Genomic DNA, 115,343 nt, shown 5'->3' with positions numbered 1-115,343 from the left:
TAGGGCGAAGGGCCCCCATTTTACCCTTTTCTCCAGCTGCATTGGCCCGAAATAACCCGTAAAACCTGAGATTTGTGCCGACCTACCCCGGCAGGTCGGTTGGGTAGTACACCTTGCAATATCTCCTCCGCCTAACCGCCCAGTGGCGATTGGTAGGGCAGGAATCGGTGTTCGGACCAAAGCACCAAGCTAGCTGTAAACCTACCCATGGAAGAACGGATAAAATTCAAAAAATAGTTATATCCAGCAAACGTTTAAGCTAATTGTATAAGCTGTGGATATTTAAAAATATATATTAATTTTCATATCGGAATTTAGTTTATTCTAATTTTTTATCTATAATTGTCCTAACAAATCAGAAAAAAAATATACTTTTACAAAAATAAACCTAAAGGCACTGATCATGGAATATTACAATAAGGTGATTGAGTCGGTTGGGGTGAGGTACGTTAAAGGAAACAACTTCAAAATAGAGCGGCCCGTAACCATCACCGACTATACAGATTCTGAAAACACAGCGATCCTTCTACACAGGGGTTCGCTCAATTTTGGGGACGAGCAAGAATCTGTAAATGAGGGAGAAATACTTTTTATACCGGCCGGAAGATCTACCAGGGTTTCGTTTGGCACCGTGACCAAACGAAACGAAACTACAAACGAAACCTTTCTGGAAAATAAGAAAAAATACCTGCAGACCATTAGCTTCAAAGACATTAAAAACCTGGAGGACGATTGCATCACCTCCATTACTTTTGAAGCCAAAGTCTTTGATGTGGTAAATTTCTTTAACTCGCTCGGGATACCTGCATTCGTTATTCGCTTTAATGACCGAATAGCCTCAATTCTGGAGGATGTTGTGAAGGAATCCGAACAAAGCACGCCCGGTAAGGAACGTGTCATCAAACTGTACACCGAGCTTTTGGTCGTAGAATTGGTGCGACATATTTTGAAAAACAGGCTTTTCGTGGAAGAACTTTCCACCAACAGCACTTATTTTAAAGATCCGCGACTCATCGACATGTTCAATTACATCAAAAAGAACATCGGTGGTGATTTGTCGAACAAAGTCCTGGCGAAAGTTGCCAACGTATCCGAGGACTATGTGGGACAGTACTTCAAAATGCTTACCGGAATCAACCCCCAGGATTACATCGAATACCAACGCATGGAGGCAGCAGTCGAATTGCTTCGAACCACCAAGAAAAGCATCCGGGACATCGGGAAAGAAGTGGGCTACAAAGATACCGCCTATTTCTGCCGCAGATTTAAAATGATGTATGGGCTACCTGCTGGCAAAATGCGCCGAAGAGAGTCCTTAATTAACGTTCAATGAGGCATTGTAACACTGCAAAAATTGATATACCTCGGCTATCAGGCCGGGGTTTTTTTCTGCCCCGTTTCCGATAACTACCAAATCCGCGCCCGCATCCCAGGCCTGCTTCGCCCGGAAAACCGAATCAATACCCCCTCCAACAATAAGCGGACTCCCTACTGCTGTACGCACCGCCCGAATCATCTGCTCCGGAACCGGAAGTTGTGCTCCGCTACCGGCATCCAGGTAAAACAACGACATCCCGAGAAACTTTCCGGCCAGCGCAGTGGCTACTGCCAAATCCGGTTTATCCCGGGGAAGCGGAATCGTTTGGCTGATGTATTCCACGCTGGTGGATCGCTCTCCATTGACCAACATATACCCGGTGGACAGAATTTCCAAATCGGATTCGGCGAGGGTAGGAGCGGCCAATACTTGCTGCCCGATCAGCCACTCCGAATTTCTCCCAGAGATTAGCGATAAAAACAAGATAGCATCGGCTTCTCTGGAAACCTGCATGACGCTGCCGGGAAATAGGACTACGGGGATTCGGTTTTGGGAAATTCGTTTAAGTTCACGGATGGAGGTCAAAAAGTCTTCCGGATTGACCAAACTACCCCCAACAAAAAAATAATCGAGTGGAAAATCGACGCAACGATCGGCCAATTCTTGCCAGGCCTGCTGCCCTTTCGTCTTTTCCGGGTCGATCAGCAAGGCAAGACTTTTTCTACCTTCCCGGCTATTGCGATAAAGCAATTCTTTCAGCTTAGTCGTTCGATTCATCCGTCTCCGCTTTCGCCACATTTGCTACCAACTTTTCCACGAGTCGGGCTTTGCCATATTCGAAGGCCATCCACAGCAATCGGTTACGAATGGTACGAAAAAAGGAATAGCCCTTTTTCTTTTTCCCCTTCTTTTTTCCTTGCTTATCATTTTTAGCTTCCTTGTTGCTTTTGCCCGATAGCAGGCGCATGGAGCCTACCGCCAGAAGCCCGCCCAATAAGGCGATCCCCCCCACCTTCAAGTATACCTGGGAATCCTCTTTGAAAAGCTCCATCTGCTTTTGAAGGGTCTGTTCCAATTCTTCTGCCTGCCGTTTTAATTCCTGGTCCATCTTCAGTCTTTTTTATCCTTGAATAAAAAAACATACCTCGAAAGTGTATTTTTTAACATCCGCTGAAAAGAAGCGGTGTTTTTCAACAGGTATAAAAGAAAAAACAGCAGCAAATAGATTCCAGTTAACAGCAAAAAACCTACCGAACTACTTCCGTAAACTTCACTGAAATAAAAGGCCAGGGAGATACTTCCGAAGAGTAAAATAAAGGAGGCCGTCAATACCATTAGCACCAACACCCCTAATCTTGCAATCAAACTACTTATCTCATCCGCAATCTCAGATTTTAGAAGTTTGAACCGTACTTCGATTAATTTCTTTAAGGTAGAAATGATTTCCGTCATGTTGATTTTCGTGTAAAGGTTCGCATAAACAAATCAAGTTACTACTTTTTCCAACAAAAACCTTGCTCAAAGGAACTTAGCCCCGTCTTTTTGCAACCCTTCCAGGCAATCCCATACGAAACCCGCCCACAAGCAATAATGTCCTGTTTAATGCGGTACCTAACCGTTAGAACTCTTCCGGAAAACCGGTTGTTATCTGGTCTGGGTTTACAGTAAAACCAGCCGTACACTAAAAAAATCGATACCGTTTCAGCTATGATTATAGAAATATGGAGTGACATCGTCTGTCCCTTTTGTTATTTGGGCAAGCGTAAATTAGAAAAAGCACTGGAGGCGTTCCCCGCCGAAGACGCTGTTTCCATCACCTACAAAAGCTTTCAACTAATGCCAGATGTACCCACCCAACCGGGGCTTTCCATCAACGCATTTCTAGCCAGAGAAAAAGGAATCAGCCTGGAACAAGCCCAGGAGATGAACGCCTACGTCACGGAGCAGGCCAATGCAATGGGGTTAACCTACAACCTGGACCGTGCGGTTGTGGCCAATACTTTTCGGGCTCATCGGCTACTACACCATGCAAAAAGTCTGGGATTGCAGTCCGAGACAAAAGAGCGGCTCCTGAAAGCCTATTTTACCGAAGGGAAAAACATCGATGACACAGATACCCTACTGGCACTGGCTGAGGAAATTGGACTGACTCAAGTGCAACAGGTGCTGGAGAGCGATGATTATGCGCTGGATGTCCGTGCGGATGTTTTGGAAGCCCGCCAATTAGGAATAAAAGGGGTACCCTTCTTTGTGTTCAATAGAAAAAGTGCGATCAGCGGTGCCCAGAATGTGGCCTTGTTTTCAGAAACATTGGCCCAGGCGTTCGCCGATGAGACCGGGAAGTCCATTAAGTCCTGATTGCTTCTATTGGTAGTACAAAGAGTTGACGAAAGGGTTTCAAAGCGGGGCCGGAATCCTTTTTTCACCAACCCAAACCGGCGGTCTGCTCAAATTGGAAAACGCCTTTTGATTCCCGGTCTAAAAAAGAGAAACGGCTTTGTGTAAACTCTTCGGATTTCATTTAGTTTTACTTTCATGAATAATCAGGCGATCGTTATCGGGTCGGGCATTGCCGGACTGGCAGCCAGCATTCGACTGGCAAACAAAGGGTATCAGGTTCAGGTATTTGAGGCGAATGCGTACCCGGGTGGTAAACTCTCAGAAATCAATCTGGAGGGATATCGATTTGATGCAGGCCCTTCCTTATTTACTTTGCCGGAGCAGGTGGATGAATTGTTTGCGCTCTCGGGAAAAAACCCAAGGGAGTATTTCCAGTACCGGAAGCTACCTGTCAATTGCCAGTACTTTTGGGAAGACGGGACCCGGATAACCGCCTATGCCGATATTGATAAGTTTATGGAGGAGGTCCATGCCAAACTCGGCGAAAACCCTAAAAACATCCAACGAGCGTTGGACCGTTCCTCCTTTATTTACCGGTACCTTTCTCCACTTTTTATGCACCGTTCCCTGCATCAGGGCAGCACCTGGTTTAACAAAAACGCCCTGAAAGCTTACCTGCGGATGGGGAAATTTGGCTTGTTCCAAACCATGCATCGGTCCAATAGCGAGCAATTTAAACATCCCAAATTGGTTCAGTTATTTAATCGGTATGCCACCTATAACGGTTCAAACCCCTATCAAACTCCGGCTACCTTAACGATCATCCCTCATCTCGAATTTAACAGAGGGGCCTATTTCCCGGAAAACGGCATGCATGCCATCACCCTAAGCCTATATGCCCTGGCCCGGGATTTGGGAGTACAGTTCCATTTTAACCAAAAAGTGGAGCGAATCCTCGTTGAAAACAATCGAGCCAAAGGCATCCTGGTGCAAGGAGCGGTACAAGCAGCCGATTTAGTGGTCAATAATATGGACATGGTCAATGCCTATAAAAGCCTTTTAAACGACCAACGACAGCCAAAAAGACTGCTGCAACAACCCAAATCCAGTTCGGCCCTGATTTTTTACTGGGGGATACGAAAAGAATTTTCAGAGCTAGACCTTCACAATATTCTATTTAGCGATAATTATGCAAAAGAATTTGAGCATATTTTTTCGAAGAAAACCATTTATTCGGATCCCACGGTCTACATCAACATCACCTCCGTCTATAAAAAAGACGACGCACCGGATAATTGCATGAATTGGTTTACCATGATCAATGTCCCAAACAATCAGGGGCAGGATTGGGAAGCCCTTAAAACCGAGGCACGGGCAGCGATCATCGCGAAAATCAACCGAATCCTGGGAACCGATATCGCCCCATTGATAGCTGTGGAAGAAGTCCTGGAGCCGCTTACGATCGAATCAAAAACGTCTTCAGCAAACGGAGCACTTTACGGAAACAGTTCGAACAATCGGTACGCAGCGTTTTTGCGGCATGCAAACTTCTCTTCGATAGACGGCCTGTATTTTTGCGGAGGAAGTGTGCATCCCGGTGGGGGAATCCCCTTGTGTTTGCTTTCGGCAAAAATTACCGCAGAGATGATACCTGAACACTAAAAGTCTACCAATACCTTGTAGGATTCGTACAATCCATACACTTCCCGCACGTAGCGTACGGTCACGTGCCCTTTGGCGTAGCCACTTTTCACCCAGGGATCCCGGTATATTTCGGGCTGTGATTTTTTTTCCAGGTAGTAAGCCACGTTTTCCCAGCGCCGGGTGTCTTTCCCGTATTTGTAGGCCAGCCGCCAGGCATCCTGTACGTGTCCATGCCCCACGTTATAAGAAGCCAATATAAACTTAATTCGCTGCGTATTGTCAGGCACCCGCTCCATCCAAAAGCCATCCAGGTACCTCAGGTAATTGACCCCTCCCCGCAAACTTTCGTTTGGATTGTTGGGGTCCGTTACCCCAAACCGCTGTAGGGTCACCGGCATGAGTTGCAACAAACCCACAGCGCCGGCGTAAGAAACCGCATTATGGTTGAACCGGCTTTCTTTGTAAACCAATGCTGCCAATAAGCGCCAGTCCCAGCCCAATTGATCGGCCCCAGACTTGATAATTTCGTCATAGTTGGATATCCGACCTCCGGAAACAGATGAGAAAGCCGAAGAAGTCCGGTAATAGCTGTTTTTCTTGTTTTCAAAATATTTGTTAAACAAAATCGCCTGGTATCCGGTCTTTTTTATCCGGGAAAGCCATTCATTGATGCTTTGCAGCAAGTCGGGTGCATTTTTTCTAACCGCCCAGGAAACAGGATTGACCGGGCCCAGCGCGAGGCTGACGTCCAGGTTATCGTAATAGGTAGCGTTTACCAATGCGATATCGTCGTCTACCATGGTATAGTCAATTTCTTCCCGTACTACCTGCGTAATCAGGTCCTCCAGGCTGGTGTTCTCCTCCTGTAGGGCGATGTTCAGCTCCAGAGAATCGCTCAGGGACTGTAACCGCTTCTGATAGACCGTCCCTCGCTTGATAGATATCTTTTTTTGGCGTAACTGCGGAATGCTATCCAGGTGCGTCTGATCTTTCCGCTGCACCAGCACCGTTTTCATCTGCCCCACCGGATCGGTAAACGATGCGTATTTTTTTCGTTCCTCGTTTACTTCAAAATTGATGGCGACGATATCTGCACTTCCCTTGTTCAACAGCCGAAAAGCGTCTTCCAGGTCGTGCCTGACGATTAACCGCAGACCCACGCCAAGTTGATTGGCCAGATTGCGAAGCAATTCAAACTCATACCCCATGGTTCTTCCCCGGTAGATATAGTAACTGGTTGAGGAATTATCCACAATCGCCCGTAGATAGCCTCTCTTTTTTATGGCATCATAGTCAATTTCTGCAGGATTTTCCCAAAATTCAGGTTCAGGTTCCGAGGCCTCGGGTGGGGCGCACGTCTGCATTCCAAACAGCACGCTGACGACGAAAACAAAAACAAACCTGGTATCTACCATACAAAAGGTGGTCCCGAGAGGACTTTGGTACAGTCAATAATAGTTTTTTATGCCCAATAAACCAAAAAAAGCCCGACAGGATCACCTGTCGGACGTTGGTTAAAACGATCCTACGTGGTGGGAACTCAGTCTGCCGTTTCCGGAAAATAAATTTTCCCGGACAGGCGCATCAGTTCGATTTCATTTTCCTTAATCGTGTACAAGGATTCGATCAAGCGACTCTCCGCCTGAAGGCGGTTTACCTGTGCGTCTCTAAATTCCAGGTAATTGGCGATCCCCAGGCGAAACCGGTCCAAGGCAATATCCGAATTTTCAACCGCCACTTCGTAATTATTTTTTTCGATCTCCAGCAACCGTTTGCTGTTTTCGTAGGTGTTGAAGGTTCGCTGCAAATCTGCCTGCAGCTGGTTTTCGAATTGCTCGATCAGGTGCCGCTGATTATTGATTTGGATTTTTGCTCCCTGAATTCGCCGGTTTAGGGAAAGGCCACTGAATAGGTTCAAACTAATGGTTGCTCCCAGATTAATCCCCTGCTGCTCGTTGCTCAACAAAAAACCCGCATCGGAATTGAGGGTATTGTCGTTGTAGGATCCATTTAATGTGATGGTGGGCAAGCGTTGGGCACGCAGCTCCTTTAGCTGAAGGTAGGCAACGTTTTCCATTCGCTGGGTCACCAAAAACATTTTGTTATTACTAAAGGCATTGTCCCGCAAGTCTTCCAGAAACAAGTTTTCCTTAACTGTGATGGTGTCGTTTACCGCAAAATCATTTTCGGGCCCCAGTGCCAGTAATTCATTCAACGTAACCCGTGAATTTTGGATGACCTGTTCCTGACTCACCAGGGCTGTCAAATCAGCGTTATAATCCACCTGCGCGGCCAGAAAATCCCGCTTAGACGCTCTTCCAAATTCGTACTGCGCTTTGGCGATTTCCATGCGCTCGTTTGACAATTCCAGCGTGGTATTCAAGACCTCGTACCGTTGCTGCTCCAGCACCAGACGGTAGTAGGCCGTGGCAATGGCTGCGACGGTATTTTCAATCACGACCTTGGCCTCCAGTTCGCTCACTTCGGCCAGTTTGCCCAATCGCTGCAGGGCAACCACCGCATCGGCACGAAACCCATAGATGCCCACCAAACTGTAATTGTTGGTTCGGGTTTGTGCGCCGGGAATAATCCGTGGATTTTCGGGGTCGCTTACAAATGCCTGTTCCGTATCCTCTCTCCGGTAGCCCCGGGTGTTGTTTAGATCCAGGGTGGGCATCAACAGACTCGTCCCAATTTTTCGTTCGTTTTCAGTCAGCAGCACCTGATTGGTAGCTATTTTGACATCAAAATTATTTTCCAGGCCTATTTCTACCGCCTGTTCGAAAGTCAACGTTTCACTTTGCTGAGCAAACAGGTTGCAAGAAATTACTCCCAGTAAACCAATCAATAAAAATTTCTTCATATCAGACTCTTGCTAACCTTCCTTTTTTAGATGTTAAATAGGTGTATACCCCAGGAATAATAAATAAGGTAAGAATGGTGGCCAGGGCCATCCCTCCTACGACAGCTACGCCCATGGGCACCCTTCCTTCGGAACCTGCGCCCAAAGCTAGCGCTATGGGTAGGATACCCAGTATGGTGGAAAGGCTGGTCATGAGAATCGGTCTGAAACGCGCGGCCGCTGCGCCCTCGATCGCCTCGGGAATACTCATTCCCTGCGCTTTTCGCTGATTGGCAAATTCCACGATTAAGATACCATTTTTGGTCACCAAACCGATCAGCATGATGATACCGATCTGACTGAATACATTCAGGGTAAAATCAAATAGCCACAACGACAACAAGGCACCGAAAATGGCCAATGGTACCGTAAACATGATCGTCAGCGGATCCAGGAAGCTCTCAAACTGTGCCGAAAGCACCAGGTAAATCAGTACCAGGGCAAAGACAAAAGCAAAAACCAAACTATTCGAACTATCCCGGTATTCCTTGGAAAGTCCGGCTACGTCCGTGGTATAGCTATCGTCCAGCACCTCTGCCGCGATCCGATCCATTTCCTCGAGACCGGTACCTACCGTTTCTCCCGGCGCAAGGCCGGCCTGAACGGTTGCGCTTACGAATCGATTGAACCGATAGAGTTGCGGGGGCGTGCTTCGCTCGGTTATGCTCACCAGGTTATCCATTTGTACCAATTGCCCGTCTTCGCCCCGAACGTAAAGCATGCGGAGGTTAATGGGTTCGTTGCGATCCTCCAGTTGCATTTCGCCCACGACCTGATACTGCTTCCCGTTCATGATGAAATAATCAAACCGTTGCCCGGAATAACTCAGTTGCAGGGTTCGGGCGATTTCCTGAACCGACACCCCAATGTTTCGTGCCTTTTCCCGATCAATTTCTACCTCAATTTCCGGCTTGGTGAATTTGAGGTTTACATCGGGGAAGGTAAACACCTCGCTTTGGCCCACGCGCTCCATGAAAACCGGAATAATTTCTTTCAATTTTTCCAGGGTTTGTGCCTGGATAACGTATTGAATGGGCAAGCCGGCCCTGCGGTCACCGATGGATGGCTCTTGCGCACCAAAAGCACGTACAGAGGTTTCCCGTTTCAGATAGGCCGCTACCTCGTCAAAAATTGCCTGCTGCGAGCGTTCCCGCTGTTCGGCGTCTTTAAGAATTACCCGTATAAATCCCGAATTGGTACTTGCTGTTCCGAAACCGGGAGAAGTAACGGATATCAGTCCTTCGCGTTCCTCCTTAGGAATCAGGCTTTCCAATTCCGCGGTCATTTTGTCAATCACCCGGTCCATGTAGCCAAAGGTAGCTCCTTCCGGACCGGCCATGTTGATTCGTATTTGCCCCCGGTCTTCGATTGGTGCCAGCTCTGATGGAATAGACATAAAAAGGAAATAAGTTCCCAATCCCATAGCTCCAATCAATACGAAAGACATCCAGCGGACTTTCATAAACCCGGTCAATGCATTAACATACAATTCGTTGAGCCATAGGAAAAAAGGCTCTGTTTTTCGATGCAACCAATTTTGCCGCTCGCGTTTCTTTAGCAGTTTTGAGCTCAACATGGGCGTCATCGTTAGCGCCACAAAGGAGGAAATAATTACCGCACCGGCCACCACGACGCCAAATTCGCGAAAAAGTCGTCCGGTAGTACCGGTAAGGAAAATAACCGGCAGAAACACTGCCGCCAACGAAACGGTGGTAGCAATTACGGCAAAGAAAATCTCTTCGGCTCCCTTTTCGGCCGCCTTATCGGGATTTTCCCCTCCCTCGATTTTTGTATATATATTCTCCAATACCACAATGGCGTCGTCAACTACCAATCCAATGGACAGCACGATTCCGAGTAAGGTCAACACATTGATGGAAAACCCAGCCAGGTACATGATAAAGAATACACCAACCAAGCTGATAGGAATGGTCAACACGGGGATAAACGTGGTCCTCCAGTCGCGCAAAAACAGGAAAATGATCAGCACTACCAACAGGAACGCAACGAAGATCGTTTGCTGTACCTCACTGATAGAGTTCCGAATGTACTTGGTGGTATCGAATCCGATATCCAGCTGAATATCGTCCGGAAGGTCCTTTTTGATAAACTCTAACCTCCTGTAAAACTCGTCGATGATTTCGATGCTGTTGGACCCCGGCAGGGGAACTAGGGCAACACCTACCATGGGTATGCCATCCCGCTTCAGTACCGTGCGTTCGTTTAATGGGGCCAATTCGGCGCGGCCCACATCTTGAAAACGGACCACATTGTTTGCTTCCTCTTTAATGATCAGTCGGTTGAATTCTTCCGGAGTACTCATTCGGCTCCTTGTCCGAACGGAAAGTTCGATGGACTCGCCTTCGATCCTACCGGTAGGAAGTTCTACGTTTTCGCTCTGCACCTTGGTGAGCACATCCAATGGCGTTACCCCGTACGAAGCCATTCGCAGGGGATCCATCCGGAGCCGCATGGCATATTCCTTTTCTCCCCAAATACGTATTTCGCTCACCCCGTCAATGGTTTGCAAACGCTCTTTAAAAATGTTATTGGCAATATCAGAGAGCTCAAGTAAGCTTCGATTTTCGCTTTGCACGTTCAAAAAAACGATGGGCTGGGTATCGGCGTCTTGCTTGGAAACAATGGGAGGTTCGGTATCAGGTGGCAGGTTCCGCTGCGCCCGGGAAACCTTGTCACGAACGTCATTCGCCGCTGCTTCCATGTCTGCTCCCACATCAAATTCAACCGTGATACTACTATTGCCATCATTACTGATGGAGGTCAATGACTTGATCCCGGAAATACCGTTGATGGCCTCCTCCAGCGGTTCGGTTATCTGCGCCTCGATAACGTCCGCGTTGGCGCCCACGTAGGCGGTACGAACGTTAACAACCGGGGGGTCGACGCTGGGGAATTCGCGAATACCAAGAAAAGAAATCCCTATAATACCAAAAATCATGATGGTAAGGGACATCACTATGGACAGTACCGGTCTTCGGATACTGATGGTGGATAAACTGGACATGCGTTATCAGTTGGTTAAAGTAATCGTTATGGGCATTCCATCCCTGGCTTGCAAAATTCCGGTGGTTAAAACCTGCTCGCCTGGCTTTAACCCGTCGACAATCTGTACCCGCGTATCGGTGCGTTTTCCAATGATCACTTTTCTGGATTCCGCAACTCCATCCCGGGCAACAAACACCTTATATCCCTCTAATTCAGGAACCACTGATTCGGAAGGAACCAGTAACGCATCATCTACCTCATTCAAAACCAGGCGCACCCGCACAAACATCCCCGGCAGGAACTTTTTATCCTTATTTGGACTTTTTGCCCGTATTTTTAATGTTCGCGTGGCGGCGTCTACATTCGGCTCGATGGCATATACTTCCCCTGTGGCCTCATCATTGGAGACGTTTGACCGAAAATAAATCTGCGACCCCACCTTGATTTCACTCGAGTACCGCTCGGGTATGGAAAATTCAATTTTAATGGGGTCCACGTTCACGATGGTCGCGATCACATCGGCGCTGCCGATAACACTCCCCTCGGAAACTTGCCGAAAACCCAGTTCCCCGTCAAACGGAGCGCGAATCACCATTTTATTAAGTTGTGCTTCGATCAACCGAAGGTCTGCCAAATTGGTATTGTATTGGTTGAGAACGATATCGTACTCTTCCTGACTAATTGCCTCTCTGGTAAGCAATTGTTTTTGCCTGTTTTCCTGACTCTCATAGAGTTTTTTAGTAAAATCGAGCCGATCAAATTGCGCCCGGAGCTCGTCGTCATTGAGGTACAGCAATGGGGAACCTTTTTTCACAAACTGCCCTTCCTCAAAGGAAACCTTTTCGACCAGCCCAGCCACTTCGGGCCGTAGACTAACCATTTCATTGGGTATAAGCGAACCGGTAAGATTGAGACTGTTTTCAAGCTTTTCTTCCTTCAACGTGATCACCTCCACTGGAATGGCGTTTCGGGCCGCCGGTTGTTGCGAGGCTTGTGGAGCAGGTGTATTCTGTTTTCCGCTAAAATCAAGCCTTGGATAAAAAAATGCGATGCTTATTACCAATAGGATGACAAGCGTCAAAACGATTTTGGTCTGATTTTTCATTAGGGGCGCTGGTATTAAATTAGTTTTAGTGGCTAAATGTTTGTTATGCAAGAAACAACTATTCTCGCTTTTGTTTTACGTTTCGGAAATTAAAATTTCTTCTACTACTATGCTTTTTAAAAAGAGCAACACAATTCTTCTGAAAACATTCCAAGGAAGAACGAAACTAACTGATATTTTTATAATAAGGAAGTAAATAAACACGAGAGGCAAAACGAGAATGCCAATGGCAGGTAAACATCCGCGTTAACGGGAATGGTACCGGGTTTCTCCCATAAAATCAGAAAATCAGGCCACCCTGGTTAAACCAAGGTGGCCTGATCAACAGCAATCCTACAGTGGAAAACAGGAACTTCTGTTTTACTCAGCTTCCAGAACCGGCAGCATCACCTTATCGATAATGTGAACAAATCCTGTTTGGAAGATATCGTCGTTCACGGTAACCAGGGTAGAAGTTGCATGACCTTCCCCATAGGCAAGCATCACATTCGCTCCATCAATGGAAACCCTTGGCCTGACCTCCCCTGCAAATTGAGGCGTCAACAGCTGATTATTGGAAACATTGGCAGAGTAGACCAGGTCGTTTACGATATGGTACCGGACAATCTCTTCCAGCGCATCTTCACCAACCATTTCCACCAATTCATCCAAAGAACCTGCGCCAAGTTCCGCCAATAAATTTGTAAAGGCCTGGTTATCGGGGATAAATAGTGTCCGGAAATTAGCAGATAGCTGGGAATTCAGCCCTAAAAGGGATACGACTTCCTTGAAAATGCTTAGTTCCGGATTTCCATCCAAATAGGCAGCCATGGTACTTGATCTGGGAAGCAACACCTCATCAATGATGTGTACCGTCCCATTCCCCGTTTCTGAACGCAGAATAGTGACCGTTTGGTTATTAAACCTCACCTGGCCCCCAGATCGGTTGACGAAGATATTTTGGTCTGCATTGGTTTGAATAAAATTAAAATTCGACCGGGATAAATCGGATTGCCTGATGTTCGGCTCTGCAATATGATAGGCCAGCACGTTCTCCAGGCCTACAATATCTTCTGCCGATTCAAAGCCGTTTTCGGACATAAATGCTTCAATGGCAGCATTCGTAGGAGCGAAGACTGCCCGCTGCTCCTGCGTCTGTCGACTCACCAATAATGGCAGCAAGCCTTCACTCTCCAGGAGTTCATTGAAAATACTCAACTCTGATTGTGCCGCAACCACATTGCTCAAGAGGGCATCTTCTGTTCTTCCGGCTACCGGCTCTTCGTAATTGGCATCGATGCAGCCGGCCATCAATAGGCCCGCTGCCAGAAGAAATAGGATATTTTTAAACGTATGATTCTTCATTGGAATGTCTTCTTTGGATCACAGATCATTTGAAAATATACCTTAAGCCAACCTGCGCATTCCAGGTCTGGTTAAGGTTAAATAGGGACTGAGAAATTTGGGTAGGGTAGACGCCGGACTGACCTTGGATACTGTTTAAGGTAAATTGGGCGTTGCCACTATCATCTACTCCGTTAAAATTCAACAGGTTACTTTGTATCACCTGCCTTCCCACTCCCCAAGAATCCTTCAATAAGTTTCCTACATTTAAGATATCCAGGGAAATCTGAAGCTTATGCGCATTTGTATCCTTGGTCAGGTGAAGGTCCTGTATCAACCTGAAATCGAAACGGTGTAACCAGGGCAATGTAGCACCGTTTCTTTCGGTGACCCGGCCCCTGTTGGCGCGCAAATAGGGATCGCTCTCTATGTACTGGTCCAAAATTGCCCATTGCTCTGCAGCTGTTTGGGTGATTACGCCTCCCGATACTCGGTCCATTAGTTGCGCATCTTCAAGGCTTTCGGGAACGTACATCAGACGAATGCCGCCGCCATCACCAAAATTCCCGGAATAGGTATAGCTGTATCTTCCTTGCTCACCACCCTCATAAAACAGTGATATTTGGGTGTTATTGTATTCATTCAACCCCTTGGTGTTGAAAGAAACCAGACCCACTACCCTATTCGGTTGATCAAAGCGATTGAATCCTTCTTCCGGATTATTTCTATCCGTTTGTACCGCCGTAGGCCAGAGGGAAGCTGCCTGCGAACCACCGATTAGGCCAAAATCTCTTTTTTGGCTTCTGGTATAGGCCAGGCTGGTAAAGATCCCCGATCCCCAATCTTTTTGCAAAGACAAGGTCAGGGCACTGTAGGTACCCACATCGATATTGGTTAGCAAAAACAGCTCATTGATCCGAGTGCCCTCGATCCCCTGGCTATACGTTGGATAGGCATTCCCTCCGATATTGACCGATTCACCCGTGGGGGTACTGGCAAGGTTTGCCGAAAAGGGCATGTTGTAATCGTTGGAGTGCATGGCTTCCAACGTAAAAATAAATCCGTCTCCAAATTGATAATCCGCCGCCAAATTTGACCTCCAGGTTTGGGGCAGTTTGAAGTTTTCGTCCGTCACGTTCACGGAGCTGGAGATGTTGGGCTCCTGCTCTGCCGGATTTGGTCGGTAGAAGTTGATATCGGACTGAAAGCCCTGCCATTCGCCTTCCTCCCACTGATCTGCTGTTTTTCCTACAAAACCCCTGGTAATACCATTGGCATTGATCTGGTTGGAAAGGTGCACGAAAATAGGTCTCGCTGTAAACAGTCCCGAACCCCCTCTTACCTGCAGCGAGCCATCACCCATCGCATCCCAATTGAATCCAAACCTGGGAGAGAAAACAGGATTTACCGGAGGAAACTGACTCACGTCAGGGCTGATCATCTGACCCGGCTCCCTGGGGTTTTCTACCGAAATATTCAGTGCGTCCAATCGTGGATTTCTTGGGGCATCGATGGGATAAAAAGGCATGTCTATCCGCAAGCCCCCGGTAAGTTTCAAATCTCTGGTAACCTGGTATTCATCCTGGATGTACAGGCCTACCTGTCCAAAGCTTACCTGATCGGTAGGCAACGTAAAGGGGTTGTCGGCATCGTACGTAAAACCGATGGCAAAACCATCCGGACGTACGTTCGGATTCTGATTAATCACGCTCTCCACAAAACTGTCATACGAATTATACCTGTACCAGGAATCCCAGGTGGGGTTAAAGGCATTATCGAACGTCATGTACTCAAAGTTAACCCCCGCTGTAAACGTATGGTTACCCATAAAGTAGTTGAAATTATTGGTCAAATTGAACGTCTTGTTGTCCAGAAGATTTCCCCGCGTAAACAGTTCCGTACCCATCGAAAGATAGTAAAGAGGCGTATTCCCATCGAATTCCAACACTTCAATCATCGGAAATTCCTGACCTCCGGGTACCCCTCTCTGGGTAATGGCGCTGGTGTAGCCGATATTCAGCGAATTGGCCATGTTGTCTCCCAGCGTCGAATTCAACTCAGCCACGATGGATGAAACATTATTCTCAGACGTGTAATGCGTATTTCTGAACGTCAACGCTTCAATTCCACCTCGGTTGGTATTTCTATACCGTAAACTTCCGGGTAGGCCCCTGATACTGTTTCCGTTTACGGTCACGTCCCTCAATTGCTGAAAACGGTTATAACGTACCGTTAACTTGTTTCTATCATTGACATTATAGTCCAGACGAAAATTTAATCGGGTCGCATCGTCAGCAAACGGTATGTTCTCGTAAGCGCCGGTCTGATAGCCATACAAATCGTTCAGTTGCTGGCTGACAAATTCTGCTCGCTCGGCGGGAACTCTCGATACAATTTGGTTATCGGGAAGCAACCCTTGTTCCGGTCGTGCAGCCAATCTGTTGTCGCCCGGAAGGTCATTGATTTCCGTTTCAGCACTTACGAAGAAAAATAATTTATCCTTAATGATAGGCCCACCAAACGCAATCCCGTGAATATTGGTTTGCGAGGCGGAAAAAGGTACATCTCGGCCGCCATTTACGGTGACACCCTGCAGGCGATCATTCCTAAAAAGGGTATACGCTGTACCTCTCCATTCATTGGAGCCGGCTTTTGTAATCGCATTCACGTTCGCTCCCGTAAACCCGCTTTGGGTAACATCATACGGAGCGATGTTGACCTGAACCTCTTCAATCGCATCCAGTGATATAGGATTGCCTCCAGCAAACTGGCTGGAACCCAACCCGAAGTTATTGTTGTACAAATTCCCGTCAATGGTATAGTTGTTATACCGTTGATCTGCTCCTCCAAAACTGGTCCCGTTACTTTGAGGAGTCAGCCTGGTAAAATCATTGATCCCCCTGCTGATCGTAGGCATGGAATTAATCCGCTCGTTATTCAGGGAAGTGGAAGCCCCTGTTCTGTCAGCGTTCATGATTCCATCTCGTCGCCCAATGATTTCGACGGCTTCAAGCTCTACTCCATCGGTAAAAGTGGCATCAATGGTGTATTTCTGTCCTAAAGAAAGGATAATGCCATCGTATACCTTTTCATCGTAACCTACGAAAGAAAAGGTGACCGTGTACGGACCTCCCACCCGCATGTTTGGAAGGTTAAATCTGCCGTCGATGTTGGTGACAGAACCATACCGCGTTCCAGAAGGTTCGTGGATCGCGACCACATTCGCTCCTGGCAAAGTTTCTCCGGTGTCATCCGACACCGTTCCCTGCATGCTGGCAGTGGTAACTCCCTGTGAATACGCTAAGTCCGAGCACACGGCAAGGATTAGCATCACAAAAAGACTTTTTTGTAGTAGTTGCCTCATTTTACTAGTAGTTAGGTTTAATTTGAAAACTTTCGGTTAGAAATTAGGCTAATTGGGCACGTACAAAGATAACCTTATAATAAGACTATCGTTTTTGCAAATTGTTATGTTTTCAATTTATCCCGTAAAAGTAGTTAACAATTCCCTAACTTTAGAATTAAGAAGTAAATTTTTTAAATAGCCACTACACATTCTATAAAAGTATTTTTTTACTAATTTTCTTAAAAATACCATATAAAATTCCAACTACTTATTTTATTCATCGGGTAATTTACCTGAACGGGACCAGCAGCAGGATATTCAAAAAAACAGTCGGATAACATTTACCAATTGTGGCCCTGTATTTGAATTTTTACCGCTAAAGTCTTTATCTTTTGAACTCCAATTAGAATCCATTACCGAAAAACAATAAAAATGTATAAAAAAGGAATCGTTTGGCTGTATTTTTTCCTTTTTGCAGCCATGGCCGACATGGCATTGATCGTAAACCTTGAAAATCAGTTCCGAATTTATAGCAAACCCCTACTCATCGCCTCCCTGCTGGGGTATTTTCTACAATCTACCTGGCTGATTCGGGGAAGTTTGTTGCGAAAAAGTGTAGCCGCTGCCTTGGTTTTTTCTTTGATTGGGGACGTCTTGTTGCTATTTCCCACCTTGTTTCTATATGGACTGGGTGCTTTTTTTATGACCCTAATCTGCTACATCCTTGCCTTCAAACTCACCCAAAACCATAGCTTTAATCCGCTACGAGTCAATTTTATCAACATGTTTCTGTACAACTTACCGGTGTACATTCTGGCCGCATTCGTCTACTTCCTTATACACCGACAATTACAAGAGCTAAAAATACCAGTGGTCATCTATCTGTTGGTGCTGGTCATGATGCTTACGCTGGCCAGAGAACGATACGGAAGAACGCCTGCTGCAAGTTTTTGGCAGGTATTCCTTGGGGCGCTCCTTTTCTTTACGTCCAACAGCTTACTTGCACTGGACCGGTTTTTCCATCCCATCCCGGATGCCGGCGTTCTGACGATGGGTGCCTATATACTTGCGCAACTGCTGATCGTGATGGGCATCCGAAGCCACCTGGTACACCCACGCTAAGCCTCGGATAACCCAAACCGCATCCTACTCCTTTTTTGGTTGGACGGACAGGGAAAGTTCTGCCAGTTGATCTCCGGAAATGGCGCTTGGTGAATTGATCATTACATCCCTTCCTGCGTTGTTCTTTGGAAAAGCAATGTAATCCCGGATGGAGTCGCTTCCTCCAAAAATCGCGCAAAGCCGATCGAAACCGAATGCGATGCCCCCGTGGGGGGGAGCTCCGTATTCGAAGGCTTCCATCAAAAACCCAAATTGAGCCTGCGCTTCCTCTTCCGAAAAGCCCAGGTGTCGAAACATCAGTTGCTGCCGTTCCCTATCGTGAATTCGAATGGAACCGCCTCCGATTTCCACCCCATTGATCACCAGATCGTAGGCATTGGCCCGTACGCTTCCCGGGTCCGTTTCCAGCAAAGGCAAGTCTTCCATTTTTGGGGAAGTAAAGGGATGGTGCATGGCATGGTACCGGGCGGTTTCCTCATCCCATTCCAACAGGGGAAAATCCAGTACCCAAAGGGCCTTGTATACCGTTTTGTCCCGTAAGCCCAGATCCTCTCCCAACTTGAGGCGAAGTTCGGAAAGTTGCTTGCGAGTAGTATGGAGGTCGCCAGATAAAACCAGCAGAAGATCGCCCGGCAAAGCTCCTGCTTTTTCTGCCCAGGCCTTTAAATCATCCTGGGTATAAAACTTGTCAACCGATGATTTGAAGCTTCCGTCCGCGTTGTATTTGACGTATACCATTCCTTTGGCCCCGATCTGCGGGCGCTTCACCCAGTTGGTGAGTTCATCGAGTTGCTTCCGCGTGTACTCAGCCGCTCCTTTAGCACAAACACCAACCACCAGCTCCGCCGAATCGAACACGTTGAACCCCTTTCCCTGTGCCAGTTCGTTTAGCTCAACAAAGGTCATCCCAAACCTTAGGTCGGGTTTATCGTTGCCGTACAGCCGCATGGCATCTGCATAGGTCATGCGCACAATGTTATCCAGGTCCAATCCCTTGACCGATTGAAAAAGGTGCCGAATCAATCCTTCAAAAAGTTCCAGAATATCCTCCTGATCGACAAAGGATAATTCACAATCTATCTGGGTAAATTCGGGCTGGCGGTCAGCACGCAGGTCTTCGTCTCTGAAGCACTTCACAATCTGAAAATACCGGTCAAAACCGCTCACCATTAGCAATTGCTTGAAGGTTTGAGGCGATTGGGGCAATGCATAGAACTCCCCGGGATGGATGCGGCTTGGAACCACAAAGTCCCGCGCTCCTTCCGGAGTGGATTTGATCAATACCGGCGTCTCAACCTCGATAAAATTGGATTGATCCATGTATTTCCGGGTTTCCTGCATCATCCGGTGCCTCAGGTGAAGCTTTTCCCGGATGGTATTTCTTCGTAGATCGAGGTACCGGTATTTCATCCGCAAGTCTTCGCCTCCATCCGTTTCGTCTTCGATAATGAAGGGTGGCACCTTGGCTTTGTTCAATACCTGAATTTCTGCCACTTTTATCTCAATATCCCCGGTGGGGATCTTGTTGTTTTTGGCGGTACGTTCAATGACCTTCCCAGTGGCCTGTACCACAAACTCCCGCCCCAATGAGGCGGCAGTTTTGAGCATGGCGGCATCTGATTCGCCTTCTTCAAAAATTAACTGCGTGATTCCATACCTGTCCCGTAAATCCACCCAAATCAAACCACCTTTATTTCGTACCCGTTGCACCCAGCCGGCAAGGGTTACTATTTTATTCAGATCCTCCAACCGCAACTCCCCACAAGTATGTGTCCTAAGCATAAATTTTTACGTTTTTTTGCAATGAATCGCCAAAGATAAACATTCAATGCAGAGATTGCTATTTTAGCCCCAAGATTAAACAATAGGCGGGTATTTTTACGCGTTGAAAGGAGCAAACCAAAGGTGGGAATTAAATTAATCCCGTATATTGAGGCAGAAATTTCCTAAACAAGGCTGCTTTATGCGGAAAATTGACTTATTTTGTGTAGCTTTTATTATTTAAACTTGATTTCATGAAAAAATTTTGGACATACGGCGGAATCGTCTTGATTATTGGCATGACCTATTGGGTGATTCAGAAAAACGAAATTCCCGCCGAGGAAGTTGACAAGACCGATCTCCTGGAGCCCCTGGAAAGCATCCCTGTAGAAGAAAATTTGCTCTACGGAATCAACGTGGACGAGCTCGATATTACCGAGGGAATCGTACGGAGAAACGAAACACTTTCCGCCATCCTCGCCCCGTTTAACGTACCTTATCAAATTATCGATGAAATCGCCAAAAAATCTGCGGAGATTTTCGATGTCAAAAAGATCGCTTTTAATAAAAAATACACGGTTCTCACACCGAGAGATTCCCTTCGACAAGCGCGGTTTTTTATTTACGAACCAAACCCGACCGAATTTGTGGTATTCAAACTGGATCAGCCCGAAATTTACAAAGAGAGCAAACCAATGGAAATCATCGACAGGGAAATCGGTGGCACCATTACTTCTTCCCTGTATGTAAACATGACCGAGTTGGGGCTTACCCCGGATCTGATTGACCAGTTTGCTGATTTGTACGGCTGGGTGGTCGATTTCCAACGCTTGCAAAAAGGCGATAAATTTAAGGTCATCTTCAAAGAACAGCAAGTAGAAAACAGAACGGTGGGTATAGAGGATATTGAAGCCGCTTATTTCGAGCACATGGGACAGGGGTACCACGCCATCCCGTTCGAGCAAAATGGAATCGTTTCTTATTTTGATCAGGAAGGGAATAGCCTTAAAAAGGCCTTTCTACGTGACCCCCTCCGATTTACCCGCATCAGCTCCCGCTATAGCCTTAGTCGTTTCCACCCGGTACAAAAGCGCTACAAAGCCCATTTGGGAACGGATTATGCCGCGCCCAGGGGAACAGAAATCCGTACGGTAGGCGACGGTACCGTATTGGAAGCCGGATACAGTGGGGGAAATGGAAACTACGTCAAAATTAAGCACAACGGCACCTACACCACCCAATACCTACACATGTCCAAAATCGGAAAAGGTATCCGCAAAGGTACCCGGGTGAAGCAAGGACAGGTTATAGGCTACGTGGGAAGTACCGGCCTTGCCACCGGTCCCCACCTATGTTTCCGCTTCTGGAAACACGGCAAACAGGTGGATTGGCTAAAGGAGGACATCCCACCCGCAGAACCCATCGCGGAAGAGAACCTGCAGGCTTTCGAACAGGTAAAGTCAGAAAAAATAACCAAACTGCTAGCGATCCCCTACAGTGAAAAAACAGAATTACTTACAAGTTCTTTTGCTGACTGACAACGGTTCAAATTTACACCTATACATAAGGAAGTTGTATCGGATTTAAAAATATCGACTCAAATTCAACCCATTACCAAAACTGAATATTCAATAAGGTTAATCGAATATAGGTGTTGATTTGGTAAAAAAATCGGCATCTTTTGCAAAGATTTAACACTTCCGGTGAAAAAATAACTATTTCGTCAGATTTCTTCCTGACATGATTTTATTCGTTTTTGATTTCCCAGGATTATGCCCGATCATGCCCCTGCTCTCACTTTTGGGAAAATGGAAAGGATTCGATTTTTTTAGCTATAATAAAACATAAAACAAACTTTAATTTGGGTTTACGGCTTTGTAATCATTATTAGCAATAATGTATTTTACACCTGCCTGGTTCTCGCTTTCCTCTGAGGCAATCGCCACCTCGGGAGAACCAGCGATGCATCTTAGACCTCAATAGGTGTCATTAATTTCTGATTATCAGTATTTTAAGTATATTTTTTTTCTTTAGTTTCCAAATTTTTCGGACAAAATGGCCGATTATCTCAAACATTGGCTACCTTCCCTATTCCACTAACAACCAACACATGAGAAAGAAATTACCACTAATTTTATTAGTCGGGCTTTTCGTGCAATTTTCTTTTGCACAGACCCAACGAATTAGCGGAACAATCCTATCCGCAGAAGACAACTCTCCCATACCCGGAGTGAGTATACTGGTCAAAGGCTCCACGACCGGAACCGTTTCTGACCTGGATGGCAACTATGCCTTGGATGTTCCTTCGCAAGCAGAGACCCTCGTCTTTTCCTTTATTGGTATGGCCACGCAGGAAGCGGTCATTGGAGGTCGCTCGGTGATCGATGTATCGATGGCTTCCAGCATGAATGCATTAAATGAAGTCGTCGTCACGGCCATCGGTATTGAACGGGAAAAGAAAGCCCTGGGCTATGCCGTTTCCGAGGTAGACTCGGAGGACCTGACCCAACGCTCCGAACCCGATGTGGTACGTGCACTAAATGGAAAGGTGGCCGGCGTGCTCATTCAAGGCTCAGGTGGCGTGACCGGAGGCAATACCAACATCACCATTCGTGGAAGCTCCTCCCTTACGGGAAACAATCAACCCTTATTTGTCGTGGATGGTATTCCTTTCGACAACTCCACCCAGGGTTTCTCTAATTCGGAGGGGAATAGCGTTACAAATCGTTCCTTTGACATAGACCCTAATATTGTTGCCTCGGTTACCGTACTAAAGGGAGCTGCCGCTGCGGCACTGTACGGATCTAGAGCCCAAAATGGCGTCGTGATCATAACGACCAAAAGCGGGAGCGGAATTTCCCAAAAAGGAATGGAAGTCAGTTTTAGCACCTCCTTCGGCGTCGAGGAAGTAGCAAAGCTTCCCGATTACCAAAACGAGTACGGCCAAGGGGGCAACGGAAATGTATACATCGAAAACTATTTCGGTTCCTTTGGGGCGCCCTACACGGCCTACGACTCCGTGCCGCATCCCTACACCAACCCTGCCCTGGGTCCCTATCTCAACTCCCCCTCCTACCAAAATGTAGGCACCCGGGGAGACAACGTCCGGTACCAGCCGTTTACGGACAAATACCGGAATTTTTCGAACGGGGACAATTACAGGAACACGCCGTATCGGTGCAATCGGGGGGAGAAAAAACGTCGCTTTCGGCAGGCCTTTCCTGGATGGACAATAAAGGGATCATTCCGAATTCCTCGGTCAACCGTATTTCGGCAAATGTAGGCGGAAATGCGGAATTGGACAATGGGTTGAAACTAAGTGCTTCACTTAATTACGTGAGTACCGTGCAAAAAAACCCGGCACTCGGTAGCGGTAATTTTGGCGGTTTTAATCAATCGGCCGCTCAGCTGGTCTTGTGGATGCCCACGAGTTTTGACCTGGAAGGGTATCCCTACCAGCGAGATGAAGATGGGGGTGCGATGTACTACCGTACCGCAAACAATCCCCTATGGGTAGCGGATAACTCCATGAACGAAAGCAATGTGGACCGCTACTTTGGAAACATTAAAGCCAGCTATGACCTGACCGACTGGCTCTCGGTGGCCTACCAACTTGGATACAATGCCTACACCGATCGTCGGTTTTTTATGATGGAGCCAGGAGGCTTCGGTTCGGCTATTCAGCAATCCGGTTTCATGCGGAGATCCAATTTCTCCAACGCAGAATTGGACGGGAACCTTTTAATCAACATCAACAAAGCCCTTTCGGATGACTTTTACCTACGCACCATTACGGGCTGGAATATCAACCAACGCACCACTACGACCAACCAATTTGGTGGAAATGGAGTCATCGAACGAGGCATTCAATCCTTTACAAACACCTCTTCGCAGTTTATTATTGAAGACCGCTTCGTCCGAAGAAGGTTTGCCGGCTTGTTTGCCGATGTTTCGCTGGCTTATCAGGAATGGGCCTTTTTGAACCTGACGGCAAGAAACGATTGGTCCTCCACCTTGCCGGAAAACAACCGGAGCTACTTTTATCCCGGACTTAGTACCTCTGTCATTCTGAGCGATGCGCTGGAATGGAACAGCTCTTTTCTGGATTATGCCAAAATCAGGGCAGGTATCGGGCAGGTTGGAAACGACGCCGATCCCTATCTTACTACCAACAATTTCCTACTCAACCAACCAGTGAATAGTGGCGGCGGTAGTACCCAATTTCCGTTTGCAAACCAATACGGCACTGTAAACGGCTCCGCCATCAACAGCAACCGGGGTAATCCACTCTTAAAACCCGAGCTCACCACCGAAACCGAACTGGGCACCGAGTTGCTATTCCTAAACCAACGAATCGGTCTGGACTTCACCTACTACGACCGAACCACGGAAAACGGAATCACCGCAATCAATGTCCCTCCCTCCAGTGGTTCGGCCACTCAGGTGGTCAATATTGGAAAGGTACGAAACCGAGGGATTGAAATCGGCTTGAACCTAAAAGTTTTGGAACGCCCCAATGGCTTTAACTGGGATATTTTTACCGCCTTTACACGAAACAGAAACGAGGTTTTGGAACTACAGGAAGGAGTGGACCAAATCGTTTTAACCAGCAGTGCCGGAAGTAGTGAAATTGTGCAAATCGCGCATCGTACCGGGCAGCCGTTTGGCGTACTCATCGGTAGGAAGGCCATCCGCGACGCGGCAGGCAACCTACTTATCGATGGATTACCAGGAACTACCTTTGGAAAGTACATTGACAATCCGGAACCCCAGGTAATCGGAGATCCCAATCCGGATTTTGTCGTGGGGATTACCAACGACTTCTCCTACAAAGGGCTAAAACTAGCCGTGGTGATGGACTGGGTGCAGGGAGGAGACCTGTATTCCAAATCCAACCGGGAAATTGTCGGACGAGGTCTAACGAACGACGCGGGTGACCGGATGGTTTCCCGAATCATGCCCGGATACATCGCTGCCAGAAACGCAGATGGAAGTCTCACCCGGGATGAAAATGGTAATTACATGGCGGCAGTAGACGCCAGCGGTGAACCCATTCGAAACACCATCAACATTACCAATTTCAATTGGTGGTACGACCGCGGCGGCTTCGGCTGGAATGCCGCTGAAGAGTTTCATACCTTCGATGCGACGGTGTTCCGACTGAGAGAAGTAGCGCTCAGTTACAGCTTTCCGGCGCGATGGCTCCAAAAAACCCCCTTTGGTTCTGCCAATCTAGGCATGTCGGGGAGAAACCTGTGGTTTATCACACCGAATCTTCACGAGGGTTTAAACCTGGATCCGGAAACGAGTTCCTTTCCCGGCCTGAGAGGTATTGACTTTATCGGTGTGCCATCGGCAAGAAGATACAGCATGAATTTATCCGTGACCTTTTAATTAGCTCTGAAAATGAATCGATTTTCTTTCACATATACCGCTTCGGTGATCCTGATTTGCTGTCTGGGTTGCCTATTGTCCTGCAGCGAAGACCTGCTGGATATCAACAACGACCCCAACACCTCCACCCAACTGGCCCTGCCAAATACCCTCGCATTTGCACAGGTATCCCTGGTGTCAAACCTTTTGGATGTACCCAATACCAATGCAGGTTCGTTCAGTCGCATGTGGTATACCACTGCCATCCGAAACTACGAGCAAAACCAAGGCACCTACAGCGAGTCCTGGGTCAATCTGTATTCCAGACCGCTGGCAAACCTGCAAGCGATACTGGACGGCTCATCGGAGGAGGATCTGGGCTACAGGGGTATTGCCCGCCTGTTAAAGGCCTACACATTCAGTGTCATGGTGGACCTCTATGGGGACGTGCCCTACTTTGAAGCACTGAACCCTGAGGTTACCTTTCCATCCGTTGACCAGGGAGAAGCCATCTATGCCGATCTCCTGCTGCAGATAGATCAGGGGATTCAGGAATTGAGTGCCGCCTCTGGCAGTGTGCAAGGAGACATGATCTACGGGGGCGACCGCAGCAAATGGATCAAAATGGGCAATACCCTGAAACTAAAGCTATACGCACAGACACGGAAGGAAAACTCCATCAATTCCGTACAAGGCTTCAATCAACTGATAAACGCGGACTTGATTTCCTCCGCCTCGGATGACTTTCAGTTAAAATACGGCAGTCAGCAAACTCCGAACCAAAACCGGCATCCCCTGCATGTCAACCATTACAATCAGGCCACGGCTTACTGGATGGACAACTGGACCATGGCAAATTTGCTGAACGACGGGACCATTAGTGGCGTGACGGGTCGCCGGGTTTCCTACCGCACTGTGGAAGACCCACGGCTAAGGTATTACCTGTTCCGACAAGTTCCCGGCGATGGCGGCGGATCGGTGGTAACCTGCGCCGGGGGAGGCTGTCCCATTGGGCTTATTGGTAATGGGTACCTGGGTCGGGACGCAGGAGATCCCTCTGCGTTTTCCAACGAAGGAGCATTGATCGCCACTTTTGGAGTGTACCCGGTTGGCGGATTGGTGGATACCGACGCCCCCAGGACGGTCATGGCATCGGACGGAACCGGACGGGGTGTGTTTCCCATGTTGACCTCGTTCATGGTCAAGTTTCTGCATGCCGAAATGGCACTGACCACCGCTACCGATGGCGATCCGCTGGCGCTATTGACCGACGCCATCGGCCTGTCTATGGAAAAAGTGAAAAACTTTGGCGCTGAGGAAATGCCTTCCATCGTAGGTAGCCCCTACGAAATGTCCTCCGAGGCAATCGCTGCCTATATTGCCGATGTACAAGCCCGGTACAACGCCACCGAAAGCGAGGAAGAAAAACTCAACATTATCATGACGGAATACCAATTGGCACTGTGGGGAAATGGCATCGAGGCGTACACGAATTACCGACGGACGGGTTATCCAGACTTCGCAGAAACTTCTCCGGTCATGGGAAATCCTCCCTATCCGCAGCGATTCATCATTCCCGTTTCGGAATTGGAAACCAATCCTTCCCTGGCCGATTACAGTCCGGATCCCTTTGAACCGGTTTTCTGGAGCCAACCCTGATCATGAACGTACTTTAATCACAAGAAAATGAAACGACATTCCTATATCTCACTCGTTGCCCTGGCCCTTACCTTTAGTAGCTGTCTGGAAGAAGATTCCATCAAAGAACCGGACTACGAAGTGGGCATCATCGCCAATGCCAGCCTGGAACCCGGCAAATACTGGTTCAATATCCTGGAACTCGAGTCCAGCGAAGTAGCCTTTGACCTAAGCTACGAAGGCTTCGGCGTTCATACGGCTTCGTCCATCGAATTGTTTCTAAACCGCGGTTCTAACCGGGTTTCCCTGGGTAATTTTACCGACTTTCCCTCCTCCATTTCCATGACAGGCGCGGAGGCCTATGGGTATTTCGGTGAATCACCCGCTTCCATAGCAGACGCAGGTCTGTCCCGGGACGAATTTCGTATTACCTACGAAATTACAACAAGCGAAGGGTTGCGGTTTTCGCAGTACGGTCAGTACTACAACTACAACCCCTCGCTGGACGGGCGATATACGGGCCGGTATGCACAGTTTTATACCAATCTGCCCGGATTTGGAACGCTGGTTTTGGAGGTACGGCCCCCCAATCCGCAGAATCCCAACGAACAAAATTAGGACAGACCGCGAATTAGCAGATTTCGTCAAAACAAAAAATGGAGCTACTAGAGCTCCATTTTTTTTTTAGTAATTCATCAATCACCTTACAGCGAACGTTAATCCAGAAGGACAAACCCAATTGAACCCCTAAAACTGGGGTCTTTTATTTTTCTCCCCCGGTTTTATATACCCTTCGCCTATGAGCTGTTTTAAATAACCCGTAGAATGCAACCAAAAGCGTTTTCCAGAAAACCGTTTTTGGTGACGCCGGTTGACCCCGGCAGGTTGCCTACTGCAACCCAATTTCGTCAAAACCTTCAGGTGCCCGTCGGTGCCGGGTAAGCTGCTCGTACGCATGAGAAATACTGAATAATTCTCCCTCACTAAAGGGCCTTCCAAGCAGCTGGAATCCGGCTGGATACCTTCCATAGGAGTAGCCCATCGGCAAGGCGATGGCTGGAAAACCAGTTGGTGGTGAAAGCTTTCCGCTTGTATCCCCCCGGGGACCATTAAGGTCACCGATCAATCTAGGCGGATAGGTAAAGGAGGGGTAGATAAGCGCGTCTAGTTCCAGGCTATCCATTACACCGAGGATTCGGTTCCGCAATTCCTGTCGCAACGCCATGTTTTTTCCCCAATCAGGATGTGCTTCGGGAACATCCACGTCATTTTGTGCATCGATCAAGCGCTTCTCTAAGTACGGGTGGTATTTTTCGGAATCAATGATTTCCTGCAGCGATTTGTAGGCAGCACTGTCTCCAAGACTGGCCAGGTAGGCATTGTAGTCTCGCTTCAATTGCCGGATGCGGGTCCCGGACTCGTTCAGGGAGTCCAGTTCCTCAATCCGGACGCTATCCAAAAGGATGGCACCACCCGCGCGCAAATCATCCAATGCAGTCATCATCAGGGAATAAACGCTCGTATCTGATTCTGCTTTCGGAAAAAGCTGATGCAATACACCGATTCGCTTCCCGTTCAACGTACTCCCTTCAAGAAACGGCAGGTAGGAATCCGGCTTGGAAGCCACACTGGCCCGCGTAACGGTATCTGCCTCATCGTATCCTGCGATGACATCGAATACGCGTACGGCGTCTTCAACCGTTCTGGCCATAGGACCACCAATGTCATTGGTAAGCGCAAGCGGTACAATGCCATCCCTGCTGGTCAATCCCATGGTGGACCGTATGCCGACGAGGGCCTGATGGGAAGATGGTCCCCTGATGGAACTTCCGGTATCGGTACCTAATCCGACAACCGCTAAACTCGCAGCGATAGCCGCACCGGTACCCCCGCTGGAGCCGGCAGTGGTTCGGCGGGTATCGTAGGGATTTCTACTGTACCCCGGCAGTACCGAACTAACGGAAAATTCTCCACTGGAGGCAAATTCCGCCAAATTCGCCTTGGCGATAATGATGGCGCCAGCCTCCCTTAGCCTCCTTACCTGAAACGCGTCATCGGGCGGGTAAGATTCTTTGAGCGCGAGCGTACCGTTACTGGTGGGCATTCCCTTTACATCGTAATTGTCTTTGACGATGACGGGGATACCGTGCAAAGGTCCCACTTTTCCGCTTGCGGCGTATACGCTGTCCAGGTACCTGGCCGTTTCCATGGCCTCCGGATTCACGATGATTATTGAATTGATGGAAGGCCCCTGTTTGTCAAACGCCTCGATTCGCCGAAGGTATCCTTCTACCAGGTATTGTGCGGTAACGTCTCCCTTCTCCATTGCCGCATGAATGCCGGAAATGGTGGCCTCAAGCAATGGAAAATTGGATTCGTTCGCATTTGGTGAGCTGCAGGCAAGGCCAACCAGTGAGAACACAAGCATCACCTGCACTGATTTTTTTATAAACATGGGGTTGGATTAATGGGTGTGAAAAACTTCCTGATACAATGCTATCTTTTCTTTTATGGCCTCTAGCTCTTCATCGGTAGGATTTTGGGGATCTTTCGCCGGAGGGTACGTACCAAACCGAAGGATACAGGCCATCAGGAGCATCCGCCCCTTGGTGGCTGTTATATTGTGTCCTTCAATAAAAAGGTTATTGGGATTGGTATCCATAAACCCATCGGCGTTTCCCCGAGCTGCCTTCAGCACTGGAAACCCGTGCAGGGCAGCCAGCTCCAGCGCAGCATCCATCGGGGCAATCATGGAACCGTAGGGCGCCATGCCCTCTCCCACAAATCCGGCAAGTGGGTATTTTTTCAGGTTATCGTTGATCCGGGCAAGAATATCTACCTCACTGGAAGGATCGTCGCTTCCATCGTCTTCTGTTTTCCAACGAGCACTCTTGTACAGGGTAACCATGGGCATGGATTCGGGAATGAGTTCTCCATCTGCTCCTTTTACAGCCACGTCTACAGTAGCAACACGCCCGTTATCCGAAAGCGTAATGCCGGGTACGGATTTTGGAATCCGGCTAAAATTCACCTCGGACTGGTGGGTATGTTTTCTTACCGGAAGAAAGGTGAGTTTCGCCCCGTATCCCATGGAGCCGATCACGCCTCCAAAGCCGCCGGTGACCACGTATCCTCCAGGCTTGGCGTCGCCTTTTTGCACTTCTCTGGATGAAAAAATGGTCTGATCCTGGATCATGACAGAGCCCACCTTACTGGTGCCGTCATCCCCTGCCCATACCCCGGAAGCGATATATTGAATCCCATCGATGATATTTTGATCCCCATCTGCGCTCACCAGTCCCCGCATGCGCTGTGCGGCATTGAAAACCAGGGGAGATTTGGAATCGATGAGCAGCCCCATCCAATACGCCGTGTTTTCAATGCTTGGACTGCCTTCGAGCCAAATGGAGCCATCATAGGCCCCTGAAGCCATTACGCGCTGTACCATATTGGTAGCCCTGGCTAGTTGCATTCGGTTTTGAGAGGCCCCGTAAGGGCCATAGGTGAAGAAATCCTTTCCCAATGTCTCGGGTGGAATGTCACCTTCTCCTACATCGGTTCGTAATTCTGCGGGCAAGCCTTTGGTATAGCCACCGGCAGGGGCTGGTCTGAAAAAGTCGTAGTCGGCTATTCCATGGATATCTCCTCCCGCACGCTCGATTTCTTCAAATATCCGGGATGCATTGGGATAGAATGTCTGCCTGGACTCAGAAAAAGGAGCCCCCGGATAAGCGGCGGTACCGTCCCAGGGCTGACCATCTGCCTGAACCGCCATGTAGGGCAGAGGGTAAAGCCCATCTTCCGGTTTTAGCTCTATCTTCAATACCGGCTTGTCGGAGGGGTCTTTCCGCGTCTGGCGAAATTTCCCATCCGTACCGACATATCCGTCGGGCGCTCCATATAGTTCCCTCACGTCGCTTTCCAGTGGATGGGCCGTGTACATTTCCACGTAGAGCGTGACCGGGGCCGCTAAACGCTGGTAGTACAAGCGGTCGTACGGCAATGGTTCTCCCTGTCCGTTTCTCAGAAGGGGCAGGTCGTTTGCCTCCCTTGCCTTATTGCTGGTGATCAGCGGATAGCTGTTTTGAATGGTCGCAGTGGGCCCGGAGAAAATGGCGATCCTGGGTTTTTCTTGCGAAAAGCCCTCGCCGAGGCACAGTACAAACAAAGCGAGCAATATCCCTATCGGTTTTTTATGAAAGTGGTGAGTGGTTGTCATGGTGGAGGTTGTATTTAGGAAGAATACCAATAGTCAAACGTTCTATTGGTGAATATGGACTTGGGAATCATGCCGTGAACGCCCTCCGTCCGGTCCACTACCTGCGTAATTTCAAAGTCAACGGCTGTACTCGATATGGACATGGCTTCTTCATAGGTGAATCCAAGATGCTCGTGAATAAATCGAATCGACTCCGCCAGTGCCTGCTTCATGGCTTCATCCAAATCGGGGTTGAGGCCGAAGACGATAAAGTGATCGGGCGTTTCGGCCAGGGGCATGCTGATGGTCTTTTTATGAATGACAAACTCCGCCACCAGAATCATCGATGTCTCGATGGCGGTGCCACTGACCTCACCGTTTCCCTGTGCGCCGTGTGCATCCCCAGTCGTAAATAGCCCTCCTTCCACTGAGACCGGCAAGGTAAGTGTGGTACCCTTTATCAGGTGCTTTAAGTCCAGGTTGCCACCAAAAAAATCCGGCGGTATGGAACTTACCCTACCGGTTTCCGGGGGCGGGGAAAGGGCCATGACACCCATAAAAGGTTTCAACGGGATTTCCACGCCTGGGAGTAACTCAGCCGACGTTCGCTTCTTGTTGTATTTATACACGAAGCTCTCGCTGTTTTTAATCTCTTGGGGTATGTCCTCTCTCCCGGGTCGTACATGGTTCACCCCGTACTCGCTTCGGAGGATGACATCATGAATTCGGATTTCGATGCTATCGCCCGGCATGGCTCCCTCGATAAAAACCGGTCCGGTGAGCATGTGACCTCTGATGCCGGATGGCTCAGGGGGTACGTTTTTTATGATCTCAACAAGCTCCTTTGCATGGTCATCGTAAGCCAGATTGTTTTCTTTGAAAAAGGATTCCGGGTCCTCCCGTGGCACTCCCGATGTGCTGATGGTGTGAATTTCTACGATTTCCCCCTCTTTTACGGTGAGCTTTGGCGGTACATCCGCTCCGAAATAGCCCCAGACCATATTTTCCGGATAGGAGCGCAGCACCTTATCTACCTTTGGCCCTAGCCTTTTGCCAGATTCACGGGTAATTGAGGAGGTTAGTCGATCCTTTCCCGACAACAGGCCGGGCAGGGCGGTGAAGGCAAATGCACCGCCCACAAGCGATTTTTCAATAAACCCCCTTCTTGAATTATTCTTTTCCATTGGTCATTTTTGTTAGTGGTTGTCGTTCAAAAAATTAGTGTGTCGGTTGTCAAATCATCGGTCGTCTCCAACCCCCGGATCTACTTTCCAGGTATTGTGCCACGGCCAGGGAAACATCTTCCCGCCAAGGATGGGCTACGCATTGCACCCCTATGGGAAGCGTACCATTTGTGTCACACCTCACCACGGTAACCGGCCATCCGGTGGTATTGTAGGGGCCGCAGTAGCTCGCACCGGGTTTACTGCTGGTCCACTCGTTTCCAAGACCCTGATCGATTTCCTCAGCGGGAGTAGCCGTTGTCGGACAGAGAATGACGTCGTATTGTTGAAACCATTGAAGCATCTTCGTCCTGTTTTTGTCCTGAAGCGTCAATAATTCAGAATAGCGATCTGCCGAAATGGGGCTCCCGCTGTCGAGCCTGTTTTGAATGGATTCGCTAAGCGTATTGCTTCCATGCAGGTCTCCGGCTCGTTTTAAAAATGCCCAGGCATCCCCCGCAACCAACTCCCGTCGTATTTCCCCCAACTCAGTAAAGATATCCAACGGCATGTCCTCCATCACCTCTGCTCCTGCTTCTTCCATCCATTTGGCAGCCTGCCGGACGGTGTTTTGGGTTTCCTCGGCCGTCTCTGCAATCAAATTTGAGGGGTAATAGGCGACCTTCAGTCCTTTCATGTCAATGAGTGCCGGATCCGGCCAGGGCATCGGCACCACGGCTGCATCCCGACCATCCGGGCCACTCATCAGCGGAGTGAGCAAAATCAGGTCCTCCACCCGGCGGGCCATTGGTCCTGGCTGTTGCCAGGAATCAAACACGCCCCCGTAATCCACGATGTGACCGGTACGCGGACACCTTACGGAAGTCGGCTTGATACCTGCAATTCCATTCGTGCTGGAGGGCAGTCGCACACTACCTCCCCAGTCGGTGCCGATATCGAATGCGGCACCCCCCGCTGCAATGATCGACCCCGCTCCGCCACTACTGCCGGAGGTTCCTCGTCTCAGGTCGTAGGGGTTCTTGCTTAGCCCATAGATGATGTTCCCTGTCGTTCTCACGCCTCTCATCCCCCCGCCGGCTAGCGTAAACTCTGGTGTATTCGTTTTTCCGAGCAGAATGGCTCCATTTTCTCGCATTCGGGCCAAAACGGTGGCATCCTTTTTACCCACGAAATCAATTCTGCCGAGGGTACCGCCGGTACTGATCACGCCTTCCGCTTCAAAGGAATCTTTGAGCGTCATTGGAATGCCGTGAAGAGGCCCCATGGACTGCTTTTTCCGCAACGCCGCATCCGCGGCTTTGGCTTCATCCATTGCCCGATCGAAACATTGCATCACGACGGCGTTAAGGTGGTAATTCACATCTTCTATTCGATCGATGTAGGCCTGGGTCAGCTCTACGGACGAGACCTTCTTGGTTCGTATCATTTCCGAAAGCTTTACCGTTGACATAAAGATCAACTCGTCCGTTTTATCCGTTGACACCAGGCGCCGGGTAGGAGATTTTTCACTAGTCGCAGAAAGCGTCGACGCGCTGAGACTCATCGCAGCGGCACTACCTGCACCGATGAGTGATAAAAACTTTCGCCGGGATTGGCTGGTTTCGGATTGGGCTGCTTTATATTTTTTCATGGATTGGCATGGTTAAATCGTTGTTCAATTGATTGATGGTTGGTGAAATCGTTGTGGGAATTGGGATCGGTCACCCGGGAGCGAAGGGCTCCGGTATTACAAATTTTCGGGTTTGGAATAGCCCCCAAATGCATTTTCCAGGACACCGGCAACCGCCAGAACTTTATCTTCCGTCCAGGGCTTACCGACAATCTGAATTCCCAGAGGCAATCCTTCATCGGAAGTACCTGCGCGCACCACTGCTGCCGGCCATCCGGTGGCATTGTATTCGGAGGTGTACCAGTGGCCCGGAAAACGTTCTGCGTCTACCTTCATGGCGGCAGTGGAAGTAACCGGGCACAGCAAAATGTCGTAATCGTCCATAAATTGGAGCATCTTGCTCTTGAGGGTATCGATCTCTTCTACCAATCTGGAATACACGTCTGCAGATACTGTCTCCCCCGAAATATTCAGATTTGGGGAGATTACCTTGGTCCCACATTGTTTGATTAAGCGCTTGAGATGGGCTTTCCCATCAGCGCTATTCAGTTCAGAACGTTTTTCAGAAAGTTCTTGAAGCACTGCCGGGCGGTCTGCCACTACACTTTTCACCGATGATTTAAGGCTTTCGGCGCAGTCTACCACCATCTTTTTGATCTCAGGAATTGGTTCCGCAATGTCATTGGTGGTATAATAGGCGATTCGCAGTTGCGAAAGGTCTACCTCCGCAGGGTCAGCGAGTGGAACCGGACTGATGCTGGCATCCAATTGATCCGGGCCAGAAATAATCGAGAGCAACAAGTACAGATCTTCCACTTTTCTCGCCATGGGACCCGGCTGTTGGTAACTTCCGAACCGGTCCCCGTATCCCGGTAAATGGCCGGTTTGGGGGATCCGTCCACTCGTTGGTTTGATACTGGCCAGGCCACAGACATGGGCCGGTGCGCGCACACTCCCACCGGAATCGGTACCGATGTCAAAGTAGGATCCACCCGCTGCCAAAATGGCGGCTGCCCCACCACTACTCCCCGACGGATGGCGGCTGAGATCGTACGGGTTTAGTGTCTGTCCATAAATCAGGTTCGTAGTCAGCGAGGACATGGTGAATTCAGGCGTGTTGGTCTTACCCAGTAAAATCGCTCCTTCCTTTTTGAGCCTTGCCACAACGGTAGCATCGGTACCCGGCATGTAATCTTTACGGCCCATGGTGCCTGCAGTCGAAATAATTCCGGAGGTATCAAAGGAATCCTTGATCGTCATAGGTACTCCATGGAGTAAGCCGAGCGGTTTCCCTGCCTTAACAGCTGCATCTGCCGCTTTGGCCTCGAGTAGTGCGCGCTCCCCTGCCACCTGAACCACGGCGTTGATTTTGGGGTTTACCTCCGCAATCCGCTCCAGACAACGGCTCACTACCTCTTCACTGCTGATTTCTTTATTGCGGATCATCTCTGCCACTTTCGTCGCGGACATGTACAGGAGTTCGTCGGTGGCATCGTTCGATGTAAATTCCCTCCGTGGAGGCACGACGCCCTCCGGAAGCAGTTGACCAAAGGCCGGAAGTACCGAGCCCAGTGATCCGATTCCAAGCGTGGCAATAAATTTTCTTCGGTTGTTGGTGGTTTGTTTTTTCATTGGTGTTTGGTTTTAGGTATCTGTGGTCAGCATTGGGTATTGATTACGGTGCGTATGGGTCCATTTTTTTAAAGGTAAAACGGCTAAATGGGAGGCATTTTCCATCCTCCTGATTTTTGCTCCAGGTAGCTTGCCACAGCAAGTGCCACGTCTTCCCGCCAGGGCTGGGCGACTACCTGTACACCGATTGGCAAGCCTTCGGCACTTTCTCCACAGCGCACGACCGCACCGGGCCATCCACAGGTATTGAACGGTTTGGTATAGCTTTCTCCCGGATTGTCCATGTACTTGGATGACTCGGAGAATCCGCTGTTAATATCCCCCGCAGGCGCGTTCGTCACCGGACAGAGGAGTACATCGTAATCGGAAAACCATTGTAGCATCTTGCTTCGGTTGGCATCCTGCATTTCCAATAGCTTGGTATACCGTTCCGTTGAGATTGTCTCGCCTTGTTCCGACAACCGTTGCCGGAGACTTGCGCCGTAGGTCTTGGATCCGGCGCGCTCTGTTGCTCGTTTGAGCCACTGCCAGCCATCACCGATGATCAAATCACGTCGGATTGTGCCCAACTCGACCAAGAGGTCTCTTGGGCAATCCTCCGTTACGGACAAACTGACCTCTTCCATCCATTTGGCGGCTTTTTGTACCGTGTCCCGCGTGGCTGGATCGGTTCTGGCTATCCCATTTTCCGAGAAAAAAGCAACCCGCAACCCGGCAATATCGACCGTTTTATAATCGGGCCAGGGCATGGGAATCACGGCAGCATCTTTGAAATCCGGGCCTGCCATGAGCGGGGTGAGCAAATCCAGGTCCCTTACAAACCGCGCCATGGGGCCAGGTTGCTGCCAGGCATCGAAAAGCCCTCCATAATCGACAATATGTCCGGTACGGGGGAGCCGTACCGAGGTAGGCTTGATACCGGCGATCCCGTTGGTACCAGAAGGTCCTCTCACGCTGCCTCCCCAGTCGGTACCAATATCAAAGGCTGCTCCTCCTGCGGCCACAATGGCTCCAGCGCCTCCACTACTTCCGGAAGTCGTTTTGTTCAGATCGTAGGGGTTTTTACTGGTACCGTAAATGACATTATTCGTCGAATTAACGCCTAAAACCGCACCGATGAGGGTGAATTCGGGGGTATTGGTTTTTCCAAGTAGAATCCCTCCCTGCTGCCGTACCCGGGCGACAACCGTGGCATCTGCATCGGGTACAAAATTCATTTTGCCGATCGTCCCGCCGGTACTTACCACGCCTTCGGTCATGAATGAGTCCTTTATTGTAAGCGGTACGCCATGAAGGGAGCCGGTTGAATTCCCTTTGGCCAAGGCCTGATCCGCTTTTTTCGCTTCATCAAGCGCCCGGTCAAAACACTCCATGACCACGGCGTTTAACTGGTAATTGACTGCATCAATACGATCGATGTACGCCTGTACCACTTCGAGTGCCGACACCTCCTTTGTTCGGATCATCTCTGCCAGTGCGGTTACGGATTTGTAATGAATTGATGCCGGCTCCGCCTTGGTGCCAAATTCCCGGATCAGCAGGCGTTTATCGAGTCCCTTTGCAATGTTTGGCAGGTACGTAGCCCCGATGGTCCCGACTGCTACTTTTTCTATAAAGGACCGTCTGGAAACCGTTTCAGCGGTCTTTGTTGCGATGTATTTTTTTACCTTATTCATGCATGTATCTTTTGGTATATAGGGGTTTTCGGATAGGATCACATCACATCGCTGGCATTTGCCAACCACCCAGTTCGTCCTCCAGGTATTGGGCGACTGCCAACACCTTGTGATCCTGAAAAGGCTGTCCGACTATTTGAACCCCAATAGGTAAACCGTCTTTGCTTGTACCGGCTCGTACTACCGCCGCCGGCCAACCGGTGAGGTTAAAAATACCCATGTACCCGTAGGCTTCGGGTGAACTGGCGGATCTTTCAAAAACCGCAGGATTGGGAGCAGCACCGTCGAAATGTACCGGGCAAATGAGGATGTCGTAAGCCTGCATCCATTGCAGCAGCTTGCTACGACAAGCGTCAAGTTTTTCTACCAACGCGGTAAATTCCCCGGATGGGATCGCGTTGGAAGGGTCTGCCAGCCGGAGTAGGGGATGGGTTTGCTTGGTTCCGAATTTTTCGGCCAGCCGATTCACCCATGCCCTGCCATCAGCAGTGAAAAGTTCCTGCCGTACCTGTTCCGCTTCCTGAAATTGGCTAACAGGCGCATCTTCTTTAAGGCGTATTCCGACCCCTTCCAATGCCGCAACCGCACCGTTGATTGCCTTTTTGGTCTCCTCCGAGCACTCCTTCGTGCTGCCGTGTTCGACAAACCAGGCGTACCGCAGATCCGCTATACGAACACTGTCCGGATCGGTCCAGGGAACCGGGTGAATGGCCGCGTCACGTTGGTCAGGCCCCATGATAATGGGCAAAATTAGTTTCAGGTCTTCTACATACCGGGCCATCGGACCGAGCACCTGATACGCATCAAACAATCCACCATAATCTACAATGTGGCCCGTTCTGGGAACCAGGCCCGTGGTGGGTTTTATCCCGGCAATCCCATTAAAGTGGGCCGGTCCCCGGATACTGCCGCCAAAATCCGATCCGATGTCGAAAGGTGAGCCGCCCGCCGCCACAATGGCACCTGCCCCTCCACTACTTCCTCCCGGGCTGTAGCCTTCTTTGTAGGGATTGCTCGTCATGCCGTAGATCAGGTTAGCGGTGGTTCCGGACAGCGTAAATTCAGGAGTATTGGTTTTTCCCAGGAGAATCGCCCCCTGAGCCCGAAGCCTGGCAACAATCGTGGCATCCTCCGCCGGCATAAAATCTTTTCTTCCCAGCGTTCCGCCAGTACTAACCACGCCTGCGGTTTCCAATGAGTCTTTGATGGTCATGGGTACCCCATGCAATGCGCCCATGGTCCTGCCGGCTGCCAGCATCCTATCTGCCTTTTCGGCATCTTGTAGCGCCCGCTCTTTACAGGTCAGAACCACGGCGTTGATCGCAGGATTCACTTCTTCCATCCGCCGATATACGGCGTTTACAAGCGCTACGGAGGAAATTTCTTTTTCGCGGATCATTTGCGCCAGCTGCACGACCGATGCCGCAGTGACTTCGTCCACGACCCGATTGGGTTGGTAATAAGAAACCGAGTCGTTCTTCCGGGATGTTGGCATAATAGGGGAGGCCATCAACCCTAGCCCCCCCTTACCAAACAACACAAAAGACGAACGTATAAAGTCTCTTCGGTTATTTTTTTTATTAAAAATCATGCGTTTGTCTTTGTTTAAATTGGCAACTTATCGATCCCACCACACGCGGGTCAAAAGATCATCCGAACCTTGTCTGGCCACTGCTTGCTCATAGTTCGCTTTATTCAAATTAATCTCACTAGGTGGGTAACCTTTGCGTCTGGGTATGCCATCGATAACTCCGTCTCTTGCTACTTCCAACTCCGGGTATTGAAGCCGTCTCCATTCACACCAGGACTGAACGCCCTGCATGTAAAAAGAAATCCACTTCTGATTGCCAATGGAACGCATGGGGTTCGTCGTGTCATAGGTAACTGCTTCCTGCGCTAAATAATCGGCAACTGCAGATGGATCCGAAATACCCCACTGCTCCATGGATGCGGTGATCGCCTCTATGTAAAATTCCGAGGGACTGCCGGAAATCCAGCCTCTTTCCGCTGCTTCAGCTTTGATAAACGCAACCTCCGCGTAAGACATAATGGTAAAAACTGAAGTTGGCTGGAGGATAGTTTCGGTATTTGGCCAAGAAACGGCGAAGTCACTGATGGCACTACCGGATGCGCGGTCCAGTCCGACCGGCTGTCCGATGTATCCGCCTCCCAGCGTTTGATTTATTGCAGGATCGGCATATCTTTCCAGTCGCGGATCGTTTAACGATTTGAGCATGTCAACCAGTGTGCTGGCGATTCCGTAATTGGGAACACTCAATTCGTACCGGAAAAACCAGGGATTGTTATTGGGTTGGGATTCTAAAAATTGGTAGAAGGCATTGTCGTCAGTTGATGTCATGGGGCCCGCTGCTACCGCCTCGGACAGCGCGGACGCAGCCACATTGGGTGCCACATTTGAAAGCCGGAGTGCTACCCTCATTTTTAGACTATTGGCAAACTTGTACCACTGTTCCATATCCCCTCCAAAAATAATGTCGCCGTCAATCGATCCATCGGCGGCATTGATCATTGCTGCCGCCTCCGACAGTTCCTTAATCAAATCCAAATAGATCGTTTCCTGATCGGTATAGGTGGGTAGGGAAAAAGCATTTCCCTTTAAGGCCTCCTGGTAGGGAACATCCCCCCACACATCGGTAATGTTTTGATAGGCCCAAGCCTTCAGAATCCTTGCCACTGCGATTTGGTTGTGGTTAGGTCCGGACAGCGCCGCATTGACCATGGTCTCTTCGTTGGAATTTAAAAGGATGACTTCTTCCAAATCTCTCAACCCATTGGTGTAAAAGGTTGAAAAATCGCCCTCTACCGTTGCATAAATATCATCAAAACCGCCCCGCAAATTTGCCATCTGCTGCGCATAAATCATGGCGGGAAGCCCGATGCCGTTAAGCTGGTCGTGGTTGCCAAATAGGTCTGCTACTAATTCTCGCTGTGCCCCGGTCAGCAAACTCGAGGTGGGCACTTCCAGCGGCTGGTTGGGATCAATGTTTAATTCCTCAAAGCCCTCGGTACAAGCAGCCGACCAAATCAGTAGGCCGCCGAGTAATAGGATGGTAGGTATATTTTTTATCGTTTTCATTTGAGTCATTCTTAGATTTTGGAACATGTCGGTATCAGGCAGATTTTTGAGATAAAATCCGATTTTCCTGTCCAATAAAGTAAATGGATGTTACAGCTTGATATTGATGTTGAAACCAATCATACGGGGAGCTGGCAGCGACGCTCCCTCCAGGCCCTGAACGTTACTTGATCCATAGGCGATTTCCGAGGGATCAATGTGGGGCACGTTGCTGTGCAGCAAGGCTACATTTCGTGAAAATACGGAAACCCGAAGCCCATTGATAAAGAGGTTGCGCAGCATTACGCTGGGGACGTTGTAGCCCAGGCTGATTTCTCGTAATTTGACATACGAGGCGTCATAGACGGATAAGCCATCCAAGCTGTACATTTGCTTTAAATAGTTTTGTGCTTCCAGGTATACCGTATTGGGCTCCCCGTTTTCAAAAACCGCATCTGCTCGGATACCTCCGCCTTCAGAAACCGGACTTCTTTTGGGAACTCCCCGGTCATTGTCTCCTACCGACTCAATGAACTGCCCATTGGCAATGCCATTTTGAACGGTCTCCGACCAAAAACTACCCCCTGATTGGAAATCGATCAAGGCACTCAGGCTGATCCCACGGTAGGTAAAGGTATTGGAAAAGCCCCCCGTTACGTCCGGCAAAATGCTGCCCACTACTTCGCCTGGATTTCTAAGATAAAAGCCATTGCTACCAACGATCGGTTTTCCGGTCTCCTCGTGGTAGATGACATTTGGCGTGATAATCGTACCGTAAGGCTGCCCTACCGTGGCATTGACGGAGTTGGTACCGTCTCGTCCACCCAACTCGAAATTATCCTGACCTTCTGCCAGTTCCAGCACCCGATTTCTATTGCGCGCCAGGTTCAGGTTTACATCCCAGGAAAAATCATTTCTTTCGATCGGGGTGCCGCTCAGCATGACCTCGATGCCTTTGTTTTCCATTTCTCCTGCATTAACGATGAGCGACTGAAAACCCGTGGTCGAGGAAACTGGAAGTGCCAGGATTTGATTGAAGGTATTCACCTTGTAGACCGTAAAATCCAGCCCGATCCTGTTTTCTAAAAAACGTAAATCCAACCCTGCTTCCAAATTCGACACAATTTCCGGCTTCAGGTTGCTGTTTCTCAAAACGTCATCTACCGTGAACACCGAGGTATTGGCGTAGGGGTCCCCGTTGGCATAGGTGTTGATCAAGCGGTACGGATCCGTGTCATTCCCCACCTGGGCCCAACCCAGACGCATTTTGCCGAAAGAAATGAAATCAGCTCCCGTCATCAGGTTCGAAAAAACGAAACTGCTTGAAACGGCAGGGTACAGGTAGGAATTGTTGTCTACTGGTAGTGTTGAAGACCAATCGTTTCGAAGCGAAGCTTCGAGGAACAGGAAATCCCGATAGCCCAGATTACCGCTTGCGTAAATACTGTGTACCTCTCGTTCGGATTTGAAATCCCGGATTTCTGGCCGCTGAAGGGAGGCTACCAGGTTGTAAAAATTCGGTACACTCAAACCACCCTGCGTCCGGGTGTAATTATTGGTAAACGTGTTTTTCCGGATATTGCCCCCAAAGGTAACTCCCAGACTGAAATCATCCCCGAATTCGGTATTGTACTGGCCGAGAAGCTCGAAATTATCCTCCCGAAAATTGTACAAGTCTTTTTCGTAAGCATTCTGAAGGTAGCCTCCGATTGAAGCCCGGTCTTCGCGCACGTCGGTGTAGAAATCGGTTCGGGCAAACAAGGTTACTGAAAGCTCCGGAAGGATCTGGTAAGAGATGTTGATGTTTCCAAAAACCCGGTCCTTTAAATCGTTATTATAACTCTCGAATAGCGTAAAATAGGGATTGTTATTGTAGCTCTGTTCCGTATGCCGCCCCAGTCCTTGTGTATTCCAGGTCATGTGGTAATACCGGTCCGATTGATAATTTCTTAACCGGGCGGGATCAATTTGACGTTGGGTCCAGGCATACCAGTACGTCAACACGTTTACAGGCCGCTCTGGAGACCAGTCGCCCGTTGCGGGCCGACCGAGTGCCTCGGTACGTATGTAGTTAATCTTGGCTCCTGCGGAAAACTTGTCGGTTATTTGCGTATTGGCACTTACCGCAATTGTATTTCTATTGAGCGAACTATTGGGCATGACCCCGGTTTGATCGAGGTTGGTATAGGAAAGTCTGAAAGAGCTCTTATCATCGCCTCCGCTAATGGATACGTTATTTGATAAAGTAACGCCGGTTTCAAAGAAATCTCTGATATTATTGGGAGTAGCCTGCCAGGGTCGCACTTCTCCGTAATTTGGCTCGCCCGGATACATGCTGTCCCAATGCCTTACGGGTGTCCCGTCAAAACGAGGGCCCCAACTGTTATTGGCATTCGTATTGACCACTTTATAGGTCAGTCCATCAAGCGGATCCACGACTTCCTCAAAATCCAAAGAAAATCCTCCGCCGTACTCATTTTGCATTTCCGGCAATAAAAATACGTTGCTAACCATCGTGGAGGAATTGATGCTAACGCCGATACCCTTGTTTTTTGCACCACTCTTCGTTGTGATAAGGATGACGCCATTTGAAGCCCTGGACCCGTACAATGCTGAAGCACTTGGTCCCTTCAGCACCGAAATGGACTCCACATCGTCTGGGTTAATATCCTGAGCCGCATTCCCATAATCCCGACCCCCATTTCCGGACACCTGATCCGTGGAGTTGTAGTTGGAGTTATCGATCGGAGTCCCGTCTACCACAAAGAGCGGTTGGTTATTGCCGGAAATGGAATTAATTCCCCGTATGGTGATACGTGAGGAACCGCCAATATTTCCAGAGGAATTCGATATCTGAACACCGGCAATTTTACCCGTAAGCGAATTGACGATATTGGTTTCCTTGGCTTCGTCCAGTCCGCGGGTGTCCACCTGCTGCACGGTATAGCCCAGGGCACGTTCGTCTCGTTTAACGCCCAATGCGGTCACCACCACTTCGGAAAGTGCCGTTTCTTCCGGCGTCAGTGAGATCGTTATTTCACTTTGGTTACCGATAGCGACTTCTTTTTTGTTGTAGCCAATAAACGAAACTTCCAATTCCTTTTCTGATTCGGACAAGGTGAGGGAAAATTCCCCGTTAATGTCCGTCGCTGCTCCTTTGGTGGTACCTTTAACGAGCACGCTGGCTCCTGGAATCGACATTGCGTTTTCGTCGACTACCTTGCCTGTCACTGTCAGGCTTTGCGCCTGAACTGAGCCGACGGATAAAAAACCGATTAGTAAAAACAACCAGGTAAACGAATTCCTCCCGCCGGAACGCCGGTTCGGGGCATGTGTAAAATTTTTCATGATGTTGTTAGTGGTTAAGTGTTTAAAACAGGCTAACCATACGCGCACAGAGATCCTAATTCAGTACGCGGTTAGCAAATATTCAAAGGTTAATCTGGGGAAAGGCTATTCTGAGGGCGACTATCCTGGGCGTGAGTTGGGAAATGGCGCTTTACCTAAGGCTTCAAATTAATGAACCCTTGTGTGGAACACCATTCGGATTGTTGGGTTGAATTTGTCAGCTGCTAACATCTTCTGGTCCAAATATATAAGCCGACCCTGCAATTACAAAGAAAACCCAATTTTATTTTTTTAAACTAACAGGCGTATATATAGTTCAAAATAACGTTAAAAATTAATATTAACTAAATTTATTATTTTTTATTATTTATTTTACTGTTTTATTTATATATATACTTTATTTAAATCAATTAAAAATAAATTCAACTAAATTCCTTATAATACATATCTAGGGTTATTTTGAAACCTATTTTTTATATTTCTTGTGTTTTACTTGTTTTTAATGTTTGTTGTAAACCCTTTTTTTAAGAATTCACCCATTTTTGTTCGTTATATGGTTTGATTCTTACCCAAAAAACTAATAAAAATATTTTATTCTATGTATATTGTCTTTAAAAGTGTTTTACTTTATTTTTTGACGTATATCAAAATTAAAATTTGTAGAAGGGATTTTTTGTTTTTCACTACCAATTGGCTTTACTTTTAAAAACATTTTTTAGGACGATAACAATCCAACGAATCATTGCCCTGGCGCCTTGCTTTGCTCTTGTCCCGAATAGTTCAATACATGCGCTTGACAGCTTCCCCGCAAAATGTGGGGTCCGGACCGCTTTGCAACGCTAAAAAAGCAAAAAATCTCCGTTGAGCAAGCTCGGCAGGATGGAACCGAAAGCAGGTACCTGTGCTGCGGAGGGAAATCACACATGCATTACTGCTACAGCGAGCGATGCTACAATTAGCGGAGCCGATACGGACAGGGCGTGGCAATAACACCCAGGAAAGAAATCAGAGAATGAGGAAATGGCAATTTTGTTTTACCATGGATACCAACTTGTATTACGAAGAGCAAACAAAAGAGGAGCATTACTGCCTCCTCTTGTTGGTTCGGTTCTATTTACTCTTTTTGACTCCAATGTTTGTTAAGGCGCGGGATACTCTTAGGGAGACTCAACTCCGTTCGTCGGTTTAGCCGATGCATCTCGGGAGTACATGGAACCTCCTCGCAATCGTTTATCGGCTTGTCTTTTCCAAAAAATTCGTAAACGAGCCGCTCCGAAGCGATCCCTTTCCCTTCCAGGTAGTTTTTGACCACCAGTGCCCGCCTTTCGGACAAGGCTTCATTGTAGGCTGCCGAGCCCCTGCTGTCTGTATGGCCAGTGATAGCCAATCGTCGGTTCAGCATGGTTCTCAACATCAATGCGACGCGTTCCAGGGCCATTTTATCCTGCAAGGAAAGTGTTGCTTCATCAAACCCGAAATAAATGGTGGGCAACGCTTCCGGTAGCTGAATGGTGCTCACATCACATAAATCAATTCCTCGCATTTCGGGAGGCACCGGGTACGATTTCCCTACTTCGGGAAAGGCCTCTAATAATAGTTCGGTACGGCGGTCTAACTGATAATTATCTTCGGAACAGGGAACACCTTCCCCGCAATCGGAGGTCAGTTCGGTTTCACCTAACCACTCTGCCTGAATGCGGGACCTTGCAATGCCATACTTGCTCAGGTAATTGCGTACCGCATCCGCCCGCTTTTCACTCAACACCTCGTTGTAGGCGTCGCTTGCTCGCGCATCGGTATGGGAGCGGACGACGATGTTCAGAAAAGAATAAGATGTCAATAACTCGGCAATTCTATCCAAGGGGGCTTCCGCATCCTCCCGGATTTCGGATTGGTCGAGGTTGTAGTACACCAAATCCACGTATACCGCGGTTCTATAGGGTATTTTTACCAACTGATAGGTTTTCTCGAGTTTTCCATCGCTCATTCCTTTGCTGGAAAGGCTTTTGTCCTCCAGGGCGAAATACCCGTCTTTCTTAATAGAAATTTCTTGGTTTTGGTCCGGGCTGATGGTAGCCCGAATCAGTCCGGTACCGTCTTGTTCCACCGCAACGGTCCGTTTTTCGCTACCTTCCGTCAATTGTACCTCCAGAGGACCGGAAACGGCTGTTCCATCGCAAGCCAATACCTGTGCCACGAAATCCATGTCCAGCGTCTCCAGTTCAAACACATCGTCCAAACCGGTGCTTCCGGGACGATTGGAAGAAATCACCACCGCATGGTCGTCCGTCTCAAAAAAAGCAAAATCGTCCTGTGGAGAATTGTACGGCAGCCCCATATTTTTAACACCCAGGAACTCGTTTCCTTTCCTGTCCGATACAAAAATATCCAACCCTCCCAGGCCTATGTGCCCATCGGAAGCAAAATAAAAGCTTCCGTTTTGCATGAACGGGTCGATCTCGTTCCCGGCGGTATTGATCAACGGACCCAAATTAACCGGCTGCCCAAATGTAAACGCCTCATCGAGTTCCATGTAGTACAAATCGTATCCCCCATAGCCACCGGACATGTTGGATGAAAAATACAAGCGGTTTTGGGATTCGTCTACAAAGGGGCTTTTCAAGCCATATTCCAGGGGAGCATTGATCGGAAGCCCGACAAAATCCACCGGGTTACCGGAGGCGTCAAGCTGGCTGTAATATATTTCCGGTTGTACCTCGTAATCATTGGATTTCCTTATATCCCGGGTTACGGTGTAAAAAATCAGGTCCCTGTCTGCGAGCGGATAGGGATCACTGGCGTGAAACACACCCGGGACCGGTGGTTCAAAAAGCGAAACTTTGCCGTCTTCATCCACGGAATAAATGTTCAGGAAATTACGCCCGGTCCAATCCGATGTTTTCGAATAGTACGTGTAGCTTTTGTCGATCCGCAATCCACTTTTTTTACGCTCTCCTGCCTCCCCTCTATCTGAGGAAAAGTAGGTGCCCCCATTCGCTGATTTTACCCAGCCAAAATCGGTGCTGGAACTATTGATGCTTTGAACACGCTTTACACGGGTATTTCCGGCGGCATCGTACCAGACTTTCAGCGAGTCCAGATTCAGGTTTCGAAGAGCTTCGGGCTTGCTTGCCCCCATTGAATCCAAGGCTGCGAACACCGCATCCATGTCGCCGGCCTGATTGGCAGCAGCAATGTATGCCAGCCGATCCTGTTGCAAGGCCTCGGGATAGGCCACCGCTCTTTTCCACCAGTCGTATGCGCGGGAGTAATCCCGCATCTTGTCGTAGGCAATCGCTGCACCCTTTGCAGCCTGGTAAGATGGTTTTTTGCCAAAGGCCTCTGCGTATCCCTTTCCCGCTTCAAAATAATTTTCCTCCGTCGCCTTCCTGTCTGCATAGCGTAACAAGCCCTGTTGGGCCAGGGAAGGAGGGATGGATAGCAGCGACAAAAGAACTATCGGTAGCAGCAGGTAGGTAAAAATCTTTTTCATAATCAGAACCATCTAGGGTTGTTCATGTTCACTTTCCTTGGGGAAATGTAGTAGCCAAGGGAAAACTCGTGGGAATTGTTCCGAAGCCCGCTGAAGGCGTTGGTTTGCACGTCATAGGCGTAACCCAGTCTGAATTTTTCTGTTGCAAATAGTTCCAGTATCAAGGCTATGGCGTTTCTGGCAGTCAGGCCATCGGGCAATTGGTCCTGTCCCCATTTGACATTGGTACGGTAGGAAGCGCCTGCCCAAATCCGGTCCATGAATAAAAACATTCCGTTCAAATCCAGATTGGTTGGTCCCCTGCCTCCATTTCTAACCAGAAAAGAAGGTTTGAACTGCACCGCGTCTGAAAGTGGCACCAATCCTCCCGCGGTAAGGTAATAGTGTACGTTGTGGTAAGCCAATGCAACCGCTTCGGATTCCAGGGAATTTCTGCCAATCAAATTGTACGCACTAAACCCCGCATAAAAAGAGGGTGTATGAAAAAATATACCCGTATTCAAGTTGGGGGTAAAAAGGTTAATTCGCCCCTCTGGGATTTCGGAATCATCAAAATCATTCGGGTTAAACATCGAACCGTCAATGGCGTATTCGGATATACCGGCGCTGATTCCAAAGCCCAAAAAGGACGCCTGCCCTGTCTGAATGCGATACGCATAGCTGAGCAAACCCGAATTGGTCCTGGCTGGCCCCATTTCATCGGATAGAATGGCGACACCGAAACCCATCAGGCCCTCGTTTGCACTCAGGTCTGCAGTGACGGTGAAGGTAGTAGGTGCACCCGGCAAGCCTGCCCATTGGTTGCGGTAGGTGGATTGAATGTAGTGCTCCCCCTTGTAGCCGGCATAGGCAGGGTTTACGTGCAATCCATTAAACATGTACTGACTAAACTGTGGCAATTGCTGTGCAGAAAGCTCCCCTGCCAGCAGGAATGCCATTATTGCCACAAACCTTCCTACACTATAACTATTTTTCATCGAATTCGAATTTAAATCCAGCCAATAAATACAACGCTTCTATTTCACTACTTGCACCCAGCCTCTATACGTTTGGCTTTCACCAGCGCGATCGGTAATCACCACTACATAAAAATAGGACCCGGCATTGAGTCCGTCGGCCGCCCAATCGTTTTGGTAATCATCGGAGACATATACATGATCGCCGTTTCTATTCAGAATTGTCAGCGAACTTTGAGCGAAGCGCTCAATTCCTCGAATTTCAAAGGTGTCGTTTTTCCCATCGGCATTTCCTGGTGTAATGACGTTCGGAATAAAGAATGGATTGACCTGATTGGTATCGGTATCCTCCTGCTGTGTGGAAGTATTCTCCTGATCCTCCGGAACCTGCACCCGAACGGTGTTGGTAATCGACCCGACTTGTGTGGCCTGTACCCGAATGGTATACACCTGCGACACCCCTGCACCAAGGGTCGGTATGGTCCAGGTAACCGTATTTCCCGATACCAGTGCTTCGGCATCCCCTGTAAAATCAAGGTATACCAGACCGGTCGGTAACTCATCCACCAGGGTGATGTTCTCTCCCGTACTGGTACCGTTGTTCGTTACTCGAATTTCGTAATCAAATTCGTTCCCTTCGTACAGCGATGCTCCAAGCGACGTCTTTTCTACGCTGATATCCACCGGCCGTGCCAAAATCGTAACCGGAACCGCCTGAACCATGTCCATGTACGCTCCGATTTCAATGGAAGCGGAATTGACCTGTGGCCCCAAACCAATGCCCATCAGTAGCAAATCGATCTCCGTTGAGGTACCGGCTGGTATCGTTTCCAGCAACCACATGGTCCCTTCCTGCGCCTCCGGATCCGAACTAAGGAGCATCAAGCCGTCGGGAAGCATGTCTTCCACCTGCACGTCCGCTAAATCAAACGCCGAGTTGTTCGTAAGCGTGAGCGTGTAGCTGACCAGCCCGCCGATTGGAAGTGTTGTGAGGTTTGGCACCTTTGAAACCTCAAGTAAAATAGGCCGTACGGTGAGCGAAACCAGCGCCTGATCACAAAACTGCCGGTCTGTATTTTCACAAATCTCGTAAGTAAAACTATCGGCTCCGGAAAAATTAGACCCGGGGGTGTAAGTAAGCGTACCGTCCGCATTTTGGTCCAGGGTACCGTTTTCCGGCCCCTCCAAAATTTCCAGCGTCTCCACTAATAATTCACCCGTATTGATGAAATCATTCGCTAGTACATCCAGCACGATTGCCTGGTTTTGATTGGTGGTAAATGCATCGTCGTTCGCTTCCAATTGGATGTCTAGCAGCGTAAAACGAATGATTCCTTGATCGGTATTGCCCGGGTTAATGACTTCCTGGATTTCGTATTCCAATTCGTAGGACCCATTGGGCAAGCCAGCGGGGAGTGACAATTCCCCATCGGCGGACAAGGTAAGACCGGACAAACCGTCCGCATCCAATAGGCTTACCTGCACCCTTCCCTCTGGAATTGCTTCCCCGTTGAGCAGGTCGTTATCCAAAACATTTCCAACTGGGCCGGCACGATTCAGGTTTACATCGCCGTAATCATCGTCTACCGCTGAAAGCAGGGTAGGTGCCACCCGGATGGTCGCCGTTGCCTGATCGCATTTTGCCGGATCGACGGCATCGCAGATCTGGTACACCAACAGGTACTCGCCGGCAGGTACCCCCTCATCGATATCAATGGATCCGTCGTCGGTCAGCTGAATAAACCCAGCGGAGTTATTACTGATGGTTGTTAGGTTTACATTTTCAATCAAGGCCGGTAAGCCATTGAGCAAATCGTTTTCTAACACGTTTACCACGCTGTCCCGGGAAAAACTATCGGCTAGCTCTACTGCATCGTCAAAGGCTTCTGGCTTGTACTCGATTACTTCTATACGAACTTCCGCATCGTCCGAATCTTGTCCGGCCGTTAGTTGATACCGCAACGTGTACACTCCGGGAGGCGTATTCGGCGGAACATCCACCGTTCCGTCCGGATTTAACGTAGCCGTTCCAGCCGGAAAATCTTCCAAAATGGTTAGTTGGATATCGATTGGGTTGAGCGGCGCACCGTTTAGCTCATCGTTATCAAAAATATTCAACACGGCCTCCCCACCAAGCTCGCTGTTTACCCGTTCGGCCAGGTCGGGCGTGGCGGAAATTGCATTCACAAAAAAGACCAACTTTCCATCCGGCTCATTGACCGCAACGATACGAATCCCAAAGATCGGCTCCTCAGAAGCGAAAAGAGCGGGAGAAAATAGCACCATTTCCTGGGCTTGGGAGGGTTCATTACTTACATGGTTGATACCAGTTTGCCACTGAAAGCCCCTTACCTCAATGACATTGGCTCCTTCTATTGGTTCCCCATCCCTGCCCAGTGCGATAAAATCGGTCGGTGAGTTCCCGTCCCGCTCCGTGTACAACAGGTAACCGGAGGTAACCACCGGATCCCGATAGATCAGGTCAACAAATGGATCTCCTCTGGGAATGGAGGGCTGTGAATTGATGTCCCAGTAAGACCGAATATCCGGGGTTGAGACAACTTCTTCCAGGTTATCAAAAAATGCCGGATCCCGGTGAGAAATAATCACATTCGTTGAACGAACAATCTGGATAGCAGATGGTCTGATTTCGTTGCTTCCAATAGCCGCATTCGGATTGGCCACGGACGGTCTTCGGGTTGTCGCAAAAATTACCCGTCCATCTTCCAGGCGAATGCCACTGACGATCACGGGCACATCCTCCGGACTTGGGTTCTGGTTCCCTTCAGGGGCGTTTTGTACCAGTTCCTGCCCATCAATGAGGTAGGTCACCTGTTCCATGCGAATAAGGTTTTCCGTCCCATTCACGGTCACTACCTGTCCGTAAAGCGGAGCAGTTCCGAGGAAGAAAATCACCCCCAAAACCGAAAAAACCATCCGCAAGTAGGAAAAATCATGCAGGGAATGATTTTTAATTAACACTAATTTTTTCATATACCCTTTCTATTAAAAACCATCCATCTAGCCATCACAAAAAACAACCTTAACAAAGTACTGGCAAATTAGCCATTTCTTACTAAATCTGAAAAAGATACCCAATTTATCTATTCGTATCCATCTCGCCCATGAAAACTCAGGCAGCCAAATGGCTGCCTGAGTTCCCTTTTTTGAATACTGTTGGTCATTAGTCCGCTGATTACTAAAGGCTACCAACGGCGATTTCCAAAGGGATGCCTTGTTGGTCAGCAATAACGCCCCCGCCCATCAGGGAATCCTATTTGGCCCTCCACCTCTGACGATAGTGTCCTCCTGGAAATTTGCATTCAGCATCACCCTTTCGTTTCGGTATCCGCCGTTATTCAAATACCAATCCGGATAGGATTCTCCTCCGGATACGACCCATTCAAAAAATCGGGTATATCCTTTGGTGATCGGAACTTTGTTTACCATGTAGGGAATACTTACCGGTACGTTCATTGCCCAGGGCAACCCGTTTTCTTTGCTCCGGTAATAGCTATTCGGGCCAGAAGTACTTCCATCTTCTTTGGTACCAAAAATCGATTCATCTGCATGGCGAGTTGGCTTCATTCCGGGCAAGTGCACTTCCACTCCTCTTTTTTGATCCACGATCAAAAAGGGATTAAAATTATCCATTCCCAGTTCGCTCAGCTTTGTTGCGCCCGCATCCGTTGGCCTTCCCTCTTCTTTCAAGCGGATCACGATCGTCTGCAACTCCGGTCTTTGGAGCCTAAATTCCGGATCCGTATTGATCCCCAAGGCCCCTCCACCTGGGTGGGTAAGAAAATGCGATACCTTATCGAAAGGAATAATTGTGGCAAATTCATTGTCCAGCTCCAGTCCCTTTTCGTCGATTTTATGTATACTTTCCGGGCTGGCTTTGGTTCCGCTTACCCTGATTACTTTTCTGGGCGATAAGCCCGCAAATTCAATCCCAAAACCGTTGGTGAAACCTGCACCAGCAGCCCTTGGTGACAGTTCGATGATGATTTCTACCACTTCTCCCGCGGCGTCTGTAACACGGTTTAGTCGGTAATCTACCACCAAATCATTGAAATCGTAGTCGCCAGTGGCTGGCCATAAATCCTCAAACATCAGGGTACCGTATCCGGTGGCCGGCAAGAAATTATCAAACGCCCGATACCGATCTTCGGGATAGGCATCTTCCGAATCGGCTACGCCGTCATTGTCCGCGTCCGCTTTTTCACTTTTGGGAAAACAATTGTCCGAAGGGTCCGCACTGTAGCTTCCAGGAATAACAAAATCATCCATGCCGATGCGTGCCGTGCCACCGGAGCCCACCAAACTAAACATGATCTTCACCGTGCTGCCCACCAGCTCCTCAGGTACCGCTATGGCTACCTCGTGGACTTTTGTCTGTTTGTTAACTGGATTTGGGAAATCGAATATATCAAACCTGGTAACGTCACCCTCTCCGGTACTCTCGTTTTCAGCGTCAAATTCAATATACTGTAGCACGATGCTGCGGTTACCCCCTGCATTTCCGTCCAGCCTGGTTTTGAAACTTATATTTCCTGCCTCCATGGTAATCCAGGGTGTTTTTACCCAGGTGGCAGTCGTTGATTGGTTTGTAACCTGATTCGATCGCAAGCTGTAATCGCCCGAAATCATGGTTTGATTGTGATTACTTACCGTCACTGCCCCCATGGACCAGCAGGCAGCGACGTACTGATTGCGACTACCTAACTCTGCATCATTGGTAACGGTATTTTCCTGGGCTATAAGGGAAAAACTGATAACTCCCATTAAATAGCTGAATATCAATCGTTTTTTCATTACTCTTATCGTTAAAAATTAAAATACTTCCTCACGTTTATTGCTGTACCTGGCAAACAACCAATCAAGGCTCCAGGTCTTCGTCACCCATGTCTACAACAAAATCAAAGGCCACCCGATTGTCTACAATCTCTCTCTCTTTTTCGATTGCCCCGTATTTCATGGTGACGGCTGTTACATGCGAAGGTAGATCAAATGTCATCTCGAAATCCTCACTCATTGCCTGCGCACCGGCAAAGAATTCATCCCCAGTTTCGGTTTCCAGCGTTAGTTTCCGGTTGACGGCCACGTCTACATCCAGACCTTCAACCGTTACCGTGATTTTGTCACTGGTTTTCCAATCAAAAACTGCGGTAGCCTGCAATTCCTCAATCGATTCCGTCAGGCTCCCAGGTGCCTGTTCCAACGGTTCTTCTACACAAGAGAAGAATACAAATACGGAAACAACCATCCAGCCGGCAATTTTCGCTTTAAGATGTTTTTTACTATTTTTCATGGTACTAATCATTAAAAGGTTTGCCCCGTAGGGGATTGTTCTAGTTGCTGTTTTTATCAATGACACGAAATTCCAAAAAAAAAATGGCCTCTTGAATATTTTTCGATGAACCCGCCCAATTGGGCGACAAAATGGTCCGTAGAAGGGTCTAACTTTTCTTTATCCTATTGAATTCCAGCACTAAAAATAAAACCGAAGTTAGTAGCTTGAAAGATTTTTTAAATTTATTTACCGATTTTGTAGTACAAAATTTTTTTTATTATTTAAGAACCAAATTATTCTATATGTATTTTTTCAAATCGCGTATTCTGAAGGTCATGGTCAATTTTTTGCAATTCCAGATTCGGTGAGCAAACGATACCAAGGATTACCCCATTTTTGCACCGATTTTGGGGTGGATTTTTCCAAAAAAAACCACCCAACGCCGCCCGTACAAAAATTACGGAGCCTGCCAGCCGCCCCACCAAATTCGCAAAAAATAAATAGTATATTTGCCTGTTAAATGAAACAAACACCATGAAAAAAAGGAGTATAACAAAGATAATCATCGCATTCATAGGAATGCTATCTTGGATAGCCTGCGAGTCCCCCAAACAGGAAAAGGCACCCGTAGATCCGTATGCGGTAACTACCGAAAGACTCACCATCAAGGTTGATACCTTATACGAAGGATTTGAACACCCTTGGGGAATGACCTGGCTTTCAGACGGCAGGATGTTGGTCACCGAAAGAAAAGGGGAAATCCTGATATTTAAAGACGATCAATATACCGGCGAAAAATTAGCCGGAGTGCCGGCCGTTCATGAAGTGAATCAAGCCGGTTTGCTGGACATCCAAACCCATCCCGATCATGCCGCTAATGGTTGGATTTATTTCTCCTACGCCAAACCGGTTGATGGAGGCGGTGCCACGGCAATCATGCGTGCAAAAGTGGAAGGAAACAGCCTCACAGAAAAAGAAGACCTGATCGTCACCACTCCGGCAGTAGAGGGAGGCCGGCATTTTGGAAGCCGTATCATCTTCGATAAGGACAATTACCTGTATTTCAGTAATGGCGAACGGGGAAGCAACCCCGAGAATGCCCAATCGCTAAAAAATTCCCATGGCAAAATCCACCGCATTCACGACGACGGGAGGATTCCTTCGGATAATCCCTTCGTAAACGAGCCCGATGCCATTCCCTCCATTTGGACCTACGGCAACCGAAATCCGCAGGGACTGGTCTATGACCGGGCAAACGACCGGATCTACGGCATCGAACACGGTCCGAAGGGCGGAGACGAGATCAACCTGATCGAAAAAGGAAACAATTATGGATGGCCGGAAATTACCTACGGCATTGATTACGATGACAGCATCATTACCGAGGACACGGTAAAAACAGGCATGGAGCAGCCCATTCACTTTTGGCGACCTTCCATCGCCCCTTGCGGATCCACGCTGGTTACCTCGGATCGCTACCCTTCCTGGAAAGGGAACTTGCTCGTAGGTGCACTTGCCAAACAGCACATTGCCCGGGTCACTCTTGATGGGAGCTCTTATGCCGGTGAGGAAAAACTTTTACAAGATATCGGTCGGGTCAGGCATGTGGCCCAAAGTCCGGACGGATACATTTACGCCATCACGGAAGGTACCGGATTTCTGATCAAGCTGATCCCACAGGAATAACCTAAAAAACCCCCGCTAGAAGCTTTTCCAGCGGGGGTTTTTAGTTTTTTTCGACTAAAAGGTAAATCGAATGGACAGGGCCACTTCGTCCCCCCAAAAACCGCCACCATTGATGATATTAAAGGCCGGTTTATAGTCCAGCGATAGGTTAATCGGTGCGTCTACAAATTTGTAATCCAAGCCGATAATCCCATCAATACCCACAATGGTGGATCCTCTGTACCCGGGGTCTGCCCAGGGTGGATTGGAATTGCCGCTATTCCAGCTGCCGATATGGGCTCCTCCGCCGTAAAACCACCGCAGTCCCCGAACCTCCCGGATATCTTTATGTACTTCGTAAAGTCCGGTAATCACCAGTCCTCTCCATCGGGTGTGAAGGATTCCCTCGAGCGCTACGTCCGATTGGATAAAATGCTTCACGGTTAGCCCGTTACTGACTCCTGCCCGCAAGCCTATCCCGGTAGCATAGGTCTGCGCCTGACTCTCGTTCAGGAAACTGAGTCCCAGAAACAAGACAATTAGTACGCTTAATGATGTCTTTACCATACAACTGTTGTTTAGATATACTATTTATTAAAAATAACACTTCCGTGCGGAAACACACAGGCATCCAAAGCCACGTCGTGTTCTGCTACCGGAATCGATTTCACCGTATCGAAATAAGATAGCCCCACTTTGAGCACTTTCGGCCGCAATTGCCCAAAAAAACGGTCGTAAAAGCCCATGCCATACCCTAACCTGTTTCCTGCATCATCTACTCCCAACAGTGGCACGAAAACCAAATCAATGCTTTCGTTGGAAGCGTAGATAGGCTTTTTGGGAATGGGAATACCCATACCGTCTTCGATAAAGACGGTATCTTTGGTAATCTTTACCGTTTGGAGCTTATGCCCAAGCCGGTCGGTAATGGAACCATACACTTCGTATCCCGCACCAAATAAGGATGGCAATAATAATACCGTATTGATCTCGTAAAGCTTTTTGATGGGTAAAAAAAGGTGAATGTGTCGAATAGCGCGATATGCATTCAAAAACCGCATGCTTTCGGAAGCTATTTTTTCCGAGCGAATAGCCCGCTCTTTTTCGCTGAGCGCTTTTCTATCTTCCTTGAACTTTTTCCTGAGTATTTCCTTCGCCTCCATTCTCCCACAAAATTACAAAATTAAAATCCAAGGGATCAAACTGACCGAATAGCTCGTTTATAAAATTCGGATTTGCCAGGTAATATTCGAGAAAATTCACCCGCCTTTCCTGCAAGGTTCCGTTTGGAAAAAGGAAGTCCTTGACTTCGTGCAGCTGACGGATGGCATCTCCCTGCTTTCTTTCTTCTGCTTTTCTAAATTTCACGGCTACCTGGTTGAGAATTTTTTCACTACGGGTAAAGGCCGCTTTTACCGCCTGCCCCAGGCTGGGGTCCAACCCGAATCCCCTGTTTTCGAGGGTACCAAACAATTGATTCAATTGCTCCCTTTCCCTTTGCAGGGAGACGTCGTCCGATGCGTTCTTTAGGGTATAGTCGATTCTCAAGCGATCTACATGCTGGAAAAGCTCCTCAGGTTTCAGTCCCAGTTTGTCAATTTTGCGCCCAATTTGTCTGGGAACGATCATGGCAAAGTTTCGCGGAAGAAGAAACGGAAAATCCACCGTATAGTGATCAAATACCCTTTTCAATTGAAACCAATAGGCCACCTCGGCAGGGCCTCCCAGGTAGGCCAGGTTGGGAAGTATTACTTCCTGGTACAGGGGCCGCATGACCACATTGGGGCTAAATCGCTCCGGATGCGTATCCAGCAAGGCCTCCATTTCTGCGTAGCTCCATTCGTTTTTGCCATCTTGCGTCCGAAACCGGCCGTTTTGTAGCACCAGGCGATCCCTGCGCCCGGGCTCCATGTAAAAAAAGTTGATCTCTCGGGGAAAAACCTGGGTCTTGTACCCGGCTTCCTCCAGCGCCTGGTTGCTTTCGTTTACCAGCCCATTGGCTTGCTGGGAAAAAACATCTGTTTTGATTTGGGGCAAAAACGAACGTTTGAGCCCGGGATGATTCGCATCCAGGATCACCAACCCTTTATCTGCGAATAAATGGTGCACGTATTTCCTGACGGCCTCTTTGAGCTGCGTGCTGGAAATATAAGCCTCTTTGAAAAATTCGGGCAGGAAGTCCCATTCCTTCACCAATGCCTTCAGGGAATCGTCTAGCAAAAATTCCCCCACCGGACCGGTTTGATCGCTGTCCCAGGCATACCGCTTCCCATCAAAATGAAAATGATTGATCTCGGCAAAATCGTGGTCTTCCGTGGCCATCCAATACAGGGGAACAATTTGGTAATCCGGGTAGGCTTTCTGAATTTTCTCCGCTAAAAGGACCGTAGAAACAATTTTATAGATAAAAAAGGACGGCCCGGTCATGAGGTTAAGCTGGTGTCCCGTTGTCACAGTAAAGGTCCGAGGCTCCCTCAGTCTTTTGATATTCTGGGCCACCGGAGAATCCTCATAGCCTGCATACTGTTCCTCCAATGCCTCCACCAATAGCTCCCGACGGGTTTCCGGAAAGGATTTGTTTTCCAAAACCCGGCCAAATCGGCCAATTTCCGGAAATTCCTGATAAAATTGCGTTAGTGCCTCCTCTTTTTTAATGTAGTCTAAAAACAGCGCTGAAAATAAGCCCGTACAGGCAGGGTCTACGGTGGATTTTATCATAAAAGGTGCAATTTTATCGTGTTTCCGGCAGTAATGGTGGTTAAAAACCTGCGTATAAACGTTAAAGTTCAACAATTTTATCGATTTATCAGAAATGGTGCGATACATTTTTGCGAAAATTATATAACAGGTAGACCGGGAATTCCTGGTACCTTTGGGAAACGATTGAATCATGAGCAAGACCATTGAAGTTCCGGTATCGGGTATGAGTTGTGCGGCCTGCGCGGTGAGCGTGGAGACCCTGCTGAAAGAAACACCGGGCGTGCAATCGGCCAGCGTAAACTATGCCACGCAGGCGGCCACGCTCGTTTTTGATGAAGCGGTCACCGATTTGAATCAAGCCCGGGAAAAAATCCATTCCGTTGGATACGAACTACTGCTCGACCAACAGGAAAAAGACAGCCTGGCTGAAATCCAGCACTCGGCCTATAAAAAACTACGAAGGAATACCATCGCCTCGGGAATACTTGCGCTGCCTGTGTTCCTTATCGGCATGTTTTGGATGGATTTACCCTATGGGAACTACATTTCCTGGATCCTGACCACTCCGATACTTTTCATCTTTGGCCGAAAGTTTTTTAGCAATGCGTTGAAGCAGACCCGACTCGGAAAAGCCAACATGGACACTCTGGTGGCCTTGAGCACCGGAATTGCCTACCTGTACAGCATGTTTACCACCCTTTTCCCCGAATGGTTGGAAGCCCGCGGAATCAGTGCCCATGTTTATTTCGAAACGGCGGCTGTCATCGTCTTCTTTATATTACTGGGTCGCATGTTGGAATCCGGGGCAAAGGCCGGTACCTCCGAGGCCTTGCGTAAATTAATCGGCTTGCAACCGGACAGTCTGACTGTCATCCGGGATGGAAAAGAATACACACTGCCGGTGGGATCGGTTGTAACCGGCGAAAGAATCGTTATCAAACCCGGACAACGACTGCCACTCGATGGACTCGTGGAACAGGGGAGTTCATACGTAGACGAGAGTTCGCTCACGGGAGAGCCCATACCGGTCGCAAAAAATCCGGGTGATACGGTCTACGCGGGTACCATTAACCAGAAAGGTAGTTTTACCTTTACTGCCACTGCAGCTGCCGCTGACACCCTCCTCGCAAACATTATCTCCCGGGTTAAGCAGGCACAGGGATCAAAGGCACCCATACAGAAAACCGTGGATCGGGTAACGGCTGTGTTTGTTCCCGTCGTGCTTGGTCTGGCTTTTGTGACCTTCCTTGCCTGGTCCTTTAGCGGAATCGATGAGGCCCTTCTCCGGGGAATGCTTTCCGCAATAACCGTTTTGGTAATTGCCTGCCCCTGTGCACTTGGCCTCGCAACCCCTACTGCCATCATGGTGGGAATGGGCAAAGCCGCCTCCCTGGGTATTTTGATAAAGGATGCAGAAAGTCTGGAAAGAGGGAAGCGCACGGACACCCTTATCCTTGACAAAACCGGCACCATCACGGAGGGCAAGCCGAAAGTAAGCGCGGTGGAATGGCGAGACGGGATGGATGCAAGCGCATTGATGCCCATTTTTCAGGCACTGGAAGCAAAAAGTGAACACCCCCTCGCCACGGCCATCGCGCAACATTTCAGCCCTTCTGAACAGCCCTTGCCATTGACCGATTTCCAGTCCGAAACCGGAAAAGGAGTCATGGCACGCTTCGAAGGTAAATCCTACCGGATAGGCACGCTTCGATGGCTAACTACCTGCGGAGTGGATACAACAGGTAAGCTGATAGCGTCCGGAGAAAACGCGTTGGAGCAGGGGAATATCCTGGTATACATGGCAGTAGATCACCGCCTGGCCGGCTGGGTTGCCATTTCCGACCAGATCAGGAAAGATTCAAAAGCCGCGATCTCCACCCTTCGCCAAATGGGCATTGCGGTACACATGCTTACCGGAGATCAGGAAAAAACAGCGACCGCTGTGGCAGCTGCTGTAGGTATACAGCACGTAAAAAGCGGCATGTTGCCCCAAGACAAGGGCGCCTACCTGCAGCAACTTCAACAAAAAGGGCATACGGTAGCCATGGTGGGCGACGGAATCAACGACAGCGAAGCACTGGTGTTGGCAGACCTTAGCATCGCCATGGGCGCAGGAACTGACATTGCGATGGAAACCGCCAAGGTTACGTTAATGTATTCCTCCTTAAAAGCCGTTCCCCAGTTGCTAAAACTCAGTACCCAAACGGTACGCACGATACGCCAAAATCTCTTTTGGGCGTTTATTTATAACATCATCGGGATACCCATCGCCGCGGGCGTATTGTATCCCGTATCGGGTTTTTTGCTCAACCCGATGATCGCCGGTGCAGCCATGGCGCTTAGTTCGGTATCGGTGGTGAGCAACAGCCTTCGGCTGAAATTTACGAAAACAAACGATTAGTCATGTCTAACGAAACTTCCATGAAATTCAAGACCACCATTAAATGTGGCGCCTGTGTGGCCGCTGTAACTCCGGCACTAAACGAGCTGGTTCCCAATGCCTGGGAGGTAGATCTTAGCTCCCCCGATAGAATCCTGACCATACATCAGTCTGTAGATCCGGAAAGCGTAAAAGCCGCTTTGGAAAAATCCGGATACAGGGGCGAATCAATTTAAGGGAACAGGCTACGGATGGGACAAAATTTTCTTACTTTTGGTCCTATTCTATGATGAATTATACTGCATTTACTTTAGACAACGGCCTTCAGGTAGTGGTCCATGAAGATCATACCTCCGAAATGGCCGTTGTCAACGTGCTCTACAAGGTAGGCTCCCGAAACGAAACCCCCGGAAAAACCGGTTTGGCACATTACTTCGAACACCTGATGTTTTCCGGTTCCCGGCATGTTCCTGCGTTTGACAGTGCCCTGGAGCGGGTGGGAGGATCCAGCAATGCCTTTACGAACACCGATATAACCAATTACTACATCTCTCTTCCCGCTGCAAATCTGGAGACTGCCCTCTGGCTGGAGTCGGATCGCATGCTGCACCTGAGTTTAAATGAGCAGCAAATCCACACCCAAAAACAGGTGGTAATCGAGGAATTCAAGCAGCGCTACCTCAACCAACCCTATGGGGACGCCATGCACCATGTGCGTAGCCTTGCTTTTGAGAAGCATCCCTATCGCTGGCCGACCATCGGGGAACATATTGAGGACATCGAGCGATTCGAGAAAGCAGACCTGACTAACTTCTACCGGCAACATTATTCCCCCGATAATGCCGTATTGTGCATTGCCGGCAAGGTCAGGGCGGAGGAAGTCAAAGACAAAGTCAACCACTGGTTTGGGGAAATACCCAGGGGTCCGCTGCCCATTCCAAGACCCGTGACCGAACCCGCCCAACTGGAAAAACGGACCATGCGGGTAGCTGCCGACGTCCCCACGGACGCGCTGTATAAGGTGTTCCGGATCCCCGGCAGACTGCACGAAGCCTACCTTGCCTGCGATCTCATTACCGACATTTTGAGCGTGGGTAGGTCCTCCGTGTTGGAACAAAAACTGATAAAGAACGGATCTGTATTTGCCAGTTGCCAGGCCTATGTTTTAGGAAATGTAGATCCCGGACTCCTGGTTTTTACCGGGAAGATGGAAAAAGGCATCCCTGCCGAGAAGGCAGAAGAGGAATTGGACAAAGTCATCAACCGCTTCAAACAAGAAACCTTTCCCCGCAACCTACTCCAAAAGATAAAGAACCAGGCAGAAGCCATGGAAACCTTTGAATCCGTTTCTTTGCTGGGTAGGGCCATGAAGCTGGCCTATTACGCGTACCTGGGGAACCCTGCCTTGATTCAGGCGGAATTTGATCGGAAATTATCCATTTCTGCAGAAGAAATCATGGATGCTTCCCGCACCTACCTGAGTGAAGATTCGGCCTCGGTAGTGTATTACACGCAGAAAAACTGACAGCTTGGTAGTAAATAACATTGATTATGACTGATTTCAGAATAGGGTTTGGGTACGATGTGCATCAGCTCAAAGAAAACGTTGATTTTTGGCTAGGTGGCATTAAAATCCCACACCACAGCGGCGCGGTCGGCCATTCGGATGCCGACGTTTTGATCCACGTGATTTGCGATGCCTTATTGGGAGCAGCCAACCTCCGGGATATCGGCTACCATTTTTCCGATCAGGACCCGCAATACAAAGGGATTGACAGCAAACTCCTACTCAAAGAGGTACTGGTGCTGTTGGAAAAAAGCGGCTACGTCTTGGGCAACCTGGATGCGACTATCTGCCTGCAACAACCAAAAATCAACCCGCATATACCTGCCATGAAAGCATGCCTTGCGGAAGTCATGCAGGTAGCAGAAGGCCAGATTTCCATAAAAGCGACAACCACGGAAACCTTGGGCTTCGTCGGCCGGCAAGAGGGTGTATCGGCCTACTGCGTGGCATTGATCCAACGAAAAAACCTTCCCAACTCATGAACAAGCAGGAACCCAGAATCATTACCACGGAAGACGGGTCCCACTCGGTATACCTTCCGGAGCTGAACGAAAGCTACCATTCCTCCCACGGAGCCTACCGGGAATCCATTCATGTATTTCTCCTGTACGGATTGGAGGCCTGGTATGCCCGCAATCGGGGAAAATTTCCCATTCGGATATTTGAAGTCGGTTTTGGAACAGGTCTCAACGCCTGGCTCACACTGATCTGGGCGGAGCAAAATCAAGTACCGGTATTGTACCATACCATCGAGCCGCATCCCCTTTCCGAGAAAATCTACGAGGCTTTGAATTTTACGCAGATGGATGAGACCCTTACCCATTACAATGGCTATTTTAAACGCTTGCACAAAATGGATTGGGATATCGGGAAACCTCTGACGGACTATTTTAATATCAAGAAAGAAAAAATCACCCTGCAGGACGTACAGCTCTATCCCACCGATATCGTTTATTTTGACGCGTTTTCCCCAAAAAAACAACCCGAACTCTGGGAAAAACCGCTTCTGGAAAAAATTGAAACCAGCATGAATCCGGGCGCCAGCTTTGTCACCTACTGCGCCGCAGGCCGCCTCAAGAAAAACCTCTTGTCGCTGGACCTGACGCTGGATGACGTTCCCGGCCCTCCGGGAAAAAAAGAAATGACCCGGGCATGGAAAAAAAGCTGAGGCGGACGTTGCTTCTCATCGCGTTGGCATGCGGGACAGGCCTGTATACTGCTTGCTCCAAAAAAAATGAGCGCTCGTACCGGAAACAGGAAGTAGCAGATGAAGTCACCGGGCAAGCGGCGGAGGTTGCCGGACAATCCGGATGGTTTGACAAGACCGAAGGAGACAGTACCTGGCAAACGTACTGGCAAAATGGAAAACGCTATTACGAGAGTATATGGGTTTTGGACAAACGCGTCGGTAATAAATTCTTTCCAAAAATTCAGGATGCCTTTCTATTTGAAGATAAATTCTACTTAAAAGCAACGTTCCCGGTAGCCTATGCCGGTGAAATACAATTCACCTTTCCGGAATACCCGGACTACACCCTAAACCGGATTGGTGAACAGGCCTTTCAGGTGGTTATTAACGATGCTTTGGATTTAAACCGGGTTGTATTCTCCCTGGAATACCTTCCTTCGGAAAACGACAGCCTGGAGCCCACCCGCTATTCGTTCACGCACGTGGTTTTTCAAGAATAAAAAAGGGACCAAAAAATCCATTCATCTCCTCCCGCATTACCGGGGGATTTTTGGAGTAGCTTTTCGTTTCGAGACCCAATACCGACCGGCCTGACCCAACCATCTGCCTGAACCTGGCAGCAAATTTACTCTACTTCCGGTTGGAGTCGCTTCCGGATTTCCTGAGCTTCTTGCCAGGTAAGCCGGGGGCCAAACTGGCTGACAATCTTGGAAGCGGCCATACTGGCCAGCTTTCCACTAGAGGCATACGAATGCCCGTTGGTAATTCCATAAAGAAAGGCTCCCGCAAACATGTCTCCGGCGCCGTTGCTATCCACTGCTTTGGTAGGGTAAGGTTCGATATCAATAAAGGTATCTCCGTCGTAAATGATGGCACCATTTTTTCCCTGCGTAATCACAAAATGACGAGCCAGTTTTTTCATGGCCTCTCTGGCTTCCAGGAGCGTCTCCGTACCGGTATAGCGCATGGCTTCTTCTTCGTTAGCGAAAAGCAGGTCCACCCCTTGGCCAATTACCTCTTGAAATCCCTCCCCAAAATACTTGACCATGGCCGGATCCGAAAAGGTAAGGGCTACTTTCACGTCATTTTCCCGGGCAATTTTCCGTGCCTCAAGCATGGCCTCTCGGGCGTTAGGCGAGGTGATTAGGTAGCCTTCTATGTACAAGTATTTCGAATCTTTGATGGCCGCGGCGTTCAACTGAGCCTCGGAAAAGGTTTGCGTGATACCAAGGAAGGTATTCATGGTCCGTTCGGCATCGGAGGTGACCATCACCAGGCATTTTCCGGTGATTCCTTTTTCCAATTGATAGGGGTCCAGGTTGTGGTTGACACCGGATTCGCGCAAGTCTTCCATAAAAAACCGGCCGAGCTCATCGTCGCCCACCTTGCAGCAATAAAAGGCCTTTCCACCAAACTGGCTCAAGGCAATCACCGTATTGGCGGCAGACCCACCGCATTGCAATTTGGAAGTTTTGGTATGGATAGCAGCCATCAGGGTAGCCTGCCGTTCTTCGTCCACCAGGGTCATAAGACCTTTTTCTATGCCGTTTGTCTCCAGGAAAGACTCGGTCACTTCAAACTCAATATCCACCAGGGCATTTCCCATGCCTGTTACGTCGTACTTTTTTGTCATTTTTGTTTTTTTAGTTTCTCCAACCGCGAGCATGTTCTTACTGCTTTCGGGGATTTTAGGGCTACGATTCGTTCGTATCCTGGCTTTGAAGAAGCCGAATGCGGCGCCCCACAATCGCTTCCAAGGCAAAAATGAGGGCTGCTGTCGTTAATCCAAAAAATTCACGATTTATCTCCATGGCGGTGGTTTTCATGGAAAGATCTTTTTGCTTCCATTCGTCACCGATCCAGCCTGAAATATTTTCCGGCCAAAAGAATACCGCGGCAATCAGGTAGCTAAAGGTCAAAAACACCAGTATATTGACATTAAACTTTCCGAAAGACGCAAATCCCGCAGTTAGGGAGGCGACCAGATACAAGGGAACCCACCACTGGGGGTCGGGATCATTGATTTGCCAATAGGCAAACAATAAAAATAGCACCGACCAGCTACCAAAAAACCATTTCCAACCTTTGCTCATAGGAACGGTAAGTTACGTAATTTGATGATAAAAAGCATTTCTTCCGGCTTATTTTCTCAAAACCCGATCGTAAATCAATTGGTAAATGTCCGTAGGAGGTACCTCCGGGGGCAGATCTCCGGAATTGTCCGCAGTGATCAAAACAGGCCAGTCCGTCTCGCTTTCGCTGATGCGTCCGTGGGATCCTTTCACCAGATCCGGTCGCAAGGGTATGACGTCCATCAGGTAGCGAAAACCCAGTTTCTTTTTTAGCAAAATCCAGCCCAGACGGGCTTTTAAAAACGGGATGTCGGGATTGGCAAACATTTCTACCGGATCGTACCCCGGTTTTCGGTGGATATCTACCGTACGAGCGTAATCGGGTGCCTTGTTTTCATCCAACCAATAGTAATAGGTAAACCAGGAGTTTGGATCCGCCACGGCTACCAGGTCTCCTGCACGTTCGTGATTCAGGTGAAATTCAGACTTCCCTTTCTCGTCGAGGACTTTTTCTACACCTGGCAGGGCAGCCACCAATTGGCTCACTGCTTCTTTATCGGAAGGGTCGTTCACATAAATATGCGCCACTTGATGATCGGCGACCGCAAAAGCCTTGCTGGTACCCGCATCCAATGTCTCCAATCCCAATTCGTCCTTGACCTGTATATAGCCCGCTTTTCTTAGCGCCTGATTGATAGGGATGGGCTGATTCACGGAGGTGATGCCGTACTCAGAAAGTAAGATAATTTCTGCACCCTTGCCCTCGTAATAGCCGATCAATCGCTCACATAATGCATCGATCTCTTCCAGGTCCTTTCCAATGTGTGTAAAATCGATCCCGAATTTTTGGAGGCCGTAATCCAGGTGAGGAAGGTATACGAACGTTAGCGTCGGGTCGTACCATTCGTCTACTTTCATGGATGCCTCAGCGATCCATTTGGATGAAGAGATATTGGCATTTGGACCCCAAAAGGAGAACAAAGGAAACTGGCCCAGTTCCTTCTGAAGGCGATCGCGCAGGTCCATGGGCTGGCTGTGAACGTCCGGAAGCTTTCTGCCATCTGACGGATACAGGGGTCTTGGAGTGACTGCATAGTCTACCGAGGAGTACATGTTGTACCACCAAAACATATTGGCACAGGTAAAATCGGGATTTTGCGCTTTTAGTGCATCCCATACCTTGGGCGATTGAACGAGCCGGTTGGATTGCCTCCAAAACTTGATCTCGCATTCGTCTTTAAAATACCAGCCGTTGCCAACGATACCATTTTCCTCCGGCCATTTGCCGGTCAGGTACACGGACTGCGCCGAGCAGGTCACCGCAGGCAATACCGGTTTGATGGCCGCTTGCCGGCGCTTGCTGATCCACTTACTTAGAAAAGGGGTATGCTTTCCCAGCAATCTGCCCGAGAGCGCTACCACATTTAGGACAACCGTTTTTTTCATTTGATTTGCTTTTTTACCCAATCCAACTCCCGGATAATGGATTGGTCCAGGGAAAGGTGAATGTCTTCGGGTAGCACTTCCCAAGTATAGGTCTCTACCTCCAGTTGGCTGGAATACCTCCCTTCCTCATTTAATTTCAGTACGGTGAGTATGTCTTCCTGCGTGGACTGCAGGGTGCCGTACCCGGATAAAAAAACCGGCACGTGAAAATGAATCCTCCATTCGATTTCTTTCGTTTCTACCAAATTTAGCAAGGCGTCTGGGAGATCCGGATAGGCCTTTTGAGATCCATCCCTAGCCACACCGATCACCTGATGCAGGTAGGTAGACTCTACAAATGGCAGCAGGGCCCGTTCTACGGTTTTTCTCTCCGCCATTTCTTCCGGAATGGGTATTTTTAACGCCGCGCTTAGCTGGAATTTTCCAATTTTTATTCCAGCTTCCCGAAAAGCATTCAATACTCCTGCGTGGTCTTCGTAGGCGACCGCAAAATGGCAAACGTCGTAACATACCTGCAGGTGATTCAACACTAGCTCCCGGGCATCTGCCTCGGACATCCCATGCCTGGATTGAAACCAGTCAATGCCCTGCGGAAGCAACCATTCCTCAAAAAAACGGATCAATCCCTCGGCATTCTCCAACACCCCGTCCGGTTCCGGCTCTATATCCAGGTGCAACTCCTGTCCGGTTTCCTTTTTGATCGAGTGCAGGTGTTCCACCACTTGCAGCAAGTGTTTGCAGGAATCCGCCTTTACCTGCTCCAGCGCTTCCGGTTCCTTATGCCAGTGTTTGTAGCTCAAGGGAGAGGTAGAAATGCCCGCATCCAGCTGCTCCGGCATGATTGCTGACAAAATATCGGCAAGGCGAATCGTATAGGCCAGCCTTGCTTCGGTGGTCCAATCGGGATGGTGAACTTCGTCTTTAACGACCTGCCGATGAAATCCGCCAAAGGGAAACCCATTCAATGTAAATACATAACAATCGTTGGTTTTCAGCCAACTTTTTAACTCGTCCAACTTGCCGGGTTCCATCAGTTCACGGCTGGCTTCATCCGAAATCCGTAAGCCAATACCGAAGGAACCCTTCCCGGATACCTGCTGCTTGATCAGAGGGAGATGTTCCTTTAGATTGGTGAAAGTGGCTTCCCAGCTTTCCCCCGGGTGAATATTGGTACAATAAGTTAGGTGATAATCGGCAATACGCATGGTACGAGTCGTTCTTGATTTGTTGCTAAGGCGCAGTTCAGGCCTTCGAATTAGCCAGTTGGAACTGATTTAATTTTTCGATGGCTTTTCGGATAAGTCCCGGATCCATGTGGTGAACTTCTACTCCATGCCCTATTTTGTCCAAAAGCATGATGGTCAATTCTCCTCCCAAATGTTCTCGGAATTCTTCGAGCCCTTTGATCAGGGAATCTCCGGACAATTCCGGAACGTACAACTCGAAGCCCAACTTTACTATCACGTCAATCACCCGCTTTAGCTCGTTTTCGGAAATCATGCCGGCCAGGAAGGAATAGGTCGTATCCAATGCGATCCCGATAGCGACCGCTTCCCCGTGCCTAATCCTGTATCCACTCAGGTGTTCCAGCTTATGCGCTGCCCAGTGGCCAAAATCCAGTGGCCGGGAGGATCCCGATTCAAAGGGGTCTCCGGATGCAATGTGATCCATGTGCATCTGCGCACAGCGGTAAATCAGCTCCTGCATGGAAGGATCGCTTTTATCCATCAGCTCCAGGGCCTGCTGCTCGATCCAAACAAAAAAGGAGGCGTCTTTGATCAATGCCACTTTAAGTGCTTCCGAAATTCCAGAACGCCAATCCCGTTCTTCGAGGGTTTGAAGAAAGTGCGCATCGTTGATCACCGCATAAGGCGGGGCAAAGGCTCCCAGGTAATTTTTCTTGCCGTAGGCATTGATGCCATTTTTGACCCCTACCCCAGAGTCATTTTGCGAGAGCACCGTCGTCGGAATGCGGATGTGCCGAATACCCCGATGGGCGATGGTGGCCGCAAAACCCACCATGTCCAGCAGAGCGCCTCCACCCAGGCCTACGATATAGGAGTGTCGGTCTATCCCGTACTCATGGGTAGCTTTCAGAACTTGCTGAAGGTATTCTTGTTCGTTTTTCACCTGTTCCCCCCCCGGCACCACCAAGGGCACAGCACATAGGGTAAACACCTCCCGGTAGGCCGCCGCGTAAGTTTGAATGGCCGCGATCAGGGAAGGATGATGCCGGACGACACCCTCATCCACTACCAGGTATACTTTGGGTACCTTATCCCCCTGGATCAGGTCCGCAAAAAGCCGGTTACTGACGGCGAACAAATCTTCGGTAAAATAAACCCGATAGCTAAAGGGCACACTGAAAACCTGCTCAATTGATTGATGTGCTATTTTTTTCATTTTTAATAAGCCGGATTCACCGAACTTTTCATTTCATTATAAATAAGTAATTTATCCCCTGTTTGGTTCATCAGGTTACAGCAAATACCCTGGCCAGAAGCAAGGATACCGGCAACAGCAAAAGGATTGCTACCGCCACCATCCAGCCGGCAAAAGCTGCTGCCAGGGATGCGTTGACAATGATCAAGGCGAGTACCGCTGCTTTTACCGATTTCCCTATCAGCGCAGGCTCCTGGGTTTTCAGCGCTTTTATCAATGGGGGAAAAATAAAATACGTCAATAAAACCAGAAAAGGCAGCGTTTCCAACCAGTAACTGGGCCGGAAAAAGGCCAACGTTCCGATAAATACCACAATACCGGCATACAAAAAAAGCCCCCCATACAGGGCACTTTTGTTCTTGCCATGCACCTCACCACGACTGACCATGGTAATGGCCGCCACGTACACGAGGGGTACAAAGCCGATGTACCAGAACTCGCGGATGGTCTGCGACATCAGGGTCATTCCGAGAAATAGGTTTCCCGCCCGGCACAAGCCCATATTAATGGGGCCAAATAGCCGTTTATGTTTGCCCCAGGCATCGTACAAAACGGCAAACAGGCCTACCAAAATCGCCAGCAAACCTCCCGTAAAATCAACTTGAAACGCGGCCAAAATCCCGCCTAACAGTAATAAAGAGGCCATCCAGGCCGCACTCCTGACCGAGGCCTGACCGCTTGGAATGGGCCGCTCGGGACGCTCAATCTTATCCAGCTTTGCGTCAAAAACGTCGTTGAATGCGACTCCTCCCCCGTACAGGCCAATGGTTGCTAGCACCAGCCAGCCAAGATCCAGCCAAAGCTGTAGAGGGGACTCTTCCAGCAGTATAAAGGCGGCACCTGAAATAGCGGCACCTGCCAAAATATCCGCGATGGCTGTGATGATATTAGCCGGACGTGTAAGCCGGATGTGCGCAAGGAGGTTTGCCATTAACCTAATTAATTCTCAATGATATTGGAAGAATCGTTGTCCACCCTGGGCGTTTGTCCACCACGTAAAACCGTGCTGCCCCCGTGTTTTTTGGTTTGATCGATGGGCTCTTTCTCCAACCAGTCTTTTTCCTCCATCTGTCCGCTCTGCCCGTAGGCCTTCAGGGCATTTTTGTAGCAAGTCATTTCCACATGTTCCTTGGGAATCCCTTTTTCCAGCATCAATGCTGCCGTCTTGGGTACCGCCAGGGGATCACTGATGCCCCAATCTGCCGCACTATCCACAATGATCCGTTCCGGACCGTATTGGCGAACGATTTCCACCATCCGCTCGCTCCCCATCTTGGTGTGCGGATAGATGGTAAAAGCCGCCCAATACCCACGGTCTAGCACTTCCTTGACGGTCTCTTCGTTATTGTGGTCCACGATCACCATGCCTGGATCGAGCCCGTGTTCCTCACTCACATCCATGCTGCGAAGGGTCCCCTTCTTTTTATCCCGATGCGGGGTGTGGATCATCACAGGCAAGTCCACCTCCTTGGCCAGTTCCAGTTGCAGGCGGTAAAATCGGTCTTCTGCCTCCGTCTGATCGTCGTATCCGATTTCACCGATGGCCACTACGCCTTCCTTTCCCACATACAAAGGCAACAGCTCCATCACCTCTTCTGCCAGGGGCACATTATTGGCCTCCTTGCTATTTAGTCCGATGGTACAGTAGTGAACGATACCAAACTGCTTGGCGCGGAACCGTTCCCAACCAACCAGGCTGCTGAAGTAATCCTGAAAACTACCCACTTTGGTCCGGGGTTGGCCCAACCAAAAAGCCGGCTCAATGACCGCAACTATCCCAGCCTTTTGCATGGCTTCGTAATCATCTGTCGTCCGGGAGGTCACGTGTATATGCGGATCGATGTACATCATAACTAAACAAATTTATCTGCTAACCTACTCTTTTTTCAATGCAATTCATAACGATACCCAGTGAACGGGGCATTTTGTAAGGAAACGGCAAAAATGGGGCCTGAAACTACCTTTCCGCGTCAAATGCCCTTCCAATACCTTCCCAGGAAATAACTCCCCTGGCAATCATCTCTTCCAAATCGGGGTATTTTGACAACAGTATCGGGCAGCCAGGATGATCTGCGTCCGAACAGGCAAGTGCGGCTGCCTTTCTTTCCAGGTTGGTTCCCTCTCCCAGGACTTTTTCCAGCAAGCCCAGGATTTCCTCGTCCACAAAGGGCACCAAAAACCGCCACAATTCCGGTATCACATTTCTTCCGGCAGACCACCGCTCGTGCACGTAGTCCACCAGGGTCCTGGCCAAGGGTAAATTTGCTCTGCCCTCGGCACCGACTATCCGGTAAAGCGGCCGCTGCATAAAGATGGCTTTGAGCAGCAACTGATTCCAGGCAGCCTCGTCCAGGTACTCGGAAGGATAGGGATTGTCCAGGGCGACGGCATCAAAAACCGAAGTAATATTGGTCCGGATTCCTTCTGCTGCCCTCGCGGTGAGTTTTTCGGGAAAGGGGAGCAGGGGAAGGGCCGCGTACAACGCCTCTTGCTCGTGCATGTCCGCTGATTCAAACAAGCGATCAAGGATCGGAATCCAGTCGTCGTCTTTATCGGATACCACGCCAACGATCAAAACCGTTCTGGCCGTTTGCAATGCCGTCCAGGTAGTCAATTGAAATCCGTGCCTGATCTTCCGTGCTTCCAAATTCTTTTCCTCCGATAGCTTTACCACTTCCTTGGGAAAATGTCGGGAGGCCTGACTGAAAGCCAGAAACAGTTTCATTTGGTTGGGAGATGTCCTGATTTTTTCTTCCTGTACTTCCAGCCAGTCCAATGCGCTAGCGGAGGCCGTTTCGGATAAAACTCCCTTTAGAAAATGCCTGGTGATAGAAAGGTCCTGCATGTCGTTTTTGTTCCTTTTATTTCATGTGTTTATAATTGTCCCTAAGTTGCCACATCGAATCTCGCATGCTTTATAATCATCCCTCCGCGGGTCGCTTGCGTCATGCTCGATTTCATCGTAAATATAACACTTATTCCATTTTCATTTTTTGAAACTGAGAAGAATCATGGTTGTGCCGCGGAGGGGATAGTAAAACTGGATTACTGTCCAAAAAAAAATCCAGGCCAGTTGTGGGATTGCTGGCCTGGATTTATCCAAATGGTTACGTGTGAACGAATGGAAGCGGGATTACCAATCCACACCGGTATCTTTCCAGCTTCGGGAAGCCGCTGAATCCAACACTGCCTGGCAAACCTTTTGGGTTTCGTAGGCGTCCTTGAACGTGGGCGCACAGGGGTCGTCTCCTTCCAGGCTCTTGAAGAAATCCGCCACCTGGTGGATAAAGGAATGCTCGTAGCCGATGCTGGTACCCGGAATCCACCAGCGGTCCATGTACGGCTGATCGCCATCCGTCACGTGAATGGAACGCCAGCCCCGGACAATGGACTCGTCCCGATGATCGAAGTACTCCAATCGGTTCAGGTCATGCAAATCCCAGCGGATCGACGCATGTTCCCCATTTATCTCAAAGGTATACAATGCCTTGTGCCCACGGGCGTATCTTGTGGCTTCAAACAAGCCCAGCGACCCGTTGTCAAAATGACAGTGGAACGTACAGGCATCGTCAATTCCTACCTTTTTCTTTTCGCCGCTGCTTTGGTGGACACGCTCTTTGATGAACGTTTCGGTCATTGCCGATACGTCTTTGATGCCTCCATTCAGCCACATGGCGGTATCGATGCAGTGCGCCAGCAGGTCCCCGGTTACCCCGGAACCAGCAGCATCTGCATCCAACCTCCATAGGGCATCTCCCCCCTGTGGCAAGTCCGGACTGATGGTCCAGTCCTGAAGAAAATTCGCCCGGTAGTGAAAGATCTTACCCAATTTACCAGAGTCTACCAGTTGCTTGGCCAGGGTCACGGCAGGTACTCTGCGGTAGTTGTACCAAACGGTGTTTCGTACACCCGCGCCTTCGATTACCTTCACCATTTCTTCGGCCTCCTCCAGGGTTCGGGCCAATGGCTTTTCGCACAAAATCATTTTTCCTGCTTTGGCCGCAGCAATCGCGATCTCGGCATGGGTATCGTTGGGAGTACAAATGTCCACCGCATCCACATCGTCCCGCTCAATCACTTTTTTCCAATCCGTCTCGTAGGAGGCGTAGCCCCATTGTTCGGCAAATGCCTTGCTCTTTTCTTCCCTACGTGAACAGGCGACTTGCAGTACCGGTCGGTAGGCATACTCTGGAAAGAAATCACCCAACCGTTTGTATCCGTTGGTATGGATTCTGCCCATTAATCCGGTACCTATTAATCCAATTCGTATTTGCTTTTTTTCTGACATGGTTAAATTTTTTGTTTGGAAAATGAAAACTATTCAAAACAAGAACCGGACTTAAGCTTTCCAGCCATGTGCCTCTCTAACCTGAATCAAGGCGGCCAGGATATTATTCCAGGTATCCTCCTTGCTCATCACGGCATTAGGAAACATACACCCATCCCAGCAGATATGCTTGAATGCTTTGGTAAGTTCTCCTTTCTCATCCCGCAACCAGTAGCCCGCATCCTCGGCAATGTCCAGTTTCCCGTTGGGGTCGTTGGCCAGGCAATGCCGGCCCGTTTTGTCGTGGGACCCGGATCCAAATACGGTGGCGTCGTTTTGGGCAACGTGAAAATCAATGGTCCAGGGCCGCAAGGCATCGGTCATTTCCTTAAGGGCGGCTTTCCATACAGACTTGTCTTTCCAATCGTATCCTTCGGGAAGAATTCGGTGTTCGGGATAGTTGTAGCCCATGGTATAAAGCAGGGTATGCGCCATGTCTGCCTGAAAACCCAGGTAAGGGCTGTCTACAGACTCCAGCGTTTCAAGCATGGTCTTCCAGCTGTGCATGCCTCCCCAGCAAATCTCGCCTTCGGCGGCCAACTTCTCGCCGTAATTTTCGGCGATTTTGCAGGCTTCCTTTAGGGTTTCTACGATAATTTTCTGACTTCCTTTCGGGTCTTTTGCCCATTGCTCGGGACTACTTGCGGTGTCAATCCGCACAATACCATTGGGACGAATGCCGGCACTTCGAAGCTTGGAGGCCAGCTTACAGGATTTTTCAAGCAAATCCAGGTAGGTGGCACGATCTTCCTTGGAACCCAGAATCGGACCGGACCAAATAGGAGCGACCACGGAGCCGATTTCCAGGTTGTAGGAAGATACCTTCTCAACCAGCTTTTTTACACCGTCATCGTCCATCTCCAAATCGATGTGGGGATCGAACAAACCGATATCCACCCCGTCAAACTTTACGCCGTCTACTTCTGCTTTGGCGGTGTTTTCCAACATTTCGTCAAAAGAAATGATGGGTTCCGAATCCGGACCTTTACCTACGATTCCAGGCCAGGTCGCATTGTGTAACTTTGGAAAATTATTTTGGGACATACGATTATTTTGTTAGCTATGAATAATAAATTAAAATCAGAATTTAAAACTGAGACAAGCTGCCGACGGGGAGGGATGGAAACCCATCCGACCGGAACGCCTTTTCAATTTACACAATATTGGAAAGAATCCCATAAAAAAGGGGATACTACCCCTTTTTACCCTGCTGATTACAGGTTGAGATCCGGATTGCCGGGTCCAAAATGCTTCAGCATTACGATGGGATCGGTTTTGGAATGGTTGGTTATTTTCACGCCTTCGCTGGCTGCCTTCTCCGTGACGAAGTATTCGTCATGGGTCAACTGCCCGTAGCGAATCAGCGCAGGGGTTTCCACATCCCAAACACCCATGGTGCCGTGTCCCTGCATCATGATCATTCCGTACGCCGCCTGATCCTTGATGACCACGGTCTGCCCGGGCATTACGGTCAATTCTTTGGCACTGAATGCTTCCGAACGGTAACAAATCCAGTTTTCAACGTACCCTGCTGCCTCCATTTCAGCAATATCCGACACCGGAACCGGCGCCATAAACCGTGTTTCCAGAATATTGGGATCCACATTGAGTTCCCAATCGATCACCTCCATCAGCTGATCGTAATCACCAATCCGGTCTTTGGGTGTTCCCTTCCAAAGCAGCTCCTCGGGAATGATGGCTTCGTTTACCAGGGACTGATACATGGCAAATACATCGGAAGCTTTCTGCGGCTCGTACGTACACATACTGCCTGGCGCGTGAAGCATGCCCGGAGGAACATCCCATCCGGTACCGGGATCCAATTTAAAGGCCTGCGAAAAACTGGTGATTTTGTTATCCCCCTTCGTAAAGTTCATCAGGCATTCTTTGATTTGTTCCCGGGTGGTTCCAGGCGCGATGCCAAAAAAAGTATAGGGAAAATCCCCGCCGTGGTTGTTCAATTGTGGCGGAAAATAGTAGGCTTCGGGCTTTCCTTTCATTCCAATCTTGGCGGCATGCTCGTCGTTGTGGTGGATGTGGTGCGGCAAGGGCCCCATGTTATCAAAAAATTTGGAATACATGGGCCAGCTTTTGTGCTCGTCCCATATTCTGCTTCCGATGATTTCTCCCTGTAGTTCGTCGATCAGGTCCTTAAGCAATAGCAACTCTTCTTTGCCAGCGGCCCCAACCACTACCTTACTCAAGCCTTCGTGTTCGCCCGTCAGCGGTCCGTTTTCGGCGGCTGTGGTGGAGGATAGCCAACGTTCGTCGATACCTCCTCTTTCCCCGCCCAATACGTAATAGTCATCCGGGTGTAACTTTATCCTCCTTCCGGGAACACAAAAAGATCTGGGTACCCAAGTAGGTGCCAGGCGCAAAATACCCTGTCCTTCTTCTAATGCTTTTTTTGCCAAACTCATAGGTTCTAATTTGATTTATCGTTAGTAATGCTAGTTAATTCGTGGTCACAAAAGATTTAATCCCCTTACTTCCTCCGGTCAGAATATCCACCATCAGTTCATAAGAGCGCTTTTCTCCTGGCTGAAGCAAAATCAGGGAGCCTTCTTCCCTGGCTTTTGCCTGACCGATTGGGGGATGGGTCGCTGGTTCCAGGGCAGTCACGTACTCGTTTTCTCCCCAGTGTTGCCAATTTACCAACCAGGGCAATTGCCGTTTGTCAAAGGTCATCCGCAGGGCAAAATCCAGGGAAGGATTGTAAATCCCGGCACGGCAGCGGTTGTCTGCTTCCACCTCCGGTTCGATAAAGGCCACGTCTTCCCCAAAACCACTGTGTGCGTTCATGGGCGGCGGGCAGGATTTGAAATCATTTTTCCCGGAAAAAATCCGGTTATCCGGATCCCCATCCCTGGACTTCCAGGCTCCCTTCCATACGATGCGGCTCCCTTCATCTACCAAGGGCCAGCCGAAATTTACGTGATACAGCAACATGTGCGGCGCTTCCACATTGGATTCGTTGGTTACTTCATCCACGATCTTCAGGTAGGGTTGCCCCAAAATCCCTGAAATGGTTCGCTTCAATACCAAATTCGGACCAAAGACGCTGCTTTCCCGGATGATGCCGCACAGGTGCATGTTAAAATCGCCGCCCAAAATATCGGGCTGCTTTACCGAAATCACTTCGGCCGGACTATTGGAGATCCTTCCATGCAGGCCTCGTTGCCCGTATTGGTCTTCTTCGGGACCGCCTACGTGACTCAACCCACAGGTGGTCAAAAGACCTCCTCCGAAAGTGCGCAACCAATTTATCCCGGTGTCGGAAAACGGAGAAGCTGGCGCAATTCCCACCTGACTTAGCCAGGCAAGTCCATGGGCACCATAGAATGCACCTCCAATATCCATTCCCCTGTCAAGGACAACCTGATACCGTAATCCCGCACCGGTGTCCACCCAGGCCACCCGTACGCCCCTGCCGGGACCATTATCCAAAACGGCCGTTTCGATACCTCCTACCTGATGCACATTCCCTACTTTTCCTGTCCAGGGCTTTTTTCCGGAATTCATCATACGCTTATTTTTGATACAATATACATTTCCTGCACCATTCGACTATCCTGTTCTTTCAGGTACCTTTCAAAATGGCTTAAAACGTCGTGGTTAAAAGAGACATCAAAGCTCTTTCAAGTAGATGTTTCGGTAGGCCACTTGCATGGGCGGTCCCACGTGGACCTGCATGCCCAGATGCCCTTTCATCGATCGGTTGGCCGGGTCTTCGTCCGTGACGTCACTCATGAGGGTTCCATTTACGTAGTGCTGCAGCCGGTTTCCTTTGGCGACGATGTGAATCTCGTTCCAATCGTTGGATCGAACCACTTTTTTCATTTCCTCCCGGTCGCCAAGCTCCTCTACTACTTCCAATCCCAACCAGGCATTCCGCTCCACGTTGGCCCGGAGATTTCCTTCCTTTTCTTGCGGATTAATCTTGGTTTTCTGGCCGATATAGGCGAGAGTCGTTCGTTTTCTTTCTTCGTAGTTTTGACCGGTGTAGTTGTTTTTTCCATCAATGTCCGCCTGATAGCCTCTTAGGGCATGCGAAAGATCCTCTACCGGCTCGCTCCGGTAATTCACCCCGGAGTTACCCGCTTCGGTGATTTTGAATTCCGCTTTGAATTCGAAATCAGCGGGCTGTCCTCCCTGCCAAATGATAAAATGGTTTCGGTCCAATTTGGTCTCTTCGGTGATTTCTCCGACAATTGTGCCGTTCTCCACCCGCCAATACGTGGGGTCTCCGTCCCAACCAGTTAAAGACGTTCCATCAAAAATCTGGACAAAACCATCGTTGGAATCCTGAACCTGGATGGCCTCTGCCACACTTTCGGTTTCGGTATCGCTTTGCTGGCCGGATCCACAAGCAAAGGCAAGGGCTGAACATACGGCCAGATAAGTTAGTTGAGTAAGTTGCTTCATAACATGCTGATTTAGGGTGAAAATTTTCAGGCCAGGCAAATACTGCCCGGCCCGAAAAAACATTTTAGTAGCACTAATTATTGATACACTTCATGGTTTGGATTCCCTCCAGATACCAGGTAAGCCATCAGGTCCTTTAATTCTTCTTCATTCAGTCGATTGACCAAACCCGGCATCATCACCGATACTTCGGATTCGTTGATGCTCGTGACCTGCTCCTTGGGTACCTCTTTGATTACATCCGGAGCAAAGGGGTTTTGGGAAACGTAGTAGTTTTCGTCGTCTTCCCGAATCAATCTGCCCACTACGGAAGACTTGTCCCCCATCACGAATACCATCGCCGCATACTGATCGGAAATCACGGCACTCGGGTCAAGTGTGGCTTCCAGGATATCCTTCGGTGCAAAGCGGGTACCCAATTGGGTCAAATCCGGTCCCACGGCTCCCCCTTCGCCACCAATGGCATGGCAAGATCCGCAAAGCGCAGCCCCATACATGGCTTTTCCTTTTTCCAAATCCCGGTTTTCGAGATTTTCCACAAGAGGCGCCGCCTCTTCAACCGTCCATCTCCTTCCGGGGCCTTCGGGCTGAATCTCCGAAACCGCGATGTCGTTACCTGAACCGGTAAGCATCTTGCCTCCCGAAAGTTCGTCGTAGTAATTGACTTTCGATTCCGGAACGGTGCTCAACGCCATTTTTCTCGCCCGGTCGATAAACCCAACGTAACTTCTTCCTCCCTTGTATTGAAAGGCATTGTGCGTCCAGTTAAAATATTTTTCGTACGACTCCTCGTCCCATCCAGCCTTCGCGCCGCCCAAAACGGTGGCATAATAGGTCTGCTGTGCCGGGGGAACATTCGCCAGCATGTTAGCAATATCCAATCCATATTGGGGGTTTCGCATGATCAAATCCGAAGAAGCAGTGAGCGTCTTCTGAAAATTTGGATCGTCTTCCGCCGTTTCAAGCAAGCTCAGCAGTTGAGGCACGGCAGAGGGGGCCTCTAGCGCAACCATTACCTTGCCCAGTACGCGGTTTAGCCGATTGCTTTCCGCAGGAAAATGCGCATCCAGGTAGCTGATCAACTCGTTCCTTACGGCGCCAGAAGGGCTTCCATGCCGGGCGATAACCACTTCAAATGCTCGGGAAAGGTTCAATCGGTCTTCTTCGTTCAAACCGGCATAGTCGATACCCATCAAGGCTTGCAACATGGCGTTTCGTTGAGAAGCACTGCCGTGCCTTGCCAGCGCAATCATGGCCTGAGTCAAGGTCCTTGGATCGGTCTCGCTCAGTGCTTTGCTTTGCCATTCGGAAAGCGGCTGCTGTTCTACGGCAATACGTGCAGCGTATTGGACAAACCGATCCTTGTGTTTCAGGTAAGGCCATGCAAAATCGATGGCACCCGCCTGCGGACCGGCATGATAGGCTTCCAGGCTTCTTCGGATTTTATGTTCCTCCGGCAAATCGGCCTCGGTCAATCCTCCATCGGCGTCTTCACTCAAATCTCCGGTATAGTGAACCCGGTACAGATCGGATTGCAATCGTCTTCCGCCGGTCATGAAATACAGGGCCCCGTCCGGGCCGATCACGCCATCCGTAAGTGGTAGCGGCGATCCGGAAATAAATTCCTCACCCGTGGCGGCGTAGGATCCTCCCTCAGGTGTAAGGTTAATTTTATACATGATGCCAAAACTCCAATCAAAGGCATACAGTGCATTTCGGTAATCTGAGGGAAATTTGGCATTCGTTCCGTAAAATACGTTGGTAGGAGACCCTTGACCAATATTAAGAACAGCCGGCAAATTATCCGTGTAGTCGGGCGACCATTTCTTGTTGCCCGTTCTCCAGCCGTACTCACTGCCGCTGGTTACGTGGTTGATTCGGGTAGGCCGGTACCAGGGCATACCAAAATCCCATTCCATATCGGAATCGTAGGTAAACAAATCACCGACTTCATTGAATGCAATGTCAAACGGATTTCGGTATCCCACACTAATTAATTCCCAACGCTTTCCCTCGGGATCAATTTTGGCTACCCATCCTCCCGGCGCGCCTCTGCTGTTGGCGTGCCCTCTGGGATCTTTTATTTCAGGGATCAGGTTATCGTCTTCCCAAACCCTGGGAATCCGGTAGTGGTCCATCTCCGGTACATCGATATGGTTTCCGACCACGATGTAAATGGACCCACCATCGGGGGATACCACCATGCTATGGGGGCCGTGTTCCCCGGGACTACCTGTAAATTCACGGAGCGTGGTAATGGTCTCAAATTGATCGTCTCCATCGGTGTCCTGTAGCCGGTAAATACCCGTGCTCTTGTCAAAGTCATCGTTTGCCCGGTGATTAACCATCACGTACAGGCTGTTAAAGGCGTACAACAGGGCCTGGGCGTAGCCCATGCCAATCTTGTCGTCTCCATTTTCTCCAACAATCAGTTTTTCCACCTTGGGTGTCAGCGAGTCGGAACCTATGGCTGGAACCTCCAGCCGGTAAATCGCACCGTACTGGTCAACCGTCAGTAGCCTGCCCTTGTCATCAAAGGTCATGCCTACCCAGGAACCCTGCTCGTTTTCACCGGGGCTGTACAGGTGTTCCGCTTCGAAGCCAGAAGGCAATTTCAACTTGGCCACCTTGGGATCCACCTCTTTTTGCTCTCCACCGCCTTCACCGCATGCGCCCACAATCAGGAGCACCAATGCAGCCATCAGCCAGTTTTTCATTGAGTTTTTGGTATACATATCGTTATTATTAATTGGCACTTTGTCCTTCGGGCAAGGTAATTTCCTTACCGGAGAAACGTTTCTAAAATTAACCCAAATCCATTGCTTAATAAAGCCAGTAACGTGGAAATTATACCTTTGGTCATATTTAACCAAAAAACAACGGAAAGCTAGTAGGCTTTCCGCTGTATTTCTCAGGCTGGGCTATCTTATTTTCTGCCGCACGCCTCCATTAGAAGTGAGGTGTAATCTCTGCTTCGGCAGCTGGAAGCGCATAGTATTTGGTAATATTGGTAAAGGCGATGGATCGGAAGGTAGCTCCGGCAGGATAGTAATAATCCAGCGGATTCGCCAGCGCTCGTGCACCAAAATCCCCAATGATCTCTTGCACCCTGTCCGCCCGGGTGATGTCAAACCAGCGCTTGTTTTCAAAGGCTAGTTCCACTCTTCTCTCCTTAAAGATGGCTTCCCGCATATCGGTCTGTCCGGAGGCGGTGCTGTTCGCCAATCCGGCACGGTTTCGTACCTGATTCAGGTAACCCGCCGCCTCTTCGGTCTTGCCCTGCTCGTTAAGGGCCTCAGCGAGGAATAACAAGACTTCTGCATACCTGTAAATGGGCCAATTCATACCGTGGTTCCCATGCAAATCATGGTGTTTGGCGTATTTCTTTATATACGGGTACACTTTATCTTCCCGATCACTACCAGCAATTTCCACATAAGCAATGGAGGCATCCTTTCTCAAATCTCCTTCCTCGTACGCAGCGATGATATCTGGCGTGGGTATGTTATTACCTTCACCATCCAGCGGCTGTGGGTTAGAAGTACCGGTAATGGGCTGCAACTCCTGCAAGGAAATGGGCCGGGGCATAAAGCTGTACAAGAAACTACTGTTGAGCCCTTCGGGACCTTCCAGAAATTGAATTTCAAACAAGGATTCGGCATTGTTTTTATTGCCTACACTTTCAGAAAATACATCCTCGTAGTTGTCGATCAAGGAGTACTCCCCACTACTGATGATGGCTTTTAGCAGGGTCTCTGCTTCTGCCCAACGCTTCTGGGTGATAAATACGTCGGCCAATAGCATCTGGGCAGCGCCCTTGGATGCCCGGCCCACTCCCTGCTGGGAGCGTACAGGCAATAGATTAACAGCAGCCTGTATATCACTGATTAACTGTGCGTAAATCTCTGATTCCGGTGTCAACGGTAAGGCCGCTTCTTCCCGGGTAGTCACCGGAACTAAATGCAGCGGAACACTTCCGAAGTACCGGGCCAATTCGTAATATGCGTATCCACGGAGGAACAGCGCCTGACCCTTCAGGTTGTCTTTCGAAGCCTGATTAAACTCGATTTCATCGATTTGCGTAAGAATCTGATTCGCCCGAGCGATGATTAGGTAATCCTGCCGGTATTGGTTCAAAACGTGTGTGTTGGTCGTAATTCCCTGATCATCCGGTAAGGAATGGTCGGAAATATCTTCCTGTTGCTCGGTCGCACCAAAGTTGATGTTTCGCGCATAGATGGTATTGTCCGAACGCATCTCGCACAACAACCAGGAGCGGCTGTTTGCAATGCTTCGTAGCGGTGCATAGGTTGCATTTACCGCTTGTTCAAAATCGGTTTCTGTCTTGTAAAACGTGGCAGAACTCAGGGCGGTTTCCGGGGCGATGGTCAAGAACTCTTCGCAACTTGACATCGTCATTCCCAGTAGCGCTATAAAGATTGATATTTTTTTCATTTTTCAGTCAATTTTAGATGAAAGGGACTTTAGAACGTAAAGTTAGCACCTACGGTAAAGGTACGTGGAACCGGGTAGCCCGTCAGGTCAATGCCAGGGCTTAGGTTTCCGCCGTCTCCCTGACCGTTGTTTTGCTGGCTAACCTCCGGGTTGGGGCCTCCCCAATACGGGGTAAAAATATACACGTTCTGCACGGAGGCATAGAACCTGGCTGACTTGACCACGTTTGCAATGGCCCCGGCGTTGAATCCTAGCGTGATGTTTTTGATAGAAAAGAAGGACGCATCCCAAACAAAGTTGCTGTTTGCCCAGTCTCTTTCGATACCGGTCACGTTTCCACCTCCCACGGTGGTTCCGAAAATTCCCTCTCCCGGATCTTCAGGGGAACGGAAGCGATCGGTCGCTTTGGCCACCATGTTAAACACACCGTCCAGGTTGGCGGTACTAAACAAGTGTCGCATGTACAACTGATTCCCGTGCGATCCGGAAGTGATGATGTTCATGTCCCACTTTCCATACTTGAAGTTGTTGGTGATACCGTAGGTGAAATCCGGGAACGGATTTCCAATAATCGTCCGGTCGTCGTTATCGCCGCCTATGGTAATGATGCCGTCACCGTTGATATCTTCCAACTTGATGGAACCTACAGTAGAACGTCCAGGTACTTGAGGGGAACTATTCAGGTCTTCCTCGTTCATGTAGTTTCCAAGTTTTCTCAATCCATAGAATTGACCAAAAGGCTGTCCTACCTGAGTAATGTGAAATTGTCCATACACGCGATCAATGCCTTCTGCAAGCTCTATCACCTGGTTCCTGTTAAAAGAAATGTTGGCATTGGTGGTCCAAACCAGCCTTCCCTGGGTATTACGGCTGGTGATGGCAAATTCATGCCCCCAGAATTTAATTTCTCCAATGTTATCGGTAATGCTACCAAAACCGGCTTCCTGCGGTATCTGTACGTTGTACAACAGGTTGGTGGTATTTTTGGTGTAGAAATCGTACACAAACTGAATACGGTCATCAAACAAACCCAGGTCCAATCCGATATCAAACTGCTGCGTTGTTTCCCATCCTAGGAACGGGTTTTGGAGGGAGGTAACCGCCGCTCCAGGTACCACCGTATTATTAAAAACGTGATTTACGGTATTGTTCACCAGCGCGTACTGCGTGTAATTACCAATATTATTATTACCGGTCACACCGTAGCTGCCACGTAATTTCATAAAGGATACTTTGTCGCTTGTGTTTAGGAATCCTTCGTCAGACATCACCCATCCCGCAGATACAGACGGGAATACCCCCCATCGGTTCTCCGAACCGAATCGGGAAGATCCGTCGGCACGGATGGATCCGGTCAATAAGTACTTGCCCTTATAGTTGTAGGTCAAGCGGCTCAGGAATGAGGTCAACGCCCACTCCTGTACGTCCGAGATTGTTCCTCCTCTGCTTATGTTTAGCGCGCCCTGCACCGTTGGAAGACGATCATCGGCGTAGGTATCTCCTACCACCTGGGTACGATCCAATCGGAAATACTGGTTGGTAAATCCACCCAACAATTGGAAGTTGTGGTCATTGATCGATTTGGTGTAGGTCACCGTGTTTTCGTTCAACCAGCTAAATATTTCGCGGTTATCTCGGGTAGAACGTGCCACCGTTGGGATGGCTTGATTCATTCCCGGCGTGGCCGTAGACGGATTGAAGTAAAAATACTTGCTATTTCTGATCTCTGCGTTGATGGTCGATTTGATCTCCAGACCTTCGATCGGTTGGTACTGTACGTAGGCATTGGAAAGCAAATTCGTCTGCTTGGTCTCGTTGGTGATCTCCAAGGCAGAACGTACGTAGTTTGGATAGGCGAAGATGTTTCCTGTTTCGCTAGGAAACCTGTTGAAATACGTTAACTCGCCGTTGTCATCGTAAATGGGCATGTTGGGCCAGGTATGCAGGGCATTAAACAATATACCCGTTCCTCTGGATCCATCGGTCCTGGGAATGTTGTCACGAATGTAGGTGGGGGCAAGATTGAAGCCCACGGTTAACTTATCCGATGCCTTGTAGTCGGAATTGATTCGCAACGAAAAGCGTTCGTAGTCGGTGTTCAATACAACGCCTTCCTGATCGAAGTAACCCGCCACAACCGACGTCCGCATCTTTTCCGTGTTGTTATTGATCGTCAGGTTGTAATTGGAAATAGGAGCTGTCTGAAGTAAGGCATCGTACCAGTCCTGGGTTTGGCCTTCGTACTGGGAAGGGTTTTGGAACATGGCAGGAACCGGACGTCCGGCATCTTCGAAGTATTCCTTTTTAAATTGCGCAAATTCCACAGCATCCATCATTTCCAGTCGGTTGTAATGGGGCACGTTTTGCAATCCCCGGTACACGTTGAGTGAAACGGAGGACTGTCCGGCCTTTCCTCTTTTGGTGGTGATCAGTACCACACCATTAGCCGCCCGGGATCCATAGAGGGAAGTAGAGGCAGCGTCTTTCAAAATAGTGATGTCCTGAATCTCGTCCGGATTAAGACTGGAGATGTCTCCGGTGATCGGAAACCCATCCACTACGTACAAGGGTTCACTACCCGCAGATACGGATAACTGTCCCCGGATACGTACGTTCATTCCTCGACCAGGCTGTCCAGTAGTTTGGTTGATTTGCACACCGGCCAACTGGCCCTGCAGTTTCTGTGCCATTAAGGGAACCGGGATATCCAGTAGGTCATCGCCTTGTACGGTCTGTACCGCCCCGGTAATCTCTTTCTTCAACTGGCTACCATAACCTACTACCACCACTTCGGTGAGGTCGCTCATGGAAGAAGCCAGCACGATTTCATACTCGGTTTGTCCCCCCTGGACGGGTATTTCCCGGGTAGCATAACCGATGTAACTTACCGACAATACCTCGCCGGCGGCCGCTTCTACCTGAAAACGTCCATCCAGGTCAGTTACCGTCCCGCGGGTGGTCCCCTTAACCAAAACGGATACTCCCGGCAAGGTTTCGTTGTCTCCTTCGGAGCGCACTACGCCAGAGACCGTACTCTGCGCATAGGAAACGAAGGTCAATAGCATGGCCGCGAGTAAGGTGATCAAGCGCCTGCTATCCAAAATTGGGTAACAATTTTTTTTCATAATAAAATAGGTTATTTGAATGGATTTTTTTGAAATATCGCGACAGTATCCGCGAATATTTTCCTAAATAAAAAAGATATTTTCGCAAGAACTATCCTGCACTGTGCTGAAAACGTTTTCATTCACATCGTAAAACCACATAAACTCGCTTTCTGTAACTCGTTGAAAACGAGTCATATCTGATTGTATGTTCTGTTTAACTGTAGTAAGCGACGCTTTTTACGAGCAAAACCTTGAGAATCGCACATTTTATAAAATTATCTACTGACCCGGAAAGCCGTTATCCAAAAAAAAATCCCCCGGAACTTCCGACAGCTTGCCTGAATTTCCAGGGGAAAATTTTACCAAAGGGAACCTTTTTTTAGTATCCGGGATTTTGCCTCAATGCGGAATTAATGCGTATTTGGTCCTGCGGAATCGGAAACAGTATCTCGTGCGCTTCAAAGATAAAATCTCCGTTAGAAAACGGAATTCCTTCTCTGGAGGTCGTAGGATCTGCCCGCTCGCGTAAACCGTAATCGTTCAAAAAACTGACCAATTCCTGTGTACCCATCGTACGTTTCAAATCAAACCAGCGGTGATTCTCAAAGGCCAATTCGATTCGTCGTTCTTTGAGTACGGCTTCCCGAAATGCTTCCTGGCCCAGGCCACTGAGCGGTTCCAATCCGGCCCGGTCGCGAACCTGATTCAGGTAACCGTAGGCCAGCCCGGTGGGGCCGTCTTGCTCGTTTAACGCCTCTGCCAGCATGAGCAAAACGTCTGAATACCGGATGACGGGCCAATTATCGTTCGTTACACCCCGAATGGAATGGGGGTGATTGAATTTGTTGATAAATGGAACGCCTACGTACGTTCCGTCGAGGTTGGTGTATCCCTCCTGGAGCGAAACTTCCTTTCGCAAGTCCCCTTCTTCGTAGGCAGCAATGATGTCCTTACTTGGGGTATTCCAGCCGCCGCCTTCCTGTCCGGGAAAGTCGATCACCGCACCAAAGGATTCCCGAGGAGCAAAGGTGTAGATAAAGTTACTGTTCACGCCAAATTGATTGTCTCCCTGGTACTGAATGTCCCAGACAGATTCCTGGTGATTTTTGTTTTGGGGATCAAATACGTCCGCATAGTCCGTCAGCAGATCGTAACCGAGCGACGTTACCTGATTCAAGGCGTCTATGGCTGGCCCGTAATCCCCACGAGTCAGGTGTACCTTTCCTAGCAAACTTAAAGCGGCGCCTTTAGTTACCCTTCCCGTGTCATCCGAATCGTGGCTGACCGGCAGCGCGTTCACCGCCGCGTTTAGGTCCGACAGGATTTGTTGGTATACGGTTTCCACCGGTTGCCTTTCGTATTCGAAGGCTTCGGCAGGAGCGGCCACCGGCTCGGTAATCACGATCACATCTCCAAAATGTTGAACCAGATGAAAGTACAAATACGCCCGAATAAACTTTAACTCGCCCTCGGACCGGGTTTTAATGGCCTCACTTGCCACCGATTCTGGCAATTTTTGAAGGGTGGTGTTCACGTTGACCATCACCCCGTAGGTACTGTTGTACAAGTTGGTGATGTTGGGCGTAGCGGGATTGTACTGCCAAAACTCCAAGGCCTCCAGGGCAGGCCCCTGCCCCCGGTTGCCCGGGTTAAAGTGCAAGGTAGTATTGTCCGAAATAAACTCGGTGTATTGCCATTGGCTCAGGTGAAGCGGACGCAACTGCCCGTAAACCCCATTCACGGCTTGAATCACCTGGTTTTCGGTCTGGTAGAAATTATCCGCAACCAGCACCGTGGGATCGGTTTTATTTAGAAACTCTTCGTCGCAGGCCGTAAAAGCCAGCAAGGATCCCAAACAAACTAATTTTATATGCATGTATTTTTTCATTGCTTCGGTAGTTTAAGGATTAGAATCGGATGGTCGCTCCCAGGGTAAAGGTCCTGGGCATGGGGTACGCTTCGTCATCCACGCCAATATTTATCCCACCTCTTCGGTTGATCTCCGGATTGGTACCCGGAAAAGAGGTAAATAGGAAGGGATTCTCCGCGCTGAAAAATACCCGGGTGTTGGATAGCACCGGATTTTTGGGAACGGTGTACCCCAGGGTGATGTTTCGCAGCCATACGTGCGTGGCATCGTACACGTAGCGGGAGTTGGATTCCCGCTGCCATTTCCAGGTATTGGTGGTGGCACCGCGGCCATCCCCGGGATTCTCGGCAGATCTCCAGCGGTTTACTCCAGACTGCAGAATGTTGAATACCCCGTCCATGTTCATGGTCGTGGCCTCAATGTTTCGGAACACGTCGTAGTCAAAGGCCCCGGTAAACATAAAGTTAAAGTCAAAGGCTTTGTAATCGCCACCCAGGGTGAAACCCAAAATATAGGCGGGATGCGGGTTTCCGATTTCGATCATGTCCTGCTGATCGTAGGAGATCACCCCATCGCCATTTGCATCAAAATATTTGTAGGTACCAGGGATGGCTCCATCCTGGGTGGGCCAGGCTTCGATTTCATCTTCGGTATTAAAAATACCTACCATGCGGAACCCGTGCAGCATGGCCAGCGGACGCCCTACCTGAGAAACGTTATACGTGCTGTAGAAACCCCCTGACCATATTTCATCGTTTTCTCCCCGGATCTCCAATACCTTGTTTCGATTGATGGTCAGGTTCAGATTGCTCCGTAGGTTCAATTGGCTGATGCGCGTGCGGTAATCCAGCGCAAGCTCCAGGCCCCGGTTTTGCACCTGCCCCACGTTGTCCAACGACTGGGTAAAGCCGGAGATAACCGGCATTTCCACGGAAAGCAGCATGTTGTCCGTTAATCGGTTGTAATACTCTGCGGTGAAAATCAGGCGGTTGTCAAACATGGCCAGGTCCAGGCCGATATCGGTTTGCTGGGATTGCTCCCATCCCAGGTTGGAGTTGGCAAAATTGGACAACACCTGCCCGTTTGCGATAGCCCCTCCCAGTACGTAATTGGAAATACGCATGTTGGACAAGCTGGAGTAATTACCAATCGCATTGTTACCAGTGATACCATAGCTGGCTCTCAGTTTCAAATCGGTAATCCAGTTGGTTTGCGGCATAAAAGATTCCTCGGAAATCCGCCATCCGGCAGAAAAGGCCGGGAAGTTCCCCCATTTGTTGTTGGCACCAAAGCGAGAACTACCTTCCCGTCGGAAGGATGCCGAAAAGAGGTACTTATCATTAAAGGAGTAATTGGCCCTGGCAAAATAAGCCATTAGGCTCCAATCGGCCTCGCCGGAACTCGATACCTGTCGGATGGCCGCACTCAGGTAACGTACCTGATCGTTGGCAAACTCGTTGCCGTTGCCTTGCAGGAATTTAAAGGTTTCTTCCTGGGCAGAAAATCCCAACAAGCCTTCCACCCGGTGGTTACCCAGGATTTTGTTGTACGAAAGCAGCTGATCCGCAGCGATGTTCAACACCTCGTTGCGTCGTTGAAATAACGTCGCCTCGCGTGGCGGAGCCTGGTTAAAGCCAGGACCTGCGAGCGTGGATGGACGAAACTCCTTTTGGTCGGTATTTTCCAGGATGGCATTGACCGAGGTCCTGAACTTGAAATCCTTGAGAAAGGTAAATTCCAGGTACCCGTTGGTCAAGAGGTTATTTTCGTTACGGGTGCGCTCCATTTCCATGAGCTCCTGCACCACATTGGCGGTGCCGAATACGCCATGTGTACCGCCAATAAAGGTATTGAAGCTACCGTCCTCGTTGTATACCGGATAGCGCGGGTCTGCCCAAAGCGACCTGCCGATCAATGCACTTCTGCCGTCGGTCGATGCATAGTCTTCGCGGGAATGCGAAGCGGCAATGTTCCAGCCCATGCTGATAAATTCGTTGATCTTGCCATCAATATTGGCCCGGACGTTAAACCGTTCAAAACCCGTCTCGATAACGGCCCCCTCTTGATTGATATAGCCCACCGACACCAGGGAACGAATGTCTCCCTTGCCCGCGGAAAGGGTAGCATTGTAATTTTGAAACCGGGCGTTTTGATTCATGATTTCTTCAAACCAATCGGTAGAAACGGTAGTCTGCTCCGGAAACCGGAATTCCAGTGGAATTTCCTCCAGCGCCGGCTCCCGCTGTTCGAAGTAGCGAATCCGGTCCACGAAACTATCGTGCTTGAACTGCGCAAACTCTGGTCCGTTCATCATCCGCGTTCGGCGGCCATCGGGCACGTTCTGAATCCCCTGGTTGACCACGAAATCAAGGTTTACCGTTCCTTCTTTTGCGGATTTGGTCGTGATCAGGATTACACCATTCGATCCCCTTGCTCCGTAAATGGCCGTAGAAGCCGCATCTTTCAGTACCGTCATGCTTTCGATATCTGCCGGGTTTAGGTTTTGCCCGAGAGAGGTACCCACCGGAAACCCATCCACAACGTATAGCGGCTGACTACCGGCTCCCAGTGATCCTATCCCCCGAATCGTGACTTCCATTTCTTCTCCGGGTCTACCGGAGTTTTGCCGTACCTGTACCCCAGCGGCCTGCCCCTGCAATAGGCGGGTGACATTCGTTGTCGGCACTTCCCCGATATTCTCCATGTTGATCACCGAAACAGCCGAAGTAATGTCGGCCTTTCGCTGGGAACCGTATCCCACCACGACCACCTCTCCCAGGTCTCCGATGGAGGCTTCCATGCTGATCTCATAGGTGGTCTGCCCGCCGGTGACCGCCACTTCCCGGGTCTCAAACCCAATAAAACTGACGGTAAGTGTTTCGCCGGAGGCAGCCTGAATGGCAAATTCACCATCCATATTGGTGACGGTGCCGCGCGTAGTCCCCTTTACCAGGATGGAAACGCCCGGAAGGGGCTCAGCGTCTTCACTGGCGATGACTCTTCCGGTAATCTGACCCGCATCCTGGGCAAACAGGGAATGGGTCATCACCAAAAGAACAGCCAATACTGCACCCCGAATCCCACGAAGGAGCAATTGGTAACTTGTTTTCATAATCTTTTGTGTTTGGTTAAGATTGATTTATTTCAATTAAATAAACCTAGAAAACAATACAATACTATCCTGTACCATCCTGCATTCGTGCAATTTTATTACATTAAAAGACCGAAATTAAGCAGAAAACACCTGTGTTTTAGGGAAAAATCCGTGCAGTAAAATGTGGCCAATTTTAAAGGCTACCCGGAACTCCCGGATAGAAACCGTCCATCTTTCAAAAAGTAAATCCCATAAAAAAAGGGAGCGTGATGCTCCCTTTTTTTATGGTGAATGCTAGTCCAGGTATCCTTATTTCTTGACCCGGATTTTTTCTTTGATTCGGGCAGATTTTCCCTGTCTTCCTCTCAGGTAAAACAACCTGGCTCTTCGGACTTTACCCTCTCTCAGGACTTCGATTTTTTCCAGACTTGGGGAAATGATGGGGAATATTCGCTCCACACCGATTCCATTGGAAACCTTTCGAACGGTAAACGTCTCCCCGTTGGTATTGACGTTTTTCCGCTGGATTACCGTTCCTTGGAACTGCTGTACCCGTTCCTTGTTTCCTTCTGTAATTTTCACGTGAACATTGACCGTGTCTCCCGCCTTGAAAGCTGGGAATTTAGACCGGGCGTCTTTGTAATCCTGTTCTACGAATTTTAGTAGTTCGCTCATTGCTTTACTCGTTTTCTTATCGCTTTTTCGGACACCAATTTCGGGTGTCCTTACTTGGTTCAACTATCGTTTTGTGCTGTAGTATTACCGCCTTTTTCCGAAGAAAACGGCCCGCCTATCAAGTCGGGTCTTCTTTCTTTGGTCCGGCGTACCGATTCATCAAATCTCCAGGATTCGATATTTGCCGCATGCCCTGAAAGCAACACCTCCGGGACTTTCCATCCGTTGTAGTCAGCCGGTCGCGTATACACGGGCGGTGCCAGCAGGCCATCCTGAAAGGAATCCGTCAATGCGGAGGTCTCGTCGTTCAATACTCCCGGAATCAACCGAATGACGGCGTCTGCCACAACAGCAGCAGCCAATTCTCCTCCGGAAAGGACAAAATCACCGATGCTTACCTCTTTGGTGATCAAGTGTTGCCGAACCCGCTCGTCTACTCCTTTGTAATGCCCGCAGAGAAGGATTAGGTTCTCTTTGAGCGAAAACGCGTTGGCCATGGGTTGATCAAACGTTTGCCCGTCCGGTGTCATGTAAATGACCTCATCGTAGGCACGCTCTTTTTTCAACGCTTCCAGGCAGCTGGCGATTGGCTCGATCATCATGACCATCCCCGCTCCACCACCAAACGCATAGTCGTCCAGGGTATGCTGCTTTCCGATACCATAGGGTCGTAAATCGTGCACCTTCACCGTGGCCAGGCCTTTTTCTTCCGCCCGTTTCAGGATGGAATGAGAAAAAGGCCCTTCCAGCAGTCCGGGCAAAACCGTAATGATATCGATACGCATGTTACGCTTCCAAATAGATGTCAAGCAGGCCATCCGGCAGCCGGCAGAAAACTTTCTTTTCTGCCTTATTTACTCCTTGCAGGATTCCATCCTGAATGGGAATAAGTACTTCTTTTCCCTGGTAGTCCATGCCGATCAGGTCCTGGGTTTCCAGGTCATAGATTACCTTGACTTCTCCCAATTCCCCCAGCGTCTCGTCGATCACCGTATATCCCACCAATTCGTGGTAATAAAACTGATCTTCTTTTAGCTCAGGAAGCAGGGATAGCGGCAGGTACAAGGCTGCTCCCACCATGGGTTTTACCTGTTCCACCTGGTCAAATTCTTCAAATTTGGCCAGAAATTTATTGTTAGGCTGGGGCACCATGTGCTCCAAAATAAAGGGCACCAATCGGTTTCCCTTTTCCACAAAGACATGTTCCAGGTCCTCGTAATCCTCGGGATAATCTACGTCGAGGACCAAAAGCACTTCCCCATGCAATCCATGAACTTTGGCGATATGGCCCAATTGAAAACAATTGTCTTTGTTCACGGCAGGGGGATCGTTTAGGCTTTTTCTTCGTCAGATGCTGCAGCATCCGATGCAGGTGCATCTTCTCCTCCGCTTTCCGCAGGCGCTTCTTCCTGAGGCGCTTCTGCAGCTTTGGCTTCCGCCTCTGCAGCCGCAACCGCAGCGATGGCTTCTTCTTCCCGCTTTTTGATGGCGTCCAGTCGGGCCTGATTCTTAGCCGCTTCGGCTTCCAATGCAGCCTTCTTGGCGCTGTCTCTGGCAGACTGGATTTTGTCTACCTTGCTGGCGATGCTCTTCTCCTTACTATCCAACCAGGCCTGAAATTTTTCATCGGCCTGTTCCTGCGTGATGGCGCCCTTTACCACACCTATCTGCAGGTGTTTCTTCAACATGACTCCCCGGTAGGAAAGCATGGCTTTTACGGTATCGGTAGGTTGTGCCCCATTCATCAACCATTTCAATGCGCGGTCGTTATTGATGGTAATGGTGGCCGGGTCGGTATTTGGATTGTACGATCCGATTTTCTCGATAAAGCGTCCATCTCGTGGAGCTCTAGCATCAGCAATTACTACATCGTAGATGGCCATTTTTCTTCGGCCCCGACGTGCTAATCTGATTTTTAATGCCATAATATTTTGACGTTTAGTGAATTGATGGATCCCGTCCATCGTTATTTTTTGGACTGCAAAGATAAAACATTAAAATCAAAAAGAACAATCTGGCTGTCTTTTATTTGCGTAATAGTAAATTTATGGTTTAAATTGCGGTGTTTTTTGGGGGCTTGCATGGTTGAGCCTACTCAAAAAAGCAACAAATACCGGGTTTACAAAGGTAAATCTAACGCTTTCCTGAAAGTTAAATGGCCTCGTAGTTCAATGGATAGAATAGAAGTTTCCTAAACTTTAGATGCAAGTTCGATTCTTGCCGAGGCTACTAATTTTAACCTGGATCTGGAGATTTTTATTTGAAGTAAAATGAAAGAAGTTTATTTCGCCTACGTCCTGAAAAGTAAACATTTTGACTATCTTTATAAGGGTCATTGTAAAGATTAACAGAAAAGACTTCATCAGCATAATTCCGGAATGACCGTTTCTATTCGGCCATATATCCCATTTGAAATACTGTATTGCGAAGAATTTGAAACTTTAATTGAAGCCATCAGTAGAGAAAAATACTTCAAATCTTCAAGGGGTAGACTATTCTTGAAAAAAATATTGCAATCGGAGTAGTTCAATGCCCGCCCGGCTGACAACGGTCGGACGGGCCCGCCCGGCTGACGCCAGTCGGACGGGGATAGAATACCTGCCTGCCTGCAGGCATATTGGAAAGCATTTTATAATAATATGGCCTCGTAGTTCAATGGATAGAATAGAAGTTTCCTAAACTTTAGATACACCCGCCCGTCCCGAACCCTATTTCACGATTACACCAACTATTTACGCAGGACGTTCGGGCGGGGGTTCGATCCCTGTCGAGGCTACAAAAAACCCCTTATACAAGCTGTATTTGGGGTTTTCGTGTTTTGGGGGGCTGCATGGGGGACTATCCAGCTACTCTTCCCCAATCAATTCCCCCCATGCTGCCAGCATTTCTGGTTGCGGGAAAGGGTGTTTCGCTTGCAGCGGGCACCACTTTTTGTGGTTCCGATGCATCGGACGGACGTGGTTCGTTTTTTCGGGGCGGTCGCGGCCTTTTGCTTTCCTACGGAACTCCCCTCATGCAAATGGCAATACCCGGTTTCGCTTTTCGTTCGATTCCGACACCGAACGCCTTTTTGGGTAATGCCTGCACATTGCCGGGCCGGGATCGCCGGGCTTTTTCCGGTACGCGTCACGGGCGCTGCCTGCCAGTCCCAGTAGCCTGGATCGATCTTCTTCTCCACGATGGTTTCGATCGAATCAGGCAGCTGGGAGTAAAAATCGATGCCGGTAAGCCGCTCCACCTCATCTACAGAAACCGCATAGGCCGCAAGGGGTCCTTGCCCTTTTCGGTTGGGAAGGATAAACCCTATTGCCGAATAGGATCCGTTTTCTTCGTCGTAATCCAGCAGCACCTTGTAGAAGCGATTTGGAATGCTAACCTGATTCGGACCGATGCGCCGCAAGCCGGGCTCCAATACCGGCCCGGTGGCCACATACAAGACCGACTGACCCACCGCCCAGGATCGAGCCAAGCCTTCCAGTTGCTTCCATATCCCTCTGTTAAATGACGGGTGTTGCGGACTCATGTTGCTCAGGTAAAAACTCTCCGACAAGGCAGTCATACTGAAGGCCATGTCTCCCGCGGGTGCCAAATGACCCCGGTCGTATCCCGATGCCCGGTAATCGGACAAAGAGGCACTTCCCGTGGTGACCTTCGGATTCTCTCTGAAATTATCCGTTCGCTCGTACCTGCCGCTGCTCGCCTCGTAGGCGGTCAACTCGTAGTACACCCAACTTGCCTGCTCGTGGGACTCCGCATAACACAAACTGTAGTGCCGGTGATGAATGACCTGCCCCGAAGGAGCGGCAGGCAAAAACGCCTGAGCAAAAAGCCCCAAATGGCTTGAAAGAAAAAGTAGAATATACCCGAAAAACTTCACCTGCTTTGTTTAGTCACTCTCAACCAATGCACTTATCGTTTGTTCTGTTTATCGCTGCATCGTCAATCCACGGTTTTCACAAGATTTTCCTGAACGAATCCGCTGGATTTTACCCGATTTGCCTGCGCCAAACACCCATTTAATACCGGTTAGACCAATCCCAAGCCGGAAGAAGACCGGCACCACCGCCTCATTTTCTACCCAACCACCGAAGCAAGGTGTTGTACCGTCGGGACCAGGAGCGCTGAAAGCGCAGCGGACCATTAAGCTCTTGTTGAAAAAAGTCCGCATGCTTTTTATTCAAATAGGCGATTCGCTCCCGCTTTTTTTGCCGGGTTCCCGTTTTCTTTCGTTTGCTACCGGGAGTAAGCCGGTAATAAAAACCCACAAAAGGCAATTGCACCACTTCTCCTCCATTTTTGAGAATTTTGATCCAAAACTCCCAATCCTCCCGGCCCATGTGCATGTCTTCTGAGAATCCCCCCACAGCGTCGGCATCCGATTTGCGCAGCAGCGCCGCCACAAATATCATGTTATCCCGGGCCAATGCCCGCAAACTAAAGGGCTTTAACTTCCATGCCTTCTCACCGGCCTCCGAAAATTTCACCGCCCGACAGTACACGACCTTTACCTCCGGACGCTGCTGCAGCACGGATACGGCTTCGGCGATGTAGGCGTCAGATACCGTATCGTCTCCATCCAGTGGCAACACAAATTCCCCCTGCGCTGCCCGAATCCCGGTATTTCGCGCCCGGGCCACCCCTCCGTTCGGCTGATCAATGACACGAACTTCCGGGTGCTTTTTTTCCAGCGAACGCGCTCTTTCCAGGGAATCATCCGTGGACCCGTCGTTGACAAGCAGCAGTTCCAGGGGCCGATAGGTAGATGCCAGGACGGAACGGACGGTTTCCTCCAGGTACCTGCCCTGATTGTAGCAGGGGATGACCACGGAAACCAATCCCGGCCTCATGACGCAACATACGTTTGGTACAGGGGTTCGTCTTTTTTTAGCGCCAGGGTGTTCGGACCAAACTTACGGGTGCCGTAGCCGTTGGCCTGCAAGAGGGCCAGGCAGCTGGCGTAATCCGTTTCGTTTAATCCCACGTTCTCAAAAACAATGGCAGCGGGCTGACTGAACGGCAGATCGAAAATTCGGATCACTTCCAGGTCGTAGCCTTCGGCATCGATTTGCAAGAGATCGATCTTGGAAATCCCGTAGCGCTGCATCAGGGTGCGGGGAGCGATCACCGCTACTTCCTCCTCGCTGATCCATTCCTCCCTGTCTTCCGGAATATCGATACCAAATTTCGTACAATTGGCCGCTACAATGCCCTCCTCGAATGCGCTTTCGATTTTTTCCCGGGAGAAGGAAGACAGGCCCGTAGCCCAGCGCATATCGGAAAAGCCGATCTTATAGATCGGCTGGGCGCCGTCTTTTTCCCCGATGGCCGCACACACCGTTGTAATTCCTTCGTTTTTGGCGTAGATCTCTTTTAAGAACTGGTGGAACACCTGAGGCTGTGGCTCCAGCAAGACTCCCTTCCAGCCGTCTCGTTTGATAAATTTGTGGATCGGGTCGTGGGTAATGCCGTCGTTAGCGCCTATCTGAATCACGGTAAAATCACCCCTTTTTGACTGGGAATAGTGGTGCAGAAATGCGCTCAGGCTGCCCTTTCCTGGCGTATAGAGGTACCGGTAAAAGCCGATAAAAAGCGGATGATTGGAAGCACTCAAGCGAAAACGCAATGTTTTCCATTGGCGTTGGAGTTTTCTTTTTACGGGTAGGATGGCTTTTTTCATGGGCGTCATGGACCAAAACTAAGAAAATATATGCACATCTACGGGCTATATCCCGACAGGCGACACCTTTGGGCGGCGCCAACATGGGGAGCCCGCAAGAAAAGCTTAGAGCAATCCCTTGAATTGTTGCAAAAAGCGGATGTCGTTTTCGGTAAACAGCCGCAGGTCGTTGATTTGGTACTTGAGCATGGCAATTCGTTCGATACCCATACCAAAGGCAAATCCGGTATATTTCACCGAATCGATGCCGCAATTTTCCAGCACGTTGGGATCCACCATGCCCGAACCGCCAATTTCCACCCAACCGGTACCCTTGCAAATGTTGCATCCTTTGCCCCCGCAGAGCTGGCAGGAAATATCGATTTCCGCACTGGGCTCGGTAAACGGGAAAAAGGAAGGCCGGAAGCGCACCTGTGTGTGCTTTCCAAACATTTCTTTTGCGAAATGATACAGGGTTTGTTTCAGGTTGGAGAAGCTCACGTTTTCGTCCACATACAATCCTTCCACCTGGTGAAAAATGCAATGTGCCCGGGCGGAGATCGCCTCGTTGCGAAACACCCTTCCCGGCGATAGGGTCCGGATGGGCGGTTTTTGGTTTTCCATGACCCTCACCTGAACGGATGAGGTATGGGTTCTCAACGCGATGTCCGGATTCTTTTCAATAAAAAACGTATCCTGCATTTCCCTGGCCGGGTGATTTTCCGGGAAATTTAACGCCGTGAAGTTGTGCCAATCGTCTTCTATTTCGGGCCCTTCGGACAGGTTAAAGCCTATTCGCTCAAAAATCTCCACGATGCGTTGCCGGGTAGCCGTCAGGGGATGAATACCTCCAACAGGCCAGGTGGTCGGAGGCAGGGTAAGGTCTGGTCGGGGGCCTTGCTTTCCCTTCGAACCGCTCTCCACGGCATCTATCAGTTCCTTGAATTTCTCTTCCGCCAGTTGTTTTACCTCGTTGACCGCTTGTCCAAATGCTTTTTTTTGCTCGTTGGGGATGGATTTCATTTCGGCAAAGAGTGCTCCAACCACACTTTTTTTACTAATAAACCGCATCCGGTAGTCTTCCAGCTCTGCCGCCGTTTCGGCACGCGCCGCAGCTATTTTAGCCTTGATCTGCTCTATTTTCTGGCTTTGCATGTACAATTTGGTCTTTTTACGAGCGCAAATCTAAAATAAATTATTGAGGCCACCTACCATTTAAAACAGGGAAACGCGCTTTCGTGCTATTGCGTCCCTTCCTCCTCCTCTTTTCGGGGAATCTTTGGCTGCATCAGACCTGAACTTCCCATGAGTCCGGAAAACGTGGCTTTCCAGAGGTAATTGAAGACAAATTTATGGTGAACGCGCTCATAATAAATGGGCGAAGCAACCAGGCGCCGGAAAATGGGCCGGGGATTGTTTTTCCGCATGGCGAGGGCATTGATCACAAAGGTAAGGATACCCTTTCGGCCTCCTGCTTCCCGCAAGGTTCGCTCTTCCAGTAGCCTTACTTTCAAATCGTTGTATTTGAGTGTCATCTCTCCAATGGCATGATCCTGATCGGCGACAAACTGCCATTCCCCTTCCCGAACCAGCCCTCGTTCTACGGTGACAAAAGCATTGGATTCCAAAATGGAATTGATGACCGGCAGTTCAAACGCACCCACGCGGGCCTTCACGGATATGGGGTACGGGGAAACGAAGCGCATGGACAGGTCCACGTCCAGTTCTGCTGTATCGTTGATCTGAAAGCTCGCTTCCACCAGGGCCGAATCCCGCTCCTCTTCGATCGGCCCCAGACGAAAAGGATACATGCGCGCATTCATCCGACCAAAAGTAATCTCACCCGGGACCATTCCTTTTTCCGGAAATTCCCGGTACAGGAGGCGTCCGTTGGTTACGATCAGGGTATCCAGATCGAATACCCTGCCCATCGCCTCCATTACCTGCTGAGGCATGGGTTTCACAACGGTGGTGTCCTCGGTAACCCGTTTGTCCCGAAATATCTCGGCATAGGGAGAGAAAACGGTCATGGACCGCGCGATCAGTTTTTCTTCGGCGATAAACCTACTCGCATCCAACCCCTCGACCAGCAGCCGGGGGATGTACACGTCTGCTACGTCCGTTTGCTTGCCCACCTGCCTGGCATAGGCGTAGGTTCCCCCTTTTGGGAAAAACCGAAGGTCGTTAAGTTCGAGTTCATTTTCGGAAATCAATACCCGACCAATCCGCAGCATGTTTAAACTATCCGGTAGCTCCAATTCATAATCTTTGAGCTCGAACTGAAAGTCTTTGTTGAAAAAAAACGCCGAAGAAATATTCTGCTTTTCGGTAAAATCAAAATTCAAGTCGCTTAGCATCAGGCTAAGGTTTTGAAAAGCCGTCACTCTGCTGGTATCTGCCTTGTCTAAGAGGGATAACCTCCCCCCGGTAAGCGAGAAATCGCGGATAAGCAACTGCTCCAAAACCTTTTGAATGACCTCTTTTTCCTGCTCTGGCTGCAGCAGCGTAATAGCTTCCTCTTCGTCCAGGTAAATACGCACCTCCGGGTCAGTCAGTCGGAGAAGCGACACATCCAGGCTTCCCGTGCGTTGAAAACTCTGCAGGGAACGGGTGTTGATCGAAACCCGAGGAACATTGGCCCGAATGATGGGTACGCCCCGTATACCTTCGAGCTGATTGGGCAGGATCCGCAGATTTTCCACCAAAATCTCCTCTTCCCCCGAATCAAATCCGATCCTGGAAAAATTCAGCGTATGAATACTATCCTTTAAGGCCAGGGAAAAGTCATCCACCTCCAGGCTAATGTTTGAGAAAAAGCTGGCGATGTCTCCCTCGGAAAGCCGGGCTGAGTCCAGGAGAAAGCCTGCGACGGATAAGTTGATGCCTGTCCGGATCAAATCCAGGTCTTTTCCTTCCTGGTAATAGGCCACATTGAAGGAGGCATTGGAAGTCAGAATGGAATCGATTTGGATGACCTCGATGGTCTTGGGCAGGTTGCGGCCGGCGCTTTGCTCTTCCTCTTCTTCTTCGTCTGTATCGGCTTCTTCCTGTCCGTAGGCTCTGTTAATGGACAATTTCACTCCTGCATCGGTGAGCTTCAACTGGGAGAGCGACAAGGTATTGTCAAACAAAAAGGCTTCCAGGTCTACCCCCCGAAAGCTCAACTCTGGGATGCTGGCTTCAATGCTTACCTTGGAGTCCAGGTAGCGGTTGGGATTAAGTCGTACATTGAAGGTATTGATTTCCTCTCGGGCAGAATTGAACGTAATTCGTTCGGCCACGATGCTGTATTTTCCGTTGGCAATATTGAATAGGTAATTCTTTAGGTTTACATCCACTTCTTCCGCAAACAGGGTGCGGTTATCGGCAAGATCTACGGTTTCATCCAGGTAGAAATTCCGAATATTGACGGCAATATCGTTCTCTGCAAAAGACCGAAACCGTTCGTTGGCAAAGTTGTCGTAGACAAACGAACCCTCATTGATACTCAGGGAGTCGATCCGTACCTCCGAGAAATAATTGGTGATTAGGTTCAAAATATCGCCGCGCTCCAATTTTGCCTGCTCTTCGTCGTCTTTTGGAATGTATTTGGTCCATTGGATATCCGGGCCAGGTATATCGATGTGGTTGATGAATAACTTTTCCTGGAAATAAGCCTGATTGATGTCTACACCTGTAGCCAGAAATTCGGGTATTTCTATGTCCAGGACGGTGGTCCTTCCGTACCGTTCCAACAGTTGCAGCACCTCTTCGGGAGAATGGGGCTGTAGCCGAAAGCCGTTGATTAGCAGTTGCTCTTGCCTGGTATCGATACGGATTCTGTCTGCGGAAAACAGGTGCAGGTTATCGGACAGCTTGAGTGCGTAGTCTTCTATCTCCAGTTGGAGGTTTTCTGCCAGAAAAATTCTGGAGGAGGAGTCGCTGCGTTGCTGTTCGTCCAGCTGAAAATTCTCGAGTACAAAATCGATTTTCCCAAAAGAAAGGCTATCCTGCCGGACCCGGAGGTGGTTGTCCAGCACCAGGCTTCCTTCCTCCATTTCCAATCGCTGTATATAAATGGCTTTTAAAAAACCCTGGGTTAGCTCCTGCAGGGAGGAAAGCTTGGGGGCTTCTTCTGGGTTCCCGGAGCTTCCCAGAATATCTCGAATAGCCACTTTGGGTGCCCGAATCATGAGTTCCCCGATATCCACTATTTTCTCGTTGTACACTTTTCTCAGGTTGGCGTTGGCAAAATCCAACTGGGGTACTTTGACCTCAAACAAGGAGATATCGGTGAGGCTATCTTCGTCTACAATGGGGTTGATTTCCACCTCACTGATCGTTACCCGGTCTTCGGCGGAGGACAAGTAGATATTCCGCCCGGTCACCCAATGAATTTCATCCGCCAGGGATATCCTGGCCCGGTCAATTTCTAAAACTGCATCCCTGGAGTAGAAGAAGCTATTTTCTTTCACCGCTTCATCCTGTCCGATATACACTTCGTCCATGGAAAAATGGATATCTTCGGCTTCTATGCGATTTTTGTTGGGGTTATTGACGCCTCGCTGCAGAAATTGCCCCCGGTCAATGGTAAGGTCCTTTACGGAAATAGAGGTAAGCACGTCCCGAATCAGTTCGTACAAATCCGTCGTTCTTCGTTCGTTTTCCAGGGCTGTGCGGTCGGTATACAGCACAAAATCGGGGCCCTCCAGGTTCAGTGAGCCCACCTTGACCTCTGCTGTCCGAAACATTTCCATGATGTCTGCATCTTCCAGTAGAAGTTGGTCCAGGGAAATTTCGTAGTAGACATCGGCAGACTTTTCGAGGTCCGGAACCACCTGCAAGGTTTGGGCACTGATTTGCTTGTCCAGGGAAGATACCGCTACCTTCGCTGCCGTAACCCGGTGTATGCTGTCGGATAACACGATCTCAAAATCGTCAAAATCCAGGCGGAATCCCTGTAGTCCAAATGGCAGGGCCACTTGCTGTTCTCCACCGACCTGAATGTTCCTGACGTACAAGTTGGTATTTGAGGCTGAAATCGACTTTTGACTGATGAAGTTTTCTATCAGCAAATTGGCCTGATCCACGTAAAAATCCCCGACCACAATCTCCCGGATTTGCGTACCCAGGGATTTTTGAATCTCGTTTTCGAGCAATTGCAGGGGGCTCTCCTCGCTTTCCTCTGCCTCTCCGGACTTTTGGCGGGATTGTACGCTTGGCGAAGTCAGGCGCAAAGTACCAATGGAAAGCCGGCCGGAGGTTCGGGAATAGCCCAAACCCAGCAAATCCAATTGATCGATGGCTATCCGGTAATAGGGGATTTTCTCTGCATCAAAAATGGCTGGATCCGTCGGAGTCAGCGAAAAACGCTCGACAAAAATACCCCGCTGAAAAAGCGACAGGTAAATCCGATCAAAGTCGACGGCATACTTTCCCTGGGAGACTTCGGCTACCTGTCGCTTGATGAATTCCCTAAAAAGCCAGTCTCCACCAAAATACAAGGTTGCCTGCAACAGCAAGCCCAGGAGCAAGAGGACACCCAAAACCTTCAACGTGCGTCCCCGGTTTTTTTTCTCCTGCTTGGTATGTACGTTTTCTTCCTCCATTTCCGGATCAAGAATACAAAATAAAGTGGATATTATTCAAAATTTGCAGACAAAAGAAGCTTTTATAACAGGGTCTTGACAAAAAAAATCCGGCAACTTCCGTAAAAGGAAAGTTGCCGGATTTCACAAAACCGCTGTAGGAGAAGGACTCGAACCTCCACGGAGCTGTTAGGCAACACATTGAGCTCGATGTGTGCTTTATCCAGTACACCGGATAAATCCGGATCCTCCACCCCCGAGACAGGAGGGCTTGTCTGCCAATTTCAACATCCTACAGGATAGACTCAAAATCAATTCAGAACCATTACTCATCACGAGGAGTTACCAAATTTTGTTTTGATTCCTCAAATGTAATAAAACTCGCCTTTGGAAGAAATATTTTCATCAGAAAATGTAGATTTTTTCAGATCGTTCAATTCTTTGACCAAAAACGAGTCATTTCTATAAAAATTCCGCCGATTTAAAACTTTCGATTAACAAATCAATAACTGTCAACCGTCGACTTGAACGTAATTTCGCCATTTTTCTATCACTGAGGCCATGTCTTCGGGTAATTCACACTCGAAATACAGCTGTTCCCTGCTGATGGGGTGAATAAAACCCAGCGATTGTGCATGCAGGGCCTGTCGGGGAATGAGTTTGAAGCAATTGCGGACAAAGGAAGTGTACCGGGCATATTGGGTGCCCTTTCTGATTTTATCCCCGCCGTATACGGCATCGTTAAATAAGGGATGCCCAATGTATTTCATGTGCACGCGTATTTGATGCGTTCTGCCGGTTTCCAGGGAACAACTTATCAAACTCACGTATCGGAACTTTTGAAGCAACTTCCAATGGGTGACGGCCGATTTTCCTCCGGTACCTTCCGGATAGGCCTGCATGATTTTTCGGTCTTTTATCCCCCTGCCTATCGAAACATCCACTGTCCCTTCGGCGGTCGCCGGCTCGCCCCATACCAGGGCCAGGTAGGTTCGCTGAATGCTGTGATCAAAAAACTGGCCGGCAAGGTCCGCCATCGCCTGTTCGGATTTAGCCACCACGAGCAAGCCGGAGGTATCCTTGTCGATTCGGTGAACCAAACCAGGCCTGCCTGTATTGCCGGGAAGTTCGGGAAGTTGATTGAAGTAATACGCCAGCCCGTTGACCAGCGTACCGGTCCAGTTTCCGTGCGCCGGATGCACCACCATACCCGCCGGTTTGTTGACTACTAGCAGGTGATCGTCTTCGTAGCGGATATCCAATGGGATGCGCTCCGGAATTACGTCCGTATCTTTTCGGCTCCGCTCCAATACGAAATAGATGACATCTCCAGCCTTCGTTTTGTAATTGGCTTTTACAGGCAGCCCATTTACTTTGACAATCCCTGCAGAAATGCTTTGTTGTACCTTGTTTCGGGTACTGTTGGCCACTTTGTCGGTAATAAACTTATCGATACGCAAGGGCCGCTGCCCGGGATCTACCCGCAGCTCGTAGGGCTCAAAATAGGATTCCTCCTCGGGCAATTCTTCGTCGTGGGATTCAGTCATGGCACAAAATTAGGATATGATAAAAAACTATAAGACTTTTAACGCAAAATCACCAAATTATTTCCCTTGGAACCTGCCAATAGTCCCCTGTACCAACCCCTTCACCTGCCTATTCTTGAAGAAAAGGAGGTGCAGGTGACGGTAAAGCGACTGGATCGGATGCATCCCAGCCTGCAGGGCAATAAGTACTACAAGTTACGCTACAATATCCGGGAAGCAATAAAGCAGGACGTTAAAACGGTTTTAACATTCGGAGGCGCTTATTCCAACCATATCCATGCCACTGCTTTCGCCTGCAAGCAGGCTGGACTGCGGTCCATTGGTCTCATACGGGGAGAAATCTCCCAGCCCCTCAACCCGACCCTTTCCGACGCCGTCAAAAACGGCATGGAATTACACCTGCTCTCGCGCTCGGAATACCGGGAAAAACAATCCCAAGCCCTATTGGAGTCACTCGGACGGAAATTTGGGGAGTTTTACCTGATCCCTGAAGGCGGCACCAACGCGCTGGCCATTCAGGGCACGCAGGAAATTTTGACGGGAGCCGACACGTCCATGGACGTTATCGCCTTGCCCGTGGGTACCGGAGGCACCTTTGCAGGCGTAGCCAGTCGTGCACGGCCCGGGCAACAGGTCCTTGGTTTCTCTGCACTCAAAGGCGACTTTATTCGCAAGGAGGTAGCCCAACTCATGCATACGCACGGAATTCAGCCCCGCTGCACCTGGGAAATTCGCACAGACTTCCACTTTGGCGGCTATGCCCGGTTCAATACAGAGCTGATTGATTTTCTCCGAGACATGCGCCTGCAGGCAAAACTACCCCTGGACCCGGTATATACCGGGAAAATGGTATGGGGTCTGCTGGCATTGGTCCAGGCAGATCATTTCCCGAAAGGCAGCCGCTTACTGGTCTTGCATACGGGAGGGTTACAAGGAATTCGGGGATTCAACGAGCGGCATGGATCGCAGCTTTGATTGCATCAAACGGCACCGGCGACTTCGACCTGATGCAGGATGTCTTCGTAATCCAGCCGATCCCAGTTTTGGGTGATCAGTGGATCACGCATCACTTGGTCCATTACTTTCTCCTGTATTTTTCCGATAGCATACGCTTCCGAATACTTCATGTCCGAAAAGGTAACCATGCTATACAAGGGCACCCATTCTTTAGGAAAGAGTTCGTGTAGGCGTGCTTCAATCTTTTTTCGGATCAAAAATTTCGGATCGGCCACATTGTCACTCATTTCTACGAAATTGTCCATCGCCAGCTGACAGATGGCATCGGTGTCGGGTTTTCTGCCTTTCTGAAATTTTTCAAAAACCAAATCCCAGGAAAACGTGCCGTATTTTTCCACCAATCCATCCAAAATGTAGCAGTCTTCAAAACCACAGTTCATGCCCTGCCCGTAAAACGGCACCATGGCATGGGCTGCATCCCCGATCAACAGGGCATTGTTTTCGGTCCAGGGATAACATTCGGTATTGATTAAGGCCGCCGTGGGATTTCTCCGGAAATCTTTCAGAAGATTTGGCATCAGCGCATGGGCATCGTTGAAATGCGTTTTAAACACCTGGTCCACGTCCTGATCGTCGTGTATGTTTTCAAAACTCACTTTGTATCCTTCAAAAGGTAAAAACAGGGTGCAGGTGAAGGATTTGTCCAGGTTTGGCAAGGCAATTAGCATAAATTTGCCCCTGGGCCAAATGTGCAAGGCGTTTGGATCCATGGCAAAGTCCCCGTTTGGTGCAGGAGGAATCGATAGCTCCTTATAGCCGTGGGAAATGTATTGCTGTTTGAAGTTAAAGCGAAGTTGGCTTTGGAAGGCATTCCTCAGAGAAGAATAGGCACCATCCGAACCGATCAACACCTCAGATCGGACGGTTTTTGCACTACCATCCGGTAAGCTAAACCTGACTTCCCGGTTGCCTACCTGCACGTGCTCCACCTTGTGTTCGAAATGAAGCCGGGCCCCCTGCGCCTCCGCTTCGTCCAACAAAAGCTTATTGAAGGAATTTCTACTAATGGAATAGATGGCTTGGTTGTCCTTCCCATAGGGTTGGAAAAACGTATTTCCATGCTCGTCGTGGATCCTCCTTCCGTACATGGGCTGGGTGTAGGGCAAAACTTTTTCACGGATACCGGCTTTTTCCAGGGCTTTCCAGCCCCGGAAACTCAAGGCCATATTGATTGAGCGCCCTTCACCGGATGAATCCATCTTCCGCCAATCTTTGCGCTTTTCGTAAATGGAAACGTCCAGGCCTCTTTTTCTCAGGTAGATGGCCAGCAGGGAACCAATCAATCCTGCCCCCAATAGGTCAATTTTTTCTTTCATGATGTTGTTCAATAGGTTATTGGACCTTCACTTGCTAATGTTTCAGCGATTCCGACAGGATCTCTCCAAATGCGTAGACATCCTGAAAACTGTTGTAAAGCGGTACGGGTGCGAGCCGAACCACGTTGGGATTTCTCCAGTCGGCTACCAGTCCGTTTTTAGTCCATGTATCGACTAGTGTTTTGCCTCCTTTGTGTACAAGAAGCGACAATTGGCACCCTCTATCCGTTGGTTTTGAAGGGGTTATTATTTCTAACACATCCCGGGCAGCAATTGTTTCACGGATTACAAACTCCAGATAACCGGTCAATAGTTCAGATTTTGCCCGTATTTTTTCCATGCCGGCCGCTTCAAAAATATCCAGGGATGCCTGCAGTGCCGCCAACCCAAATACCGGGTCGTTGCTCAAGAGCCAGCCATCCGCCCCTGACATGGGGATAAAGCCCTTTTCCATCGCAAAACGCTTTTCCTCCAAATGCCCCCACCATCCGGCAAACCGCGGAATTCCGGGATCCTTGCCATGCTTGCGGTGAACAAAAATGCCGGACACATTCCCAGGGCCTGCATTCAGGTATTTGTAACTGCACCAGGTAGCAAAGTCCACCTCCCAGTCATGCAGGGACAAGGGTACGTTGCCGATGGCATGCGCCAAATCAACGCCCACCGGTATTCCGTAAAGTCGCGCTTCCCTGCTGATGGCTGCCATGTCAAAGCACTGCCCGGTGTAGTACTGCACTCCGGGAAGCATGACCAGGGCCAGTTCCTCTTTGTGATGGCGAATCGTCTCCAGAATATCGGCCGTATGGAGCAGGTGTTCTCCCGGTCGCGGTGCAATTTCCAGCAGGGCTTCGTCCGGCTGGTACCCATGGTACCTGACCTGGGATTCCAGTACGTACTGATCCGAGGGGAAGGCTCCCGCTTCGCACAGCACCTTGAATCGTTTGCCCTGCGGACGGTAAAAGGAGACAAGCAAGAGGTGCAAATTAACGGAGAGCCCATTCATGGCCACCACCTCATCGGGCGCTGCGCCCAGCAAACGGGCAAGCTGCGGCTTGGATGGCTTGCGTGCATCCACCCAGGGCACCTCCCCTTCAAAATGACCGTCAACGCCCTTATCCGCCCATTTTTGCAGTTCGGCATCCAGGTAGGAGGCCACCGTGCGGGGCTGCAGCCCCAAGGAATTGCCGCAAAAATAGATGGCCGTCTTCCCCTTTTTTTGGGGAAGAAAAAACTGATCCCGAAAGCCTTTCAATGGATCTTTTTTATCCATTTCCTCGGCAAATTCCCGGGTTAACTCGTAGGCAGCGTTGGGCATAGGTTCGTTGGTAAAGGCAAGGTGGTGACGGAAGTGACCCTTGCTATTTCTTCATAACGGTCCCGCATTTCTCGCAGGTAGTATGCGTGGGGTGGGCCCAAAAGCGTTCCATAATCGGAGGCAATTGGTTGACGATATCCGTGATGGTTGCGTATTCCTCGTATAATTTATGCCCGCAGTTTTCACAAAACCACAAAAATCCGTCCTTTTCTCCCGGGTTGCGGTACCTTTCAATGACCAGGCCAACGGTATTGGCTGGTCTGCGCGGGCTATGGGGGGTTCGCGGAGGCAATAAAAACACCTCTCCTTCTTTTATGGGTATGTCTTTCATGACGCCCTCGTCCACCACCTTCAAGGTAATATCTCCCTCCACCTGGTAGAAAAATTCCTCCCCTTCGTTATAATGGTAATCTTTTCGGGCATTGGGACCGCCGACGACCATGACGATAAAATCCTCGTTTTTGAGGTACATCTGCTGATTTCCTACCGGGGGTTTGAGCAGGTGGCGGTTATCGTCAATCCATTTGGTAATATTAATTGGTTGGGAAATGGGCATGGCATCTGTAATTTATGTGAACATTCTCCTCGGAACACCGGATAGCACCGATAGAAGGCAACGGGAATCCCAGCGAGGCTCCGCGATCAACCTTCGCTTTCTCCGATTTTTCGTCCAGCGTCTCGCTGTCAAAATTATAAAAAAAATCCAATTTTACACCCGAAGTACTGCAGCAATTCTTTTTTACAAAGAATCAGCGGGGGAATATTCGAAACCAACACCCAAAAACGCCCTCTCCGATGAAAATAAGGGAAAATTACGTAGTTTTGCCCCGACTATCGACACGCTCGCTGTAAAAATCCATGATGCATCCATGTCTTCCCACCACGTAGTACGCGAACAGCAGGAACCGGCCTTGTTGCTACTTGGTCCGGCGGACTGGAACATTCCGGAACTTCCCCAATTGTTGGAATGGGTTCCGACGATCCTCGTCACCGAAGAAAACGTGCAAGAAGTAAACTCAACGGGCATCAAGGTAGATGTGGTCCTGGCCGATCCCAACTTTGCGAAACAACATCCCAACCTGGCGGAGGAACAGTTCCCCCTGCGTTTTCTTCCGGCCAAAAAAGCGCATTACCTGCCTGTCGCCCTGGATTTTCTGATCCGATCCGGGCATGCTGCGGTCAATATCCTGCCCTTTGACCCGCTGCACTGTTCCCAATTGGAGCCGTATTTTGCCCAACTGGATCTTGTCTTCTTCAACAGTGGCGTGCGGTATTTCCCGGCCAAAGACGGTCGTCTAAAAAAATGGCTGCCTGCCTGCACCATTCAGGTGCTTGGAGAAGAGGGACAGCTTATCGAACACCGTTCACCCGAAGGCAGCGAAATCTTTCCCATTCGGTACCTTACCAGCCTGGAGCTGACAGAGGGTCTGCATGCCTTTTCCAGCAACCGTCCTTTTTGGCTGGGCGCCGCTGCTAGCGACTCAGGATAGTTGCCCCCAGACAATGCGGTCTTTACCCTGTAAATCCTGGTAGATACGAATCGCCGTCATCCCCGCCTCCTCCATCAGGCTGGCTACCTCAGTACCAAACTGTTCGTTGATTTCCACATAAAATAGGCCCCCTGTCTTGAGATGGTTCCGTGCATGACGGACCAGGGCCCGGTAGTACCGCAGCGGATCCTCGTCTGGAACAAACAGGGCCCCATGCGGCTCGTGATCGAGTACGTTGGGATGCATGTGTGCCTTTTCCTGATTCCGAACGTAGGGTGGGTTACTGACCATCAGGTCCAGGGTTCCAAGCGGCAAACGCGGGGCCAACATATCCGCCAACACAAAATCCAGGGATGCATGCAGAAGGGTGGCATTTTTCCGGGCCAGCGCCAGGGCCTCCGGGCTGTTATCCAGCGCGGTCACACTGGCTTCCTTCCATTCCAGCGCCAGGCTGATGCCGATGCAGCCCGACCCGGTACCGAGGTCCAGAACCTTCATTTTTCCGGACGCACTTTTTACAATCAGGTGCACCAGCTCCTCCGTTTCCCGCCGGGGAATCAGCACCTCCGGACCCACCAGAAATTCCCTCCCATAAAAAGGCGCCTTTCCGAGAATGTATTGAATGGGGACACCCTGCATTAGCCGATTGAGCGCCGCTTCCATGGCCGGGGGAATGGTTTCTACCGATCTGTCGGAAAGCAGATCGGTGGCCCTTGTGCCGAGATAGGCCTCCATCAGCCAGCTTGCCAGACTGCCCGCCTCCTCTGGAAGATAGGTTGTGGATAATTCTCCACTATAGCGCTTATGTATCGCTTTAAGCTTAATGGCCATAACTGGATGATTACGTTTCGTTCTGTTTTTTATTGATCAGCCCGTAAAAATACACCGAACCCAGGAAATAACAGCCAACATCCCATGGATCGCGAACATAGGTGGCTGACCAGGCCGGTAGCAATACTTCAAATAACAGACTGATGTACAAAAACCCCACCAGCACCTGCTTGATTGAAAAAACCAGGCGCTCCTTTCTGGGATGAATCCAGCGGTACAGCTGCAATGTCAAACCCAAAATTACCGGCATGGCCAACAAATCATCCAGGTAACTGTGCACCAGAGGAAAATAAATCCCTTGCACCCGTTCCAGGTATTGGTTGATCCAGAACGTTAGGGCCGGAAGTAAAAACCAGGGATTGCTGTAAACAGGCATTATCCCGGTAAGGCGGCGATTAGCCAGGCAATAAAGGTGATGATGGCAATGTAGATGGTGTAGAAAAAATTGCCGGCGGTTTTTAATCGCTTTAACAGGGTACTGTCGCTTTCCTTTATGTAAAAAACCCATTGCTCTTCGTTGGCCTTTTCCTGGGCGGCTCTCTTTTCCTGGTATTCCAGGTCGGTGCCTCCCAATGGTTTGCCACAGTGGGTACAGGTATCGGTATAATTCTGGTTCCAGTCGGACCATTTACCGCAATGAGGACATTTCTTTTCTCCCATAGGCTCAAATCTACCAAAATTAGGCCAATTTCTAAAAGTCCCGCCAGGCTCTGTGCGGTGGGCCGCCCATTTTCCCTGGTAAATTTACGTATATTTGCCAGCACATACCAAAGATGATTTATGAAGCTTTTTCCGAATACGGTCAACGGAGTAGTCCGGGCGCTAGAAGATATTTTTGACAATAACCACTATGCCGACAAAGTGATCGAACGTGTTTTAAAATCAAACCCCAAGTGGGGCGCCAGAGATCGGGCATTTATCGCCGAAAGCGTTTACGAAATCGTCCGTTGGAAGCGGTTGATTGAACACCTGAGTCCGGGAAAGGATTACTACCAGTGGTTTGGCACCTACTGGGTACAGCAAGGCAGGGCATTGCCGGACTGGAAGGAATTCAAGGGAATCGACGCACAAGCCATCGCCCGAAAAAAAGAAAAAATCAGCAGTCGGGCCCTGTTGCAATCCATACCGGATTGGCTGGATGAAATGGGCCAGCAGCAACTGGGAGACAACTGGGCGGATGAACTTACCGCTCTCAACCAGGTTGCGGAAGTCGTACTGCGGGTAAACACACTAAAAACCGGCCGATCCAAGCTACGGGAGCAATTGGAGGCGCTGGATATCGGCAGCCAACCCGCCAAGGGTTACCCGGATGCCCTGATCCTCCAGCAACGAAAAAACGTGTTCCGCACCCCCCTTTTCAAAGAAGGCCTCTTTGAGGTACAGGATGCTTCGTCCCAGCTGGTGGCCCGGGCCCTGGATGCCGAACCAGGCATGCGGGTAATTGACGCCTGTGCAGGAGCCGGAGGAAAATCCCTGCACCTGGCAGCACTTATGGAAAACAAGGGCCGCATCTTATCGATGGACACCGAAGCATGGAAGCTTAAAAACACCAAACTTCGGGCGCGCCGAGCCGGGGTTTCCATCATCGAAACCCGACTCATCGAAGGTAGCAAAACCATCAAGCGTCTTCAGGAAAGTGCCGACCGTCTCTTACTGGATGTTCCTTGTTCGGGATTGGGGGTACTTCGGCGCAACCCGGACACCAAATGGAAGGTGAGCCCGGAATCCATTGCCAGCGTTCGGGAAGTACAGCGCAACATCCTGGCCCAATACCCCTCCATGTTGAAGCCCGGGGGATTGTTGGTATATGCCACCTGTAGCATCTTGCCGGCAGAAAACAACGAGCAGGTGCAGGCATTTTTACAAAGCCCTGCCGGAGTTGCCTTTGAGCTGTTGGAAGAGAATCAGGTACTGGCACAGGAAAGTGGTTTTGATGGCTTTTACATCGCCAAACTGAGGAAAAGGGAATGAGGTGTGTTTTTCGTTACTTCCTGGTACTGGCAGTAGGATTGGCAGGCTGCGAATCGGATGAAGCGCCACCTGTTGCCATCGAACGAATTCTGGTCATCGGCAACAGCATCACCTATCACCCACCCGAACCGGCCATTGGCTGGAATGCCGACTGGGGAATGGCGGCCAGCTCGCCGGAAAGGGACTATTTTTCCAGGCTGAAGGACAGCCTCCAGCTCCATATGCCTGATTTGGAAATGATTCGTGAAAACGTATTCCCCTTTGAACGATCGTTTGCCAGCCTGGACCAGTCCCAGTACCAGGAGCTTAGGGAGTTTGATGCGGACCTATTGGTCATCCGTCTGGGCGAAAACGTATCTCCATCCGCGTTGCGGGAATGGAATTTTTCGGAAGCCTTGCAAGATTTTTCCGCCTACCTGGTCCCCTCAGAAGCCAGGGTGATCCTCACCACTACCTTCTGGCCCAACCCGGAGGTAAACCAACACTTGCGGCATGCCGCTTCCCAACAAGGCTGGGAAGTAGTCGAACTTTCGGACCTCGGCCAAGAGGCGCGCTACATGGCCTTGGGAGACTTTTCCACCGAAAGTGTGGGAAGGCACCCCAATGACCTGGGAATGGCCGTCATCTCCCAGCGGCTGACCCGGCAAATACTGAATCCGTAAGCCGGAGGCAACAATCCAAAGAAAATTCCACGAACGGGCCCGATCCGGGACCATTCGTATATATTTTTTCTTTCAAGTATTGATTTGCATGGAAAAAACAGCGTATCTTTGACGGGCAAATAGGGTTACTAACCATTTGCCATGAATCCACATACAGATAAATTCCTCTTCGAAGCACTCACCTATGACGACGTGCTTCTTGTACCCGGATATTCCGAGGTACTCCCACGCGACACCAAAACCTCCACACAACTTACCAGAAATATCCGACTGGAGATTCCGCTGGTCTCAGCAGCTATGGACACCGTCACCGAAGCGGAGTTAGCCATTGCCATTGCACTCGAAGGTGGACTGGGTTTTATTCATAAAAACATGTCAATTGACATGCAAGCGGCACAGGTTCGCAAGGTCAAACGCTCGCAAAGCGGGATGATTCTGGACCCCATCACCTTGAATATTGATGCGCTGGTTCGGGATGCGGAGGCGATCATGAGCGAGTACAACATTGGAGGCATACCGGTAGTCGATGAGGATCGCTACCTGAAGGGGATCATCACCAACCGGGACCTGCGCTTTATCAAAGACCTGAATCGACCGGTACGGGAAATCATGACCAAAGACCATCTCTTTACTGCAAAAGCCGGTATAAGCCTGGAACAGGCAGAAGAGATTCTTCAGGAATACAAAATTGAAAAATTGCCCATCGTAGACGAAGACTACAAGTTAACCGGGCTGATCACCTACAAGGATATTCTTAAACGGAAGGACAAGCCATTTGCCTGTAAGGACGAATTCGGCAGGTTGCGCGTAGGCGCAGCGGTGGGTGTGACACCGGACATCGTGGACCGGGTGGAAGCCCTGAAAGCTGCCGGCGTGGACGTGGTGTCCATTGATACCGCACACGGGCACTCCAAAGGTGTGATCGAAACCTGCAAACGGATCAAAGCTACCTTCCCGGATTTGGAGGTGATCGTTGGAAACATTGCGACTGCCGAGGCAGCTATCGCCCTGGCAGATGCCGGAGCAGATGCCGTCAAGGTGGGCGTAGGTCCCGGTAGTATCTGCACCACGCGGGTAATCGCCGGCGTAGGCATGCCCCAATTGTCCGCAGTCATGGAGTGTGCCAAGGTGTTGAAAGAAAGAGGCGTACCGGTAATCGCCGACGGGGGTATCCGCTATTCCGGAGACGTGGTAAAAGCCCTGGCGGCAGGAGGCAGTTCGGTAATGATCGGTTCCATTCTGGCCGGTACCGAAGAGGCTCCGGGAGAAATCATCATCTTCGAAGGTAGAAAATTCAAATCCTACCGGGGAATGGGTTCCCTGGATGCCATGGAATCGGGGTCGAAGGACCGGTATTTTCAGGATGCCGAGGACAATGTCAAGAAGCTTGTTCCGGAAGGAATCGTCGGAAGGGTTGCGTTCAAGGGGCTGGTCTCCGAAGTGCTGTATCAGCTGGTAGGAGGACTGCGCGCCGGCATGGGCTATTGCGGAACCGCCACCATCGAAGACCTGATGAACAAGGGCAAGTTTGTCAAAATTACCGCCGCTGGTGTCAGGGAATCCCATCCCCACGACGTCAGCATCACCCGAGAGGCGCCCAACTATAGCGCAAAAATGTAAGCGAAAAGCCGTTAAGGCGAACAATCGGCTGTCTCATCGGGAGAGACAGCCGATTTTTTTGGTGTTCGGTTGATTTTATGTATCAGAAACTCCTGCAACGGGGAAAAATCCCAGCCACTGCGCCCTTGTGCGCCATCAACACATGCTGCACCGGTAATCTCCTGTTTTCCATGGCAAGTCGGCGGTATTCTTCAAGCTTTCCGTCGTGGATTCGACGTTTTCAGCCTACCCCTGGCTGGTGTTGGGATTCGAATAAACCAAAAGAACCCAGATAAACCGGGTTCTTTTGCATGCTAGTGTAGGTATGCCAGCTCGCTAATCCATTCCCAGAAATTCCACATCGAATACCAGTACGGAGTTTGCCGGTACCCTGGGCACATTTTCATTGTCTTCGTAGCCGTAGGGAGAAGGAATGATGATGCTTCCCTTCGCGCCGCTTCGCAGGCGTTTGAAGCCCAGACTAAAGCCTTGGATCGCTCCCCCCTGAGAGGGAGGCAGATCGACGAAAAACGAAAAGATTCTATAATTCCGCTCTTCATCATAAATGCCGTTTTCCTGAGCCACATCTTCCCTATTTGAGTCAAACACACTACCGTCCAGCAAGTAGCCGGTATAGTTTGCATACACCACATTGCCGGATTCCGGTCGGGAACCGTTTCCTTCCTCGGTTACGATCACCACTACTCCGGAGGGATCATGTATCCGATACAGACTATCGTACGGTGCGGTTTCCAGGTAGTCTGCGATGATTTCACGATCAATCGCGAGATTTCCCTCCCGGTCGTAGACCGGACCACCAAAGCGGTTCAACTGATCTTCACAGGAAAAACCCAGCAAAACAACAAAAAATAAACTAACTAACTTAAATACGTTTCTCATGGAAGGATGCTTTCTGATAATTAGGGCTGATAGGGTCGTACTTCGACCAATTCAAGATCAAACACCAACACCGAGTTAGCGGGAATCGGGCCATTGGCCTGACTACCATAGGCATAGGCCGACGGGATCAAGGCGATTGCTTTTTCCCCTTCCTTCATTTGGGAAAGTGACCAATGCCAGCCGTTGATAACATTCGATATCCCCAGAATGAGCTGGAAGGGCTCGTAGGTTCGATTGGCATTGAATACCCCATTGTCCTGAGCTACCTGCTCAACGGAGGTATCGAATACCGTACCGTCCAGCAACTTCCCCGTGTAATTGACAAAGAGCGAATCCCGTACCTGTGGTAATTCATCAGACTCCACCTCTTCGGTAAATAAAAGCACAATACCGGTTTCTTCGATCGTCTCCCTACGGGAATACTCGGTATCTACTGTTTGAATGTATTCTTCGATTTTCTGAAGATCCTGTTCAAATTGTACATCCAGGTTTTCCTCGTCGGAGATACAGGAACCCAGGGCGGCCAGTAGTGCCAAAACGAATGGGAATTTTCTCATGGTAGTAATTTTGGTTAAGTGGCTTCGCTTTGTGGAGCGGCTGCCTTATTGCTTTTCAACGTCTGTTACTTCTACGTCGAAAACCAGGATGGAGTTGGGTACAATGACCGCTCCACGCTGACTGGGACCGTATGCCAACGGTGAAGGGATCAATAGTT

Annotated in this window: 85 protein-coding genes, 2 tRNA genes and 1 pseudogene (1 of these 88 only partly in view); 24 read left to right on the top strand and 64 right to left on the bottom strand. The window is 49.4% G+C overall.

Going from position 1 to position 115,343, the window contains the following annotated elements:
* Window positions 1-403: 403 nt before the first annotated feature.
* The gene (locus tag BMW71_RS07485) at window positions 404-1,333 is read left to right on the top strand and encodes a helix-turn-helix domain-containing protein (RefSeq protein ID WP_092171600.1); all 930 of its coding nucleotides are present in this window, start codon (window positions 404-406) and stop codon (window positions 1,331-1,333) included.
* On the opposite strand, the gene BMW71_RS07480 is transcribed toward BMW71_RS07485, so the two are convergent.
* The 3 genes from BMW71_RS07480 to BMW71_RS07470 are packed head-to-tail and all read right to left on the bottom strand — an operon-like array spanning window position 1,316 to window position 2,770.
* A complete protein-coding gene (locus tag BMW71_RS07480; protein WP_092171598.1) occupies window positions 1,316-2,095 on the bottom strand; it encodes a phosphoglycerol geranylgeranyltransferase in 780 nt (259 codons plus the stop codon). The two genes, BMW71_RS07485 and BMW71_RS07480, sit on opposite strands and share 18 nt — an antisense overlap.
* Window positions 2,079-2,426, bottom strand: coding sequence for a hypothetical protein (locus tag BMW71_RS07475; protein ID WP_092171595.1), 348 nt, complete (start codon window positions 2,424-2,426; stop codon window positions 2,079-2,081). Before BMW71_RS07475 ends, BMW71_RS07480 begins: the two co-directional genes overlap by 17 nt.
* A gap of 2 nt (window positions 2,427-2,428) precedes the next feature.
* Entirely contained in the window at window positions 2,429-2,770 is a 342-nt protein-coding gene (locus tag BMW71_RS07470) for a phage holin family protein (protein ID WP_092171592.1), read from the bottom strand.
* A gap of 255 nt (window positions 2,771-3,025) precedes the next feature.
* On the opposite strand from BMW71_RS07470, the gene BMW71_RS07465 reads away from it, so the two are divergent.
* Together BMW71_RS07465 and crtD are read left to right on the top strand one after the other, a co-directional pair.
* Complete coding sequence (locus BMW71_RS07465; RefSeq protein WP_092171590.1) at window positions 3,026-3,676, top strand: DsbA family oxidoreductase; 651 nt, start codon at window positions 3,026-3,028, stop codon at window positions 3,674-3,676.
* Between the two features lie 177 nt (window positions 3,677-3,853).
* Window positions 3,854-5,320 carry a 1-hydroxycarotenoid 3,4-desaturase CrtD gene (gene crtD / locus BMW71_RS07460; protein WP_092171587.1) on the top strand — a complete coding sequence of 489 codons (1,467 nt, stop codon included), beginning with the start codon at window positions 3,854-3,856 and terminating at the stop codon, window positions 5,318-5,320.
* Here crtD and BMW71_RS07455 read toward each other — a convergent pair.
* The 6 genes from BMW71_RS07455 to BMW71_RS07430 form a co-directional block, all read right to left on the bottom strand.
* On the bottom strand, window positions 5,317-6,717 hold the full coding sequence (locus BMW71_RS07455) for an MltF family protein (protein WP_092171584.1): 1,401 nt from the start codon (window positions 6,715-6,717) through the stop codon (window positions 5,317-5,319). The two genes, crtD and BMW71_RS07455, sit on opposite strands and share 4 nt — an antisense overlap.
* 125 nt (window positions 6,718-6,842) lie before the next feature.
* Window positions 6,843-8,165, bottom strand: a complete 1,323-nt coding sequence (locus BMW71_RS07450) for a TolC family protein (protein WP_092171582.1) — start codon at window positions 8,163-8,165, stop codon at window positions 6,843-6,845.
* 1 nt (window position 8,166) lies between these two features.
* Entirely contained in the window at window positions 8,167-11,229 is a 3,063-nt protein-coding gene (locus BMW71_RS07445) for an efflux RND transporter permease subunit (RefSeq protein ID WP_092171579.1), read from the bottom strand.
* A gap of 6 nt (window positions 11,230-11,235) precedes the next feature.
* Window positions 11,236-12,315, bottom strand: a complete 1,080-nt coding sequence (locus tag BMW71_RS07440) for an efflux RND transporter periplasmic adaptor subunit (protein WP_092171576.1) — start codon at window positions 12,313-12,315, stop codon at window positions 11,236-11,238.
* 360 nt (window positions 12,316-12,675) lie between these two features.
* Window positions 12,676-13,659, bottom strand: a complete 984-nt coding sequence (locus BMW71_RS07435; protein WP_092171574.1) for a fasciclin domain-containing protein — start codon at window positions 13,657-13,659, stop codon at window positions 12,676-12,678.
* Window positions 13,660-13,684: 25 nt separating this feature from the next.
* A complete protein-coding gene (locus BMW71_RS07430) occupies window positions 13,685-17,002 on the bottom strand; it encodes a TonB-dependent receptor (protein WP_092171571.1) in 3,318 nt (1,105 codons plus the stop codon).
* A 414-nt stretch (window positions 17,003-17,416) separates the two neighbouring features.
* Here BMW71_RS07430 and BMW71_RS07425 point away from each other — a divergent pair, with 414 nt between their 5' ends.
* Window positions 17,417-18,106: a lysoplasmalogenase gene (locus tag BMW71_RS07425; RefSeq protein ID WP_092171568.1), complete on the top strand. Its 690-nt coding sequence runs from the start codon at window positions 17,417-17,419 to the stop codon at window positions 18,104-18,106.
* A gap of 24 nt (window positions 18,107-18,130) precedes the next feature.
* On the opposite strand, the gene aspS is transcribed toward BMW71_RS07425, so the two are convergent.
* Window positions 18,131-19,888: an aspartate--tRNA ligase gene (gene aspS / locus BMW71_RS07420; RefSeq protein ID WP_092171566.1), complete on the bottom strand. Its 1,758-nt coding sequence runs from the start codon at window positions 19,886-19,888 to the stop codon at window positions 18,131-18,133.
* A 233-nt stretch (window positions 19,889-20,121) separates the two neighbouring features.
* Here aspS and BMW71_RS07415 point away from each other — a divergent pair, with 233 nt between their 5' ends.
* The 5 genes from BMW71_RS07415 (at window position 20,122) to BMW71_RS07395 (ending at window position 27,496) form a co-directional block, all read left to right on the top strand.
* Window positions 20,122-21,405: a M23 family metallopeptidase gene (locus BMW71_RS07415; RefSeq protein ID WP_092171563.1), complete on the top strand. Its 1,284-nt coding sequence runs from the start codon at window positions 20,122-20,124 to the stop codon at window positions 21,403-21,405.
* Window positions 21,406-21,977: 572 nt separating this feature from the next.
* Window positions 21,978-23,150: a carboxypeptidase-like regulatory domain-containing protein gene (locus BMW71_RS07410; protein WP_092171561.1), complete on the top strand. Its 1,173-nt coding sequence runs from the start codon at window positions 21,978-21,980 to the stop codon at window positions 23,148-23,150.
* On the top strand, window positions 23,093-25,261 hold the full coding sequence (locus BMW71_RS07405; protein WP_092171558.1) for a TonB-dependent receptor domain-containing protein: 2,169 nt from the start codon (window positions 23,093-23,095) through the stop codon (window positions 25,259-25,261). The genes BMW71_RS07410 and BMW71_RS07405 overlap by 58 nt, the downstream gene beginning before the upstream one ends.
* Window positions 25,262-25,273: 12 nt before the next feature.
* Complete coding sequence (locus tag BMW71_RS07400) at window positions 25,274-26,899, top strand: SusD/RagB family nutrient-binding outer membrane lipoprotein (protein ID WP_092171555.1); 1,626 nt, start codon at window positions 25,274-25,276, stop codon at window positions 26,897-26,899.
* Window positions 26,900-26,926: 27 nt separating this feature from the next.
* The gene (locus BMW71_RS07395; RefSeq protein WP_092171553.1) at window positions 26,927-27,496 is read left to right on the top strand and encodes a hypothetical protein; all 570 of its coding nucleotides are present in this window, start codon (window positions 26,927-26,929) and stop codon (window positions 27,494-27,496) included.
* Window positions 27,497-27,767: 271 nt separating this feature from the next.
* On the opposite strand, the gene BMW71_RS07390 is transcribed toward BMW71_RS07395, so the two are convergent.
* The 14 genes from BMW71_RS07390 to BMW71_RS07325 form a co-directional block, all read right to left on the bottom strand.
* Window positions 27,768-29,333: an amidase gene (locus BMW71_RS07390; protein WP_244891110.1), complete on the bottom strand. Its 1,566-nt coding sequence runs from the start codon at window positions 29,331-29,333 to the stop codon at window positions 27,768-27,770.
* A 9-nt stretch (window positions 29,334-29,342) separates the two neighbouring features.
* Window positions 29,343-31,097, bottom strand: coding sequence for an asparaginase domain-containing protein (locus BMW71_RS07385; protein ID WP_218145567.1), 1,755 nt, complete (start codon window positions 31,095-31,097; stop codon window positions 29,343-29,345).
* A gap of 14 nt (window positions 31,098-31,111) precedes the next feature.
* Window positions 31,112-32,260 carry an acetamidase/formamidase family protein gene (locus tag BMW71_RS07380; RefSeq protein ID WP_092171550.1) on the bottom strand — a complete coding sequence of 383 codons (1,149 nt, stop codon included), beginning with the start codon at window positions 32,258-32,260 and terminating at the stop codon, window positions 31,112-31,114.
* 49 nt (window positions 32,261-32,309) lie between these two features.
* A complete protein-coding gene (locus BMW71_RS07375; RefSeq protein WP_092171548.1) occupies window positions 32,310-33,890 on the bottom strand; it encodes an amidase in 1,581 nt (526 codons plus the stop codon).
* 96 nt (window positions 33,891-33,986) lie between these two features.
* Window positions 33,987-35,501: an amidase gene (locus tag BMW71_RS07370; RefSeq protein WP_092171545.1), complete on the bottom strand. Its 1,515-nt coding sequence runs from the start codon at window positions 35,499-35,501 to the stop codon at window positions 33,987-33,989.
* 83 nt (window positions 35,502-35,584) lie between these two features.
* Entirely contained in the window at window positions 35,585-37,177 is a 1,593-nt protein-coding gene (locus BMW71_RS07365; protein ID WP_143057575.1) for an amidase, read from the bottom strand.
* A gap of 43 nt (window positions 37,178-37,220) precedes the next feature.
* Entirely contained in the window at window positions 37,221-38,768 is a 1,548-nt protein-coding gene (locus BMW71_RS07360; protein WP_092171541.1) for an amidase, read from the bottom strand.
* A gap of 27 nt (window positions 38,769-38,795) precedes the next feature.
* Window positions 38,796-40,274 carry a SusD/RagB family nutrient-binding outer membrane lipoprotein gene (locus BMW71_RS07355; protein WP_161993900.1) on the bottom strand — a complete coding sequence of 493 codons (1,479 nt, stop codon included), beginning with the start codon at window positions 40,272-40,274 and terminating at the stop codon, window positions 38,796-38,798.
* A 90-nt stretch (window positions 40,275-40,364) separates the two neighbouring features.
* Window positions 40,365-43,601, bottom strand: a complete 3,237-nt coding sequence (locus BMW71_RS07350) for a SusC/RagA family TonB-linked outer membrane protein (RefSeq protein ID WP_092171537.1) — start codon at window positions 43,599-43,601, stop codon at window positions 40,365-40,367.
* Window positions 43,602-44,715: 1,114 nt separating this feature from the next.
* A complete protein-coding gene (locus BMW71_RS07345; protein ID WP_177179590.1) occupies window positions 44,716-47,094 on the bottom strand; it encodes an OmpA family protein in 2,379 nt (792 codons plus the stop codon).
* A gap of 2 nt (window positions 47,095-47,096) precedes the next feature.
* Window positions 47,097-48,071 carry a PorP/SprF family type IX secretion system membrane protein gene (locus BMW71_RS07340; protein WP_092171534.1) on the bottom strand — a complete coding sequence of 325 codons (975 nt, stop codon included), beginning with the start codon at window positions 48,069-48,071 and terminating at the stop codon, window positions 47,097-47,099.
* 39 nt (window positions 48,072-48,110) lie between these two features.
* On the bottom strand, window positions 48,111-51,044 hold the full coding sequence (locus tag BMW71_RS07335) for a T9SS type B sorting domain-containing protein (protein WP_092171531.1): 2,934 nt from the start codon (window positions 51,042-51,044) through the stop codon (window positions 48,111-48,113).
* 270 nt (window positions 51,045-51,314) lie between these two features.
* Window positions 51,315-52,865 carry an LruC domain-containing protein gene (locus BMW71_RS07330; RefSeq protein WP_092171528.1) on the bottom strand — a complete coding sequence of 517 codons (1,551 nt, stop codon included), beginning with the start codon at window positions 52,863-52,865 and terminating at the stop codon, window positions 51,315-51,317.
* 64 nt (window positions 52,866-52,929) lie between these two features.
* Complete coding sequence (locus tag BMW71_RS07325; protein ID WP_143057573.1) at window positions 52,930-53,361, bottom strand: hypothetical protein; 432 nt, start codon at window positions 53,359-53,361, stop codon at window positions 52,930-52,932.
* A 561-nt stretch (window positions 53,362-53,922) separates the two neighbouring features.
* On the opposite strand from BMW71_RS07325, the gene BMW71_RS07315 reads away from it, so the two are divergent.
* Window positions 53,923-55,029, top strand: a complete 1,107-nt coding sequence (locus tag BMW71_RS07315; RefSeq protein ID WP_244891109.1) for a PQQ-dependent sugar dehydrogenase — start codon at window positions 53,923-53,925, stop codon at window positions 55,027-55,029.
* Between the two features lie 54 nt (window positions 55,030-55,083).
* Here the strand turns inward: BMW71_RS07315 and BMW71_RS07310 are convergent, their stop codons facing one another.
* Genes BMW71_RS07310 through bshC form a run of 3 tightly spaced genes read right to left on the bottom strand, consistent with a single transcriptional unit; the run spans window position 55,084 to window position 57,726 of the window.
* Window positions 55,084-55,575, bottom strand: a complete 492-nt coding sequence (locus BMW71_RS07310) for a hypothetical protein (protein ID WP_092171517.1) — start codon at window positions 55,573-55,575, stop codon at window positions 55,084-55,086.
* 20 nt (window positions 55,576-55,595) lie between these two features.
* Window positions 55,596-56,171 (bottom strand): 5-formyltetrahydrofolate cyclo-ligase, encoded by a 576-nt coding sequence (locus tag BMW71_RS07305; RefSeq protein WP_092171515.1) that lies wholly within the window; start codon window positions 56,169-56,171, stop codon window positions 55,596-55,598.
* Complete coding sequence (gene bshC / locus BMW71_RS07300) at window positions 56,128-57,726, bottom strand: bacillithiol biosynthesis cysteine-adding enzyme BshC (RefSeq protein WP_092172779.1); 1,599 nt, start codon at window positions 57,724-57,726, stop codon at window positions 56,128-56,130. Before bshC ends, BMW71_RS07305 begins: the two co-directional genes overlap by 44 nt.
* 172 nt (window positions 57,727-57,898) lie before the next feature.
* Here bshC and BMW71_RS07295 point away from each other — a divergent pair, with 172 nt between their 5' ends.
* From BMW71_RS07295 to BMW71_RS07270, 6 genes are read left to right on the top strand one after another with little or no spacing between them, the layout of a single operon-like run.
* Window positions 57,899-60,109: a heavy metal translocating P-type ATPase gene (locus tag BMW71_RS07295; protein WP_092171512.1), complete on the top strand. Its 2,211-nt coding sequence runs from the start codon at window positions 57,899-57,901 to the stop codon at window positions 60,107-60,109.
* 2 nt (window positions 60,110-60,111) lie between these two features.
* Window positions 60,112-60,324, top strand: coding sequence for a heavy-metal-associated domain-containing protein (locus BMW71_RS07290; RefSeq protein ID WP_092171510.1), 213 nt, complete (start codon window positions 60,112-60,114; stop codon window positions 60,322-60,324).
* Between the two features lie 50 nt (window positions 60,325-60,374).
* The gene (locus BMW71_RS07285; RefSeq protein WP_092171507.1) at window positions 60,375-61,613 is read left to right on the top strand and encodes a M16 family metallopeptidase; all 1,239 of its coding nucleotides are present in this window, start codon (window positions 60,375-60,377) and stop codon (window positions 61,611-61,613) included.
* A 26-nt stretch (window positions 61,614-61,639) separates the two neighbouring features.
* The gene (ispF, locus tag BMW71_RS07280; protein ID WP_092171504.1) at window positions 61,640-62,137 is read left to right on the top strand and encodes a 2-C-methyl-D-erythritol 2,4-cyclodiphosphate synthase; all 498 of its coding nucleotides are present in this window, start codon (window positions 61,640-61,642) and stop codon (window positions 62,135-62,137) included.
* Window positions 62,134-62,823 (top strand): tRNA (5-methylaminomethyl-2-thiouridine)(34)-methyltransferase MnmC2, encoded by a 690-nt coding sequence (gene mnmD, locus BMW71_RS07275; RefSeq protein WP_092171501.1) that lies wholly within the window; start codon window positions 62,134-62,136, stop codon window positions 62,821-62,823. The genes ispF and mnmD overlap by 4 nt, the downstream gene beginning before the upstream one ends.
* Complete coding sequence (locus BMW71_RS07270; protein WP_092171499.1) at window positions 62,808-63,344, top strand: hypothetical protein; 537 nt, start codon at window positions 62,808-62,810, stop codon at window positions 63,342-63,344. Before mnmD ends, BMW71_RS07270 begins: the two co-directional genes overlap by 16 nt.
* Before the next feature lie 125 nt (window positions 63,345-63,469).
* Here the strand turns inward: BMW71_RS07270 and BMW71_RS07265 are convergent, their stop codons facing one another.
* The 22 genes from BMW71_RS07265 to BMW71_RS07160 all read right to left on the bottom strand — a co-directional run bounded on the left by BMW71_RS07265 (window position 63,470) and on the right by BMW71_RS07160 (window position 92,682).
* Complete coding sequence (locus BMW71_RS07265; RefSeq protein WP_092172775.1) at window positions 63,470-64,477, bottom strand: adenosine kinase; 1,008 nt, start codon at window positions 64,475-64,477, stop codon at window positions 63,470-63,472.
* Window positions 64,478-64,538: 61 nt separating this feature from the next.
* Entirely contained in the window at window positions 64,539-64,937 is a 399-nt protein-coding gene (locus tag BMW71_RS07260; RefSeq protein ID WP_092171496.1) for a transmembrane 220 family protein, read from the bottom strand.
* A 48-nt stretch (window positions 64,938-64,985) separates the two neighbouring features.
* Window positions 64,986-66,362: an alkaline phosphatase family protein gene (locus tag BMW71_RS07255; RefSeq protein ID WP_092171494.1), complete on the bottom strand. Its 1,377-nt coding sequence runs from the start codon at window positions 66,360-66,362 to the stop codon at window positions 64,986-64,988.
* Complete coding sequence (gene eboE, locus BMW71_RS07250) at window positions 66,359-67,567, bottom strand: metabolite traffic protein EboE (RefSeq protein WP_092171491.1); 1,209 nt, start codon at window positions 67,565-67,567, stop codon at window positions 66,359-66,361. Before eboE ends, BMW71_RS07255 begins: the two co-directional genes overlap by 4 nt.
* A 37-nt stretch (window positions 67,568-67,604) precedes the next feature.
* Window positions 67,605-68,765, bottom strand: coding sequence for a 3-dehydroquinate synthase (locus BMW71_RS07245; protein WP_092171488.1), 1,161 nt, complete (start codon window positions 68,763-68,765; stop codon window positions 67,605-67,607).
* Between the two features lie 70 nt (window positions 68,766-68,835).
* Window positions 68,836-69,735, bottom strand: coding sequence for a UbiA-like protein EboC (gene eboC, locus BMW71_RS07240; protein WP_092171486.1), 900 nt, complete (start codon window positions 69,733-69,735; stop codon window positions 68,836-68,838).
* A gap of 8 nt (window positions 69,736-69,743) precedes the next feature.
* Entirely contained in the window at window positions 69,744-70,655 is a 912-nt protein-coding gene (locus BMW71_RS07235) for a TatD family hydrolase (RefSeq protein ID WP_092171483.1), read from the bottom strand.
* A gap of 106 nt (window positions 70,656-70,761) precedes the next feature.
* A complete protein-coding gene (locus tag BMW71_RS07230) occupies window positions 70,762-71,649 on the bottom strand; it encodes an EboA domain-containing protein (protein WP_092171481.1) in 888 nt (295 codons plus the stop codon).
* A 288-nt stretch (window positions 71,650-71,937) separates the two neighbouring features.
* Window positions 71,938-73,092 carry a Gfo/Idh/MocA family protein gene (locus BMW71_RS07225; protein WP_092171478.1) on the bottom strand — a complete coding sequence of 385 codons (1,155 nt, stop codon included), beginning with the start codon at window positions 73,090-73,092 and terminating at the stop codon, window positions 71,938-71,940.
* Window positions 73,093-73,143: 51 nt separating this feature from the next.
* Window positions 73,144-74,175, bottom strand: a complete 1,032-nt coding sequence (locus BMW71_RS07220; protein WP_092171476.1) for a sugar phosphate isomerase/epimerase family protein — start codon at window positions 74,173-74,175, stop codon at window positions 73,144-73,146.
* Window positions 74,176-74,345: 170 nt separating this feature from the next.
* The gene (locus tag BMW71_RS07215; RefSeq protein WP_092171473.1) at window positions 74,346-75,551 is read right to left on the bottom strand and encodes a cupin domain-containing protein; all 1,206 of its coding nucleotides are present in this window, start codon (window positions 75,549-75,551) and stop codon (window positions 74,346-74,348) included.
* A 34-nt stretch (window positions 75,552-75,585) separates the two neighbouring features.
* Window positions 75,586-76,653, bottom strand: coding sequence for an aldose 1-epimerase family protein (locus BMW71_RS07210; protein WP_092171470.1), 1,068 nt, complete (start codon window positions 76,651-76,653; stop codon window positions 75,586-75,588).
* A gap of 105 nt (window positions 76,654-76,758) precedes the next feature.
* Window positions 76,759-77,556, bottom strand: coding sequence for a 3-keto-disaccharide hydrolase (locus tag BMW71_RS07205; RefSeq protein WP_092172772.1), 798 nt, complete (start codon window positions 77,554-77,556; stop codon window positions 76,759-76,761).
* A 77-nt stretch (window positions 77,557-77,633) separates the two neighbouring features.
* Window positions 77,634-80,273: a c-type cytochrome gene (locus tag BMW71_RS07200; RefSeq protein ID WP_394333681.1), complete on the bottom strand. Its 2,640-nt coding sequence runs from the start codon at window positions 80,271-80,273 to the stop codon at window positions 77,634-77,636.
* Between the two features lie 232 nt (window positions 80,274-80,505).
* Entirely contained in the window at window positions 80,506-82,011 is a 1,506-nt protein-coding gene (locus tag BMW71_RS07195; RefSeq protein WP_092171465.1) for a RagB/SusD family nutrient uptake outer membrane protein, read from the bottom strand.
* A gap of 29 nt (window positions 82,012-82,040) precedes the next feature.
* Window positions 82,041-85,136 carry a SusC/RagA family TonB-linked outer membrane protein gene (locus tag BMW71_RS07190; RefSeq protein WP_092171463.1) on the bottom strand — a complete coding sequence of 1,032 codons (3,096 nt, stop codon included), beginning with the start codon at window positions 85,134-85,136 and terminating at the stop codon, window positions 82,041-82,043.
* 361 nt (window positions 85,137-85,497) lie between these two features.
* The gene (locus tag BMW71_RS07185; protein ID WP_317041131.1) at window positions 85,498-86,994 is read right to left on the bottom strand and encodes a RagB/SusD family nutrient uptake outer membrane protein; all 1,497 of its coding nucleotides are present in this window, start codon (window positions 86,992-86,994) and stop codon (window positions 85,498-85,500) included.
* 31 nt (window positions 86,995-87,025) lie between these two features.
* Window positions 87,026-90,100: a SusC/RagA family TonB-linked outer membrane protein gene (locus BMW71_RS07180; protein WP_092171458.1), complete on the bottom strand. Its 3,075-nt coding sequence runs from the start codon at window positions 90,098-90,100 to the stop codon at window positions 87,026-87,028.
* A 291-nt stretch (window positions 90,101-90,391) separates the two neighbouring features.
* Complete coding sequence (rplS, locus tag BMW71_RS07175) at window positions 90,392-90,757, bottom strand: 50S ribosomal protein L19 (protein ID WP_092171455.1); 366 nt, start codon at window positions 90,755-90,757, stop codon at window positions 90,392-90,394.
* Between the two features lie 59 nt (window positions 90,758-90,816).
* A complete protein-coding gene (trmD, locus tag BMW71_RS07170) occupies window positions 90,817-91,542 on the bottom strand; it encodes a tRNA (guanosine(37)-N1)-methyltransferase TrmD (RefSeq protein ID WP_092171452.1) in 726 nt (241 codons plus the stop codon).
* Between the two features lies 1 nt (window position 91,543).
* Entirely contained in the window at window positions 91,544-92,074 is a 531-nt protein-coding gene (rimM, locus tag BMW71_RS07165) for a ribosome maturation factor RimM (RefSeq protein WP_092171450.1), read from the bottom strand.
* Window positions 92,075-92,088: 14 nt separating this feature from the next.
* Window positions 92,089-92,682 carry a 30S ribosomal protein S16 gene (locus tag BMW71_RS07160; protein ID WP_092172769.1) on the bottom strand — a complete coding sequence of 198 codons (594 nt, stop codon included), beginning with the start codon at window positions 92,680-92,682 and terminating at the stop codon, window positions 92,089-92,091.
* A 232-nt stretch (window positions 92,683-92,914) separates the two neighbouring features.
* On the opposite strand from BMW71_RS07160, the gene BMW71_RS07155 reads away from it, so the two are divergent.
* The 3 genes and pseudogenes from BMW71_RS07155 (at window position 92,915) to BMW71_RS23675 (ending at window position 93,533) form a co-directional block, all read left to right on the top strand.
* A tRNA-Arg gene (locus tag BMW71_RS07155) sits at window positions 92,915-92,986 on the top strand.
* A 131-nt stretch (window positions 92,987-93,117) separates the two neighbouring features.
* Window positions 93,118-93,282 (top strand): annotated as a pseudogene (locus tag BMW71_RS24115) (GIY-YIG nuclease family protein); the annotation flags it as partial.
* Window positions 93,283-93,398: 116 nt separating this feature from the next.
* Window positions 93,399-93,533, top strand: a tRNA-Arg gene (locus BMW71_RS23675).
* 84 nt (window positions 93,534-93,617) lie between these two features.
* On the opposite strand, the gene BMW71_RS07145 is transcribed toward BMW71_RS23675, so the two are convergent.
* The 6 genes from BMW71_RS07145 to BMW71_RS07120 all read right to left on the bottom strand — a co-directional run bounded on the left by BMW71_RS07145 (window position 93,618) and on the right by BMW71_RS07120 (window position 103,527).
* Entirely contained in the window at window positions 93,618-94,634 is a 1,017-nt protein-coding gene (locus tag BMW71_RS07145; RefSeq protein ID WP_092171447.1) for a DNA/RNA non-specific endonuclease, read from the bottom strand.
* A 190-nt stretch (window positions 94,635-94,824) separates the two neighbouring features.
* Window positions 94,825-95,604: a glycosyltransferase family 2 protein gene (locus BMW71_RS07140; RefSeq protein WP_092171444.1), complete on the bottom strand. Its 780-nt coding sequence runs from the start codon at window positions 95,602-95,604 to the stop codon at window positions 94,825-94,827.
* Window positions 95,601-96,434: an FkbM family methyltransferase gene (locus BMW71_RS07135; RefSeq protein WP_244891108.1), complete on the bottom strand. Its 834-nt coding sequence runs from the start codon at window positions 96,432-96,434 to the stop codon at window positions 95,601-95,603. Before BMW71_RS07135 ends, BMW71_RS07140 begins: the two co-directional genes overlap by 4 nt.
* 105 nt (window positions 96,435-96,539) lie before the next feature.
* Window positions 96,540-97,568 carry a phenylalanine--tRNA ligase subunit alpha gene (locus BMW71_RS07130; RefSeq protein ID WP_092171439.1) on the bottom strand — a complete coding sequence of 343 codons (1,029 nt, stop codon included), beginning with the start codon at window positions 97,566-97,568 and terminating at the stop codon, window positions 96,540-96,542.
* Between the two features lie 86 nt (window positions 97,569-97,654).
* On the bottom strand, window positions 97,655-102,001 hold the full coding sequence (locus BMW71_RS07125) for a hypothetical protein (RefSeq protein ID WP_092171437.1): 4,347 nt from the start codon (window positions 101,999-102,001) through the stop codon (window positions 97,655-97,657).
* Window positions 102,002-102,492: 491 nt separating this feature from the next.
* Window positions 102,493-103,527 carry an RluA family pseudouridine synthase gene (locus BMW71_RS07120; RefSeq protein ID WP_092171434.1) on the bottom strand — a complete coding sequence of 345 codons (1,035 nt, stop codon included), beginning with the start codon at window positions 103,525-103,527 and terminating at the stop codon, window positions 102,493-102,495.
* A 66-nt stretch (window positions 103,528-103,593) separates the two neighbouring features.
* Here BMW71_RS07120 and BMW71_RS07115 point away from each other — a divergent pair, with 66 nt between their 5' ends.
* Window positions 103,594-104,502, top strand: a complete 909-nt coding sequence (locus BMW71_RS07115; protein ID WP_092171431.1) for a 1-aminocyclopropane-1-carboxylate deaminase/D-cysteine desulfhydrase — start codon at window positions 103,594-103,596, stop codon at window positions 104,500-104,502.
* Between the two features lie 5 nt (window positions 104,503-104,507).
* Here BMW71_RS07115 and BMW71_RS07110 read toward each other — a convergent pair whose 3' ends face one another.
* Genes BMW71_RS07110 through BMW71_RS07100 form a run of 3 tightly spaced genes read right to left on the bottom strand, consistent with a single transcriptional unit; the run spans window position 104,508 to window position 107,731 of the window.
* The gene (locus BMW71_RS07110) at window positions 104,508-105,860 is read right to left on the bottom strand and encodes an FAD-dependent oxidoreductase (protein ID WP_092171429.1); all 1,353 of its coding nucleotides are present in this window, start codon (window positions 105,858-105,860) and stop codon (window positions 104,508-104,510) included.
* Between the two features lie 34 nt (window positions 105,861-105,894).
* Window positions 105,895-107,175 (bottom strand): kynureninase, encoded by a 1,281-nt coding sequence (gene kynU, locus BMW71_RS07105; RefSeq protein ID WP_092171426.1) that lies wholly within the window; start codon window positions 107,173-107,175, stop codon window positions 105,895-105,897.
* A gap of 43 nt (window positions 107,176-107,218) precedes the next feature.
* A complete protein-coding gene (locus BMW71_RS07100) occupies window positions 107,219-107,731 on the bottom strand; it encodes a 3-hydroxyanthranilate 3,4-dioxygenase (RefSeq protein WP_092171424.1) in 513 nt (170 codons plus the stop codon).
* Between BMW71_RS07100 and BMW71_RS07095 the strand changes: the two genes are divergently transcribed.
* Window positions 107,730-108,665, top strand: coding sequence for a hypothetical protein (locus BMW71_RS07095; protein ID WP_092171421.1), 936 nt, complete (start codon window positions 107,730-107,732; stop codon window positions 108,663-108,665). The genes BMW71_RS07100 and BMW71_RS07095 overlap by 2 nt on opposite strands.
* Here the strand turns inward: BMW71_RS07095 and prmC are convergent.
* Genes prmC through BMW71_RS07080 form a run of 3 tightly spaced genes read right to left on the bottom strand, consistent with a single transcriptional unit; the run spans window position 108,657 to window position 110,156 of the window.
* Window positions 108,657-109,496 (bottom strand): peptide chain release factor N(5)-glutamine methyltransferase, encoded by an 840-nt coding sequence (gene prmC, locus BMW71_RS07090; protein ID WP_092171418.1) that lies wholly within the window; start codon window positions 109,494-109,496, stop codon window positions 108,657-108,659. The genes BMW71_RS07095 and prmC overlap by 9 nt on opposite strands.
* A 10-nt stretch (window positions 109,497-109,506) precedes the next feature.
* A complete protein-coding gene (locus BMW71_RS07085) occupies window positions 109,507-109,872 on the bottom strand; it encodes a magnesium citrate secondary transporter (protein WP_092171415.1) in 366 nt (121 codons plus the stop codon).
* The gene (locus BMW71_RS07080) at window positions 109,872-110,156 is read right to left on the bottom strand and encodes a hypothetical protein (protein ID WP_092171412.1); all 285 of its coding nucleotides are present in this window, start codon (window positions 110,154-110,156) and stop codon (window positions 109,872-109,874) included. Before BMW71_RS07080 ends, BMW71_RS07085 begins: the two co-directional genes overlap by 1 nt.
* Before the next feature lie 120 nt (window positions 110,157-110,276).
* Here BMW71_RS07080 and BMW71_RS07075 point away from each other — a divergent pair, with 120 nt between their 5' ends.
* The 3 genes from BMW71_RS07075 (at window position 110,277) to guaB (ending at window position 113,749) form a co-directional block, all read left to right on the top strand.
* A complete protein-coding gene (locus BMW71_RS07075) occupies window positions 110,277-111,467 on the top strand; it encodes an RsmB/NOP family class I SAM-dependent RNA methyltransferase (RefSeq protein ID WP_092171410.1) in 1,191 nt (396 codons plus the stop codon).
* Entirely contained in the window at window positions 111,464-112,129 is a 666-nt protein-coding gene (locus BMW71_RS07070; protein ID WP_092171407.1) for an SGNH/GDSL hydrolase family protein, read from the top strand. The genes BMW71_RS07075 and BMW71_RS07070 overlap by 4 nt, the downstream gene beginning before the upstream one ends.
* A gap of 141 nt (window positions 112,130-112,270) precedes the next feature.
* Window positions 112,271-113,749, top strand: a complete 1,479-nt coding sequence (gene guaB / locus BMW71_RS07065; protein ID WP_092171404.1) for an IMP dehydrogenase — start codon at window positions 112,271-112,273, stop codon at window positions 113,747-113,749.
* A 315-nt stretch (window positions 113,750-114,064) separates the two neighbouring features.
* Here guaB and BMW71_RS07060 read toward each other — a convergent pair whose 3' ends face one another.
* The 3 genes in view from BMW71_RS07060 to BMW71_RS07050 are tightly spaced (at most 45 nt apart) and all read right to left on the bottom strand, a layout consistent with a single transcriptional unit that may run on beyond the window.
* Window positions 114,065-114,628 (bottom strand): FKBP-type peptidyl-prolyl cis-trans isomerase, encoded by a 564-nt coding sequence (locus BMW71_RS07060; RefSeq protein WP_092171401.1) that lies wholly within the window; start codon window positions 114,626-114,628, stop codon window positions 114,065-114,067.
* Window positions 114,629-114,648: 20 nt separating this feature from the next.
* The gene (locus BMW71_RS07055; RefSeq protein ID WP_244891107.1) at window positions 114,649-115,185 is read right to left on the bottom strand and encodes an FKBP-type peptidyl-prolyl cis-trans isomerase; all 537 of its coding nucleotides are present in this window, start codon (window positions 115,183-115,185) and stop codon (window positions 114,649-114,651) included.
* Between the two features lie 45 nt (window positions 115,186-115,230).
* Window positions 115,231-115,343 carry the 3' portion of an FKBP-type peptidyl-prolyl cis-trans isomerase gene (locus tag BMW71_RS07050; RefSeq protein ID WP_092171399.1) on the bottom strand. It continues 817 nt past the right edge of the window, so 113 of the gene's 930 nt are visible here — the last part of the coding sequence; the start codon falls outside the window, past its right edge; its stop codon occupies window positions 115,231-115,233.

The organism is Cyclobacterium xiamenense, from assembly GCF_900109255.1.
GTDB classification, from domain to species: domain Bacteria; phylum Bacteroidota; class Bacteroidia; order Cytophagales; family Cyclobacteriaceae; genus Cyclobacterium; species Cyclobacterium xiamenense.
This window is presented reverse-complemented; position numbering and strand designations above follow the sequence as displayed.

Coding starts and splice junctions, on each gene's coding strand:
- BMW71_RS07485 (WP_092171600.1), top strand. CDS start 404: ATGGAATATTACAATAAGGTGATTGAGTCGGTTGGGGTGAGGTACGTT.
- BMW71_RS07480 (WP_092171598.1), bottom strand. CDS start 2,095: ATGAATCGAACGACTAAGCTGAAAGAATTGCTTTATCGCAATAGCCGG.
- BMW71_RS07475 (WP_092171595.1), bottom strand. CDS start 2,426: ATGGACCAGGAATTAAAACGGCAGGCAGAAGAATTGGAACAGACCCTT.
- BMW71_RS07470 (WP_092171592.1), bottom strand. CDS start 2,770: ATGACGGAAATCATTTCTACCTTAAAGAAATTAATCGAAGTACGGTTC.
- BMW71_RS07465 (WP_092171590.1), top strand. CDS start 3,026: ATGATTATAGAAATATGGAGTGACATCGTCTGTCCCTTTTGTTATTTG.
- crtD (WP_092171587.1), top strand. CDS start 3,854: ATGAATAATCAGGCGATCGTTATCGGGTCGGGCATTGCCGGACTGGCA.
- BMW71_RS07455 (WP_092171584.1), bottom strand. CDS start 6,717: ATGGTAGATACCAGGTTTGTTTTTGTTTTCGTCGTCAGCGTGCTGTTT.
- BMW71_RS07450 (WP_092171582.1), bottom strand. CDS start 8,165: ATGAAGAAATTTTTATTGATTGGTTTACTGGGAGTAATTTCTTGCAAC.
- BMW71_RS07445 (WP_092171579.1), bottom strand. CDS start 11,229: ATGTCCAGTTTATCCACCATCAGTATCCGAAGACCGGTACTGTCCATA.
- BMW71_RS07440 (WP_092171576.1), bottom strand. CDS start 12,315: ATGAAAAATCAGACCAAAATCGTTTTGACGCTTGTCATCCTATTGGTA.
- BMW71_RS07435 (WP_092171574.1), bottom strand. CDS start 13,659: ATGAAGAATCATACGTTTAAAAATATCCTATTTCTTCTGGCAGCGGGC.
- BMW71_RS07430 (WP_092171571.1), bottom strand. CDS start 17,002: ATGAGGCAACTACTACAAAAAAGTCTTTTTGTGATGCTAATCCTTGCC.
- BMW71_RS07425 (WP_092171568.1), top strand. CDS start 17,417: ATGTATAAAAAAGGAATCGTTTGGCTGTATTTTTTCCTTTTTGCAGCC.
- aspS (WP_092171566.1), bottom strand. CDS start 19,888: ATGCTTAGGACACATACTTGTGGGGAGTTGCGGTTGGAGGATCTGAAT.
- BMW71_RS07415 (WP_092171563.1), top strand. CDS start 20,122: ATGAAAAAATTTTGGACATACGGCGGAATCGTCTTGATTATTGGCATG.
- BMW71_RS07410 (WP_092171561.1), top strand. CDS start 21,978: ATGAGAAAGAAATTACCACTAATTTTATTAGTCGGGCTTTTCGTGCAA.
- BMW71_RS07405 (WP_092171558.1), top strand. CDS start 23,093: ATGGACAATAAAGGGATCATTCCGAATTCCTCGGTCAACCGTATTTCG.
- BMW71_RS07400 (WP_092171555.1), top strand. CDS start 25,274: ATGAATCGATTTTCTTTCACATATACCGCTTCGGTGATCCTGATTTGC.
- BMW71_RS07395 (WP_092171553.1), top strand. CDS start 26,927: ATGAAACGACATTCCTATATCTCACTCGTTGCCCTGGCCCTTACCTTT.
- BMW71_RS07390 (WP_244891110.1), bottom strand. CDS start 29,333: ATGTTTATAAAAAAATCAGTGCAGGTGATGCTTGTGTTCTCACTGGTT.
- BMW71_RS07385 (WP_218145567.1), bottom strand. CDS start 31,097: ATGACAACCACTCACCACTTTCATAAAAAACCGATAGGGATATTGCTC.
- BMW71_RS07380 (WP_092171550.1), bottom strand. CDS start 32,260: ATGGAAAAGAATAATTCAAGAAGGGGGTTTATTGAAAAATCGCTTGTG.
- BMW71_RS07375 (WP_092171548.1), bottom strand. CDS start 33,890: ATGAAAAAATATAAAGCAGCCCAATCCGAAACCAGCCAATCCCGGCGA.
- BMW71_RS07370 (WP_092171545.1), bottom strand. CDS start 35,501: ATGAAAAAACAAACCACCAACAACCGAAGAAAATTTATTGCCACGCTT.
- BMW71_RS07365 (WP_143057575.1), bottom strand. CDS start 37,177: ATGAATAAGGTAAAAAAATACATCGCAACAAAGACCGCTGAAACGGTT.
- BMW71_RS07360 (WP_092171541.1), bottom strand. CDS start 38,768: ATGATTTTTAATAAAAAAAATAACCGAAGAGACTTTATACGTTCGTCT.
- BMW71_RS07355 (WP_161993900.1), bottom strand. CDS start 40,274: ATGAAAACGATAAAAAATATACCTACCATCCTATTACTCGGCGGCCTA.
- BMW71_RS07350 (WP_092171537.1), bottom strand. CDS start 43,601: ATGAAAAATTTTACACATGCCCCGAACCGGCGTTCCGGCGGGAGGAAT.
- BMW71_RS07345 (WP_177179590.1), bottom strand. CDS start 47,094: ATGAAAAAGATTTTTACCTACCTGCTGCTACCGATAGTTCTTTTGTCG.
- BMW71_RS07340 (WP_092171534.1), bottom strand. CDS start 48,071: ATGAAAAATAGTTATAGTGTAGGAAGGTTTGTGGCAATAATGGCATTC.
- BMW71_RS07335 (WP_092171531.1), bottom strand. CDS start 51,044: ATGAAAAAATTAGTGTTAATTAAAAATCATTCCCTGCATGATTTTTCC.
- BMW71_RS07330 (WP_092171528.1), bottom strand. CDS start 52,865: ATGAAAAAACGATTGATATTCAGCTATTTAATGGGAGTTATCAGTTTT.
- BMW71_RS07325 (WP_143057573.1), bottom strand. CDS start 53,361: ATGAAAAATAGTAAAAAACATCTTAAAGCGAAAATTGCCGGCTGGATG.
- BMW71_RS07315 (WP_244891109.1), top strand. CDS start 53,923: ATGCTATCTTGGATAGCCTGCGAGTCCCCCAAACAGGAAAAGGCACCC.
- BMW71_RS07310 (WP_092171517.1), bottom strand. CDS start 55,575: ATGGTAAAGACATCATTAAGCGTACTAATTGTCTTGTTTCTGGGACTC.
- BMW71_RS07305 (WP_092171515.1), bottom strand. CDS start 56,171: ATGGAGGCGAAGGAAATACTCAGGAAAAAGTTCAAGGAAGATAGAAAA.
- bshC (WP_092172779.1), bottom strand. CDS start 57,726: ATGATAAAATCCACCGTAGACCCTGCCTGTACGGGCTTATTTTCAGCG.
- BMW71_RS07295 (WP_092171512.1), top strand. CDS start 57,899: ATGAGCAAGACCATTGAAGTTCCGGTATCGGGTATGAGTTGTGCGGCC.
- BMW71_RS07290 (WP_092171510.1), top strand. CDS start 60,112: ATGTCTAACGAAACTTCCATGAAATTCAAGACCACCATTAAATGTGGC.
- BMW71_RS07285 (WP_092171507.1), top strand. CDS start 60,375: ATGATGAATTATACTGCATTTACTTTAGACAACGGCCTTCAGGTAGTG.
- ispF (WP_092171504.1), top strand. CDS start 61,640: ATGACTGATTTCAGAATAGGGTTTGGGTACGATGTGCATCAGCTCAAA.
- mnmD (WP_092171501.1), top strand. CDS start 62,134: ATGAACAAGCAGGAACCCAGAATCATTACCACGGAAGACGGGTCCCAC.
- BMW71_RS07270 (WP_092171499.1), top strand. CDS start 62,808: ATGGAAAAAAAGCTGAGGCGGACGTTGCTTCTCATCGCGTTGGCATGC.
- BMW71_RS07265 (WP_092172775.1), bottom strand. CDS start 64,477: ATGACAAAAAAGTACGACGTAACAGGCATGGGAAATGCCCTGGTGGAT.
- BMW71_RS07260 (WP_092171496.1), bottom strand. CDS start 64,937: ATGAGCAAAGGTTGGAAATGGTTTTTTGGTAGCTGGTCGGTGCTATTT.
- BMW71_RS07255 (WP_092171494.1), bottom strand. CDS start 66,362: ATGAAAAAAACGGTTGTCCTAAATGTGGTAGCGCTCTCGGGCAGATTG.
- eboE (WP_092171491.1), bottom strand. CDS start 67,567: ATGCGTATTGCCGATTATCACCTAACTTATTGTACCAATATTCACCCG.
- BMW71_RS07245 (WP_092171488.1), bottom strand. CDS start 68,765: ATGAAAAAAATAGCACATCAATCAATTGAGCAGGTTTTCAGTGTGCCC.
- eboC (WP_092171486.1), bottom strand. CDS start 69,735: ATGGCAAACCTCCTTGCGCACATCCGGCTTACACGTCCGGCTAATATC.
- BMW71_RS07235 (WP_092171483.1), bottom strand. CDS start 70,655: ATGATGTACATCGATCCGCATATACACGTGACCTCCCGGACGACAGAT.
- BMW71_RS07230 (WP_092171481.1), bottom strand. CDS start 71,649: ATGCAGGACCTTTCTATCACCAGGCATTTTCTAAAGGGAGTTTTATCC.
- BMW71_RS07225 (WP_092171478.1), bottom strand. CDS start 73,092: ATGTCAGAAAAAAAGCAAATACGAATTGGATTAATAGGTACCGGATTA.
- BMW71_RS07220 (WP_092171476.1), bottom strand. CDS start 74,175: ATGTCCCAAAATAATTTTCCAAAGTTACACAATGCGACCTGGCCTGGA.
- BMW71_RS07215 (WP_092171473.1), bottom strand. CDS start 75,551: ATGAGTTTGGCAAAAAAAGCATTAGAAGAAGGACAGGGTATTTTGCGC.
- BMW71_RS07210 (WP_092171470.1), bottom strand. CDS start 76,653: ATGAATTCCGGAAAAAAGCCCTGGACAGGAAAAGTAGGGAATGTGCAT.
- BMW71_RS07205 (WP_092172772.1), bottom strand. CDS start 77,556: ATGAAGCAACTTACTCAACTAACTTATCTGGCCGTATGTTCAGCCCTT.
- BMW71_RS07200 (WP_394333681.1), bottom strand. CDS start 80,273: ATGAAAAACTGGCTGATGGCTGCATTGGTGCTCCTGATTGTGGGCGCA.
- BMW71_RS07195 (WP_092171465.1), bottom strand. CDS start 82,011: ATGAAAAAAATATCAATCTTTATAGCGCTACTGGGAATGACGATGTCA.
- BMW71_RS07190 (WP_092171463.1), bottom strand. CDS start 85,136: ATGAAAAAAAATTGTTACCCAATTTTGGATAGCAGGCGCTTGATCACC.
- BMW71_RS07185 (WP_317041131.1), bottom strand. CDS start 86,994: ATGCATATAAAATTAGTTTGTTTGGGATCCTTGCTGGCTTTTACGGCC.
- BMW71_RS07180 (WP_092171458.1), bottom strand. CDS start 90,100: ATGAAAACAAGTTACCAATTGCTCCTTCGTGGGATTCGGGGTGCAGTA.
- rplS (WP_092171455.1), bottom strand. CDS start 90,757: ATGAGCGAACTACTAAAATTCGTAGAACAGGATTACAAAGACGCCCGG.
- trmD (WP_092171452.1), bottom strand. CDS start 91,542: ATGCGTATCGATATCATTACGGTTTTGCCCGGACTGCTGGAAGGGCCT.
- BMW71_RS07160 (WP_092172769.1), bottom strand. CDS start 92,682: ATGGCATTAAAAATCAGATTAGCACGTCGGGGCCGAAGAAAAATGGCC.
- BMW71_RS07140 (WP_092171444.1), bottom strand. CDS start 95,604: ATGAGGCCGGGATTGGTTTCCGTGGTCATCCCCTGCTACAATCAGGGC.
- BMW71_RS07135 (WP_244891108.1), bottom strand. CDS start 96,434: ATGAAAAAAGCCATCCTACCCGTAAAAAGAAAACTCCAACGCCAATGG.
- BMW71_RS07130 (WP_092171439.1), bottom strand. CDS start 97,568: ATGCAAAGCCAGAAAATAGAGCAGATCAAGGCTAAAATAGCTGCGGCG.
- BMW71_RS07125 (WP_092171437.1), bottom strand. CDS start 102,001: ATGGAGGAAGAAAACGTACATACCAAGCAGGAGAAAAAAAACCGGGGA.
- BMW71_RS07120 (WP_092171434.1), bottom strand. CDS start 103,527: ATGACTGAATCCCACGACGAAGAATTGCCCGAGGAGGAATCCTATTTT.
- BMW71_RS07110 (WP_092171429.1), bottom strand. CDS start 105,860: ATGAAAGAAAAAATTGACCTATTGGGGGCAGGATTGATTGGTTCCCTG.
- kynU (WP_092171426.1), bottom strand. CDS start 107,175: ATGCCCAACGCTGCCTACGAGTTAACCCGGGAATTTGCCGAGGAAATG.
- BMW71_RS07095 (WP_092171421.1), top strand. CDS start 107,730: ATGGCATCTGTAATTTATGTGAACATTCTCCTCGGAACACCGGATAGC.
- BMW71_RS07100 (WP_092171424.1), bottom strand. CDS start 107,731: ATGCCCATTTCCCAACCAATTAATATTACCAAATGGATTGACGATAAC.
- prmC (WP_092171418.1), bottom strand. CDS start 109,496: ATGGCCATTAAGCTTAAAGCGATACATAAGCGCTATAGTGGAGAATTA.
- BMW71_RS07085 (WP_092171415.1), bottom strand. CDS start 109,872: ATGCCTGTTTACAGCAATCCCTGGTTTTTACTTCCGGCCCTAACGTTC.
- BMW71_RS07080 (WP_092171412.1), bottom strand. CDS start 110,156: ATGGGAGAAAAGAAATGTCCTCATTGCGGTAAATGGTCCGACTGGAAC.
- BMW71_RS07075 (WP_092171410.1), top strand. CDS start 110,277: ATGAAGCTTTTTCCGAATACGGTCAACGGAGTAGTCCGGGCGCTAGAA.
- BMW71_RS07070 (WP_092171407.1), top strand. CDS start 111,464: ATGAGGTGTGTTTTTCGTTACTTCCTGGTACTGGCAGTAGGATTGGCA.
- guaB (WP_092171404.1), top strand. CDS start 112,271: ATGAATCCACATACAGATAAATTCCTCTTCGAAGCACTCACCTATGAC.
- BMW71_RS07060 (WP_092171401.1), bottom strand. CDS start 114,628: ATGAGAAACGTATTTAAGTTAGTTAGTTTATTTTTTGTTGTTTTGCTG.
- BMW71_RS07055 (WP_244891107.1), bottom strand. CDS start 115,185: ATGAGAAAATTCCCATTCGTTTTGGCACTACTGGCCGCCCTGGGTTCC.